The sequence below is a fragment of the Polaribacter aquimarinus genome (assembly GCF_003129485.1).
Lineage (GTDB): Bacteria > Bacteroidota > Bacteroidia > Flavobacteriales > Flavobacteriaceae > Polaribacter > Polaribacter aquimarinus.
Map to the genome: position 1 here is coordinate 57,672 of NZ_QFFG01000004.1, position 115,343 is coordinate 173,014.

General features: G+C 29.5%; 106 protein-coding genes (1 of these 106 only partly in view). 54 read left to right on the forward strand and 52 right to left on the reverse strand.

What is annotated here, in order from left to right:
- Positions 1-121: the final stretch of a GDSL-type esterase/lipase family protein gene (locus DIS07_RS10075; protein WP_109405128.1), read on the forward strand. The gene continues 497 nt to the left of window position 1, outside the view; only the last 121 of its 618 coding nucleotides appear in the window; its start codon lies beyond the left edge, outside the window; the stop codon is at positions 119-121.
- A 34-nt stretch (positions 122-155) separates the two neighbouring features.
- A complete protein-coding gene (locus DIS07_RS10080; RefSeq protein ID WP_109405129.1) occupies positions 156-884 on the forward strand; it encodes an esterase family protein in 729 nt (242 codons plus the stop codon).
- A 4-nt stretch (positions 885-888) separates the two neighbouring features.
- Here DIS07_RS10080 and DIS07_RS10085 read toward each other — a convergent pair whose 3' ends face one another.
- From DIS07_RS10085 to DIS07_RS10105, 5 genes are all read right to left on the reverse strand, one after another.
- Positions 889-2,028 (reverse strand): lycopene cyclase family protein, encoded by a 1,140-nt coding sequence (locus tag DIS07_RS10085; RefSeq protein ID WP_109405340.1) that lies wholly within the window; start codon positions 2,026-2,028, stop codon positions 889-891.
- Between the two features lie 55 nt (positions 2,029-2,083).
- Entirely contained in the window at positions 2,084-2,530 is a 447-nt protein-coding gene (locus DIS07_RS10090) for a sterol desaturase family protein (protein WP_109405130.1), read from the reverse strand.
- 1 nt (position 2,531) lies between these two features.
- Positions 2,532-3,374, reverse strand: a complete 843-nt coding sequence (locus DIS07_RS10095; RefSeq protein WP_109405131.1) for a phytoene/squalene synthase family protein — start codon at positions 3,372-3,374, stop codon at positions 2,532-2,534.
- A 5-nt stretch (positions 3,375-3,379) separates the two neighbouring features.
- On the reverse strand, positions 3,380-4,846 hold the full coding sequence (locus DIS07_RS10100) for a phytoene desaturase family protein (RefSeq protein WP_109405132.1): 1,467 nt from the start codon (positions 4,844-4,846) through the stop codon (positions 3,380-3,382).
- Positions 4,847-4,907: 61 nt separating this feature from the next.
- A complete protein-coding gene (locus DIS07_RS10105; protein WP_109405133.1) occupies positions 4,908-5,801 on the reverse strand; it encodes a MerR family transcriptional regulator in 894 nt (297 codons plus the stop codon).
- Positions 5,802-5,918: 117 nt separating this feature from the next.
- On the opposite strand from DIS07_RS10105, the gene DIS07_RS10110 reads away from it, so the two are divergent.
- From DIS07_RS10110 to DIS07_RS10120, 3 genes are read left to right on the forward strand one after another with little or no spacing between them, the layout of a single operon-like run.
- The gene (locus DIS07_RS10110) at positions 5,919-6,413 is read left to right on the forward strand and encodes an RNA polymerase sigma factor (protein ID WP_109405134.1); all 495 of its coding nucleotides are present in this window, start codon (positions 5,919-5,921) and stop codon (positions 6,411-6,413) included.
- Between the two features lie 3 nt (positions 6,414-6,416).
- Positions 6,417-7,031: a hypothetical protein gene (locus tag DIS07_RS10115; RefSeq protein ID WP_109405135.1), complete on the forward strand. Its 615-nt coding sequence runs from the start codon at positions 6,417-6,419 to the stop codon at positions 7,029-7,031.
- A 12-nt stretch (positions 7,032-7,043) separates the two neighbouring features.
- Positions 7,044-7,529 carry a hypothetical protein gene (locus DIS07_RS10120; RefSeq protein WP_109405136.1) on the forward strand — a complete coding sequence of 162 codons (486 nt, stop codon included), beginning with the start codon at positions 7,044-7,046 and terminating at the stop codon, positions 7,527-7,529.
- Here DIS07_RS10120 and DIS07_RS10125 read toward each other — a convergent pair.
- The gene (locus tag DIS07_RS10125) at positions 7,526-8,545 is read right to left on the reverse strand and encodes a threonine aldolase family protein (RefSeq protein WP_109405137.1); all 1,020 of its coding nucleotides are present in this window, start codon (positions 8,543-8,545) and stop codon (positions 7,526-7,528) included. The two genes, DIS07_RS10120 and DIS07_RS10125, sit on opposite strands and share 4 nt — an antisense overlap.
- A gap of 199 nt (positions 8,546-8,744) precedes the next feature.
- Positions 8,745-11,147 (reverse strand): zinc-dependent metalloprotease, encoded by a 2,403-nt coding sequence (locus tag DIS07_RS10135; protein WP_109405139.1) that lies wholly within the window; start codon positions 11,145-11,147, stop codon positions 8,745-8,747.
- A gap of 87 nt (positions 11,148-11,234) precedes the next feature.
- Here DIS07_RS10135 and prfB point away from each other — a divergent pair, with 87 nt between their 5' ends.
- The 3 genes from prfB to DIS07_RS10150 all read left to right on the forward strand — a co-directional run bounded on the left by prfB (position 11,235) and on the right by DIS07_RS10150 (position 15,340).
- Positions 11,235-12,332 (forward strand): peptide chain release factor 2, encoded by a 1,098-nt coding sequence (gene prfB / locus DIS07_RS10140; RefSeq protein WP_109405140.1) that lies wholly within the window; start codon positions 11,235-11,237, stop codon positions 12,330-12,332.
- Positions 12,333-12,440: 108 nt separating this feature from the next.
- The gene (gene arsC / locus DIS07_RS10145; protein ID WP_109405141.1) at positions 12,441-12,782 is read left to right on the forward strand and encodes an arsenate reductase (glutaredoxin); all 342 of its coding nucleotides are present in this window, start codon (positions 12,441-12,443) and stop codon (positions 12,780-12,782) included.
- A 98-nt stretch (positions 12,783-12,880) separates the two neighbouring features.
- Positions 12,881-15,340, forward strand: coding sequence for an outer membrane beta-barrel protein (locus DIS07_RS10150; protein ID WP_181374584.1), 2,460 nt, complete (start codon positions 12,881-12,883; stop codon positions 15,338-15,340).
- 159 nt (positions 15,341-15,499) lie between these two features.
- Here DIS07_RS10150 and DIS07_RS15105 read toward each other — a convergent pair whose 3' ends face one another.
- Positions 15,500-15,673, reverse strand: coding sequence for a hypothetical protein (locus DIS07_RS15105; protein ID WP_036821348.1), 174 nt, complete (start codon positions 15,671-15,673; stop codon positions 15,500-15,502).
- Positions 15,674-15,831: 158 nt separating this feature from the next.
- On the opposite strand from DIS07_RS15105, the gene fumC reads away from it, so the two are divergent.
- Positions 15,832-17,229, forward strand: a complete 1,398-nt coding sequence (gene fumC, locus DIS07_RS10155; RefSeq protein ID WP_109405142.1) for a class II fumarate hydratase — start codon at positions 15,832-15,834, stop codon at positions 17,227-17,229.
- Between the two features lie 45 nt (positions 17,230-17,274).
- Here the strand turns inward: fumC and DIS07_RS10160 are convergent, their stop codons facing one another.
- From DIS07_RS10160 to DIS07_RS10170, 3 genes are read right to left on the reverse strand one after another with little or no spacing between them, the layout of a single operon-like run.
- A complete protein-coding gene (locus DIS07_RS10160; RefSeq protein ID WP_109405143.1) occupies positions 17,275-17,781 on the reverse strand; it encodes a DinB family protein in 507 nt (168 codons plus the stop codon).
- Between the two features lie 4 nt (positions 17,782-17,785).
- Complete coding sequence (locus DIS07_RS10165) at positions 17,786-20,272, reverse strand: GumC family protein (RefSeq protein WP_109405144.1); 2,487 nt, start codon at positions 20,270-20,272, stop codon at positions 17,786-17,788.
- A gap of 4 nt (positions 20,273-20,276) precedes the next feature.
- On the reverse strand, positions 20,277-21,068 hold the full coding sequence (locus DIS07_RS10170) for a polysaccharide biosynthesis/export family protein (RefSeq protein ID WP_109405145.1): 792 nt from the start codon (positions 21,066-21,068) through the stop codon (positions 20,277-20,279).
- A 95-nt stretch (positions 21,069-21,163) separates the two neighbouring features.
- Here DIS07_RS10170 and DIS07_RS10175 point away from each other — a divergent pair, with 95 nt between their 5' ends.
- From DIS07_RS10175 to secA, 4 genes are all read left to right on the forward strand, one after another.
- Positions 21,164-21,931, forward strand: a complete 768-nt coding sequence (locus tag DIS07_RS10175) for an O-methyltransferase (RefSeq protein WP_109405146.1) — start codon at positions 21,164-21,166, stop codon at positions 21,929-21,931.
- Between the two features lie 58 nt (positions 21,932-21,989).
- Positions 21,990-22,562: a cob(I)yrinic acid a,c-diamide adenosyltransferase gene (locus tag DIS07_RS10180; RefSeq protein WP_109405147.1), complete on the forward strand. Its 573-nt coding sequence runs from the start codon at positions 21,990-21,992 to the stop codon at positions 22,560-22,562.
- Positions 22,563-22,654: 92 nt separating this feature from the next.
- Positions 22,655-22,876, forward strand: a complete 222-nt coding sequence (locus DIS07_RS10185; RefSeq protein WP_015479930.1) for a DUF2795 domain-containing protein — start codon at positions 22,655-22,657, stop codon at positions 22,874-22,876.
- A gap of 145 nt (positions 22,877-23,021) precedes the next feature.
- Positions 23,022-26,363 (forward strand): preprotein translocase subunit SecA, encoded by a 3,342-nt coding sequence (gene secA / locus DIS07_RS10190; RefSeq protein WP_109405148.1) that lies wholly within the window; start codon positions 23,022-23,024, stop codon positions 26,361-26,363.
- 117 nt (positions 26,364-26,480) lie between these two features.
- On the opposite strand, the gene DIS07_RS10195 is transcribed toward secA, so the two are convergent.
- From DIS07_RS10195 to nadC, 9 genes are all read right to left on the reverse strand, one after another.
- Complete coding sequence (locus DIS07_RS10195; RefSeq protein WP_109405149.1) at positions 26,481-27,458, reverse strand: DUF4097 family beta strand repeat-containing protein; 978 nt, start codon at positions 27,456-27,458, stop codon at positions 26,481-26,483.
- 5 nt (positions 27,459-27,463) lie between these two features.
- Positions 27,464-28,075 (reverse strand): HEAT repeat domain-containing protein, encoded by a 612-nt coding sequence (locus DIS07_RS10200; protein WP_109405150.1) that lies wholly within the window; start codon positions 28,073-28,075, stop codon positions 27,464-27,466.
- Positions 28,072-28,608: an RNA polymerase sigma factor gene (locus tag DIS07_RS10205; RefSeq protein ID WP_109405151.1), complete on the reverse strand. Its 537-nt coding sequence runs from the start codon at positions 28,606-28,608 to the stop codon at positions 28,072-28,074. Before DIS07_RS10205 ends, DIS07_RS10200 begins: the two co-directional genes overlap by 4 nt.
- A gap of 125 nt (positions 28,609-28,733) precedes the next feature.
- On the reverse strand, positions 28,734-29,423 hold the full coding sequence (gene folE / locus DIS07_RS10210) for a GTP cyclohydrolase I FolE (protein WP_109405152.1): 690 nt from the start codon (positions 29,421-29,423) through the stop codon (positions 28,734-28,736).
- An 87-nt stretch (positions 29,424-29,510) separates the two neighbouring features.
- Complete coding sequence (gene hisS / locus DIS07_RS10215) at positions 29,511-30,878, reverse strand: histidine--tRNA ligase (RefSeq protein ID WP_109405153.1); 1,368 nt, start codon at positions 30,876-30,878, stop codon at positions 29,511-29,513.
- A 120-nt stretch (positions 30,879-30,998) separates the two neighbouring features.
- Positions 30,999-31,937, reverse strand: a complete 939-nt coding sequence (locus tag DIS07_RS10220) for a YihY/virulence factor BrkB family protein (protein WP_109405154.1) — start codon at positions 31,935-31,937, stop codon at positions 30,999-31,001.
- A gap of 41 nt (positions 31,938-31,978) precedes the next feature.
- Entirely contained in the window at positions 31,979-32,341 is a 363-nt protein-coding gene (locus DIS07_RS10225) for a four helix bundle protein (protein ID WP_109405155.1), read from the reverse strand.
- Between the two features lie 116 nt (positions 32,342-32,457).
- Positions 32,458-33,030, reverse strand: coding sequence for a pentapeptide repeat-containing protein (locus DIS07_RS10230; RefSeq protein ID WP_109405156.1), 573 nt, complete (start codon positions 33,028-33,030; stop codon positions 32,458-32,460).
- Positions 33,023-33,883 carry a carboxylating nicotinate-nucleotide diphosphorylase gene (gene nadC, locus DIS07_RS10235; RefSeq protein WP_109405157.1) on the reverse strand — a complete coding sequence of 287 codons (861 nt, stop codon included), beginning with the start codon at positions 33,881-33,883 and terminating at the stop codon, positions 33,023-33,025. The genes DIS07_RS10230 and nadC overlap by 8 nt, the downstream gene beginning before the upstream one ends.
- Positions 33,884-33,948: 65 nt before the next feature.
- Here nadC and rlmH point away from each other — a divergent pair, with 65 nt between their 5' ends.
- Positions 33,949-34,422 (forward strand): 23S rRNA (pseudouridine(1915)-N(3))-methyltransferase RlmH, encoded by a 474-nt coding sequence (rlmH, locus tag DIS07_RS10240; RefSeq protein ID WP_109405158.1) that lies wholly within the window; start codon positions 33,949-33,951, stop codon positions 34,420-34,422.
- Here rlmH and DIS07_RS10245 read toward each other — a convergent pair whose 3' ends face one another.
- Positions 34,423-35,223, reverse strand: a complete 801-nt coding sequence (locus DIS07_RS10245; RefSeq protein ID WP_181374585.1) for a helix-turn-helix domain-containing protein — start codon at positions 35,221-35,223, stop codon at positions 34,423-34,425.
- Between the two features lie 227 nt (positions 35,224-35,450).
- Here DIS07_RS10245 and DIS07_RS10250 point away from each other — a divergent pair, with 227 nt between their 5' ends.
- From DIS07_RS10250 to DIS07_RS10275, 6 genes are all read left to right on the forward strand, one after another.
- The gene (locus DIS07_RS10250) at positions 35,451-36,029 is read left to right on the forward strand and encodes a non-canonical purine NTP diphosphatase (RefSeq protein WP_109405160.1); all 579 of its coding nucleotides are present in this window, start codon (positions 35,451-35,453) and stop codon (positions 36,027-36,029) included.
- An 80-nt stretch (positions 36,030-36,109) separates the two neighbouring features.
- Complete coding sequence (locus DIS07_RS10255) at positions 36,110-37,138, forward strand: FecCD family ABC transporter permease (protein ID WP_109405161.1); 1,029 nt, start codon at positions 36,110-36,112, stop codon at positions 37,136-37,138.
- Positions 37,139-37,218: 80 nt separating this feature from the next.
- Positions 37,219-38,016 (forward strand): ABC transporter ATP-binding protein, encoded by a 798-nt coding sequence (locus DIS07_RS10260; RefSeq protein ID WP_109405162.1) that lies wholly within the window; start codon positions 37,219-37,221, stop codon positions 38,014-38,016.
- A gap of 68 nt (positions 38,017-38,084) precedes the next feature.
- On the forward strand, positions 38,085-39,119 hold the full coding sequence (locus DIS07_RS10265; RefSeq protein WP_109405163.1) for a M28 family metallopeptidase: 1,035 nt from the start codon (positions 38,085-38,087) through the stop codon (positions 39,117-39,119).
- A gap of 168 nt (positions 39,120-39,287) precedes the next feature.
- The gene (locus DIS07_RS10270) at positions 39,288-39,893 is read left to right on the forward strand and encodes a hypothetical protein (RefSeq protein WP_109405164.1); all 606 of its coding nucleotides are present in this window, start codon (positions 39,288-39,290) and stop codon (positions 39,891-39,893) included.
- Positions 39,894-40,202 (forward strand): hypothetical protein, encoded by a 309-nt coding sequence (locus DIS07_RS10275; protein WP_109405165.1) that lies wholly within the window; start codon positions 39,894-39,896, stop codon positions 40,200-40,202. It abuts the gene before it with no gap.
- A 151-nt stretch (positions 40,203-40,353) separates the two neighbouring features.
- On the opposite strand, the gene DIS07_RS10280 is transcribed toward DIS07_RS10275, so the two are convergent.
- Both DIS07_RS10280 and holA read right to left on the reverse strand, forming a co-directional pair.
- Positions 40,354-40,806 carry a DUF1569 domain-containing protein gene (locus DIS07_RS10280; RefSeq protein WP_109405166.1) on the reverse strand — a complete coding sequence of 151 codons (453 nt, stop codon included), beginning with the start codon at positions 40,804-40,806 and terminating at the stop codon, positions 40,354-40,356.
- Position 40,807: 1 nt separating this feature from the next.
- On the reverse strand, positions 40,808-41,809 hold the full coding sequence (holA, locus tag DIS07_RS10285) for a DNA polymerase III subunit delta (RefSeq protein ID WP_109405167.1): 1,002 nt from the start codon (positions 41,807-41,809) through the stop codon (positions 40,808-40,810).
- A 17-nt stretch (positions 41,810-41,826) separates the two neighbouring features.
- Between holA and DIS07_RS10290 the strand changes: the two genes are divergently transcribed.
- Both DIS07_RS10290 and DIS07_RS10295 read left to right on the forward strand, forming a co-directional pair.
- Positions 41,827-42,270 carry a type I restriction enzyme HsdR N-terminal domain-containing protein gene (locus DIS07_RS10290; RefSeq protein ID WP_109405168.1) on the forward strand — a complete coding sequence of 148 codons (444 nt, stop codon included), beginning with the start codon at positions 41,827-41,829 and terminating at the stop codon, positions 42,268-42,270.
- Positions 42,271-42,325: 55 nt separating this feature from the next.
- Positions 42,326-43,324 carry a glycosyltransferase family 2 protein gene (locus DIS07_RS10295; RefSeq protein WP_109405169.1) on the forward strand — a complete coding sequence of 333 codons (999 nt, stop codon included), beginning with the start codon at positions 42,326-42,328 and terminating at the stop codon, positions 43,322-43,324.
- Here DIS07_RS10295 and DIS07_RS10300 read toward each other — a convergent pair.
- The 9 genes from DIS07_RS10300 to nusB all read right to left on the reverse strand — a co-directional run bounded on the left by DIS07_RS10300 (position 43,308) and on the right by nusB (position 50,279).
- Positions 43,308-43,790: an SRPBCC family protein gene (locus DIS07_RS10300; protein ID WP_109405170.1), complete on the reverse strand. Its 483-nt coding sequence runs from the start codon at positions 43,788-43,790 to the stop codon at positions 43,308-43,310. The two genes, DIS07_RS10295 and DIS07_RS10300, sit on opposite strands and share 17 nt — an antisense overlap.
- Complete coding sequence (locus DIS07_RS10305) at positions 43,790-44,410, reverse strand: L-threonylcarbamoyladenylate synthase (protein ID WP_109405171.1); 621 nt, start codon at positions 44,408-44,410, stop codon at positions 43,790-43,792. Before DIS07_RS10305 ends, DIS07_RS10300 begins: the two co-directional genes overlap by 1 nt.
- Positions 44,411-44,479: 69 nt before the next feature.
- Positions 44,480-45,181 carry a response regulator transcription factor gene (locus DIS07_RS10310; protein WP_109405172.1) on the reverse strand — a complete coding sequence of 234 codons (702 nt, stop codon included), beginning with the start codon at positions 45,179-45,181 and terminating at the stop codon, positions 44,480-44,482.
- A 13-nt stretch (positions 45,182-45,194) separates the two neighbouring features.
- Entirely contained in the window at positions 45,195-46,763 is a 1,569-nt protein-coding gene (locus DIS07_RS10315; protein WP_109405173.1) for a sensor histidine kinase, read from the reverse strand.
- Between the two features lie 110 nt (positions 46,764-46,873).
- Positions 46,874-47,464: a dephospho-CoA kinase gene (coaE, locus tag DIS07_RS10320; protein WP_109405174.1), complete on the reverse strand. Its 591-nt coding sequence runs from the start codon at positions 47,462-47,464 to the stop codon at positions 46,874-46,876.
- Between the two features lies 1 nt (position 47,465).
- A complete protein-coding gene (locus DIS07_RS10325; protein ID WP_109405175.1) occupies positions 47,466-48,401 on the reverse strand; it encodes a YbbR-like domain-containing protein in 936 nt (311 codons plus the stop codon).
- A 102-nt stretch (positions 48,402-48,503) separates the two neighbouring features.
- Positions 48,504-48,824, reverse strand: coding sequence for a preprotein translocase subunit YajC (gene yajC, locus DIS07_RS10330; RefSeq protein ID WP_109405176.1), 321 nt, complete (start codon positions 48,822-48,824; stop codon positions 48,504-48,506).
- Positions 48,824-49,288, reverse strand: a complete 465-nt coding sequence (locus tag DIS07_RS10335) for a DUF1573 domain-containing protein (protein WP_109405177.1) — start codon at positions 49,286-49,288, stop codon at positions 48,824-48,826. The genes yajC and DIS07_RS10335 overlap by 1 nt, the downstream gene beginning before the upstream one ends.
- A gap of 52 nt (positions 49,289-49,340) precedes the next feature.
- Complete coding sequence (gene nusB, locus DIS07_RS10340; RefSeq protein WP_109405178.1) at positions 49,341-50,279, reverse strand: transcription antitermination factor NusB; 939 nt, start codon at positions 50,277-50,279, stop codon at positions 49,341-49,343.
- A 147-nt stretch (positions 50,280-50,426) separates the two neighbouring features.
- Between nusB and DIS07_RS10345 the strand changes: the two genes are divergently transcribed.
- Positions 50,427-52,181: an ABC transporter ATP-binding protein gene (locus tag DIS07_RS10345; RefSeq protein WP_109405342.1), complete on the forward strand. Its 1,755-nt coding sequence runs from the start codon at positions 50,427-50,429 to the stop codon at positions 52,179-52,181.
- A gap of 81 nt (positions 52,182-52,262) precedes the next feature.
- On the forward strand, positions 52,263-52,625 hold the full coding sequence (locus DIS07_RS10350) for a PUR family DNA/RNA-binding protein (protein ID WP_109405179.1): 363 nt from the start codon (positions 52,263-52,265) through the stop codon (positions 52,623-52,625).
- Positions 52,626-52,746: 121 nt separating this feature from the next.
- Here the strand turns inward: DIS07_RS10350 and DIS07_RS10355 are convergent, their stop codons facing one another.
- Positions 52,747-53,790 carry an isochorismate synthase gene (locus DIS07_RS10355; protein WP_235869124.1) on the reverse strand — a complete coding sequence of 348 codons (1,044 nt, stop codon included), beginning with the start codon at positions 53,788-53,790 and terminating at the stop codon, positions 52,747-52,749.
- 13 nt (positions 53,791-53,803) lie between these two features.
- Complete coding sequence (locus DIS07_RS10360) at positions 53,804-54,220, reverse strand: PaaI family thioesterase (protein WP_109405180.1); 417 nt, start codon at positions 54,218-54,220, stop codon at positions 53,804-53,806.
- Between the two features lie 71 nt (positions 54,221-54,291).
- Between DIS07_RS10360 and DIS07_RS10365 the strand changes: the two genes are divergently transcribed.
- The 7 genes from DIS07_RS10365 (at position 54,292) to DIS07_RS10390 (ending at position 64,613) form a co-directional block, all read left to right on the forward strand.
- On the forward strand, positions 54,292-54,789 hold the full coding sequence (locus DIS07_RS10365; RefSeq protein WP_109405181.1) for an IS1096 element passenger TnpR family protein: 498 nt from the start codon (positions 54,292-54,294) through the stop codon (positions 54,787-54,789).
- A 2-nt stretch (positions 54,790-54,791) separates the two neighbouring features.
- Positions 54,792-54,923 (forward strand): hypothetical protein, encoded by a 132-nt coding sequence (locus DIS07_RS15210; RefSeq protein ID WP_262503136.1) that lies wholly within the window; start codon positions 54,792-54,794, stop codon positions 54,921-54,923.
- Between the two features lie 133 nt (positions 54,924-55,056).
- Positions 55,057-55,956: an ABC transporter ATP-binding protein gene (locus DIS07_RS10370; protein ID WP_109405182.1), complete on the forward strand. Its 900-nt coding sequence runs from the start codon at positions 55,057-55,059 to the stop codon at positions 55,954-55,956.
- A 59-nt stretch (positions 55,957-56,015) separates the two neighbouring features.
- A complete protein-coding gene (locus tag DIS07_RS10375; RefSeq protein ID WP_109405183.1) occupies positions 56,016-56,861 on the forward strand; it encodes an ABC transporter permease in 846 nt (281 codons plus the stop codon).
- Between the two features lie 45 nt (positions 56,862-56,906).
- Positions 56,907-58,895, forward strand: a complete 1,989-nt coding sequence (uvrB, locus tag DIS07_RS10380) for an excinuclease ABC subunit UvrB (protein WP_109405184.1) — start codon at positions 56,907-56,909, stop codon at positions 58,893-58,895.
- A complete protein-coding gene (locus DIS07_RS10385) occupies positions 58,892-61,819 on the forward strand; it encodes a hypothetical protein (RefSeq protein ID WP_109405185.1) in 2,928 nt (975 codons plus the stop codon). The genes uvrB and DIS07_RS10385 overlap by 4 nt, the downstream gene beginning before the upstream one ends.
- The gene (locus DIS07_RS10390; RefSeq protein WP_181374586.1) at positions 61,776-64,613 is read left to right on the forward strand and encodes a hypothetical protein; all 2,838 of its coding nucleotides are present in this window, start codon (positions 61,776-61,778) and stop codon (positions 64,611-64,613) included. The genes DIS07_RS10385 and DIS07_RS10390 overlap by 44 nt, the downstream gene beginning before the upstream one ends.
- Positions 64,614-64,756: 143 nt before the next feature.
- Here DIS07_RS10390 and sucC read toward each other — a convergent pair whose 3' ends face one another.
- On the reverse strand, positions 64,757-65,950 hold the full coding sequence (gene sucC, locus DIS07_RS10395; RefSeq protein WP_109405187.1) for an ADP-forming succinate--CoA ligase subunit beta: 1,194 nt from the start codon (positions 65,948-65,950) through the stop codon (positions 64,757-64,759).
- A 241-nt stretch (positions 65,951-66,191) separates the two neighbouring features.
- On the opposite strand from sucC, the gene DIS07_RS10400 reads away from it, so the two are divergent.
- The 11 genes from DIS07_RS10400 (at position 66,192) to DIS07_RS10450 (ending at position 79,844) form a co-directional block, all read left to right on the forward strand.
- Complete coding sequence (locus DIS07_RS10400) at positions 66,192-68,615, forward strand: DUF5916 domain-containing protein (RefSeq protein ID WP_109405188.1); 2,424 nt, start codon at positions 66,192-66,194, stop codon at positions 68,613-68,615.
- An 88-nt stretch (positions 68,616-68,703) separates the two neighbouring features.
- A complete protein-coding gene (locus tag DIS07_RS10405) occupies positions 68,704-69,363 on the forward strand; it encodes an ABC transporter ATP-binding protein (protein WP_109405189.1) in 660 nt (219 codons plus the stop codon).
- Positions 69,364-69,414: 51 nt separating this feature from the next.
- The gene (locus DIS07_RS10410) at positions 69,415-69,969 is read left to right on the forward strand and encodes a CPBP family intramembrane glutamic endopeptidase (RefSeq protein ID WP_109405190.1); all 555 of its coding nucleotides are present in this window, start codon (positions 69,415-69,417) and stop codon (positions 69,967-69,969) included.
- Between the two features lie 3 nt (positions 69,970-69,972).
- On the forward strand, positions 69,973-70,737 hold the full coding sequence (locus tag DIS07_RS10415) for a TIGR02757 family protein (protein WP_109405191.1): 765 nt from the start codon (positions 69,973-69,975) through the stop codon (positions 70,735-70,737).
- A gap of 77 nt (positions 70,738-70,814) precedes the next feature.
- Positions 70,815-72,764: a BatA domain-containing protein gene (locus DIS07_RS10420; protein WP_109405192.1), complete on the forward strand. Its 1,950-nt coding sequence runs from the start codon at positions 70,815-70,817 to the stop codon at positions 72,762-72,764.
- Positions 72,761-74,017 (forward strand): dihydroorotase, encoded by a 1,257-nt coding sequence (locus DIS07_RS10425; protein ID WP_109405193.1) that lies wholly within the window; start codon positions 72,761-72,763, stop codon positions 74,015-74,017. The genes DIS07_RS10420 and DIS07_RS10425 overlap by 4 nt, the downstream gene beginning before the upstream one ends.
- A 6-nt stretch (positions 74,018-74,023) precedes the next feature.
- A complete protein-coding gene (locus DIS07_RS10430; protein ID WP_109405194.1) occupies positions 74,024-74,350 on the forward strand; it encodes a DUF4870 domain-containing protein in 327 nt (108 codons plus the stop codon).
- A 20-nt stretch (positions 74,351-74,370) separates the two neighbouring features.
- Positions 74,371-75,012 carry an alpha/beta hydrolase gene (locus DIS07_RS10435; RefSeq protein ID WP_109405195.1) on the forward strand — a complete coding sequence of 214 codons (642 nt, stop codon included), beginning with the start codon at positions 74,371-74,373 and terminating at the stop codon, positions 75,010-75,012.
- A gap of 86 nt (positions 75,013-75,098) precedes the next feature.
- On the forward strand, positions 75,099-77,222 hold the full coding sequence (locus DIS07_RS10440) for a Tex family protein (protein WP_109405196.1): 2,124 nt from the start codon (positions 75,099-75,101) through the stop codon (positions 77,220-77,222).
- A gap of 3 nt (positions 77,223-77,225) precedes the next feature.
- Positions 77,226-77,480, forward strand: coding sequence for a hypothetical protein (locus DIS07_RS10445; protein ID WP_109405197.1), 255 nt, complete (start codon positions 77,226-77,228; stop codon positions 77,478-77,480).
- A 12-nt stretch (positions 77,481-77,492) separates the two neighbouring features.
- Entirely contained in the window at positions 77,493-79,844 is a 2,352-nt protein-coding gene (locus DIS07_RS10450) for a type IA DNA topoisomerase (RefSeq protein ID WP_109405198.1), read from the forward strand.
- A 239-nt stretch (positions 79,845-80,083) separates the two neighbouring features.
- Here the strand turns inward: DIS07_RS10450 and DIS07_RS10455 are convergent, their stop codons facing one another.
- Positions 80,084-80,305, reverse strand: a complete 222-nt coding sequence (locus tag DIS07_RS10455) for a VF530 family protein (RefSeq protein ID WP_109405199.1) — start codon at positions 80,303-80,305, stop codon at positions 80,084-80,086.
- Entirely contained in the window at positions 80,305-81,930 is a 1,626-nt protein-coding gene (locus DIS07_RS10460) for an aminopeptidase P N-terminal domain-containing protein (protein WP_109405200.1), read from the reverse strand. Before DIS07_RS10460 ends, DIS07_RS10455 begins: the two co-directional genes overlap by 1 nt.
- 131 nt (positions 81,931-82,061) lie before the next feature.
- On the opposite strand from DIS07_RS10460, the gene gcvT reads away from it, so the two are divergent.
- The 5 genes from gcvT (at position 82,062) to DIS07_RS10485 (ending at position 87,336) form a co-directional block, all read left to right on the forward strand.
- Positions 82,062-83,150, forward strand: a complete 1,089-nt coding sequence (gcvT, locus tag DIS07_RS10465) for a glycine cleavage system aminomethyltransferase GcvT (protein ID WP_109405201.1) — start codon at positions 82,062-82,064, stop codon at positions 83,148-83,150.
- 115 nt (positions 83,151-83,265) lie between these two features.
- Entirely contained in the window at positions 83,266-83,673 is a 408-nt protein-coding gene (locus DIS07_RS10470; RefSeq protein ID WP_109405202.1) for a hypothetical protein, read from the forward strand.
- Between the two features lie 123 nt (positions 83,674-83,796).
- A complete protein-coding gene (locus DIS07_RS10475; protein ID WP_109405203.1) occupies positions 83,797-84,912 on the forward strand; it encodes an SDR family oxidoreductase in 1,116 nt (371 codons plus the stop codon).
- Positions 84,913-85,911 (forward strand): metal-dependent hydrolase, encoded by a 999-nt coding sequence (locus DIS07_RS10480; protein WP_109405204.1) that lies wholly within the window; start codon positions 84,913-84,915, stop codon positions 85,909-85,911.
- 87 nt (positions 85,912-85,998) lie between these two features.
- Entirely contained in the window at positions 85,999-87,336 is a 1,338-nt protein-coding gene (locus DIS07_RS10485; RefSeq protein ID WP_109405205.1) for a hypothetical protein, read from the forward strand.
- Between the two features lie 82 nt (positions 87,337-87,418).
- Here the strand turns inward: DIS07_RS10485 and ychF are convergent, their stop codons facing one another.
- The 3 genes from ychF to DIS07_RS10500 form a co-directional block, all read right to left on the reverse strand.
- Positions 87,419-88,510, reverse strand: a complete 1,092-nt coding sequence (gene ychF / locus DIS07_RS10490; protein ID WP_109405206.1) for a redox-regulated ATPase YchF — start codon at positions 88,508-88,510, stop codon at positions 87,419-87,421.
- Positions 88,511-88,631: 121 nt separating this feature from the next.
- Positions 88,632-89,450, reverse strand: coding sequence for a lysophospholipid acyltransferase family protein (locus DIS07_RS10495; protein WP_109405207.1), 819 nt, complete (start codon positions 89,448-89,450; stop codon positions 88,632-88,634).
- A gap of 56 nt (positions 89,451-89,506) precedes the next feature.
- Entirely contained in the window at positions 89,507-90,133 is a 627-nt protein-coding gene (locus DIS07_RS10500; RefSeq protein WP_109405208.1) for an NUDIX hydrolase, read from the reverse strand.
- Between the two features lie 82 nt (positions 90,134-90,215).
- Between DIS07_RS10500 and DIS07_RS10505 the strand changes: the two genes are divergently transcribed.
- Positions 90,216-90,485: a hypothetical protein gene (locus DIS07_RS10505; RefSeq protein ID WP_109405209.1), complete on the forward strand. Its 270-nt coding sequence runs from the start codon at positions 90,216-90,218 to the stop codon at positions 90,483-90,485.
- 2 nt (positions 90,486-90,487) lie between these two features.
- On the opposite strand, the gene DIS07_RS10510 is transcribed toward DIS07_RS10505, so the two are convergent.
- The 8 genes from DIS07_RS10510 to DIS07_RS10545 all read right to left on the reverse strand — a co-directional run bounded on the left by DIS07_RS10510 (position 90,488) and on the right by DIS07_RS10545 (position 97,938).
- On the reverse strand, positions 90,488-90,793 hold the full coding sequence (locus DIS07_RS10510) for a DUF6787 family protein (protein WP_109405210.1): 306 nt from the start codon (positions 90,791-90,793) through the stop codon (positions 90,488-90,490).
- A 7-nt stretch (positions 90,794-90,800) separates the two neighbouring features.
- Entirely contained in the window at positions 90,801-91,634 is an 834-nt protein-coding gene (lgt, locus tag DIS07_RS10515) for a prolipoprotein diacylglyceryl transferase (protein WP_109405211.1), read from the reverse strand.
- Positions 91,635-91,722: 88 nt separating this feature from the next.
- On the reverse strand, positions 91,723-91,956 hold the full coding sequence (gene yidD / locus DIS07_RS10520; protein WP_109405212.1) for a membrane protein insertion efficiency factor YidD: 234 nt from the start codon (positions 91,954-91,956) through the stop codon (positions 91,723-91,725).
- A gap of 1 nt (position 91,957) precedes the next feature.
- Entirely contained in the window at positions 91,958-93,436 is a 1,479-nt protein-coding gene (gene cysS / locus DIS07_RS10525; protein WP_109405213.1) for a cysteine--tRNA ligase, read from the reverse strand.
- Positions 93,437-93,533: 97 nt separating this feature from the next.
- Positions 93,534-94,892: a hypothetical protein gene (locus DIS07_RS10530; RefSeq protein ID WP_109405214.1), complete on the reverse strand. Its 1,359-nt coding sequence runs from the start codon at positions 94,890-94,892 to the stop codon at positions 93,534-93,536.
- Positions 94,873-95,433: a hypothetical protein gene (locus DIS07_RS10535; protein WP_109405215.1), complete on the reverse strand. Its 561-nt coding sequence runs from the start codon at positions 95,431-95,433 to the stop codon at positions 94,873-94,875. The genes DIS07_RS10530 and DIS07_RS10535 overlap by 20 nt, the downstream gene beginning before the upstream one ends.
- On the reverse strand, positions 95,417-95,974 hold the full coding sequence (locus DIS07_RS10540; RefSeq protein ID WP_109405216.1) for an RNA polymerase sigma factor: 558 nt from the start codon (positions 95,972-95,974) through the stop codon (positions 95,417-95,419). The genes DIS07_RS10535 and DIS07_RS10540 overlap by 17 nt, the downstream gene beginning before the upstream one ends.
- Positions 95,975-96,054: 80 nt before the next feature.
- A complete protein-coding gene (locus tag DIS07_RS10545; RefSeq protein ID WP_109405217.1) occupies positions 96,055-97,938 on the reverse strand; it encodes a tetratricopeptide repeat-containing sensor histidine kinase in 1,884 nt (627 codons plus the stop codon).
- A 100-nt stretch (positions 97,939-98,038) separates the two neighbouring features.
- Here DIS07_RS10545 and meaB point away from each other — a divergent pair, with 100 nt between their 5' ends.
- Complete coding sequence (gene meaB, locus DIS07_RS10550; RefSeq protein ID WP_109405218.1) at positions 98,039-99,112, forward strand: methylmalonyl Co-A mutase-associated GTPase MeaB; 1,074 nt, start codon at positions 98,039-98,041, stop codon at positions 99,110-99,112.
- Between the two features lie 55 nt (positions 99,113-99,167).
- Here meaB and DIS07_RS10555 read toward each other — a convergent pair whose 3' ends face one another.
- Positions 99,168-100,106 (reverse strand): hypothetical protein, encoded by a 939-nt coding sequence (locus tag DIS07_RS10555; RefSeq protein WP_109405219.1) that lies wholly within the window; start codon positions 100,104-100,106, stop codon positions 99,168-99,170.
- 181 nt (positions 100,107-100,287) lie between these two features.
- Between DIS07_RS10555 and DIS07_RS10560 the strand changes: the two genes are divergently transcribed.
- Positions 100,288-100,584 (forward strand): putative quinol monooxygenase, encoded by a 297-nt coding sequence (locus DIS07_RS10560; protein ID WP_109405220.1) that lies wholly within the window; start codon positions 100,288-100,290, stop codon positions 100,582-100,584.
- A 31-nt stretch (positions 100,585-100,615) separates the two neighbouring features.
- Here the strand turns inward: DIS07_RS10560 and DIS07_RS10565 are convergent, their stop codons facing one another.
- Positions 100,616-101,809 (reverse strand): serine hydrolase domain-containing protein, encoded by a 1,194-nt coding sequence (locus DIS07_RS10565; RefSeq protein ID WP_235869125.1) that lies wholly within the window; start codon positions 101,807-101,809, stop codon positions 100,616-100,618.
- 51 nt (positions 101,810-101,860) lie between these two features.
- Positions 101,861-103,957 carry an ATP-dependent DNA helicase RecG gene (gene recG, locus DIS07_RS10570; protein WP_109405222.1) on the reverse strand — a complete coding sequence of 699 codons (2,097 nt, stop codon included), beginning with the start codon at positions 103,955-103,957 and terminating at the stop codon, positions 101,861-101,863.
- Positions 103,958-104,058: 101 nt separating this feature from the next.
- Between recG and DIS07_RS10575 the strand changes: the two genes are divergently transcribed.
- The 4 genes from DIS07_RS10575 (at position 104,059) to DIS07_RS10590 (ending at position 112,135) form a co-directional block, all read left to right on the forward strand.
- Positions 104,059-105,273: an RsmB/NOP family class I SAM-dependent RNA methyltransferase gene (locus tag DIS07_RS10575; RefSeq protein WP_109405223.1), complete on the forward strand. Its 1,215-nt coding sequence runs from the start codon at positions 104,059-104,061 to the stop codon at positions 105,271-105,273.
- A 35-nt stretch (positions 105,274-105,308) separates the two neighbouring features.
- On the forward strand, positions 105,309-107,504 hold the full coding sequence (locus DIS07_RS10580; RefSeq protein ID WP_109405224.1) for an endonuclease: 2,196 nt from the start codon (positions 105,309-105,311) through the stop codon (positions 107,502-107,504).
- Between the two features lie 98 nt (positions 107,505-107,602).
- A complete protein-coding gene (gene purL, locus DIS07_RS10585) occupies positions 107,603-111,280 on the forward strand; it encodes a phosphoribosylformylglycinamidine synthase (RefSeq protein ID WP_109405225.1) in 3,678 nt (1,225 codons plus the stop codon).
- A 48-nt stretch (positions 111,281-111,328) separates the two neighbouring features.
- Positions 111,329-112,135 (forward strand): helix-turn-helix domain-containing protein, encoded by an 807-nt coding sequence (locus DIS07_RS10590; RefSeq protein WP_109405226.1) that lies wholly within the window; start codon positions 111,329-111,331, stop codon positions 112,133-112,135.
- 252 nt (positions 112,136-112,387) lie between these two features.
- Here DIS07_RS10590 and ppdK read toward each other — a convergent pair whose 3' ends face one another.
- Positions 112,388-115,117 carry a pyruvate, phosphate dikinase gene (gene ppdK / locus DIS07_RS10595; RefSeq protein WP_109405227.1) on the reverse strand — a complete coding sequence of 910 codons (2,730 nt, stop codon included), beginning with the start codon at positions 115,115-115,117 and terminating at the stop codon, positions 112,388-112,390.
- Positions 115,118-115,343: the final 226 nt, after the last annotated feature.

Consider the following 115,343-nt stretch of genomic DNA (forward strand, 5'->3'; position numbering starts at 1 on the left):
GGATGATAGATATTTCGAAGAAGATGGTTTGCATTTTAATGCTATTGGTTATCAACTAATCTTAAATATTTTAAAGAAATATCCTAAAATATTTCCTCAAAAAATACTCGAAAGAATGTAGTAGCATAAGACAGCACTAACTAAAATACATTTAGATGAAAAGAGAATATCATAAATGGTATAGTCCTAATCTTGAAAGAGAAATGGAACTTCTAGTGTTTGGGTTTAGTGGTGCAAAAGTTTTGTTTTTCCCTCCCAGAATGGGACGTTTCTTTGACTATGAAAATTGGAAAGTAATTGCCGCTTTAGAGAAAAAAATTAATAGTGGTGATCTCCAAATTTTTTGTGTAGACAGTATTGATTTAGAATCATTTTACAATAGTTTTGTTCATCCGGGATATAGGATTTACAGACATATACAATATGAAAAATATGTTTTAGAAGAAGTTTTACCACTAGCAAATTTAATTAATAGCAATCCAAATGTTATTTCTGCTGGCTGTAGCTTAGGTGCATATCATGCTGTTAATGTTGCAATGAGACATCCAAATTTATTTTGTAAAGTAGTAGGATTAAGTGGAAGGTATGATTTAACAGAATCAAAAGGATATTTTAAAGATTTATTAAGCGGCTTTCATAACGATTTTGTTTATTTTAATATGCCTAATCAATATTTAAAGAATTTAGAAGACTCTATATTGATAGAACAAATTAGTAATATGGATATTATATTAGCTATTGGAAAAGAAGATCCTTTTTTAGAAAGCAATTACACCTTATCTGAAATTTTAAACGAAAAAGGAATCTCTCATCAACTATTTGAATGGGAAGAAAGAGCACATAAAGCTCGGTATTGGAGAAAAATGGTAACCATTTATTTTTAGTTAATCAAAAAATCCTTTTAAATAAAGCGCGAACAAATTCATAAGGCGGCATTTTTAATTGAATTTGTAAGTCTTCTATAAAATTAGTTTCTTCATCTAAAAATTTAAATATTTTTTTAGGTTGATTATTTTTAAACATATGTCCAAAAATTTTAGCCCCCAAATGATTTTTTTCGTGTAGTATATCTAATAACAATAAATCGTAAAACCAAAATTTATTTCTAATATAAAATTTATTAAAAGGCTTTTTAACTTTTAAATGATAAATTAATTCTCTTGATTTTTTTGTTATATTTTTAAAAGTGAACCCTGTACTCGCTTTAGACCAACCTCCTGCTGTACCAATATGAATTATATTCTTAGAATTCTTTTCCCAAAACTTATAAGCTGTCATTGGTATTGAACCTTTTTCTTTTTCTATAATTTCATATTCTTTAATTCCTTTTTCTAATAAATAGGACTCTATAGCAATTTTATATTCGTTGTAAGGCAACAGACTTTCAGAAAATAGAGTGTATTCGAAAAGTGCTTTGTTTTTACTATAAGGTAAAATATACATAAAACGTGTATTTCCTTTTTGCGGAATTGTAAAATCCATAAAAGTAGCAGCCGAATCATCAAAAAAATCTTCTTTAGTTTTAATAAAAAAACCTACAAAATGCTGCTGTAAAACTGGATATTTATTTTGCTTCTGATAAGCATTTGAAAACAAAATACTGTTGATTACATTTCTACTATAAAAAACATTTTTTGAAGTAATAACTCTCGCTTTTTTATGCTCCTGATGAACACTTTTAACACTTTCTTCTAAGAAAGTAATATTATTGTTTTTAGCAAGTTTATTCCAAATCTTTTGATAGAAACCTTTACTCCTAATCATTTTATATCTATATGGAGCAATATTGTTTTCTGCTGAATGTAAATGACTTTTAAAAATAATTCTACCCCATGAAGTTGAAAGAATATCATCCCATTCTCCATTTGATTCTTCCCAAAAACACCAAGTTCTATCGTTTTTAGATTTCTTTTCTTTATCAATTAAAAGTATAGTTTTATCATCAAAAAAAATATCTTGAGACATTCTGTAAGCTGTTATTAATCCTGATGCTCCTGCTCCAACTATTATGTAATCATAAGTGTTCAAAAAAATATTGTTTGTTAATTTTATGAGATTATTATAAATTAAAAAGAGCAAACTTTTACATTTGCTCTTTAAAATATTTTAGAGGTACAAATAACATCCCGAAGCATTGACTATCTTCTTTTCCCATATTTTTATGATGTACTTTATGTGCTTTTCTTAATCCTTTAAAATACCAGTTATTAGTTCTTTTAAACCACTTAAAACGTTGATGAATTAATACATCGTGAATTAAAAAATAAGCTAACCCATATAAAAGAATACCAAGACCAATAAAGAACATAAATGTGTATTCTGTATAGGTTCCGAATAAAAATAATAACATGCTGGGTATTGCAAAAACTATAAAGAAAGCATCATTTTTCTCGAAAACGTGTGGATAACCTGGTTCATGATGATCTTCATGTAGAAACCAACCAAAACCATGCATAACATATTTATGCGTACACCAAGTAACTCCTTCCATAGTAATGAAAACACCAAGTGTAATTAATGCATATATCATATTAAATTATATTTAATTTGTATTTTACGTAACTTCTTGCTAATAAGTTAATTTTCATAGGATCAGAAATACGAATTCTAGTATCCATAATTTTTTCTGAAGGTACAGCCTTTAGCTTTTTTAATAACCTCCTGTAATATCGGTATGCCATATAAACACCAAATTTAGCTTCAACGGGCAATTTAAGAATTCCGTTGTTATATGCATAATCAAAATCTGCTTCAATTTCATCAATTATAATTTGTTTTGAAGAAGCATCTAATTGCCCTAAATTTATATTTGGAAAATAAGAGCGATTTAAAACTTCGAAATCATCTTTTAAATCACGTAAAAAATTCACTTTTTGAAAAGCAGAACCTAAACGCATTGCCGCATCTTTTAACTCTTCGTATCTTTTATCATCACCTTCAACAAAAACCTTTAAACACATCAAACCAACTACATCTGCAGAACCATATATATATTGATCATATTCAGCTTTAGTTTGATATTGTGTTTTGTACAAGTCTGCTTTCATACTTTTTAAGAAAGCTTGTACCATTTCATCTGGTATATTATATCTATTAACGGTTTTTTGGAAAGAGTTTAAAATAGGATTTAAGCTAATTCCTTGTTCTATAGCTAAATAATAATCTCTCTCAAAATTTCCCATTAAAACTTCTTTATCATAATTATGAAAAGTATCTACAATTTCATCTGCAAAACGAACAAATCCATAAATATTATAAATATCTGTTCTAATTTTAGGAGACAACATATTGACTGCCAAAGAAAATGACGTACTGTATTTTTTTGTAACTAATTTGCTACATCCATAAGAAACTGAGTCAAATAATTCTTTCATAATGATTAATGTTGTTTTTTAATGATTAAATCGGATGCTATTTTACCAGATATTAAAGCAGGTGGAACTCCAGGCCCTGGAACTGTAAGTTGTCCAGTAAAGTATAAATTATTTACTTTACTACTTTTAATTTTTGGTCTTAAAAATGCTGTTTGAAAAAGCGTATTTGCTAATCCATAAGCATTTCCTTTGTAAGAATTGTATTCTTCAACAAAATCATTAACACAAAACGACTTTCTAAAAATAACACTTTTTTTTACATCTTGGTTAGTTAATCTTTCTAAACGAGTCATAATTTTGTTAAAATATAATTCTCTCAATTCTTCTGTATCTTCGAGCCCAGGTGCTAATGGAATTAAAAAAGTGGCTGCTTCTTTCCCATCAGGAGCAAAAGAAGCATCAGTTATACTTGGAAAGCTTGCATAAAACAGCGGTTCATCTGGCCAACGTGGATTGTCGTAAATATCTTTAGCATGGACATCAAAATCCGTGTCAAAAAATAAAGTATGATGTTCTACATTTTTTAATTTTTTATTAAAACCTACATAAAATAATAACGATGAAGGAGCAAATGTCTTTTTAGACCAATATTCTTCTGAATACTGACGGAGATTTTTATCCAATAGAGTTTCTGTATGATGATAATCTGCACCACTTAAAACCAACTCTGACTTTATCTCTTTTCCATTAACCATTAAAGCTGTTACAATTTTGTTCTTATCTGTTATAATTTTGTCAACTGCTGCATTTACCTCGAAATGAACACCTAAACTCTTCGCTAGTTCAACCATTCCTTCGACAACTTTGTGCATACCTCCTACTGGATGCCAAGTACCTAAACCAAAATCAGCGTAATTCATAAAGTTATAAAATGCTGGAGTGTTACTAGGTTTTGCGCCTAGAAAAAGAACAGGAAACTCTAGAATTTGAATTAACTTATGGCTTTTTATCTTTTTTCTTACTTGTTTTCTAATCGTTGAAAAAAACTGAGAAACTCTTGCTATTGTTTGCTTTGATACTAACTCTAAAGGCGAAATTCCAGGTTTATAAACCATATCTAAAACAGCAATTTCATAGTTTGCTTTAGCAGAATCTAAAAATGTTTTTAAGTGTTTTGAACTTCCTTTTTCTTCATCTTCAAAAATTTGAAAAATTTCTTCTAAAGTTCCGGGTATAGTTATGGATGAATTCTCTTCAAAATATACTTGATAACCTGGTTCTAATCTTTCTAAGTGGTAGTAATCTGAAGGTTTTTTTCCAAAATCTGCAAAAAAACGTTCAAAAACATCTGGCATCCAATACCAAGTAGGACCAATATCAAAAAGAAAGCCATCTTGTTTATACTGTCTTGCTCTACCTCCTAAAGTAGAATTTTTTTCAAAAACTGTTACATTATAGCCTTGTTTAGCTAGATAACAAGAAGCAGAAATGGCTGAAAATCCAGAACCAATAATATGTATATTTTTACTCATAAAATATTTTGTTAAACAAATATATCAAAATATTAAACAAATAAAACAGCATAAAAAAAAATTATAATACTTTTAACAAGTTAGAAACTGAACAATGTAGTTGAATATTTGAATTAAAAATAGTATCTGATAATAATTTAGTTTTTCTTCCAATTGCAATTAACTCATGATTGGTGTTCACTAAAATAGAATCAATTACTTTAAAATATTCTTTTATTTTATCATCGTATGGCATTACTGTCATAGAAGTTATAAAACAAATTTCTCTACCATTTTTAAAAAAATAATCTAGGTTATCTAAAGGCAAACTTTGGCCTAAATATATAGTATGGTTACCTCTTAAAACTAATTCGTAATTTAAGTACAATAAACCTAACTCATGAATTTCATTTTCGGGTAAAAACAAAACATAACTTTTGTTAGAATTGGTAACACTATATTGCAATTTTTCTGTATTAATTTGTATTTTTTGAGCAATTAAATTAGATATAAAATGTTCGTGTGCTGGCAATAGTGTGTCTGTTTGCCACATTAAACCAATATCTGCCAAAAAAGGTATAAAAACATCTTTAAATATTTCTCTAAAAGTTTTTTTATGCAATAACTTATTGTATGTATTGTTAAACAAAACCTTATCAAACTGAAACATTGATAATTTAAAAGAGTTAATAGCTTCATCATTAATACCAGAACTAAAAGCCAATTCTCTAGATTGTATTAACAATTCTTCATCAGACATTTTAGCTATCTTAGATATCTTGAAATTATTTTTATTTAATAATACAATATTTAAAAGCTTCTGAACACTATCATTAGAATAATACCTTATGTTAGTATTTGTTCTTTTTGGATGCAATAAATCGTATCTTTTTTCCCAAATGCGAATAGTATGTGCCTTTATACCTGAAATATTTTCAAGGTCTTTAATGGTAAAATCTTGTTTAATATTGTTCAATGTAATTAATTTTCAGTTCAACAAATTTAAAGTATTTTTATTAAACAAAATATTTTTTAGGAAAATTGTAACATTTTATACATTTACTCTACTTATAGATGAACTAACTACTTACAAGTGCAAAAAGATTTAGAAACTAAATTTTTATCGAACTTTGAACGAAACCAGAATATTGCCCATAAAATTTGTAGAATTTATACTACAAATCAAAGTGCACATAACGATTTGTTTCAAGAAATAACTATTCAACTTTGGAAAAACTATCCAAAGTTTAGGGGAGATTCTAAATTTAGCACTTGGATGTATAGAGTGGCTTTAAATACAGCTATTTCTCTGTATAGAAAGTCTACTCGAAGAGTTAAGACACAAGACATTAACGATGTTGCTTTTAAAATAAAATCTAATGATTATGATGACACAGAAGAACGTCAATTAGAAGCATTATACAAAGCTATTCATAAATTAAATGACATTGATAAGGCTTTAATTTTCTTGTATTTAGAAGATAAACCTTACAAAGAAATATCTGAAACATTAGGTATATCTTCTGTAAATGCAAGAGTAAAAATGAATAGAGCTAAAGAAAAATTAAAAAACATACTAAACCCATAATTTATGGATGTATTAGATAATTATAAAAAAGCATGGGGCAATCAAGCCTCAGAGAATAGTCAGTTTTCTACCTTAGAAATCTATAAAATGGCACATTCAAAATCATCATCTATTGTAAAATGGATATTCATTATTGGTATTTTAGAATTTGTTATTCTAAACTCATTATATTTTTTTATAGATACTGATAAAGCGATGCTAGAATATGAAAAATTAGGTTTAGAAAACTTTATATACTATTCACAAATAGCAGCTTACGTTATTCTTTTTTACTTTTTGTGGATGTTTTATCAGAACTATAAAAGAATTTCTACCATTGATTCTACTAAAATATTAATGAAAAAGATCATTAAAACACGTAAAACTGTTAGAAACTACGTTTTGTTTAATTTAGGGTATTTAGCTCTAATTATGATAGTAGTAACCGCAACTACCATTAATACAAATATTGATGAACTTAATAACAAACAAATATTTTTAGTAATTATAGCTACATTGATTGCTACACTTCTAATATTAGGAATCTTATGGTTATTCTATCAATTACTTTATGGAATTTTATTAAGAAAATTAAACCGGAATTATAAAGAATTAGCTAAATTAGACGATGCCAATTAAGCCAACCGCCTTATGAAATTTTTTTTTATTCTTGTAGCTTTTTCTTTATCTTTAACTACAGTATCTCAACAAAAATCTGATTTTTGGAAAAATGTTAGATATGGAGGTGGATTTACATTAGGATTTGGAACACAAACCACAATAGGGATTACACCAAGTGCGGTTTACGACTTTAATAATGGTTTTTCTTTAGGTACTGGTTTAACTTACATTTATAGTGAAATTGGTGATTTTACTACTAATGTTTACGGCGGAAGCATTATTTCCTTATATCAAATTCCTAATATTGGTATTCAGCTTTCTGGTGAATTTGAACAATCATTTGCAAAACAAACCAATACTACTCAAAGTTTTAATACAAGTTTCCCTGCCTTATATTTTGGAGCAGCATACAATAAAGGTCGTTTTGCTTTTGGAGTCCGATATGATGTTTTGTATGATGAAAATAAAAGCGTTTATGCTTCGCCATTTTCACCTATCGTCCGTTTTTATTTCTAAAAATTTTTCAATTCTTTTAAAAGGATTTCGTGCATTTCGTTTGTATAATCTAAATGCGTCACAATTCTAATTTTACCTTCACCCATAGGAGTTAAAAGAATATGTTTAGCAGCCATTTTATCTATAAAATTTGTGTCACCAATTTTCTCATCCACATAGAAAATAATAATATTTGTTTCTATAGGTTCTACCCTAGTAACGTAAGAAATTGACTCTAAAATATTACCAATTTCTTTTGCTTTTCGATGGTCTTCAACTAAACGCTCTATGTGGTTATCTAATGCGTAAAGTCCTGCTGCAGCTAAAAAACCTACTTGACGCATTGCTCCACCTAACAATTTCCTTATTCTTAAAGCTTTTTCAATATGGTCTTTAGATCCTAACAAAATAGAACCTATAGGAGCTCCTAATCCTTTAGATAAACAAATTGAAATTGTATCAAATAATGCTCCATATTGTTTTGGTGATTCGTTTTTAGCAACTAAAGCGTTAAACAAACGAGCACCATCTAAATGAAACGCTAAGCTATTTTCTTTACATATTTTGTTTAATTTTTCTAATTCAGAAAAATCCCAACAAGCTCCTCCTCCTTTATTTGTTGTATTTTCGATACAAAGCAATCTTGAATATGGAACGTGAATATCTGACCTACCAACGACAGCATCTTGTAATTGTTCTGCTGTAAACATTCCTCTATTGCCATCAATTAACTTGCAAGTAACTCCAGAATTAAATGCAGCTCCTCCCCCTTCATAATTATAAACGTGTGCATATTTATCGCAAAATAATTTATCCCCTGGTTGCGTATGCAACTTTATTGCTGTTTGATTTGCCATAGTGCCTGACGGAAAAAACAATGCGGCTTCCATACCAAACATTTTTGCAGCTTTTTCTTGCAAGGCATTTACTGTCGGATCCATTTTAAAAACATCATCACCCACTTTAGCAGACATCATGGAATCTAACATGCCTTGAGTTGGTTTTGTAACTGTATCAGAAATTAGGTCTATAGTCATTTATTTTTTATATTTAGTTATGGAAACAATTTTAGGTTTATTTATAATAACTTTCATAATCTTAATTTTTGTCAATGCATACAAAAACATTTTCAATCCTAAACATGATTATTCTGGAAATTTAGATAAACAAAAAGAAGATTACGAAAACACTTTTCTTTATTTAATAGACATTATTAAAAGTTTATTTAAGAAATAATTAATAATCATTTCCAATTGGTGATCCATCGGGAATCTTTGGTGCTGACACTTTTTTAAATGTAGTTGGTTTTTTTAAATATCCATCAATCATTTTAATCATCGCTGCATCATAAACTTTCTGAATTCCTTCTGATTTTTTATTTTGAATGATTTCCTTGATTTCATTCAATTTAAACATCACAATTGCATTTACTTGCTTGTATTGGTTTTTATAAGTTCCTACATAAAATAATTGTTCCAACACTTTGATATTAATCACATTCTGTAATTCTTGATGATACCTATCTTTATGACTTTTTTTGATAGTTTTTACAATCAATTCATCAATTAGTTCATCAAAACCTAGTTGCCTTTTATCTAAACTTTTATGAGCTATTAATCTAGACAATCTTTGAGGGTTCAATAATAAATTCAAGGTCATTTCTGAGACAGTTTCTACTGCAGAAAATGCATCAAAAGCAACACCTACTTTGCTATTAAAAGATTCGCGAGTTCTCCAATATCCAATGGCTCTTGGTGGGAATAATGCTAATTTTTCTTTTGGAATTGCAATTTCATCCACAGAAATCGTTTTTAAAACGGCTTGTAATGCTATTCGTTCTGTCGTTCCAGAAACTCTTTTTACCACAGTTTGATTTCCGCCTTTTACAGCATAACTATAATCTAAACCTCCAATTAATTTTGTAGTTGCTTCTGTTTGAAATCTATGAAAAAAATACAGAGGTACAAATACATCTTCCAAAACAGAATATGGTTGATTCGATTTTATATTATCTGTAGAAAAATTATCAATCGCTTGTTTTCTTATTTTTAAAATATTGTACAACTCATCGTGAATATTATCACCATTATCCCACAAATGTGCTGTAGCACTTGCACTTCCTTGAGGTCTAGCATCTGAATCAGATAAATATTTTAAACCATTTGCATAGGCATCAACCAAAATTTTATTTAAAGCTTTATCTTCATCTACATTTTTAGGAAAATCTTGATAAGAATAGGCAACTGTAACTTTATCCCAAGCTCCAATTTTGTTATCATAAGCATTAGAGAAATCTATTTTACCATTTTTTAAAGTAAATTTTGGATGAGGATAATCCATAACAGAAGTTCTTCCGTTTGTACTTGCTGCAAAATTGTGCGCAAATCCTAAAGTATGTCCAATTTCGTGAGCAGATAATTGCCTGATTCTTGCTATTGCCATTTGCATCGCAAAATCATCATCAACTGTATTATTTTTAAAAGGAGCTTGTAAAGCCTGTGCAATTAAGTAATCTTGACGAATTCTCAAACTTCCCAAACTTACGTGACCTTTGATAATTTCTCCTGTTCTTGGGTCAGAAATACTAGCTCCATAACTCCAACCTCTTGTAGATCTGTGTACCCATTGTACAACATTATAACGAACATCTAACATGTCAGCGCCTTCTGGCAACATTTTAAATTGGAATGCATTTTTATAACCAGCTGCTTCAAAAGCTTGATTCCACCATCTTCCACCATCTAACAAAGCGCTTCTTACAGGTTCTGGAGTTCCTCTATCTAAATAATAAATAATAGGTTCTTTTGCTTCAGAAACTTTTGCTTTTGGGTTTTTCTTTTCTAAACGATGTCTATAAATAAATCGTTTTGTTAAAGATTCGTTTACAGGAGTAGAATAATCTTGATAACTCATTTGCCAAGAACCAGAACGTGGGTCGTACTTTCTTGGTTTGTAATTATCATCTGGCAATTCTACAAAAGAATGATGCTGATTTACTGTAACCGCACTTGCATCTGGAGTAACACTTCTAATATTATATCCTTTTGGAGTTCCTTTAAAAGTAAGCATTACATCGAACTCAACGTTTTTTAGAAATGCTCTGGTTCGTTTTAAATTAAACGCACTTCTACTTTTATCTAAACTATAATTACCCTGTTTATTTCTTGCCAAAGTTCTAGAAACTCCGTGCGCATCTCTCATAAAAAAAGAAGTTGCATCCACTAAATAGGCTCCGTTTTTTTCTTTTTTGATGACAAAACCGTGTAAAATCGATTTTGCAAATGCTTCTTTTACTGAGTTTTTCTCTTCTTCATTATCAGTAATAGCTCTATAATCTTGATTGGGTTGAACCATCAAAATTTTATTACCAGCTTTTTTAAAATGAACCACTACTCCACCACCTAATTGCCCTCTATCTAAACCAATATCATTAGAACCTATTCCTTCTGACAGCGAACGTACATAAAGAAATTCACTATCTAATTTATCAATTTGTAAAAAGATTTTATCTGATGAACTATCATAATAAAAAGTAAAATATCCATTGTATTTAGTTACTTCTTTTTTTCCCTCAAAAAACTGTGATTGAACGCTTAATGAAATCAATAAAAAAAGAAAAAGTGTGGTTAGTTTTTTCATGGGTTGAATATTTTCTATAAATCTATAAAAATAAGGCTTAGTTTTAAAACAAGATATCTTAAAATTTCATTTATTTTTGTTCGACTTATGATTACACAAGACCAACTTAAAGATATTTCAACAAGAATAGAGAAACTAAAAGGTTATTTAGAAATTGATAAAAAATTGATTGAAATAGCGAATGAAGAAGAAAAAACAGCGAACCCTGATTTTTGGAACGACCCAAAAGCAGCAGAAACTGTAATGAAAGAACTGCGATTCAAAAAAAAGTGGGTAGAAGATTACAACAAAACTGTTACACTAAATGAGGATGTAAATGTCTTATATGAATTTTACAAAGAAGGTGAAGTTGAAGAAACGGAAATTATTGAACAATTCGAAAAATTAAGTACTTTTTTAGAAGATATTGAGTTTAAAAACATGCTTTCAGAAGAAGGTGATTCACTTTCTGCAACCATTCAAATAACTGCTGGGGCTGGAGGAACAGAAAGTTGTGATTGGGCAGAAATGCTCTTTAGAATGTATACAATGTGGTCTGAAAAACAAGGATTTAAACTAAAAACTCTCAATTACCAAGCTGGTGATTCAGCTGGAATAAAAACAGTAACATTTGAGGTTGATGGCGATTATGCTTTTGGTTGGTTAAAAGGTGAAAATGGCGTACATAGATTGGTTAGAATTTCTCCTTTTGATTCGAATGCAAAACGTCATACAAGTTTTGCTTCAGTATATGTATATCCGGTTGCAGATGAATCTATTGAAATTGATATTAATCCTGCAGATATAGAAATTACGACTGCTCGTTCAAGTGGTGCAGGTGGACAAAATGTAAATAAAGTAGAAACAAAAGTTCAATTAACCCACAAACCTACTGGAATCCAAATTCAGTGTTCTAATTCACGTTCTCAACACGATAATAGAGCAACTGCAATGCGAATGCTAAAATCGCAATTATATGAAATTGAGTTGCAAAAACAACAATCTGCAAGAGATGATATTGAAGCCAACAAAATGAAAAATGAATGGGGAAGTCAGATTAGAAACTATGTAATGCATCCTTATAAATTAGTAAAAGATGTTAGAACTGCTCACGAAACAGGGAACGTAGATGCTGTGATGGACGGTAATATTCAACCCTTTTTAAAAGCATATTTAATGTTAAATGGACAAAAAGAGAGTAGTTAGTAATTGGCAGTTAGCAGTTAGCAGTTAATAAAAATGAAAAATTCTAACGAATGCCATTTCGACTTTATGGAAAAATCTCAACTTTGAAACTTTGAAACTCAAACAAAAATGATAAAAATATACCACAATCCTCGTTGTTCTAAATCAAGACAAGGAGTTGCTATTTTAGAAAACTCAAAAAAAGAATTTGAAATTGTTAAGTATTTAGAGAATATACCATCAGAAAAAGAACTGACAGATATTATCAATTTGTTAGGCATCTCTCCTATTCAATTAGTTAGAAAAAATGAAAAAATTTGGAAAGAAAACTATAAAGGAAAAGAATTGTCAGATTCAGAAATTATATCAGCAATGATTGAAAATCCTAAGTTAATTGAGCGTCCCATTGTAATTAATGATAACAAAGCTGTTGTTGGTAGGCCTCCTGAATCTATTTTAGAAATTATCTAAATAAATACTACTTTATTTGTTTAACTTTTTTTTAACTATACCGAACTAAACTTACATAGAACTTTGTAGTCTTAAACTAAACCTTAAACCAACTAGTTTTGACTAAAAAAATTACTATTCTATTGTGTTTCTTTGTATTTACAGGAAGCATATTCTCTCAAAAAACAAAAAAATTAGATGAGATTTTAATTACAGGAAAAGTGGTGGACGCAAATTCAAATCAAGCTCTAGAGTATGCTACCATTGTATTAAAAAACACAAATACTCAAAAAATATCAGGAGGAATTACTGACAAAAAAGGGCTTTTTAATATTAAAACTAATAAAGGAAATTACGAAATAAGCGTAGAGTTTATTTCATTTAAATCGAAAAAATATCCTAAACAAGTCATTAATAAAAACCTGAATTTAGGAACAATTAAACTTTCGGAAGATACCAACTCACTCGATGAAGTAGTAGTTATTGCAGAAAAAACTACTGTAGATATTAGGCTGGATAAAAAAGTTTTTAACATTGGTAAAGACCTATCTATTCGAGGTGGAAACGCGAGTGATGTTTTAGGAAATGTTCCTTCTGTGCAAGTTGATGTTGAAGGAAATGTAAGTTTACGAGGAAACGAAAATGTTACGATATTAATTGATGGTAGACCAAGTGCATTAGTAGGTATAAATGGTGCAGATGCTCTACGTCAAATTCCTGCTGAAGCCATCGAAAAAGTAGAAGTAATCACTTCTCCTTCTGCAAGATATGATGCTGAGGGTACTGCCGGTATCCTAAATATCATTTTAAGAAAAAATAAACTTACAGGTTTTAATGGTTCTTTACAATTTGACGCAGGTTACCCCGAAAGGTATGGTTCTGCATTTAACGCAAATTGGAGAACCAAAAAATGGAATCTTTTCACAAATACAGGTTTTAGATATAGAGCTGCACCTGGACATGCTTTCAGTGATACTGAAAACTTTTTATCAACCGCTAAAAATGCAAGAGTAATAGAAGAAAGACGTTTTGGTAGACTAAGTCGATCTTTATTTACAAGTTTTGGTGTCGAATATTACATTACAAAAAATTCTAGTATTATTGGAAATATTATTTTAAATAGAGGAAATGATGATGATGTAAATACAAATAGCATTGATCGTTTCGATAGTAATGGAGGTTTAAACGAAGCCACATTTAGAACAGAAAATGAAGCTGAAGACGAACAAAGAATTCAATATACTTTAGACTATATTAATAATTTTGATGGAAAAGGCAGAAAATTAAGTATAAACACTCAATATTCTACTGAAACCGAAGATATATTAAATGATATTACAGAAATTGAAACTCAATCTAACTTGCTTAATGACTTAGAACAAGTTATAGAAGATCAAGATGAAAAACGTTTCTTGTTACAAGCAGACTATGTACATCCTGTTGGAGAAAATATTCAATACGAAGCAGGTTATAGAGGAAACTACAGAGATATATTTAATAATTTTAATTTAGCAGAAAGACAAGTTTTTCCTAACGGGCCTTTAGTTCCTGATACTGGATTAAATAATTCTTTCAACTATAAAGAATTAGTAAATGCCGCTTATTTTCAATACGGACATCAATTTGATAAAATATCGGTTTTAGCTGGTTTACGTTATGAATATACATCTGTAGAAATCGAACAACAAACCTCTAATTCTGCTAGTAAAAATAATTATGGTAACTTTTTTCCGACTATCAATTTAGGATATGAATTTAAAGATGGAGAAAATATTACTTTAGGATATAATAAAAGAATAAGACGTCCAAGAGGTCGTTTTTTAAACCCATTTCCAAGTAGGTCTAGCGAGAGTAATATTTTTAGTGGAAACGTTAGTTTAAGACCAGTTATTACAGATGCTCTAGACTTAGGATACCTTAAACGATGGAAAAAATTTACATTAAGTACTTCTATTTATTATAACAGAAGTGATGAAAGTTGGGAATTCATTCAAGAAAACACTGGAGATTTAACCGATAATGGAGATCCAATTTTAAGAAGGTTCCCAATCAACTTGTCTCTAGAAGAAAGAGTTGGCTTCGAATTTACTTTAAATTTCAGACCTTTTAAAGTTTGGAATATAAATAGTGATTTTAACTTATTTCACACCATCACAGATGGAGATTATATAGATCCGAAAACAAATATCACAACTAATTTTGATTTTGAAAACACCGCATTTTTTATAAGATTAAATCAAAAATTTACGCTTCCTTCAAAAATTGATTTGCAAATCAATTCGAATTATAGAGGAGCTTCTCAAAATGCACAATCTACCAACCAAGGTATTTTCACAATGAATATTGCCGCAAGTAAAGATATTTTTAAAGAAAAAGCATCTTTAAGCCTAAATGTGAGTGATGTTTTTAATGGTAGAAAAAGAATGTCAACTATCTTTTTACCTGGTATTTCAAACCAATACAGCGAATTTCAAAGAAGAGTTGGACCACAAGTGAGAATGAGTTTTGTGTATCGTTTCAATCAGAAAAAGAAAAGAATAAGACAAGAAAGAGAAGATGATGGTGGTGGCGAATTTTAATCTATAAAATATTTGGGCGTTTTAACGGGCTTTCCACTATATCTTTTGTACGTTCCTCAAAAAAAGATGCCGTTTCATTCCCTAACGATGATTCAAACACATAAAAAAACTCGTTTTTGGTTTCCCAAAAACGAGTTTTTAATATATTGTAAGTACTGCTTATTTTCCTTCAGCAGCTTTTCTAGCTTCTTTCTTTAATTTCATATTTTCCCAAATTGTTCCACCAATCCAGTAAGGCACTACAAATGTTAATAAGAAAATTAACAACCAAAAACCAGCTGTAAAAATGAACATAAATAAAACTAATCCTGAAAATTCTGAAAAATCTAACATTTGTATGTATTAAAAATATTACTTGATGCAAAAATAATACTTATTTTCAAAAAGTCCACATCAAAAAAATATTTTTTTTATCAAATAATGATATTTATCAACTATGCTTGAGAATAGTTTTTCGTAATTTTGCTTCGTCAAAATTTTACATCCAAATTATGAAATATAGAATCGAAAAAGACACAATGGGACAGGTTGAAGTTCCTGCAGATAAGTATTGGGGAGCTCAAACAGAACGTTCTCGTAACAACTTTAAAATTGGTGCTCCTGCATCTATGCCATTAGAAATTGTATATGGTTTTGCTTACTTAAAAAAAGCAGCTGCTTATACAAACGCAGAATTAGGAGTTTTAGCATCAGAAAAAAGAGATTTAATAGCTCAAGTTTGTGATGAAATTTTAGAAGGCAAACACGATGACCAATTTCCTTTGGTAATTTGGCAAACGGGTTCTGGTACACAATCAAATATGAATGTGAACGAAGTAATTGCTAACAGAGCGCACGAAATTGCAGGAAAAGTTATTGGCGAAGGAGAAAAAACCATTCAACCTAATGATGATGTAAACAAATCACAATCATCAAACGATACTTTTCCAACAGGAATGCACATTGCAGCTTATAAAAAAATAGTTGAAACGACCATTCCAGGAATTGAACAACTAAGAGATACATTAAAAGCCAAATCAGAAGCATTTAACGATGTAGTAAAAATTGGTAGAACTCACTTAATGGATGCTACTCCTCTAACCTTAGGTCAAGAATTCTCTGGCTATGTAGCACAATTAAATTTTGGCATCAAAGCATTAAAAAACACACTTGAACATTTAAGTCAATTAGCTTTAGGTGGAACTGCAGTTGGTACAGGTTTAAACACACCTGCTGGTTACGATGTTTTAGTCGCAAAATATATTGCAGAATTTACAGGAATGCCTTTTATAACTGCAGAAAATAAATTTGAAGCTTTGGCTGCACATGATGCTTTAGTAGAAACGCATGGTGCCTTAAAACAAGTTGCAGTTTCTTTAAATAAAATTGCCAATGACATTCGTTTAATGGCTTCTGGACCACGTTCTGGAATTGGTGAAATCATCATTCCTGCAAACGAACCAGGATCTTCTATAATGCCTGGTAAAGTAAATCCTACCCAATGTGAAGCGATGACTATGGTTTGTGCACAAGTTATGGGTAATGATGTTGCAGTTACTGTTGGTGGAACTCAAGGTCATTACGAATTAAATGTATTTAAACCAGTAATGGCTGCAAATGTGTTACAATCCGCTCAATTAATTGGAGATGCTTGTGTTTCTTTTGATGAAAACTGTGCAGCTGGTATTGAACCAAATCACACAAGAATTACAGAATTGGTAAACAACTCTTTAATGTTAGTTACAGCTTTAAACACCAAAATTGGGTATTACAAAGCAGCAGAAATAGCAAATACAGCCCACGCAAACGGAACAACTTTAAAAGAAGAAGCAGTTCGTTTAGGGTATGTAACTCCAAAACAATATGATGAATGGGTAAAACCAGAAGATATGACTGGAAGTTTAAAATAAGTTAAACAACTTGTATAAAAAAACCGAAGCTTTGCTTCGGTTTTTTTATACATATCTTTCTTTCACTACATTCAAATGATGCAATTGATGTCCTGAAAATAAATATCCTAAAGCTCTTACAGAAATTTTATTGCTAGAAGCTATACCCATTCTTACCAAAGCTTCATCAGAAAAACTCTTAAATAATTGAATGGTAGATTTTCTTAAAGCTTTCATCTCATCTAATAAATCATAAAAATCTAAGTCATTTGCTTTGCCATTATTTACAAAAATATCTTGATCAAAACCAGGCAATTCAGTTTTATCATTCCTAGCAAAACATAAAGCTCTATAACAAAAAATACGTTCTGTATCTATAATATGTTGAATTAACTCTTTAATTGTCCATTTACCTGCTGCATAAGCATAAGTTTGCTTCTCTTTAGGAAGTAATAATAAAATACTTTCAAATTCTTTTTGGGAAGACTCTAAATTATAAATAATTGATTTGTCTTTATCAACGAGTTCTAAGTATTGTTCAAAATAAGGAGCATACTCATTTTTATGCATCATTCAATTACTTCTTTGGTTTTATGAAATTTAAAATTTTATTTAAAATACCTTCAGATTCTTCATTCTCGTGATATCCATAACCATATTTTCCATACCCGTAGCCATATCCGTAGCCATAACCGTAACCATATCCATAGCCATACCCATATTTACTTTTTATAGAAAAGTCGTTTAATACATAACTTATATTTGTTACCTCTTTGTTTTTGTATTTATCATCAATCATCTTCATCATACCTCTTTCAGAATATTCTTGACGAATAACATAAACGATAGCATCAGAATATTTAAATAATTCTAGGGCATCTGAAACTAAACCTACCGGAGGAGTATCTATAATTAAGTAGTCGTATTTTTCTTTTAAACTTTTAATCATATTATCCGCAGTCTTATTTAATAATAATTCTGATGGATTTGGTGGAATTGGTCCCGATAAAATAATATCTAAATTAGGAATTTGAGTGGGAGTAATTATTTCGTCTAAAGTTTTTTGATTTATTAAATGATTCACTACACCAATATCGTTTGGCAAATCGAAATCATCATAAATTTTAGGTTTTCTTAAATCTAAGCCAACCAATACTGTTTTTTTTCCACTTAAAGCAAAAACTGTAGCCATATTGATTGATATCATTGTTTTACCTTCTCCACTAACAGAGGAAGTTAATAACAATGTTTTACAAGAGTCTTCTTGAGCATTTTTAAATAAAAATTGAATATTTGATCTTATGGCTCTAAAAGATTCCGATACAGAAGATTTTGGCCTTTCAAAAACTGCCAAATTATTTTTACCTTGATTTCTTCCAATTACACCCAAAACAGGAATTGCATAATTATTTTGAATTTCTTCTGCTGTGTGAATTTTATTATCTAAAAACTCTCTAATTATTATAAAAAATAATGGAGTAATTGTACCAAAAATTAAACCTAAAATATAATTAAAGCTTGTGTTAGGATAAATTGGTCCCTGCCCTAAATCTTTAGCACTATCTATAACTTTTACATCCGATACGTTTGCGGCTATTGCAGTACCAGCTTCATATTTTTTTTGTTTTAAATAATTATAATTTGCTTCAGAAATTTCATAATCTCTTTGAAAATTAATTAACTTTTGCTCTCTTTTTGGTAAACCTTTAAGTTTAGATTTATAAGAAGACAAATTCAAAGAAATTTTATTGATTTTATTAGAATTAAGACTGATTAATGAATTGATATTTTCTATTAAATTGTTTTTTGCAATTCTAATTTCGGAATCAATTTTTATAATTTCTGGATGATTGTCTGTTACAGACTTTCTTAATCTTTCTCTTAAGCTAGATTTAGTAATTAAAGCACTTACACCAGTGGATATTTTTGGATCCTGAATGATAACCATTGCTGGAACTGGTGTCTGGTCGTATTTATTATGAGTAATTATATACCGCTTTAAATTAGATAGATAATCGTTGTACTCTAACAATTGTCTTTTTTCCTTTTCTAACTCAATCGTTTCTCCATAAATATTAGCACCTTCTGCAGATAAATCGAAAATATTATTATTCTCTCTAAAACTACCTAAATCTTTTTCAATGTTTTTAAGTCTTTCTCCTTCTCTAATAAATAACGTATCTATATACTCTTCAGTTTTTACTGCATACGCAATTTTATCTTGTCTTTTTAATGAATCTAACACATAAACAGTGGCGTTCAAATAATCTTCTAATCTTTTTTTATTAGTACCGCTTTTAGACAACCTTAGCATTGAAGCAGCATTGGTAATTGAATTTACACTAATACCTCTGTTACTTCCAACTGTGCCATCAAAATCTGCAAATCTAATGTAGAACTTATCACCTAAATTAAAACTGCCTATTTTTTCTAATGAAAAATTAAAAAAAGGAGTTTCAATTAGATTATTAACATTATATTCTTTTGAAAATTTTATTTGGGAAGATGTGTAAGTTGAATAAGAATTGGTTTTGTAATTTATTAAAGTATTATTATTCGATTCATTAAAATCAAAAGATAATTTAAATGTATTTTCTCCAGTTATTAAAACTTCAATTAGTTTATTATACAACTGGGGTTTATTATCATTCAACTTTACTTTGAATGGTGTATAACCATAAACGTCTTCTTTTCTATATTTACCTTCTTTAAGGTATTGAATATAAAATTTTAGCTTCTTAACAACTTTTTCATTGTGAGATCTAGATATAAGAATAACTCTCACCGTTTCTACTTCATCACTGGCTCCTCCCCAATTAAAAGCAATATTAGTTCCTGTAGAAAATAAAGGATTATTTTGTTCTTTAACAGAAATAATTGTATCAAGACTATAAACCCTTTGTTTAAAGCCGTTCATAAATTTTGCAATAATTAGAGCTATTGTTATTGTAACTAAAAAAAGTTTCCAATAAGATAATATTTTAAAAAAATAACTCTTTATATCAATGGTATTAGGCAAAGAACTTGCTACAGAATCGGTAATAAAATTCGTTTTGTTGTCCATAAAACTACAGGTTTTTCGCTAAAACAATTGTTGAAGTAATTAAAGTAAAAATTGAAACAAAAGTTGAAAGAGATTCTAGGCCTGTTGTACCTGTACCCCAAGCTTTTTGTTTTAAGGGCAGTACATTAATATAATCATTTGGTTTTATGTAAAAGACATCTGAATTAAGCGCTTCAATTTTTGTTAAATCAATTGTAAATTTTTTAACCTCAAAACCAGTATTTCTTATAATTTCTACAGCTTTTCTGTTTCCAACATCTGTTATATCTCCAGAGTTAGCTATTGCTTCTAATACTGATACTCTATTTTGAAAAAGTACTTTGGTACCTGGCTGTGAAACTTCACCTATAATGGTAAATCTTATACCGGACAATTTAACAGTTATAAATAAGTTTTCTTCATCTTTTATAAACTTTTTTAATTCAGATTCTATTTTTTCTCTAACTTCAGTAACTGTATACCCTAGAACATTAACATTACCAATTGTAGGTATTCTTATATTACCATAATTATCTACACTATAATCTGTAAAATAACCCGCTCCAAGATTATTTCCAACTTGACCACTTGCACCAACATTAGCATCTTGTTTCCTAAAAACAGTAACTAAATCTTTATTCGTTGATTTTATATCAATGTAAATAATATCATCTACTTGTAATTTATAAGGAACATTATTTATTCTTTGTATTTCTTTAAAATCGACAGGATCACCACTTAAATAAACCAAGTCTTTACCAGGTACACAAGAGAAAAATACAAATATTGTTAAGAATAATAAAAAGTGTTTTTTCATTTTAATTTAATCATCAATAAGCACAAATATACTTTTTAAAAGTGGTTTGCTATAATTTTATTTTATTTTCGTTTTCTATTTAAAAAAATCTTTATTTGTTAACACAATATTTAAAATTTATTACAAAATCAACAAATCAACATGGGGTTCATTCTCCTTTTGTATATATTTTAGTTACCAAATGTTTTTATACAAAAATTGATAATGGTTTATGGAAATTGTTTTTAGGGTTTAAAAATCAGTTATTAGACAATCAATCCACAATAAAGGTAACTGATTTTGGTTCTGGCTCAAAAACTTTTAAGACCAACAAACGTAAAGTTTCTAAAATTGTAAAAGTTGCAGCAGTTTCTAATAAAAAAGCAAAACTTTTAATAAAAATTGTAAAATATTTTAAACCTGAAAATAGTCTAGAAATTGGAACTTCTATAGGATTAGGAACTTCTGCCATCAAAGTTGGATATCAAAACTCCAAAATTACAACTCTTGAAGGGTGCCCAGAAACTGCGAAAATTGCTCAAGTTTTATTTAAAAACAATCATTTAAAAAATATTGATAATATTATTGGAAATTTCGATGAAATACTACCTAAAGTAATCAATAACAAAAAACTTGATTTTATTTATTTTGATGGTAATCATACCAAAAAAGCCACATTAGCTTATTTTAATATTTGTTTATCATCAATTAAAAACGATTCTTTTTGGATTTTTGATGACATTTATTGGAACAAAGAAATGGAAGAAGCGTGGTTAGAAATTAAAAACCACCCAAAAGTTAGGGTTACTGTTGATGTTTTTCATTTTGGAATAGTATTTTTCAGAAAAGAGCAAGCTAAAGAACATTTTAAGATAAGAGTTTAACACTTTCTTAGAATTTAAACTTTGTAACTTTGAAACTTTCAACTTTTAAGCTCAAAAAATGAAAATATATACTAAAACCGGAGATAAAGGAACAACTGCACTATTTGGAGGAACTAGAGTAAAAAAATACAACTTAAGAATTGAAAGTTACGGAACCGTAGACGAACTCAACTCCTATATCGGTTTAATTAAAGACCAAGATATTAGTATTCTTATTAAAACCTCTCTATTAAAAATTCAGAATGAGTTATTTACTTTAGGAGCAATGTTAGCTACTCCTCCAGAAAAAGAAATTTTAAAATCTGGAAAAGAAAGATTAAATATCCCTAAAGTTGATGAAAACTCCATTCTTTTTTTAGAAGAAGGAATTGATAAAATGGATACTGAGCTTCCGCAAATGACTCATTTTATTTTACCCGGCGGGCATCAAGCAGTGTCATTCTGTCACATAGCAAGATGTGTTTGTAGACGAGCAGAACGTTTATCGGTCGAATTAAATGATCAAGAAACTATTAATAATGACATTATAAAGTATTTAAACCGACTTTCTGACTATCTTTTTACGTTGGCACGAAAGTTGTCTAAAGACTTATCAGTAGAGGAAATCAAGTGGATTCCTGAAAAAAAATAGTACGTTCTTTTTTTATTGATTTTATATTTCTTAAAAAAGACTTGCATAATTGCGTAAAAAAATTATTTTTGCACAAAATTAAACAATAAGAAATGTATTGGACATTAGAATTAGCATCTTATTTAGCAGATGCACCTTGGCCAGCAACCAAAGACGAGTTAATAGATTACGCTATTAGAACTGGAGCTCCTTTAGAAGTAGTAGAAAACCTACAAGATATAGAAGATGAAGGTGATGCATACGACTCGATTATTGAAATTTGGCCAGATTATCCAACCGAAGATGATTATCTTTGGAACGAAGATGAATACTAACTCAGTAAAAAATATTAAAAGTCTCTAAAGAGGCTTTTTTTTTGTTTTCTTTTAATCGAGAAAATACTATTTTTAAAGTTAATTCAAATTGAATTTCAATTAAACAAACACAGTTATTTTAAATAACTGAAAAACATAAAAATAAATGGGAATCTTAGACTCCGTGATTAAACTATTTGTTGGTGACAAACAACAGAAAGATTTAAAAACACTACAGCCAATTGTAGATGATGTAAGAAAATTTGAGGTAGAAATTGCAAAACTTTCAAATGATGAATTGCGTTCAAAAACGCTAGAATTCAAAAATAAAATTAAAGACGCTACAAAAGAATTTGATGATAAAATTACAGCTCTAGAAATAGAAGCTAAAACTGCTGATATTGATCATCAAGAGGATATTTATACAGAAATAGATGCATTAAAAGATAATGCCTACAAAGTATCTGAAGAAGCTTTGTTAACTATTATGCCTGAAGCATTTGCTGTTGTTAAAGAAACTGCAAAACGTTTTGTAGAAAATGAAGAGATCGAAGTTACAGCGACTCCTTTTGACAGAGAATTATCCGCAGAAAGAGATAATATTACTCTAGAAAATGACAAAGCTTATTGGGCAAATTCATGGGATGCTGCAGGTAAACCTGTTACTTGGGATATGGTGCATTATGATGTGCAGTTAATTGGTGGTTCTGTTTTACATCAAGGTAAAGTTGCAGAAATGATGACTGGTGAAGGAAAAACTTTAGTATCTACATTACCTGTATATCTAAATGCTTTAACAGGAAATGGAGTTCACGTAGTAACTGTAAACGACTATTTAGCTAAACGTGATAAAGCTTGGATGGGACCTATTTTTGAATTCCATGGATTATCTACAGATTGTATTGATTATCATCAACCAAATTCTGATGCACGTAGAAAAGCCTACAATGCAGACATTACTTATGGTACAAATAACGAATTTGGTTTCGATTATTTGCGTGATAATATGGCAAGCTCTAAAGACGATTTAGTTCAAAGAGCACCAAATTATGCTATTATTGATGAGGTAGATTCTGTTTTAATTGATGATGCTAGAACCCCATTAATTATTTCTGGCCCTGTTCCACAAGGAGATAGGCATGAATTTAACGAGTTAAAACCTTTAGTTTCCGATTTAGTAATTCAACAAAAACAACATTTAGTTGGTGTTTTGGCAGAAGCTAAAAAATTGATTGCTGATGGAAATGATAAAGATGGTGGATTCTTATTACTAAGAGTTTATAGAGGTTTACCTAAAAACAAAGCATTAATTAAGTTTTTATCTCAAGAAGGAGTTAAGCAAATCTTGCAAAAGACAGAAAACTATTACATGCAAGATAACAACAAATTAATGCCAGAGGTAGATGAAGATTTGTGGTTTGTTGTGGAAGAAAAAAACAATCAAATTGATTTAACTGATAAAGGAATTGCTCATTTATCAGAGAAAACAAACAACGATACTTTCTTTGTTTTGCCTGATATTGGTGTTAAAATTGGAGAAATTGATGCTTCAGAAACCTCAAAAGAAGAAAAAGCAGCACAAAAAGAAGAATTATACAAAGACTTTAGCATTAAAAGTGAGCGTATTCATACTATGAATCAATTATTGAAAGCTTATACTGTTTTCGAAAAAGATGTAGAATACGTTGTGATGGATAATAAAGTAATGATTGTTGATGAACAAACTGGTCGTATTATGGACGGTCGTCGTTATTCAGACGGATTACATCAAGCCATTGAAGCCAAAGAAAATGTAAAAATTGAAGATGCTACACAAACTTTTGCAACAGTAACACTTCAAAATTACTTTAGAATGTATCGTAAATTGTCTGGTATGACAGGAACTGCGATTACAGAAGCAGGTGAATTATGGGAAATCTACAAACTAGATGTTGTAGAGATTCCTACTAATAAACCTATCCAAAGAGATGATAAAGAAGATTTAATTTATAAAACTGCTCGTGAGAAATACAATGCAGTAATTGATGATATCGTTAAGTTAGTAGAACAAAAACGTCCTGTTTTAGTAGGTACAACTTCTGTAGAAATCTCAGAATTATTAGGTAGAATGTTACAAATGCGTAAAATTCCTCATAATATATTAAATGCAAAATTACACAAACGTGAAGCTGATGTTGTTGCAGAAGCTGGTAAACCTGGTATTGTAACCATTGCAACTAATATGGCTGGTCGTGGAACAGATATTAAATTGTCTGATGAAGTAAAAGCTGCTGGTGGTTTGGCAATTATTGGTACAGAACGTCATGATTCTAGACGTGTAGACAGACAGTTAAGAGGACGTGCAGGAAGACAAGGAGATGTTGGTTCTTCTCAATTTTATGTTGCTTTAGATGATAATTTAATGCGTTTGTTTGGTTCTGATAGAATTGCCAAAATGATGGATAGAATGGGATTAAAAGAAGGTGAAGTAATTCAGCATTCTATGATAACCAAATCTATTGAAAGAGCACAAAAGAAAGTTGAAGAAAACAACTTTGGTATCAGAAAACGTTTGTTAGAGTATGATGATATTATGAACGCACAACGTGAGTTCGTTTATAAAAGAAGACGTCACGCTTTAGATGGTAAACGTTTGCAAGTTGATATTGCCAATATGATTTACGATACTTGCGAGTCTATTGTAAATGCGAACAAAGCTGCAAAAGATTTTCAAAATTTTGAATTCGAATTGATTCGTTTTTCATCTATGACCTCTCCATTTACAGATGAAGAATTTGATAAATCATCAGAAAAAGAACTAACAGACAAATTATACGACTTTGTAACAAAGAATTATAAAGAAAAAATCGAAAAAAATGCAGTTTTAGCCTATCCTGTCATTAAAGATGTTTTTGAAAATGAAGGAGACAGATATGAGCGAATTGTAGTTCCGTTTACAGACGGAATTAAATCGCTACAAGTTGTAACCAACTTAAAAGAAGCCTATGAATCTGAAGGTAAATCTTTAATTACCGATTTTGAGAAAAACATCACATTAGCGATTATTGATGAAAACTGGAAAGATCATTTACGTAAAATGGATGATTTAAAACAGTCTGTACAAAATGCGTCTTATGAACAAAAAGATCCTTTATTAATTTACAAATTTGAAGCTTTTGAATTATTCAAACAGACTGTAGATGAAATTAATAGAGAAGTTTTATCTTTCTTGTTTAAAGGAGAATTACCATCGCAAGATACGAATCAGATTTCGGAAGCTCGCCAACAAAAAAGAGAACGATTAAATACAAGTAAAGCCGATGTACAGAACACCACTGAACAAGCGATTCAGAACTCTCGTCAACAATCTGTTGAACCTGTAGAAACGATTGTAAGAGAGCAACCAAAAATTGGTAGAAACGAACGTGTTACTATTAAAAATGTAATGAGTGGTGAAGAAAAGGTTGTTAAATTTAAACAAGCAATTCCTTTAATAGAAAAGGGAGAATGGGTTTTAATTAATAATTAAAATTTTAGTTTTTTTTAAAGCAGTTAAATGATTTCTTTATCAGTGTTTAAAGAATAAAAAAACTCCGTTTAGATAATTTCTGAACGGAGTTTTTAAGTATAAGTAAATAGAATTATATTATTTTTTTCTAAGATAAATATTCCCTAATCCTGCGTTTAGTTTCATCTTTACATTTCCTTTATTTAGCTTCAATTTCATCTTTTGAGCACCTGGTTCTTCTTTATCTTCTAAAACATTAAAATCAATATCGGAATAAATAGAAGCCGAATTCGTATCTACAGTAACATCAGATTTACTAGGTAATGTAACATCAATAAAACCATTATTAGAATAGATAGAATAGAGTTTTTTAGGTTCTTTTTTATCAAATTCAATAGTAACATTACCGCCAATAGAATTTATTGAAACAGGCCCAGTAACATCCACTAATTTCATATTATTTAATGAAGTTGATATTTCTACTTCTCCATTAAAATTTGATAAACTAGAGGCTTTAGAATTAAAGAAAACATATCTATTTCTTCTTTGATTAGCAACTTTATCACATCCGTTTGTATGCCAATTTAATTTTATGGAATTTGGGATTTTAATTTCATAGCGTTCATTACTAACCATTACCAATTGACCCTCTGTTTGATCTTTAAAAATCAACTCACCATTTTTTTGTTCTATTGTAAAGTAAATTCCTAAATCTTTATTTTCACTTTTTTTTCCTAACCTTTTTAATCCTTCTTTTCTATTTCCATCACTACCGAAGAAAACTACTCTCCCTTTTTTTAAGCTATCATTTGAAGAGTGGAATGAAAAAGAATTACTTCCTCTACTACTTCTGCTAATGGTTGTTGCTCCTTTTACTCTTGGGAAATTACCAGGTGCATTTGTAGAATTTACCTTGTATCTGTAAAAATTTGAATTTCTCTTTTCGTGTAAACTTTTTATGATGACTTCTTTACCATCATAACCTGTTATGGTAAAATTTTTAGAGGAGCATATTTTTAAAGTTCCTTTGCTAAATTTTATTTTTTTTTCTTGCCCATATACTCCAAAAAATGAAATTGAAAGTGCAAAAGCTAATATGTATTTTATATTTTTCATTGTGTTTATTGTTTAATTTCTACCATTGCTAATGTTGCATTGTTCTTAACAATTGGGTAGGTTTCTTCATTTTTTATAAGCTCTTCAAGAGGTTTTTGTGCACGATTTTCTCTTAAAAAACTTAATGCTTTTATTAATTTTATTTGTACCAAAGGCGCTTCTTCATTTTGTAAAGCTTTAATTAAATTGGTTCTAATTTGTTCGTTTTTTGGGAATTTCAACAAGGCATCAATAGTGGCTATTTTTACATTTGCATTTTCATCTTTATGTAAAATTCCGATTAAAGTTGAGATTATTTTTTTGTCTTCTTTTGCATATTCATCATTAAAAGCATAGACTCCTTCCAAACGTTTTCCTGCTGAATCATTTTCTAAATTTGCTAATAATATTTGCTTCTCTTCACTGATTTCTTCTTGTTGATTCCACCATAAAAAGACTGAAAAAGCCAAAACAACACTTGCTGCAACAGTAATGTATTTTAAATACACTACTTTCTCTTTTTTAGGTTGATGCAACTTCGCTTTCAATAACTTCTCAAAAGCTATATCTGACTTTGATGACATCTTTTCAGAATCAAAAGCTGTTTTGTTTTCTTTTATGTAATCTTCTAATTTCATCCTGTTTTCTTTACTTTTAATAGCTGTAATAATTGATTTTTTCCTCTTCTATATTGGTTTCTCACTGTACTTTCATTAATACTTAATAACTCTCCTATTTCTCTGTGATTGTAATCTTCTATCATATACAACACTAAAATAATTCTGTATTTTTCTTTTAAACTGTTAATGCATTCTTTGATAAAATCAATTGAAATATTAGGTTTTAAATCATCTTCATTCTCATCTGGTTTATTTTCTAAAATTGAATCTTCACTTGTAAAAATGAAGCGATTTCTATTTCTAGCTACATCTAAAGATTTATTTACTACAATTCGCTTTAACCACGCTCCTAAATTCGCTTCATCTTGCAATTGGTGAATCTTTTCAAATCCTTTTATAAATGCATCTTGCACAATATCTTCTGCTTCTTCCCTATTTTTTAGAATTCTTATGGCACTGCCAAACATCATATTTTTATAAGAATGATACACCTCTAATTGAGCTGAATAATCATTTGCTTTGCATTTTTGTATGATGTTTTTTGAATTCAAAAAAGCTAGGTTCGTTTCTTTTTACACTTATATAACGTAAGCATCTTAAAAGTGTCTCAAAAAATAATAAAAAAACCGTTTAGAAATTTCTAAACGGTTTTAAAATATAGTTAAATTATTGATTATCAATCGAAATCTGTTTCCATTTTTAGATAATCTAAAAATTCTCTTTTAGTATCTTTTTCTTTGAATTTACCTCCAAATTCAGCGGTAACTGTAGAACTTTCTATGTCTTTAATTCCTCTTGAGTTTACACATAAGTGTTTTGCATCGATAACACAAGCTACATTGTCTGTTCCTAAAGCTTCTTGCATTGCTTGAACCACTTGCATAGTTAAACGCTCTTGTACTTGAGGTCTTTTAGAGAAATACTCTACAATTCTATTCATTTTTGACAAACCAATTACTTTTCCATCAGAAATATAAGCCACGTGTGCGCGACCAATAATTGGTAATAAATGATGTTCGCAAGTAGAATACACCACAATATTCTTTTCAACCAACATTTCTCCATAATTGTAGTTATTATCAAATGTTGATGCTTTTGGTTTATTCTTAGGGTTCAAACCCATAAATATTTCATTTACAAAAGCTTTGGCAACTCTTTTTGGAGTTCCTTGTAAACTATCATCGGTTAAATCCATTCCTAAAGTCTCAAGAATATCTTTGACACTTTCTTGGATTTTACTAATTTTTTCTTGATCAGAAATATCAAAAGCATCTGCTCTTAACGGAGTTTTGGCTGATGTACCAACGTGGTTCTCTCCTATTTCTTCTATTCTTTCGTCATTCATTTTGCTGTTCAATTCAAACATTTCAATCTATATTAAAGTGCAAATTTACGTGTTTGTAACGTACTATTTTAATTTTTGTATCAATTATACCTATCAAAGAATAATTACTTATGCTTTTAATTGATTTACTAATTCACTTAGAGAACATTCTAATTGCTCACCAGATGTCATATTTTTTAAAGTAAAAACATCATTTTCTACTTTAGAAACCACAAATTCTATTTCTCTATTGGTAACGTATTTCCATTGTCGTTTTTGAGCTTTATTACTTACTGCTAAATCTGGATAAAATTCTGATTTCACATTATTTTCTCTCAAACTCTTTATAGCTTTCATTTTAACAACATCTGTTGATGCATCAAAATTTAAAAAAACAACTTTAGGCTTTGGCAAATCAACAGATTTAAACAATTCTAATTCTTCTAAAACCAAATAAATTCTATCTAATCCAAAAGAAATTCCAACTCCAGAAACGTCTTTTAATCCAAAGATTCCAGTTAAATCATCATATCTTCCACCACCACCAATAGAGCCCATTTTTACACCTTCTGGTGCAGCTACTTCAAAAATAGCTCCTGTATAATAATTTAGACCTCTTGCTAGCGTAACATCTATTTCTAAATTAGCCGTTTGCAAACCTAATTCTGAAATTGAATTGATTACAAAACGTAATTCTTCTACGCCACTTTTTCCTTCTTCAGATGTTGACAACATATTCTCTAAAGAATTCAATTTGTCTGAATTTGAACCCTCAAAGCTAAATAAAGGCTGTACTTTTTGAATAGCTTCTTCTGTGATACCTTTAGACAACATTTCTGCTTCAACTTTTTCTTGACCGATTTTATCTAATTTGTCTAAAGCAACCGTAAAATCTATCAATTTATCTTGAGCACCTATTACTTCTGCAATACCAGAAAGAATCTTTCTGTTGTTCATTTTAATAGTAGTGCCCGCCAAACCTAATTTGCTAAAAACACTATCATACAACTGTACAAATTCTACTTCTTGCCACAAAGATTTACTACCCACCACATCTGCATCACACTGAAAAAACTCTCTAAACCTTCCTTTTTGAGGTCTATCTGCTCTCCAGACAGGTTGTACTTGATAACGTTTAAAAGGAAATGTAATTTCGTTTTGGTGTTGAACAACATACCTTGCAAAAGGAACTGTAAGGTCGTAACGTAAGGCTTTCTCAGAAATTTGAGAAGTAACTTTTATACTTTCTTTTTCTGATAATAATTTCTGATCTGCTTTTTTAAGAAAATCACCAGAATTTAAAATCTTAAAAATCAACCTATCCCCTTCTTCACCATATTTACCCATTAAAGTTGATGAGTTTTCAAAACTTGGTGTTTCTATAGGCTGAAATCCGAAAGTTTCAAAAGCAGTTTTAATCGTATTCATAATATACGTACGATTAGCAACTTCTGTTGGCGAAAAATCTCTGGTTCCTTTTGGGATACTTGGTTTCATTAAATAGTTTTTAGTTTTTAGTTTTTAGTTTTTAATGAAATCACTCAAAACTAAAAACTTAAAATTCAACACTTGCAATTGTTAATTGCGAGCGCAAATATCGTGAAAAACTTATAAAGGTTATAAAGTTGAATCGATTTTATTTCTTTGTCTTAACGCATATAAAGAAGCATTTAATTCGAAACCTAACAACAAAATGATTGCATTTAACCACACAAATAACATTAAGATTAAAAGTGTACCAATAGAACCGTACAACTGATTGTATTGTGCAAATTTAACCACATAAATTCCGAATAAATAAAACGTGCATAAAGAAACAACTGTTGTTAAAACTGCACCAGCAGAAAAGAATTTCACCTCTTTTCCTTGTTTGGTTCCAAATCTAAACAATAGGGAAACAATGGTAAAAATCATCACTAAAAACAATGCGTTTTTTCCTAAATTAAATAAATTTAAATCGCTAGTATTTAACCAACCAATTTCATCTATCTTAGACAAAGCTACTTGATACAATATCAATAAAACTATGGTTACAATTAAAAATAACGACATTAATAATGAAACCCCTAAAGACACAAAATAAGATTTAAAAACGTTTCGAACATCTGTTACGTGGTATGAATATTCAAAACCTCCAAAAATGGCATTTACACCATTGGTCATTAAAAAAATAGACAATAAAAAACCAAAAGAAAGCAAGCCACCATATTGATTATTGATAATATCACCCAAAACGGTATTGACGGCTTCAAAGGTTTGTGGAGGCAAAATTTCTTGAATAAAGGAGAATAATCCGTCTTGAAAACCTTCTATAGGAATGTATGGAATTAAGGTTAAAATGAATAACATAAATGGAAAAACCGCCATAAAAAAACTGAATGCAATTCCACCTGCTCTTGTTGTTAATGCGCCTTCAACAATTCCGATGATATACATTTCTAAAACATCGTATAAAGACATACCTTCTAAACCTGGGATTTTTATTTTTTTCCCAAAACGTACCAAAACACAAACAATTGGTATTTTATCTAGTTTATCTTCTATTTCTTTACTCATTTTTGAGTTACATAGTTAAATTTAGTGACAAAGTAACAAAGTTATTTCTGTTTTGACTTAATACTTCTAATAAAACTCGAAAGCATCCGCTCTATTTCTCTTGACAATTCATATAATTTATCTAAATTTTCTTTGTTGATGCATTTTAAATTAAAAGCAATTTCTAATTGGGTTTGTAGTTCAAAAAGTGAAGCCATAGCAATATTTAAAAAACGGAGGTAATCATTCACTCCTTCTCTACCAAAACCTTCAGAAATATTACTTGGTATTGAAATTGCACTTCTTCTTATTTGTGATGTTAAACCAAAAGTTTCTTCCTTCGGAAATACTCTAGATTCATTATAAATTTCAGTTACAAAACTCATAGATTTTTGCCAAACTAATAAATCTCTAAACGTTTTCATTTTCTTTATTTTGATAAGTAACAAAGCTAAAATAGTATCAGAGTTGCAGAGTTTTACTTGCTCCTTATTTATTTTATGACTTTGTTTCTTTGCAACTCTGTTACTCAGCTACTTTGCTACTCAATAATAACCCCAAAATTAATAAGAAGTCCATCAATAGAGTTTCTACTAAACTTCGCTCCCTTGATTTGATTTTCTTCTGGATTTATCCCAAAATTAAAAGCAGTTCTAAAATCTGATTTTTCTAGGTTTGTACTATCAAAAATAGCATTTTTTAAATCGCAATTATCAAAAAGTGAGTTTGATATAGTACTTTCTGTAAAATCGACTTCTTCTAATTTACAATTGATAAACTTTGTATTCGGTATTTTTAATTGATAGAATGATGAATAATTTAGCTGACAATCTTTAAAAGAAAACTGCAACAAAAAAGCATCAACTTCATTAAATTTTATTCCAATTAACTTACAGTTGATAAAATGAACATCTTTAAAAGCGGTGTCTTTTACAATTGTATTGCTAAAATTACAATTGATAAACTCGCATTCTACAAATTGGATGTTTGATGCGTGAATACTTTCGAAATTACAATTCGTAAACGTACAATTGTCATATTCTCCTTTGTTGATTTTTGTTTTGGTAAAATCAATTTTTGAGTATTCTTCACTATCAAAATAATTATTAATCAATTGCTTTTAAACTTAAATCCATATTGTAAACAGAGTGCGTTAAAGCCCCAGAAGAAATATAATCTACCCCACATTCAGCATATTTTCTAATGGTATCTTCGTTAATTCCACCTGATGATTCTGTTAAACAAGTATCCCCAATTAAAGCTACAGCCTTTCTAGTATCTTCGTAATTAAAGTTATCGATTAAAATTCTGTAAACTCCTTCTACAGATAATATTTCTTTGATTTCTTCTAAACTTCTTGCCTCTACAATTATCTTAATATCTAAACCTTTTTCTGCTAAATATTTCTTTGTTTTGGTGATTGCAGCTGTAATTCCGCCAGCAAAATCTATATGATTATCTTTTATCATTACCATATCATATAAAGCAAATCTGTGGTTTTCTCCTCCTCCAATTTTTACCGCCCATTTTTCTAAAGCTCTAATTCCTGGAGTGGTTTTTCTTGTATCTAACACTTTTGTTTTTGTACCTTCTAACAGATTCGCAAAAAAAGCAGTTTTAGTTGCTATTGCGCTCATTCTTTGCATTGCATTTAATACCAAACGTTCTGCCATTAAAATAGATTGCGATTTTCCTGAAACGTAAAAAACAACATCACCATATTTTACTTTTTCACCATCATTAATAAAAGTTTCTACTTCTAAATCAGCATCCACATAACTAAAAACTTGTTTCGCAAACGCTACTCCTGCAATAATTCCATCATCTTTAACCAATAATTTTGCTTTTCCTTTCGCATCAGCAGGAATACAAGACAATGAAGTATGATCACCATCACCAATATCTTCACGAATTGCATTTGTAATAATGAGTTCTAATTCTTTTTCAAATTGTTCTTTTGATATCATTCTTTTTTAACTTTATTCTGATGTAAAAATAGTAATTCATAATTCATAATTCGTAATTTTGAGCTATGAAAATCAAATTACTCGCCATTGGCAAAACAGATAACAAACAGCTTATTCAATTGATTGATGAATATCAAAAGCGTTTGAAACATTATATAAAGTTTGAATTAGAAATTATTCCTGATATCAAAAACGTAAAAAATTTAAGTGAAGTTCAACAAAAAGAAAAAGAAGGAGAATTAATTTTAAACAAACTACAGAATACAGATCAGTTAGTTTTGTTAGATGATAAAGGTAAAGAATTCACCTCCATTGAATTTTCTAAATATTTGCAAAAAAAGATGAATTCGGGTTTAAAACAATTGGTTTTAGTTATTGGCGGACCTTATGGTTTTTCTGATTTGGTTTACAAAAAAGCACAAGGACAATTGTCTTTATCAAAAATGACATTCTCACATCAAATGATTCGTTTGTTTATTGTTGAACAATTGTATAGAGGATTTACCATTTTAAAGAACGAACCTTATCATCATGAGTAGTTAAGAAACTCTTTTCTTTAACTGTAAAGCAATTTTATACAAAAGGATTACTTCGAAAATTTCAACTACAAACTGTGTTACTAGTGCAATTGGAGATAATATTATCAGTAATAAGCAAACTCCTGTTATAATTTCAATAATTCCAGTCCAATTAGCTAAATTTCCAAAATCTGTAAGTCTTCTTATAGCCATACCTATAATAATACTTAAAACTCCAAATGCGATTAGTTTAGATATTCCAAAAATATTTAAAAAATCTTGCCAAACATATAATGAAGTAATATCTAAAACAGAAAAAAACAAAGTAAAAACAATAATTAAAAAAGAGGCAATTTGCATTAAATAATTGTTATACATTCCTCCTACAATAACAAATCCTCTAAAAAACAAGAAAAGTGCAACAGTAGAAATAACTTTTATAACAATATAGATACTTTTAAAAGTGACACTATTTTTCTCATAACTTAAAAAATCTGCTCCAATTTCAAAAAAACCAGATAAAAAATAAACGAAACCAAAAATCATTGCAATATTTAATTGCTTATAAATTTTGTTTTTATCGATTCCTAAAAATGTATCGAATTTCCCAGGAAAATATTTTTTCTGAAAAACTTCTTCATAATCAAAACCTAAAACTTCTAAAATGGCTTTAATGGTATAACTTCTTGGAGAAACATCTCCTGCTTCAATTCTTTGAATTGTACGTACATTAATATTACATTGTTCTACCAATTCTTCTTGAGTATAACCTTTTTGTTTTCTTAACTCTAAAATTTTCTGACCTAATTCTGGCTGTTTCATAATATGTTTTTTATTAAATTCCATACAATGTTAATTCAGTAATTTTAGATGACAAATTTTTTGATGGCTTTTTAACCCGACATTTTCACGACAAACCAATGATAACAATACTTTTAGCGTTTTTCATTTTTTGCAATTTAAAGGATATTTTTCACTTTTAAAGTAAATTAAACTACAAAAACTCATTTATAAAATGATTACATTTGTTCAAAATCAATTTAATTTTAATGAAACTTGTATTTGCAACAAATAATTTAAACAAACTGAAAGAAGTTCAAGAAATGTTACCCAATTCAATTCAATTATTAAGTTTACAAGATATTAATTGTTTTGATGAAATTGCTGAAACAGAAACTACTTTAGAAGGCAATGCAAAATTAAAAGCAGATTATATTACCAATAACTTTGGTTTAAATTGTTTTGCTGATGATACAGGTTTAGAAGTTGAAAGTTTAGATGGTAAACCTGGAGTTTATTCAGCGCGTTTTGCTGGAGAACCTGCTAATTCAGAAAAGAATATACAAAAACTACTATTAGATTTAGAAAATAAAACAAACAGAAAAGCCCAATTTAGAACTGCTGTAGCACTTAATTTAAGTGACAGAAAATTTCTTTTTGAAGGAATTTGCAAAGGTGAAATTTTACATCATAAAAAAGGAGAAAGAGGATTTGGTTATGATCCCATTTTTAAGCCTGAAGGCTATCAATATTCTTTTTCTGAAATGTCATCCACAGCAAAAAATAAAATTTCACATCGTGGAATTGCAATTCAAAAGTTGGTCACTTTTTTAAAAAACAATAATTAGGTTGTTATTCCTGTAAAAACAGGAATCCATAATTAACCACAAATTAAAAAATAGATTCTTACTTTGGTAGGAATGACAGGATGAAACAAAAAAGCTACACAAAACATTTTATCTTTTTATCAGTTTTACTGGTTCTTTTTTTTCTATCCAATATTAGTTTAGGTTCAGTATCTATTCCAATTAAAGAGATCATAAATACTTTGTCGGGTGGTATTTCTACTAAAGAAAGTTGGGAAGCAATTATTTTTAATTTTAGATTACCAAAGGCAATTACGGCCATTTTAGTTGGGTCAGGATTATCCATTTGTGGCCTATTAATGCAAACATTATTTAGAAATCCATTAGCTGGTCCATTTGTATTAGGTATATCATCTGGAGCTAGTTTAGGAGTTGCCATTTTAATTTTAGGTTCTTCGGTTTTTGGAGGATTTCTATTAACCAAATCAACATCGAATTGGTCATTACCAATCGCTGCGACCTTAGGAGCGCTTTTAGTTTTATCTGCTGTGATTATCTCTGCTAATAAAGTTAAAAATACTATGTCTATTCTTATTATCGGATTGATGTTTGGAAGCTTAACATCAGCAATTATAAGTGTTTTAGCCTATTTTAGTGAAGCAGACCAAATACAGCAATACCTATTTTGGAGTTTTGGAAGTTTAGGAAATTTATCTTGGAATGAAATTTTTGTTTTTTTCATTTTCTATACTATCGCAATTTTAGGTACATTATCGGTAATAAAACCTTTAAATAGCTTTTTATTAGGAGAAAATTATGCAAAAAGCTTAGGAATCAATGTAAAAAAAAGTAAAAATATCATTTTATTAATCACAAGTATTTTAACAGGCGTTATTACCGCGTTTTCTGGCCCAATTGCTTTTGTTGGTTTAGCTGTACCACATATTGCAAGAATGTTATTTGCGAGTGCAAATCATAAAATACTTTTACCAGCTGTGGCCATAATTGGAGCCATTACACTCTTAATTTGTGACAGTATTGCACAATTACCTACAAGCGAGTTTACGCTTCCTATTAATGCAATTACATCCTTATTTGGTGCACCCATTGTGATTTGGTTACTGATAAGAAAAAAGAAGATATTTGTATAGAATATAGTAACAAAATATAAAGAGAAAAAAAGTAGCAAAGTAAAAAAGCTAAACTTATAATCTCCGTAAACTTTGAAACTTTGAAAATAAAGAATGAAAATATCGTTTTAAAAACTGAAAAACTAACCATTGGTTATCAGCAGAAAAAGCAAGATAAAATTGTGGTTTCTGATATCAATTTAGAAATTAAAAAAGGAAAATTCCTCACTATTTTAGGTAAAAACGGAATAGGAAAATCGACTTTACTAAGAACAATTTCTAAAGTTCAAAAACCAATAGATGGCAAAGTGTTCATCAATCAAAAAGACATATCACAAATTTCCGAAAAAGAATTATCAAAACAACTTAGTTTAGTACTCACAGAACGATTGCCCGAAAGTCAGCTTACCGTTTACGAATTGGTGGCACTGGGTAGACAACCTTACACCAATTGGATTGACAAACTTTCTAAGACTGATGTAGAACATATAAACAGTGCTATTCATCTAACTAAAATTGAACATCTAAAAAATAAACCTTTTTACCAATTAAGTGATGGACAATTGCAAAGAGTGTTAATTGCTAGAGCTTTGGCCCAAAATACAGAAATTATTATTTTAGACGAGCCTACTGCTCACTTGGATATGCATCATACCTTAAAAATTTTGTCGCTATTAAAAAAGTTGGTTACTGAAACTCAAAAAACCATTATCATTTCTTCTCATGAAGTAAATTTATCTATTCAATTAGCTGATGAAATTGTTCTTATAACTGATGATAAATTACATTTTGGAACCCCTAAAACACTCATAGAAATGAATGCTTTTGACAAACTGTTCCCTAACGAGCTTATCAATTTTAACAAAAACTTACAACAGTTTGTAATCAACAAAAATTAAATTTGAAATTACTGTAACAATTTTTATTACATTTGGAAACTATTCAAATTAATTAACACTTTTTATCAATGAAAAAAATACCTTTTTTTTTAAGTTTTGTTGCTCTTTTAGCTTGTGGATCTAATCAAAACACAGCAAACGATAATAGTAAATATGCAGAAAAATACGCTAAGACCATTACCTCAAAAGATCTAAGTAAGCACTTGTATATTTATGCTTCTGATGAATTTGAAGGTAGAGATACTGGAGAACCTGGTCAGAAAAAAGCAATAAAGTATTTAAAAGATTTTTATGTGAAAAGTAAAATTATATCTCCAATTGGTGATGATGATTATTTCCAAGAAGTATCAGCTGAATGGTTAAATAAAAACACAAGAAGAGGAAAATTAAAAGATTCTGAAAACGTGGTTGCTTTTATTAAAGGTTCTGAAAAACCAGAAGAAATCGTGGTAATTTCTGCCCATTTAGACCATGTAGGAACTAAAAATGGAGAAATTTATAATGGTGCTGATGATGATGGTTCTGGTACAGTAGCCATGTTAGAAATTGCCGAAGCTTTTAAAAAAGCTGTTAAGAGAGGAAAAGGGCCAAAAAGATCTATTCTTTTTTTACATGTAACCGGAGAAGAAAAAGGTTTATTAGGGTCTAAGTACTATACAGAAAATCCGTTGTTTCCTCTTGCAAATACAGTCTGTAATTTAAATATCGATATGATTGGAAGAGTTGATGAAAGACACAAAGAAAACCCTAATTATATTTATTTAATTGGATCTGATAAATTGAGTACAGAATTACATACTTTATCTGAAGACGTAAATAAGAAATACACAAATATTAGTTTAGATTACAAATATAACGATGAAAACGACCCAAATCGTTTTTATTATAGGTCTGACCATTACAACTTTGCAAAACATAATATTCCAATTATTTTTTATTTTAACGGAACCCATGCAGATTATCATAAACCTACAGACACACCAGATAAAATTAATTACGAATTGTTAGAAAAAAGAACAAGATTGGTGTTTTATACCGCTTGGGAAGTTGCTAATAAAGAAACAAGAATTATTGCAGATAAAGCAAAAAAAATAACAAAATAGATTTCTTTAAAACTCAATTTTAGAACCACACTTTATAGTGTGGTTTTTAATTTTTAGGTGTTTTTACCTATTGATTTTTTAGCTTAAAAAAACTAAATTCGCTAACTTTGGATATAACGAATTAAAACTCGAAATATCCAAAACTAGTTAGCTGTCATTATCTCAACTGTGAATTTAGATTATTATCAAAGACCATTTTACTTAATCTCTAAACCTGTTGTTTCAGAGATAATTAAACAACCTCATAGCAAACGAAAATCGTTTTGGAGTTTAGTGCCTGAAAAAAAATATAATTATTTAGAGGCAAAACAGCTAATTGAATCATACTATTCGTCAATTTTGAGAGAAGTTAAGAAAATTGTTTCGACTAAATCAAAAATGTATTGGCTTCATTTATCTAGAAGAATTCTTACAAGTACTTCTGGTAAAGATAAATCACCTATAACTATTGGAGTTACACGAAAAATTATTGACGGAGCAATTGAAAAATTTGGAAAAAATACTGGTGGTATTAATGCTTTAAGTGAAACACCTGACCCTAACTGGAACGACCAACAAATTTGGGATAATATTAATGAACCTTGGTTAAGAGATGCTGCCAACAGAAATGATGTCATAAGAGTTGTTTCTGACCCAAATAATCCTATCAATCTTATTAATGATAAAGGACAAATTTCATTTTTTGCAAGAGAACATAATCTCTTAACAACACCTGTTTCACAAGGAGGTTTAGGGTATACTTACAATCCATTAACATACACATATACAAAATAAATGAATAATAATTTAAAAATAAAATACGTTGACCAAAGATGGGATGGTGTTGAAGGTTGGTTGGGTAATAACAATTTATTTTGGATAAGATTGGATTTCTTTTTGGAATACTTTATATCTGGCAATTTAGAATTATCTAAAAGATACAAGAATAAAGAATTGAGTTTAGAAAAGTATTGCGAAATGCTATTTAAAAAATTTAATGAAAAAACATTTTACAATAAGAAATTTGAATATACTAAATATACTGAATGGTTAAATATGAAAAATCCAAAAATAAATGAAGTAATTGAATTGTTCAACAAATAATACAAACCACAACCACGTATATAAAAAATAGCAGAAAAGAGCTAAACCTTAAAGTTTAGTTCTTTTCTGCTATTTTAGTTTTTAAACTGAAAGTATTAGCTTTTTTAGTCTGCTACTTTTCATATACCCGACCGTTAGCGAAAAATAAAAATTACACGCCAAACTGCGTTAAATGATGGTCTAAATGCTTATAGAAAGAATTATTCCATTCTTGAGAGGTTAATTTCCCAAATGAATGTGATTCCTTTCCATCAAAATATGATTCTCCTAATTCTTGAGTTTGATTGATAAAATTAATTAATCGTTGTTTTTCAGTTGCAAAAACCCTTTCATCAGAAATTAAAAATTGTGGTGCGGTTCTTCCGTTTTTTGCATATGTTTTTTCTGAAACTACAATTTTCTTCACAAACAATTTTAGTATAAATTTTGTAAAAGCATTTGGTTTTGGGTGCTTATCTGTATAGACCATTTCGTAAGTTACAGCACAGTGCGCTAACATTTGTGCAACAGACATTTTACCCCACTTGGGTTGACTTTCTGAAGTAAGATTATTAATTCTCGCGATCACCTCATTAGTAACTTCTTTTGTAAAAATGTTTTTCATTTTAATGTAAAATTTTAAATAGTAACTCTTTTAAAATATCTTTATTTGACTGATTTGCTCCTACTCCTTTACTCTTTACATCAGCATCTCTTAAAAAAGCAATATTTTGTGCAACTTTTCGCATAGGGTAATTTCTTGCAGCCAAAAAATACTCATCAACAAAATACGGACTTACACCTAACGATTTTGCTACAGAACTTTTAGACTTGTCTTGCAAACCATGGAACATAAGCAGTTGGGTAAAAAATCCATTCAATAAAGAAATGGTCATTACCAAAGGATTATTTCTAGGATTCTCAGAAAAATAGTTGATAATTCTATTGGCTTTTATAATGTTTTGCTCTCCAACAGCTTTTCTTAATTCAAAATTATTATAATCTTTAGAAATCCCTATGTTTTCTTCGATATGGTGATCATTAATGATAGTTTCTTTCGGAAGAATTAGCATTAACTTGCTCAATTCATTCGCTATTTTACTCAAATCAGTTCCCAAAAATTCAACCAACATTTGAGCCGCTTTGGGCTCAATTTGATACTTTTGTCCACTTAAAACTCTACGAATCCAATCTGCAACTTGATTTTCATATAGCTTTTTGCTTTCGAAAATTAATCCAGATTTTACTATTGCTTTATGTAATTTTTTACGTTTATCAAGTTTTTTATACTTATAATTAAGCACCAAAACTGTTGTAAGTTGTGGGTTTTCTGCATAAGAAACCAACTTTTCTATAGTTCTACTTAAATCTTGAGCTTCTTTAACAATTAAAACTTGTCTTTCTGCCATCATTGGATAACGCTTTGCAGCACTTATAATATCTTCTATACTTGCATCTCTACCATACATTACTTGTTGATTGAAACCTTTCTCAGCTTCATCTAAGATGTTTTCTTCAATAAAATCTGAAATCTTATCGATATAATAAGGCTCATCACCCATTAAAAAATAGATAGGTTTTATATTGCCATTCTTAATATCAGAAACTATAGTTCTTATTTCGTTCATTTTCTTACTTTTGATTGATGCAAAAACTCAATCTACCCACTTATGATTTTAGACTCAAAAGTAGCGAAAATAAGACGCTTATTTTTGATAATTTGAGAAAAAAATATTTGGTTTTAACTCCAGAAGAATGGGTAAGACAACATTTTGTACTTTTTTTAATTAATGAAAAAAAATATCCCAATTCGCTAATCGCAATTGAAAAGCAACTCGTTATCAACAATCAAAAAAAAAGAACGGATATTTTAGTTTTTAACAAAAAAGGAAAACACGATATTATTGTAGAATGTAAAGCTCCTTCAATAAAAATTACACAAGATACTTTTGATCAAATTGCGCGTTATAATTTAAAACTAAAAGCCAATTATTTGATTGTTACAAATGGGTTGTCTCATTTTTATTGTAAAATGGATTTTGAAAACCAAACTTATGTTTTCTTAAAAGAAATTCCAGATTACAAGTAACTTTATTAAGAAAACTTTAGGTAAAAATTCAGTATTAAAATGTAAATTCGCAACCTTGAAAATAGCGATTGTCATATTAAATTGGAATGGTCAAAAACTCATAGAACAGTTTTTGCCTTCTGTTATAAATTTTAGCTCAAAAGAGGCTGATATTTATTTGGCTGACAATGCTTCAACAGATTCTTCTATACAACACGTAAGAGAGTTTTTCCCTTCTGTAAGAATTATAGAAAATGCTGTAAACGGAGGCTATGCCAAGGGGTATAATGATGCTTTACAAGCTGTAGATGCAGATATTTATTGTTTATTAAATTCTGACGTTGAAGCTACCGAAAACTGGCTACAACCTATTATTAAAGAGTTTAAGAGTGATGAAAATACAGCTATTATTCAGCCAAAATTATTAGATTATAAAAACAAAACCAAATTTGAATATGCAGGGGCAGGTGGTGGTTTTGTAGATTTATTCGGTTATCCTTATTGCAGAGGACGTGTTTTTAATCACCTAGAAACCGACAAAGGTCAGTATGATGATAACACCAACATTTTTTGGGCTTCAGGAGCTTGTTTATTTATTCGCTCTAAAGTTTACCATGAAATTGGTGGTTTAGATGAGGACTATTTTGCACACCAAGAAGAAATTGATTTATGTTGGAGAACCCATAACATTGGTTATAATGTAAAATACGTTGGTAAATCTGTGGTTTATCACGTCGGGGGAGCTACTTTACAAGAAACTAACCCACATAAAACCTATTTAAATTTTAGAAATAGTTTATTAAATGTTGTTAAAAATGTTCCAAAAAAATGGTTTCTATTTGTTGTTTTCTCACGTTTGATTTTAGACGGAGTTGCAGGTGTTAAATTTATTTTAGAACTAAGACCAATACATACTTGGGCAATTATAAAAGCACATCTAAGTTTCTATAAAAACTGCTTTAAATTCTTAGGAAAACGCAGAAAATTATCAAAAAAGCAAGACTACAATTTACATACTAGTATTGTTTGGCAATATTTTTTACTAGGAAGAAAAAAATTTAATGAGTTGAAGTAATTTGTTTCCACTTATTTGATTCTGCATATTCTTTTATCACTTTATTTCTTTCTAACAAAAAGTTTTTCATATACCTTTCTAAAAATAAAAAATCAGCAATTTTCCCTAAAAATCCTAAAGGAGATTGATATTGAAATATATCTTTAATAATGACTTTATTGTCTTTTAAGTCGAGATAATGTTCGTGTCGAAAGCTTTTGAATGCTCCTTTTTGCATTTCATCAGCAAAAAAAATGGGTCGTTTAAAATCGGTTATTTTAGAAGTTAATTTCTGGGTAATACCTAAATGTTTTGCTTTCCATGTTACAGTTTCACCCAAAGATATTAATCCTGCTGTTTTTCCGGCAATAGCTTTTTCTTTAGATTTTTTGGTAGAAACTTTATGCAGATCAATACTTCTTATCAAATCAAAAACAACATTAATTCTATTAGTATTTACTATCGTTTCTAATTTAATTACTGGCATTACAAAACATCTAAACTTCCTTTACCTTCTCTTACAACTTCTGGATAATCCATAGTTAAATCAACAATTGTAGAGGCTGTATTATCACCATAACCCCCATCTATAACAACATCAACTAAGTTTCCCCACTTTTCATAAATCAATTCAGGGTCTGTTGTATATTCTAAAATTTCATCTTCATCTCTAATAGAGGTAGATACAATCGGGTTACCTAAATTTTCTACTAAAGTTCTGATGATATTATTATCAGGAATACGAATTCCGACTGTTTTTTTCTTTTTAAAAACTTTTGGTAGGTTATTACTTCCTGGTAAAATAAAAGTATATGGTCCAGGCAAAGCTCTTTTTAAAATTTTAAACGTTGCAGTGTCTATTTGTTTTACATAGTCTGACAAATGACTTAAATTTTCGCAAATAAAAGAGAATTTGGCTTTATCTAATTTTATACCTTTTATAGAGGCTATGCGCTCTAAGGCTTTGTTATTGGTAATATCACACCCCAAACCATAAACGGTATCTGTTGGATAAATTACTAATCCACCATTCTTTAAAATCTTAACAACTTTATCTATTGCTTTTTGATTTGGGTTTTCATTGTATATTTTAATGAATTCAGCCATAGTATAAATATACAAAAACTCAACCTAATTTTTAATAAGTTGAGTTTTTCTAAGGGAAGTTTTTTGTTTTTAAGATTTATCTACCAACCTAAAACCTTCTCCATGAATGTTTAAAATTTCTACATTTTCATCTTCTTTTAAATATTTACGAAGTTTGGCAATATAAACATCCATACTTCTCGAAGTAAAGTAATTGTCATCTCTCCAAATTTTTGTTAATGCCAACTCACGAGGCATTAAATCGTTTTTATGAATAGCTAACATGCGCAATAATTTACTTTCTTTTGGTGATAATTTTGATGGTTCACCATCTTTACCAACAGATAAATGACGAAGTTTAGAGTTAAAGAAGAAATTACCAATTGTAAATTCAAATTGTTCTGATTCTGCAGATTTATCAGTGTCTTTACGTTGCAAAATAGCTTTAATTTTATGCAATAAGACTTCAGAATCGAAGGGTTTGTTTAAGTAATCATCTGCACCTACAGAATACCCTCTTAAAACATCTTCTTTTAAAGTTTTTGCTGTTAAAAATATAATTGGCACTTCTTTATTTGTACTTCTTATATCTTGTGCTAAAGAAAAACCATCCTTACGAGGCATCATAACATCAAGAATACATAAATCATAATCACTATTTTTAAACATAATTAGACCTTCTATTCCGTCTTTTGCATGCGTAACGTTATAATCGTTTAATGCTAAATAATCTTTTAAAACTGTTCCAAAATTTGGATCGTCTTCAACTAATAAAATCTTTTTGCTTCCCATCTTGTTATACTTTTTAAATTATTGGTAATTTTACTGTAAATATGCTTCCTTTTCCTTTTTCACTTTCTACAAATACTGTCCCATGATGTTTATCAACAATTTCTTTTACGTATGCTAAACCTAAACCATGCCCTTTAACATCATGAATATTTCCTTTTTGTTCTCTATAAAATTTATCGAAAATTTGTTTTTGAACTGCTTTACTCATCCCAATCCCTTCATCTTTAATTTTAAAGAGAAAATTTTTATTGGTACTCTCAGTATAAACATCAATTCTAGGAGCACCGTTAGAATATTTTAAAGCATTCTCTAACATATTAACAACAACATTAGTAAGGTGAAATTGATTGCCTAAAATTTCTGAAGTAATCGCCTCAAAATGTGTATTAATTGTTCCTTTCCTATCATTTATCAATAAACTAACATGCGTAATTGCATCATCAATTATGTCGTGCATATCTAATGCTTCCTTACTAATTTCTATTTGATTTTTTTCTAATCTAGAGATTCTTAAAACATTTTCTACTTGAGAATGCATTCTTTTATTCTCATCCCGAATCATTTGGACATATCGCAGTACTTTATCATTATCATCAATGATTTTTGGGTTCTTAATAGAATCTAAAGCCAAATTTATTGTTGCAATTGGTGTTTTAAATTCGTGTGTCATATTATTAATGAAATCTGTTTTGATTTCTGATATTTTTTTCTGCCGAATTAATTGATATAATGAACTAGAAAAAGCTATAATAATAATGAATATAAAAAATAGAGATAATAACAATATACTTGAAATACCTGACAAAATATGTTCGTTTTTTGTTGGAAATGTTACATATAACCAGTAATCAACTTTTCCGTCTGGGTCATAAAATAAAGGGTATGGATAACTGTCTTTTTTATCTATAGTGTAATATCCAGATTTTAATTTTGTTGCTAATCCATCTTTGCTATACACTCCATATTTAAATCCTAGCGATATATTTCTTTTTTCTAGTTCTTTTTTAATAAGGACATTCAACTCCCTGTTACTAATTCTTTGGTAAATTGGTTTTTTACTATTTACATCTCTATAAAACTCAGAAAATTGACTTCGTTCCAAATCGGACAATCGTTTTGTATAAGAAAACCTTTTGTTATCTGATGCTGAGAAAATATTATCAACCCCTTTGATATGCATAGTCTGAAAAAAGTCTTTTTTTCCAGTTATACGTTTGTAAATGAGAGTATCATTATCAAGAAAATCTGTTGGAATTTTAAAATTCTCTTCTAAAATAGTAGCACCAAAAGTAAATCTTTGGTTGTTAACCGTATCTATTTGCTGAAATAAGTAATTCTTAATTCCTGCATTATCTGCTAAACCTTTATTTTCTATGATGTCATTAATGTTTTTTTCAAATTGAGCTTCTTCCTTTTCATTAATCTTCTCAGAAACACTACCTAAAGATTTTTGAACATCATTTTGAAACTGCTCTTTCTTACTTTCTACGGCATTGTTTATCCAATATAATTGTACAGCAATAATTCCAATTAAGGAAACACTCATTAATACAACAATAAGCACAAACATTTTTTTGCCCATGAAACAAAGTTAAGGCTTTTAAAAAAAGTCTTTTGCTGTTTTTGAAATAAAACAAGTGTTTTAGTTAAAATTTAAGAGTTATTTAACAAAAAAAGTAAATTTATAAAAAATTAAACCGCCTTTTTTGTTAAAATATTATGAATTCTTTTAACTTGATTTTTAGTTTTAGAGATGTCGTAATTAGTTATTAAATAATTAGATTGAAGTACTTTTTTATCTTCCAACCACTGACTTTTAATTCTACTTTTAGCTTCTTCTCTTGTAAATTTGTCTCGAAGTAATACTCTTTTAATTCTTGTGTTTACATCAACAAAAACAGAAATAATAAAATCACAAATCAAGTTACTTTTACTTTCAAACAGTATAGCGTTTTCATAAATAATGTATTTTTTATCTTGGTTATTTATTATGAAATTTTGAAAATGTTTTTTTACTTCAGGGTGTACAATAGTATTGAGAATTTGTAATTTATCTTTATCCCGAAAAACTAAATTGCTTATAAAACTTCTATTTAATTGATTATTTATATAACTTTCTTTTCCAAATGCCTTAGTAATTTTACTTTTAATGGTACTTGAGGTGTTCATTAAGTTTTTTGCTTCTACATCAGCAAAATAAACGGCTACATTATCAAACTCAAGAAATAAATTTGCAACTGTTGTTTTTCCACTTCCTATTCCACCCGTTAAACCTATAATCATTTTATTTCTGGATTAAAAAATCTACTTTATTAGGAATTACTTTAACACTTTTAAGAGAATTAGGCTTTATTACAATTTTAGGAATTAAATAATTGAGATTGTTCTTTTCTGAAATTTTATAATCGCATTCTATTCTAAACGATTCTTTATCTATTCTATTAAATTTAGATAAAGCAACAACATAAACTACTTGAACAGTTTTGACTAAAGTAGTCAACTTAACATTTTCAGGTAAATTAACGATTTCTACAGGAATTTGAAAACTCCCTTCTGTAAATTTTTCTACTTTACCATAGATAGTTACAAACCCAGTATTAGTCTTTAAGTTGCTTAATTGTTTTTTATCAATAGTCACTTTTTCAGAAAAATCAGCTTTCACATCTTGCAGTTTAAGAAGATCTAATTTTAAAGAATTAATATAATCAACTTTGCCTTTTGGTCCAGAAATTAATATACTATCTGGTTCTATTTCTATTGCTTTTGATAAATCGTATCCAATATGATAATTAATTTCTAAATTAGGAATTACAGGTACCTTCTTAGAAATCAAACTACCTAAGTTTAGGTAAATAGTATCTTGTAATACTTCTACTAACTGCATGCCAGAATGCAATTGTTTCTGAATACTATTTTTTTGATTTTTACTTAAAAAGTAATATTTATCTAAAGATTTTCTATTTAAATACCCGGCATTTAAAACCAATTTATTTTTATTAAACCTTGATCTTAAAATATTAAAACCAGTAGATTTTACTACAGCGTCTATTGTTTTAATAGGTTCTTTTTGAAGTAGTTTATTTTGAGGAATATTTTTATATGACACAAAAAAAGTTAATTGAGTAGTATATTCTTTGGATAAAGTTATAACAAACCAAATAAGAATAGATACAATTAAAAACCCCAAAAAGCTCTTCGATATTTTTTTTGTCTTACTCAAAATTTAAATATTTTTACCGCAATCTACATAAAAGCTACTAAACAAAAAAGTGAGCAGTATCTAAATAGACATTGCTCACTTTGTACACTTTTAATCTATTTTTTACTTTTTAGCAGGAGTCAAATATTTTTTGCTCAACTCCATAGAAATAGCAGAACGTTCAAATTTAATTTTTCCTGCTCCAGTTTCAACTGTAATGGTATTATCGGTGTTATTTATTTCAACAATTTTTCCATGAATACCGCTAGAAGTTACAACTTTTGTTCCTTTCTTAATTTCTGCTTGAAAAGCTTTTTCTTTCTTTTGACGATTCATTTGAGGTCTAATCATAAAGAAATAAAAGACAACTATTATTGCTAAAAATGGTAACATACTCATTAAGCTACCAGCAGACTCTTGTAAAGCTATTATTGTAAAATTCATTATTTTTTTGCTTTTGGTGTTACAGAACCTTGAATAGTTAACACTTCTCTACCAGATTCTGTATTGGTAGTTAGTGTAATTGATTTTCTTTGTCTATTTGGTTTTCCAGAAGTATTAAACTTAACCTTAACATCTCCGGTTTCTCCGGGTTTTATAGGTGCCTTTGGCCAAACCGGAATAGTACAACCACAAGTAGATTGGGCATTTGTAATTACAAGATCTGTTTTTCCTGAATTGGTTATCTTAAAAGTTTTCTCTACAATTTCACCTTCTTTAACAGTTCCAAAATCATACATTTTTGTATCAAAGGAAATACTTGCAGTTCCTTTTTTAATATCTGCATCTCGAGTTACTGCTTTATCTAAATTTTCTTTATTTATTTTCTTTGCTGCATTACTTCCGTTACAAGCAAGAAAAAAAACATTTATCATTACTAAAGCAAATACTGTAATTAATTTTCTCATGATGTTAAAAATTTTTTGTAAAAATAATAAATTAAAAATCTATAACAAGGTTTTATAACAAACCTCTTCCAATTTTAACGATTCTTTTGTTTTTAATAAATTCTTTAGAAATTTTATCTAATACCCCATTTATAAAATAACTGCTCTTTTCTGTAGAATAATCTTTAGAAACTTCAATATACTCATTAATTGTAACTCTCGTTGGTATAGAAGGAAAATTTAAAAACTCTGTAAGTGCCATTTTGATTAAAATCATATCTATATCGGCAATTCGATCAGTTTCCCAATTAGGGGTCTTCTCTTCGATATCTTTTTCGTACTCTTTGTGTTTTAAAATTGTTTTTTTGAATAAAGAGGAAACAAAATCTTCATCATCTTTATCTTTATATAAACTAGACAAAATAAAAGCCTGATTTGGTTTGCATTTACTTAAAGATTTTACCACCCATGTATTAACAAAAGGAATATCATCTACCCAAGAAATCATCTTGTCTTCATAATATTCTGCTAATTTTTCATTTGGAGCAATAATTTCTTTGAAAAAATCGATTACAAAGGCTTTATCAACTTTAAAAGAATTTTCTATTGTATCTAAATATTTTTTGTACAAATTACTTTTTTGTAATTCTTCAAAAATTATCTTAACATACTCATCGTCTAACTCCCAATTATTTAACTTATTAACTTCTAAATAACTTTCAAAGCTTACACTTTCAGCAATTGAATTGATAATTTTATTATCTAAAAATTTAGTATTTGGAGATAAATCTTCTTTGGTAGCAAGAATTTTCTTTTTAGAAAGTGCTATTTTTTTTGATGCTAACTTTTGTACTTCTACCAGTAATAATAGATTTAGAACGTACAAATCGTACATTTTTAAAATACTATGTTTTAGAAACTTTTCTTCTCTAATAATATCATCATTATGAGATTGCAACATAGCATACACAGATTGCATTACTTTAACTCGAATATGTCTTCTGTTAATCATTTTCTAAAGAACTTGAATAAATTTCGATGCAAAAGTAAGGTTATTTTGTTTTTATTCTAAAACCTTTTTTAATTCTTTTTTAAGAAAAACTATTGTAGTTTATCTTGTATCTTCGTGATTTATTTTTTAGTTGATAAATATTCTCTTTTGAAAGAACTACAATACATCAATAAATATTTTTCGAAATACAAATGGCGAATTCTAATTGGTTTAATTATCACAATTTTATCTAAGTTCTTAGCTTTAAAAGTTCCGCAAGTTATTGGAGATTCTTTAAATATTGTTGAGGATTATCAAAAAGGAATCATTACTAATTTAAGTGAAGTCAAACATCAACTCTTCATAAACATATTAATAATTATTGGAGTTGCTTTACTTGCTGGATTTTTTACTTTTTTGATGAGACAGACCATCATTGTTACTTCCAGATTGATAGAATTTGATTTAAAAAATGAGATATACCAGCAATACCAAAGATTATCCCTAAATTTTTATAAGAAAAACAGAACAGGTGATTTAATGAACCGAATTTCTGAAGACGTTTCTAAAGTAAGAATGTATGTTGGTCCAGCAATTATGTACAGTATGAATATGATTGTGCTTTTTGCTGTAGGTTTTACACAAATGATTAGTATCGATGTTAAGCTAACCATGTACACCCTAATTCCTTTTCCTTTATTATCAATTTCTATTTTTGTATTAAGTAAAGTAATTCATAAAAGAAGTACTGTAGTACAGCAATATTTATCGAAATTAACTACTTATAATCAAGAGTTTTTTTCAGGAATTAGTGTGGTGAAATCTTATGGCATCGAAAAAATAATTATTAAAGACTTTGATAAGATTGCTGATGAAAGTAAAGAAAAAAATATTTACCTCCATAAAGCAAATGCTCTATTTTTTCCTTTAATGATTTTATTAATTGGAATCAGTAATTTATTAGTAATTTATATTGGTGGACAACAATATATTAATAATGAAATTCAAATAGGTACCATCATTGAATTTATGCTTTATGTAAACATTTTAACTTGGCCAGTTGCAGTGGTAGGTTGGGTAACATCAATGATACAACAAGCAGAGGCTTCTCAATTAAGAATAAATGAATTTTTAAAACAAGTTCCCGAAATTCAAAACTCTGCTTCTTCCTCTACTACATTAAAAGGAAATGTAGAATTTAAAAACGTATCATTTACTTATGATGACACTAATATTACTGCATTAAAAAATGTAAGTTTTTCGGTTAAACAAGGAGAAACCTTAGCTATTTTAGGAAATACTGGATCGGGTAAATCGACAATTATTGAACTTATTTCTAGATTATATGACACCAAAGAAGGTGCTGTTTTATTAGATCATCAATCTATAAAAGAAATTAATTTATATGATATTAGAAATCAAATTGGTTTTGTACCTCAAGATCCTTTTTTATTTTCTGAAAGTATAGAGGACAACATAAAATTTGGTAAAGAAGACGCCACTGAAGAAGAAATTATTACAGCTGCAAAAAATGCTGATGTACACAAAAATATTATCGATTTCCCAAAAGGATATAAAACTATATTAGGTGAAAGAGGAGTTACACTTTCTGGTGGACAAAAACAACGTGTCTCTATTGCTAGAGCAATTATTAAAAAGCCTAAAATTTTAATTTTTGATGACTGTCTATCTGCTGTGGATACAGAAACAGAAGAGAAAATTTTATCTAATTTAGAACGTATTTCTAAAAATATTACCACTTTTATTATTAGCCATAGGGTTTCATCAGCTAAAAATGCAGATAAAATTATAGTTTTAGATGAAGGCAAAATTATACAACAAGGAACTCATAATCAATTAATAACAGAAGATGGTTATTACAAAGATTTATACCAACAGCAACTTTTAGAAAAAGAAATGTAGTCTTTAACATTGCCAAATAAAATATTTTGTTAGATTTGTTCAGTATAACAAACATTTTATAATTACTATTTTAAGAAAATTATGGCAGAGAGAGTTGAACAGGAAGAAATTTTTTCACAAGTATTAAGAGCTGGAAGAAGAACTTATTTTTTTGATGTTAGAGCTACAAAAGCAGACGATTATTATTTAACCGTTACAGAAAGCAAAAAATTTACGCACGATGATGGTTCTTTCCATTATCAAAAACACAAAATTTATTTATATAAAGAAGACTTTACTGATTTTAAAGAAATGTTAGCAAAGGCTACAGATTTTATTTTAGAAGCCAAAGGTAGCGAAGTAATTAGTGAGCGTCATCAAAAAGATTTTAAGAAAGAAGAAATTGCAAATGAAGCACCAAAATCGGCTCAGAGTTTTACCGATGTTTCTTTTGATGATATATAAAATATAAAGACTTTTTATTGTGCTACAGCAAAGTGGTTTTCTATTTTGTGAGTACAATATTAATTTCAATTCAAATTAATTTACTTTAAAAACCGTAAGTCTATATTTACGGTTTTTTTATTTATAAAATTCTTTTCATCGTTTTACTTTTGGAAACAGTTTCCTCCCACTCTTTTTTTGGTGTACTTTCTTGAGTAATTCCACCTCCAACATAAATAGTAGCTTTTTTATCAGCAATACTCATACACCTTAAATTAACATAAAGCTCTGATATTGTATCACTTATTTCTCCTAAAAATCCAGTATAATAAGTTCTTTTATAATTTTCATTTAAGTTGATAAAACTTTTTGCCGTGTCTCTAGGTAAACCACAAACTGCTGGTGTTGGGTGCAAACCTCTTATCAATTTATGCAAACTTGAATTCTTATTAAGAACTCCTTCTACTTTTGTTCTCAAATGCAATAACTCGCCGGCCTTAATAGTTTCTGTTTTATTAATTTGAAGATTTGAGGCTATCGGTATTAACTGATTTTCTATAAAATCGGTAACCAACTGCTGTTCCTCTAACTCTTTATTTTTCCAAACTACTTTAGCATTTTTAACATAAAGTTGAGTTCCTGCTAAAGACATGGTTTTAAATTTTTGATTAGAGAGTTGTAAAAGCGTTTCTGGGGTTGCACCAAACCATAACCCAACTTTTGGATGAAACCAAACATATACGAATGCATTTTGATACATTTGTAAAAGTTTTTTAAAAGTTGTTAAGACATCAAAATTCGCTATTTGAACTTCTTCTTTTCGAGAAATCACAACTTTTTTTAATTCATTTTTATTGATAATATCTAACGCATTTTCTATCAGATGAAGATGATTTTGTTTGTCAGAACTTTTAATATTTATAAAATCATTATTTTCAATAAATTCATCAACTAAAACTAGTTTTTCAGTAGTAAAATCTGCATTTTTCTTTGGAAATAAAATTACTTTTTCATCACTATTGAAAGGAGCAAAAACAAAGCCGTTTTCTGTAAATCTAGAAGTAAAATACAAATTGTCATTCTTCATAAAAAATGCAGAAACCAAGTCTGATTTGGGCTTTCTATAAGCTACAAAAGGTATATTGCCCTTATAATTCTCTTCAATATTATTAAAAATAATGCTCAATGTGAAGTTTAAATTATTTTTTATTTAAAACAATATTAGTCATTTTAGCAACAGAAATCAAATGATCATTTTCATCAACAATTTTTACTTCCCATAAATGCGTGGTTCTTCCTTTATGAATGTTTCTTGCTGTTGCAAAAACGAAACCTTCTTCTTTGCTTTTAATATGGTTTATAGACAATTGAATTCCGTTAACAAATTGAGTTTTGCCATCAATAAAAAAATTTGAAGCAGCACTACCTACACTTTCTGCCAATGCTGCAGTAGCACCTCCATGTAATTGACCATAAGGTTGATGAACACTAGAGTTTACTGGCATTTTAGCAGTTAAAAAGTCATCACCAACAGCAACATATTCAATATCAAGCGTTTCCATTAACGTATTTTTAGAACGATTGTTAAACGCTTTTAAAATGGTAGTTGTATCCATATCATTAAAATTGTAATGTAAAAGTACATATAAAAAATTGTATTTTTGTTGCAGAAAAGTTAAAGCATTTTATGTACAAAATACGCGTAATTTTAGACACCAAAGAAGATGTTATTAGAACCATTTTGGTAGATGACAAACTAAACTTAGAAGATTTGCACTTAATTATTGCAAAATCTTTTGGTTTTGAGGGGCAAGAAATGGCTTCTTTTTATAGAACTGATGATGAATGGAACCAAGGTGAAGAAATTCCATTATTTAATATGGCTGAAGCTGGAGAAGGAATTTCTATGCAAACTTGCATTTTAAAGGATACTTTACCTGAAGAGAATGATAAACTCATTTATGTATATGATTTTCTAAATATGTGGACTTTCTATGTGGATGTTGTTGAGATTACTGATGATAAAAGAGGTGATTTACCACAAACAATTTTGTCTGTTGGTGAAATTCCTGAAGAAGCTCCAGAAAAAGAGTTTGTCGCTGATAAATTAGATGAATTTGGTGATGATGGTGATATTGATGATGAATTTGGTCATTTTGATGATTTCGATTTTAATGAGTATTAATAATGAGTACCAAAAAGAAAGGCGTTCTAACTTCTGATAGCGAGTGGTGTAAACACTTCCGTAAATTCGGAAAACGTTTTTTTTGGAAAGCAGAAAGAAAAGCAGGCAAGAATGAAATTAAAAAAGAATTGTAATTTTATCCAAAATCTACATAACACTCAACCCCATCTTTCCAACTTTCAACTTCATTCTTCATTCTTCCAAATTTTTCAGTAACAAAATTGTAAATTAGTCGTCTTATTCACATAATCGACTAAAACAATTTCTTTGGAAACTATCTTATCACTTAAAAATCTCGATAAAAAATACGGGCAAGTTCACGCAGTAAACAACCTTTCATTTGACATACAAAAAGGAAATGTTTATGGAATTTTAGGCCCAAATGGAAGTGGAAAATCAACTACTTTAGGTATTATTCTTAACGTTGTAAACAGAACTTCTGGAGATTTTTCTTGGTTTAACGGAAACCTATCTACACACGAAGCTTTAAAGAAAGTTGGCGCTATTATAGAGCGACCAAACTTCTACCCATATATGACAGCAACTCAAAATTTAGCATTGATTTGTAAAATTAAAGGAATTTCTACAGAAAAAATAGACGAGAAACTAACTACCGTAAACCTTTTTGAAAGAAGAAATAGCAAGTTTAAAACATTCTCTTTAGGAATGAAACAACGTTTAGCAATTGCATCTGCATTACTAAACGATCCTGAAATTCTAATTTTAGATGAACCTACTAATGGTTTAGATCCACAAGGTATACACGAAATACGCCAGATTATTAAAAAAATTGCTGCAAATGGCACAACTATTTTACTAGCTTCTCACCTTTTAGACGAAGTAGAAAAAGTATGTTCTCATGTTGTTGTAATTAGAAAAGGAGTAAAATTATATAGTGGTCGAGTTGATGAAATGACCGCTTCTAATGGTTTATTTGAACTAAAAGTAGCTGCTGATGAAGAAAAACTTTTATCAATTTTAGAAACACATCCAGAAATTGGTAAAGTTACCAAAGAACATGAAACCATTATTGCTACTCTAAATAGTAATATTACATCAACAGAAATTAATGAATATTTGTTTAAAAAGGGAGTTGTTTTATCGCATTTGGTAAAACGTAAACCTAGTTTAGAACAACAATTCTTAGATTTAACTAACAACAACTAACAAAAAAGAAAATCAGTTCGAGCCCAATCTAGAACCCATTCTTAAAAAATACACATACTATGTTAAGACTTCTAACCATAGAATTTCATAAATTAAAATACAACAAAGCCAGCAAGGTACTCTCAATTATTTATTTTGGATTATTAACTTCTATTGCATTAATTGCTGCCATTAAATTTGATATTGGTCCCGTAAAATTCCATTTAGCTGACGCAGGTATTTTTAATTTTCCATATATCTGGCATTTTAACACCTATATGGCAGCTATTTTAAAATTCTTTTTACTACTAGTTATCGTTTCTATGATGGCAAACGAATACAGCTATAAAACATTAAAACAAAATCTAATAGATGGTTTAAGCAAGAAAGAATTTATACTTTCAAAATTTTATACTGTATTGGCTTTTTCACTGATCTCTACTTTATTTGTATTTATAGTTTCATTAGTCTTAGGACTTATTTATTCTGATTATAATGAATTCGCAATAATCGTTTCTGATTTAGAATATTTATTAGCTTTTTTTATAAAACTGGTGGGATTCTTTTCTATGGGACTCTTTTTTGGAATTTTAGTAAAACGTTCTGCGTTTGCTGTTGGAGCAATTGTAGTTTGGTTAATTGCAGAAAGTATGTTTAAAGGATATTTATTTTGGACTTTAAAATCTGCTAAAAACACCTCTGAAAAAGTTGATGCAATTATGCAGTTTTTCCCTTTAGAAGCTATGGCTAACTTAATCAAAGAACCATTTTCTAGATTAGGTGCCGTAAAATCTGTAGCCAATCAAATTGGAGAAACTTTTACAAAAAGCTATTCTGTAGAGTTTACAAACATTCTTATTGTGTCTGTTTGGACATTCATCTTTATTTATTTGTCTTACGCACTGTTAAAAAAGAGAGATTTATAAGATTTATACATTGAACTTTTCGATGAGTATCCGTATTTTTACAATATGGAATTTAAGTTAGTCTCAGAATTTTCTCCAACTGGAGATCAACCAGAAGCAATTAAAGAACTATCTCAAAGCATTACTTCTGGAGAAAGGTTTCAGACTTTATTGGGAGTTACGGGTTCTGGAAAAACATTTACAGTTGCTAATGTGATTCAAAAAGTTGAAAAACCAACTTTAGTTTTAGCGCATAATAAAACTTTGGCCGCTCAGTTATATTCTGAATTTAAACAGTTTTTTCCTGAAAATGCTATTGAATATTTTGTTTCGTATTACGATTATTATCAACCTGAAGCTTACATTCCGGTAACAGGAACATATATTGAAAAAGATTTATCTATTAACGATGATATTGAGCGACTACGTTTAAGTACAACTTCTTCCCTACTTTCTGGTAGAAGAGATGTTTTAGTTGTTGCTTCTGTTTCTTGTTTATACGGTATTGGAAATCCGCAAGAATTTAAGAAAAATGTAATTCCAATTCACGTTGATCAACAAATTTCAAGAACCAAGTTTTTACATCAATTAGTTACTAGCCTATATGCTAGAACAGAACAAGAGATAAAAAGCGGCACATTTAAAGTAAAAGGAGATGTAGTTACCATTTATCCTTCTTATGGAGACAATGGATACAGAATTCATTTTTTTGGTGATGAAATAGAAGAAATAGAAGCTTTTGATTTAGAAAGTCAAACTGTTTTAGAACGTTTTGAAACCCTAAATATTTATCCTGCAAACTTATTTGTGACTTCCCCAGATGTATTACAAAATGCCATTCATCAAATTCAAGAAGATATGATGAAACAAGTAGATTATTTTAAAGAAATCGGAAAGCATTTAGAAGCAAAACGTTTAAAAGAACGTACAGAATTCGATTTAGAAATGATTCGAGAATTGGGTTATTGTTCAGGAATTGAGAACTATTCTCGTTATTTAGATGGAAGAAATCCAGGTACAAGACCTTTCTGTTTGTTAGATTATTTTCCTGATGATTATTTAATGATAATTGATGAAAGTCACGTTACGGTTCCGCAAACCCACGCTATGTATGGTGGAGATAGAAGTAGAAAAGAAAATTTAGTGGAATATGGTTTCAGATTACCTGCAGCAATGGACAATCGTCCATTAAAGTTTGAAGAATTTGAAGAATTACAAAATCAAACTATTTTTGTTTCTGCAACTCCAGCTGATTACGAACTACAAAAAACAGAAGGCGTTTTTGTGGAGCAAGTCATTCGTCCTACAGGATTATTAGACCCACCAATAGAAATTAGACCAAGTTTAAATCAAATAGATGATTTAATTGAAGAGATTCAAATAAGAGTCGAAAAAGATGAACGAACTTTGGTAACTACTTTAACCAAAAGAATGGCAGAAGAATTGACTAAATATTTAACAAGAGTCGATATTCGATGTCGTTATATTCATTCTGATGTTGATACTTTAGAGCGTGTAGAAATTATGCAAGATTTGCGTAAAGGTTTGTTTGATGTTTTAATAGGAGTTAACTTATTACGTGAAGGTTTAGACTTGCCTGAAGTTTCTTTAGTAGCCATTTTAGATGCTGATAAAGAGGGTTTTTTACGTTCCCATCGTTCTTTAACACAAACTGTGGGTAGAGCAGCTAGAAATGTAAATGGTTTGGCAATTATGTATGCTGATAAAATTACCAACAGCATGCAAAAAACTATGGATGAAACCGATAGAAGGCGAGAAAAACAAATTGCATACAATACCGCAAACAACATCACTCCAACTCAAATTAATAAAAAAATAGACGACACTTTGTCTAAGTCTGCCATCTCTAGTTACCATTATGACAACGCCAAACAAGTTGCAGCAGAGCAAGACTTACAATACTTACCTAAAGAAGAAATCGAAAAACGTATCAGAGAAAAACGTAAACAAATGGAAGCTGCAGCGAAAGAATTAGACTTTATTGCAGCAGCAAAGTTTAGAGATGAAATTAGTTTGCTAAAAGAAAAATTATGAAAAAGCATATTTACTACTTAGCTACTCTTTTTATTTTTTGTTCTTTAAACAATTTTCTTACTGCTCAAGAAATATTTACTCAAAAGAAAACTTCTAAAATAGCTTACGCTGAAAAAATTTACTTACAATTAAATAGTACCGTTTTTACAAGTGACCAAACCATTTGGTTTAAAGCTGTTGTTACTGATGTTAATCAAAGACCAACGGTCTTAAGCAAAGTTCTATATGTAGATCTCATTAATTTTGACAAACGAATAGTAAGCTCTAAAATCCTAAAATTAGAAAACGGAATTACTGATGGTTTTTTTGATCTACAAGAAATTACTGCTTTAATTCCTGGAAAGTATATGATTCGCGCCTATACAAAGTGGAATTTGAATTTTAAAGAAAAATTTGTCAGTAAACAATATATCGATATTTTTAGACCTACAAAAATTAAAACTAGTGAAAAAGCAATCAGAAATATTGTTATTTCTGAAAATGACAACAAGCAATTAGAACTTTCTGCTAAAGTATTTCCTAAAGTTATTAATCCTAAATTTAAAGGTAAACTAAAAATTTACTTAACTATTGATGACAAAAAAGATTCGATAATTATAAGAAAGAATCCGAATAAAGAATATACTTTTAAGTATTTACTTCCCAAAAATAGTATTAAAGCTAAAATAGATGTACAATTAGATTCTATAAAAATCAAGAACTTCAATTATAAATCTTTTAACTCTTTTAGCAAAACCATAGCTATTGATAAAAACTTTATTGATGTTCAGTTTTTTCCTGAAGGAGGTAAACTCATCGATGGTCTAACAAGTATTATTGGCTTTAAAGCTTTAGATTACAAAAACGAAGGAATTCAAGTTAATGGAATTATAAGGGACAATAGCGGACTAATAGTTACAGAATTTAAAAGTAATCAATTAGGAATGGGTTTTTATCAATTAAAACCTAATAAAGACAAAACCTATTATGCAGAAGTTTCTGTAAACACCCTTAATTATAAGTTTGAATTGCCAATAATTCATAAAAAAGGATATGCTTTAGTGGCAAAAAGTTTTAAAGATCTTTTTAAGTTACAAATACAATCTAATTTCACTAAAACAGATAGTTTATTTATAAGAGTACAGTCAAGAGGAATTATCTATAACAGTTCTAAAGTAAAATGCAAAAACGGTAGAGTTAACATCGGTTTTAAGAAAAATTTATTCCCAGAAGGCATAGTAACTTTTACAGTGTTTAACAACGTAAATCAGCCTATTTGCGAACGATTGGTATTTAATTACAAAGAACATAGCAGTCGTTTAAAAATTAATACAAACACTAATAAAAAGAATTACACACAACGAGAAAAAGTCATTTTAAAGATTAACGTTAACGATTCGCTGCAAGCAAGTAAAAACACCTCTTTGCTAGTACTAAATAAAGAACAATTGGGTAACATGCAATTGAAACGAACTAATATTCTTTCTTATTTCTTATTGGAGTCTGAATTAAAAGGAAAAATTGAACAACCAAATTTTTATTTTGACAAAAATAACAAACATCGGTTTTATGCAATGGATGCTTTATTACTAACACAGGGCTGGAGAAACTATATATTTAAACCAACAGAAGAAAAAATTGAGTTTAAACAGCAACCTGAAAAAGGTTTACAAATTTCTGGTACTATTGAAGAATATACCAAAAGAAAGCGTAAAAAACCATTACAACTTACTTTAATGGCTAAGGGTAAAAAAGACATTCAAGCCAATGTTACAACTATGGATAGTCTAGGCAGATTTTCATTTGAATTAAATGATACTTATAATGATGATTTAGAATATCTCATACAAACAAAAAACCATAGAGGCAGAAAGAAAGCACTGACCATTAATATAGACAAATCAAAACCCTTAAAAGTAAATTTTAAAAAACAAGAAATACTCCAACTTGCCGAAAAGCACAATAGTTATGTTATAGAAAATAGGAAACGTTTTGTCAAAGAAAATCCGTTTAAGGTTGATGAAAATGGATTTGTTTTAGATGAAATAATCGTTAAAACAAGGTTGCTATCTCCGATACAAGAAAAAATGACCAAAGAACATGGTGAACCAGATGTTATTATTGAAGATAAAGAACTGGTGTCTAAAGAAGAAAAATGGATGTCAGGACTTTATAGTCTATTACTCTTTAAATTCCCAGATGATGTAAAAATCATAGATGTTCCCTACCCAGAAATTGAGAATAATAATACTTCTGAATTCGAATCCGGTAATAATGGAGAAAAAACCTCTTTAGTTCGAGGTACAGATCTTGGTTTTATTATAAAAGATGAAATAATTATCAATATTGTTGATTTTACGTTTCAGAAAAAACCCCCACTTGAAATTAATGCTGATAGCTTTAGCTATGCGCATATTGATGGCTCGTTATTTACTTTTGTTATCGTAGATGGAGAGCCTGTTCATATTAGAGATTATCATTTAATTAGTAATATACCAATAGAAGAACTTAAAAGTGTTGAAATTATTAAAAACCCTAAATACCAAACTAAATATTTGGATGACGTATTCAATATAACTCCTAATGTATTGCCAAACTTCTCTTTTATTAACATCTATACTCATACTGGAAGAGGTTTTTACGCGATAAGCAACACTAAAGGAATTTATAAAAATACATTACCAAGTTTTTCTGTAAAAAAAGAATTTTACGCTCCAAAACATGAGAACTTAACCAAAAGCGATTGGGATACTCCAGACTTACGCTCTACCGTTTTTTGGAAACCAAATATTGCTTTAGGTAAAAATAACACTGGTAAAGTAGAATTTTATACAGATGACAATATTGGAGAAATGTTGGTAATTATAGAAAGTATTTCTAACGATGGAAAACTTGGATATTATGAGACTACTTACAAAGTCAATAAAAGAAATACCAAAATCTAATCCAATGAAAAAAAAAGTATTTTATTATATATGCATTGCTTTCTTTTGTTGTTTAAATACTTCTTTGTTTGCTCAAGAAAAAAAGACTTTCATTAAAACTTCAAAAAATTCTTACTCAGAAAAAATTTACTTACAATTAAACAGTACCGTTTTTACAAGCGATCAAACCATTTGGTTTAAAACAATTATTACAGACCTAAACCAAAAACCAACTTCTTTAAGTAATGTGCTATATGTAGATTTAGTTGATTTTGATGAACGAATTGTTGCTTCTAAACTGTTAAAAATTGAAAACAGTATTGGAGATGGTTTTTTTGATTTGCAAGAAATTCGACCTTTAAGTGAAGGTAAATATATGGTTCGTGCCTATACAAAATGGAACACCAATTTTAAAGACAACCTAGTTAGCAAACTATATATTGATATCTTTAAAACTAGAAAAAAAAATTTAAACAAAGAGCCTATTAGAGAAGTTACTATTTCAGAAAAAGCAAATAGTCAATTAGAACTTTCAGCCAAAATATTCCCTAAAGTTATCAATCCAAAATTTAAAGGAAAACTAAAAATTTACTTATCTATCGATGGAAAAAGAGATTCTCTAATTATAAAAAAGAATAAAGAGAAAGAATATGCTTTTGATTATTTGCTTCCTAAAAATACGGTAAAAGCTAAAATAGATGTCCAATTAGATTCGGTAAGAATTAAAAACTTTGATTACAAATCTTTCAGTTCCTTCAGTAAATCTATAGCTATTGATAAAGATTATATAAATCTACAGTTTTTTCCTGAAGGTGGTAAACTAGTTGACGGTCTTACAAGTATTGTTGCTTTTAAGGCTTTGGATTATAAAAATGAAGGAATATCTGTTAAAGGAATTATTAAAGATGAAAATGGATTGAAAATCACCGAGTTCAAAAGTAACCAACTAGGTATGGGGCTTTATCAATTAAAAGCAGATAAAACTAAAAGGTATACTGCTGTTATTTCTAAAGATAATACTACTAATTACACATTTAAACTACCAAAAATTTATGAAAAAGGTTATGTGCTAAATGCCAAAATTAGTAAGGATTTTTTTAAGCTACAAATACGTTCTAATTTTTCTCAATCAGATAGTTTACTGGTAAAAGCACAAGCTAGAGGCATAACATATTTTAATAAAAAAATACAATGTAAAAAAGGAAAAGTAAAAATGGCTTTTAAAAAAAGCTTGTTTCCGGAGGGAATTATAACTTTTACAGTTTTTAATAAACTTAACCAACCTATTTGCGAACGTTTGGTTTTTAACTATAAAGAAGATAGTAATCGTTTAAAGATTACTACGAAACCGGTTAAAAAAGAATATTACCAAAGAGATAAAGTTGAATTTGATATTAAAATTAACCAAGGTATACAATCAAAAATAAACACTTCTCTTTTAGTTATCAATAAAGAACAATTGGGAAAAATGCAGTTAAATAGAAGCAACATTTTATCCTACTTTTTATTAGAATCTGAACTAAAAGGAAAAATTGAACAACCTCAATTCTATTTTGACACCAAAAACAAACATCGGGTTTATGCTATGGATGCTTTGTTGTTAACTCAGGGTTGGCGAAATTATATCTTTAAACCTACAAAAGATAAAATTGAGTTTAAATATCAACCTGAAAAAGGGTTGCAAATTTCTGGTTCTATTGAAGAATATAGCAAACGAAAGAGGAAACGCAAAAAACCATTAGAGCTTACTTTAATGGCTAAAGGTAAAAAAGACATTCAAGCAGGAGTTACAGCTATGGATAGTTTAGGCAGGTTTTCTTTTGACTTAAGTGATACTTATAATGATAATTTAGAATATGTAATACAAACTAAAAACCACAAAGGCAGGAAAAAAGAATTAACCCTAAATATTGACAAACATAAACCATTAACAGTCAACTTTAAAAAACAAGAAACACTTCAACTTGCTGAAAAATACAATAGTTATGTTAGAGAAAATAGAAAACGTTACGCAAAACTAAATCCCTTTAAGGTTGATGAAAATGGTTTTGTTTTAGATGAAATAATCGTTAAAACTAGATTACTATCACCCATTCAAAAAAATATGACAGAAGAACATGGTGAACCTGATGTTATTATTGAAGATAAAGAACTAAAAACTAAAATAAAAAAATGGTCTTATGGGTTATATAGTATTCTAATTTTTAATTATGCTAATGATGTTGTTGTAAAGAACAGAACATCCCCATTTGGTGAACATTATTTATATGCTCATGTTTATGAATCTGATTTAACTTTTGCTATTGTAGATGGTATTCCTGTACATATTAGAGATTATCCACTTTTAGATGCTATACCTCCAGAAGAAATTAAAAGTGTAGAAATTATAAAATGGCCTAAAAATAAACATAAATATTGTTTAGATATTTTTGACAGTTATTGCATGGGCGATTATGACATTGCTTTTTTAAACATTTACAGTTATACAGGCAAAGGTTTATTTGGCATTTCAAAAGCAAAAGGAATCTTTAAAAACACCTTACCCAGTTTTTCAGTAAAAAAAGAATTTTACGCTCCAAAACATAAGAACTTAACCAAAAGTGATTGGGATACTCCAGACTTACGCTCTACCGTTTTTTGGAAACCAAATGTTGCTTTAGATAAAAATAACACTGGTAAAGTAGAATTTTATACAGATGACAATATTGGAAAAATGTTGGTAATTATAGAAAGTATTTCAAAAAACGGGAAACTGGGGTATTACGAAACTACATTCAACGTACATAAAAAAGTTGATAAAAATGATATCAAATAAAATTCATTCTATTCTGTAAGCAAAAACATAAATTAATATTGTGCTCCAAAATTTATCACTAGTCTTAAATTTAAAATTTTAGAAAATAAAAAAGCCTTACTTCTTTATAGAAATAAGACTTTATTTAAATTATTATTTAGGTTTTATCCTAAAACTTCACTTACTTTATCAGCAGCTTCTTGAAATTCAGTAGCAGAAATAATTTCCATTCCAGAGTTGTCAATTAATTCTTTTGCTTCCACAGCATTTGTTCCTTGCAAACGACAAATAATAGGTACTGTAATTTTATCACCCATATTTTTATAAGCATCTACAACACCTTGTGCAACTCTATCACAACGAACAATACCTCCAAAAATGTTCACTAAAATTGCTTTTACATTAGGATCTTTTAAAATGATACCAAAAGCAGTTTCTACTCTTTGTGCATCAGCAGTACCACCAACATCTAAAAAGTTTGCAGGCTCACCTCCAGATTCTTTAATTAAATCCATAGTTCCCATTGCTAAACCTGCTCCATTTACCATACAACCAACGTTACCATCTAAATCTACATAGTTTAACCCTGCAGCTTTCGCTTCAACTTCAATGGGGTTTTCTTCTCTTAAATCACGCATAGCTGCATAATCTCTGTGTCTGTATAATGCATTTTCATCTAGCGAAACTTTAGCATCTACTGCCATAATTTTATCATCAGAAGTTTTTAAAACAGGATTAATCTCAAACATAGAAGAATCAGATTTAATATAAGCTGTATATAAAGCTGTTACAAATTTTGTCATTTCTTTGAAAGCAACTCCAGATAAACCTAAATTAAACGCAATTTTACGTGCTTGGAAAGGCATAATACCTAATAAAGGGTCTATTTCTTCAGTAAATATTAAATGCGGAGTTTCTTCTGCCACAGTTTCGATATCCATTCCACCTTCTGTAGAGTACATAATCATATTTTTACCTGTTGCTCTGTTTAATAAAACCGACATATAATATTCTTCTGGTTCAGAGTCTCCAGGATAATATACATCTTCTGCCACTAAAACTTGATGCACTTTTTTTCCTTCAGCAGAAGTTTGCGGTGTAATTAGCATCATTCCAATAATATCATTAGCAATGCTTTCTACCTCTTGTAAGTTTTTAGCTAACTTAACTCCTCCTCCTTTTCCACGTCCACCTGCATGAACTTGCGCTTTAATAACGTGCCAACCTGTACCTGTTTCTGCAGTTAATTGTTTAGCTGCATCTACAGCTTCTTTGTGGTTGCTTGCAACAATTCCGCGTTGAATTCTAACACCAAAACTGCTTAAAATTTCTTTTCCTTGATATTCGTGTAAGTTCATGTATATATCTTTTAAAAAACGTTGACAAAAGTACAAATTCAGAAATAAAAATTTGCATGGTTTCGATTAAAAAAATAAGAAAAATAGTTTTAAACATTCTTTAAGAAATATTTAACACCCCAATAATGTAACAGTCTAAATTTTATGATGTCTTTCTTATAATTAACACGATTTTATGATTTATCACTATTCAAGATAAATACATTAGCATTGTGTTTACACATAATCAACCAAAAAATACATGTTTAAAAAAATCTCTTTACTACTGGTAGCATTGTTTTGCTTGCACCAGTTGTCTGCACAGAACAAAAAAAATCGGAAAACGATTAAAACATCAAGAGTAACAAAAGCACCTAAAATTGATGGTATTCTAAATGATGATGCTTGGAAAAATGCTGAAATATGTACCAACTTTGTTATTTTAAGACCTGAAAATGGCGAACTTGTAAAAGATGAATATCAAACTGTTGTTAAAGTAATTTATGATGACAATGCCATTTATATTGCTGCTCAAATGAAAGATCCTGATCCTGATGGAATTCCAAAAGAGTTTGCGGTAAGAGATAATTTTAGTATTGCTGATTTCTTTTTAGTCACCATAAACCCAAATGATGATGGTCAAAATCCATTCGAATTTGTAGTTCAATCTACAGGGAATCAAGCGGACTCAAAAGTTTCTAATGGACGAGAGGATTTTGATTGGAGTGCAGTTTGGGATAGTGCTGTCTCTACAGATGAACAAGGTTGGAATGTAGAAATGGAAATTCCATACCGTGCATTGCGTTTTGCAAATGAACCTGTACAATCTTGGGGTTTTAATTTTCATAGAAGACTTGAAAAATTAAATCAACAACACACTTGGACTCATATAGACAATACTGTGGGAAGATGGACACAATACGACGGTTTAATTACCGATTTTAGAGATATTAAACCTCCTACTAGATTAAACCTATACCCTTATGCATCAGCAACTACTAATACTTTTGAAGGAAATACGCAATTTGATTGGAGTGTAGGAATGGATATTAAATATGGTTTAACAGAAAATTTCACACTTGATGCAACTTTAATTCCAGATTTTAGTCAGGTAGGTTTTGATGATGTTGTCTTAAATTTAGGTCCTTTTGAACAGCAATTTAGAGAACAAAGACAATTTTTTACTGAAGGAACAGAGCTTTTTAATATTGCAAGACTATTTTACTCAAGAAGAATTGGTGCTGCTCCGATTGATCAATTTAATGTTGAAGGAAATCTTACTGCTGATGAAGAAATTATTAATTCACCCAGTAAAGTTACCATGTTAAATGCGATTAAGGTTTCGGGTAGAACAAAAAAAGGACTAGGAATTGGTTTTTTTAATGCTATAACAGAAAAAACAGAAGCTACTATAAAAAATAATAAAACAGGCGAAACAAGAACAGAAGTTACTAGTCCATTTACCAACTTCAATATTCTAGTTTTAGATCAACAATTTAATCAAAATTCAACATTGTCATTAATCAATACCAATGTTACAAGAGATGGACGATTTAGAGATGCAAATGTAACTGCTTTAGATTGGCACATAGAAACCAAAGACAGCAAATATAATGCAGATGGATCTGTAAGAATGAGCAATATTTCTGACGATATAAACAATCCGAATACAGGTTGGACTTTTGACAATAGTTTTGGTTACAATTCGGGAAATTGGTTTTGGGAATTAGGTTATAATTTTGAAAACAAAGATTTTAACCCAAATGATTTGGGAATTCTTTTCGGAAACAACGAACAAACCATTTATGGAAATATTGGATGGAGAACACTACAGCCCACAAAAAACTTTAATAGAATTTGGGTAAACTCTTATCATAATGCAAATTTTCAACATTTTTCTGGAGTTTACACTGGTTATCAAACTGGTTTTGGTGGTAGCGCACAGACTAGAAAACGTCTTTCCTTTGGTGCATTTGTAAACTATGGAACAGAAAATAAAGATTTCTTTGAACCTAGACAAGGAACGACAAGTGGAATCTTTTTTATACAACCAGAACGAAAGAATATAAACGGTTGGTTTGAAACGAACTCGCAAAAAAAGTTTGAACTAAGCGGAAATGCTTATTACACTGGTTATTCTAAAAACCCAAAAGAAGGTTATGGATTTGGTTTAGGACTTCGCCAAAGATTTAACAATCAGTTTTCATTACGTTACAGACTAAATTTTAATAAAACAAATGACGATCAAGGTTATGTAGATGAAGTCGGCAATGATATCATTTTTGGTTTTAGAGATCGTAAAAATTATACAAATACCATTTCTGGTAGCTATAGTTTTAGTACAAACTCCTCATTATCATTAAGTTTTAGACATTATTGGGAAGCAGTAAACTATAATAGTTTTAACAACTTAAATACAGAAGGAGGTTTAGATCCAAATAACACGTATACTGGTGATAATGTAAACTTTAACAGTTGGAATTTAGATTTAAATTACATTTGGCAATTTGCTCCAGGTAGTCAATTAATTGCATTTTACAGAAATTCAATTTTTAATTCTGATACAAACTCTAATTTAAGTTTTAGTGAAAACTTAGAGAATCTGTTCGATCAATCTCAAAGACATACTTTCTCGGTAAGATTTGTGTATTTTATAGATTATAATAAACTTAAAAATATTTTTTAAATATTATCTCCCCAATTCTAGAAGAAAAACAGATATGCCCTTAAAGTGTATCTGTTTTTTTATATTTTAGTGGCAATATAATTTACTTATGATTGTTACTAAAAACATCCATAAATATTATGGAGATGTAGAAGTTTTAAAAGGTGTGGACTTACATATAAAAAAAGGTGAAATTGTAGCTATAGTTGGACCTTCTGGAGCAGGAAAAACAACACTTCTTCAAATTTTAGGCACTTTAGACAAACCCTTAAAGGATCAAAATTTTGAGTTATCAATCAATGATATTTCTCTTAAAAATCTATCCGATAAAGAATTATCTAACTTTAGAAACAACCATATTGGTTTTATTTTTCAATTTCATCAATTATTACCCGAATTTACAGCACTAGAAAATGTTTGCATTCCTGCTCTTATAGGAAAAAAATCAAAAAAAGAAACCGAAACCAGAGCAAAGGAACTACTTAGTTTTTTAGGATTATCGAACAGGATAAATCACAAACCCAACGAACTTTCTGGTGGAGAACAACAACGAGTTGCGGTAGCTAGAGCTTTAATCAACAAACCCTCTGTTATTCTAGCCGATGAACCTAGTGGAAACCTAGACAGTGAATCTGCAAAAAATTTACATGATTTATTTTTTAAACTTCGTGATGAATTCGACCAAACATTTGTTTTAGTAACTCACAATCAAGAATTAGCTGATATGTCTGACAGAAAACTAATTATGAAAGATGGTAAAATTTTGTAGTTTCTAGTTACTAATTTCTCAAAACAACTACGAATCAATAAATCGAGAATTATGAAGGAAACCTTTGCTGAATTGGTACGTTATTTACAAAATCCTGTTTTAACAAAAGACGAAAACCTATCGTTTAGCTATCGTTTTCAAAAATTCAGCCACTTACTTTTAATTTGTGTAATTACTGGTTTACTAATATCTCCTGTCTTTGTTTTAATCGAAGAATTAGGATGGATTAATATGGAAGAACACGCTATGGAAGATCTAATGAAAACGTATTCTAAACCCATTGTATTTTTTATTGCTGTAATTCTTGCTCCATTATTTGAAGAACTTATTTTTCGAGGTCCTTTAACACTTTTTAAAAGTACCAATAGCTTTAAAATTTCTTTTTACTTATTTGCTATTATTTTTGGACTCATACATTTATCTAATTTTAAAATTACAACTAATGTGTTGCTTTTAACGCCTATTTTAGTATTACCCCAGACTTTATTAGGCGGTATATTTGGTTTCATTCGAGTTCGTTTCAGTTTAGGTTGGAGCATGGTTTTACATGCTTGTTATAATGCGATATTAATGCTATTTACTTTTGCAGCTGGTAATTCTATATAAATTATGACAAAAAAAGAACTCAAAGCATTTTTAGACGAAAAAGTGGTTTTATACAATAATCCTAAATTTATTGAGTCTGACCCTATTCAAATTCCACATTTATTTTCTAAAAAAGAAGACATAGAAATTGCTGGATTCTTAACAGCTACTATTTCTTGGGGAAAACGAAAAATGATTATCAAAAATGCCTCTAAAATGATGGATTTATTAGAGTTTTCGCCTTATGATTTTGTTATCAATCATCAAAAAAGTGATTTAAAAATGTTTGAAAATTTTGTACACAGAACCTTTAACACGATTGATTTACAACAATTTATTACTTCTCTACAACATATTTATAAAAAACATCAAGGTTTAGAAAATGTTTTAAAAATTAAAAACAATGAAGAAAATTATAAAAATGCAATTCATCATTTAAAACAAGTATTCTTTGAAGTTCCTCATCAACAAAGAACACAAAAACATATTTCTGACCCTATAAAAAACTCTGCAGCTAAAAGAATTAACATGTTTTTAAGATGGATGGTTAGAAGTGACAAAGCTGGAGTAGATTTTGGAATTTGGAAAAACCATAATCCAGCACATTTATCTTGTCCTTTAGATGTGCATTCAGGCAATGTAGCCAGGAAATTAAAACTCTTACAAAGAAAACAAAACGATTGGAAAGCTTTAAGTGAATTGGATATTAATCTTAGAAAATTAGACCTAATAGACCCTGTAAAATACGATTTTGCACTATTTGGATTAGGTGTTTTTGAAAAGTTTTAATTAGAAATGAACAACACTTTATTAATCCTTTTTTTTGTAATAAATTAGATTTCTTAAAAATTGACACAAAACCTTAAATGCAATTTAAAAATCCTGAAATTCTATACTCTTTTGCACTACTGATTATCCCCCTTCTAGTGCACCTTTTTCAATTGCAAAAATTTGTAAAAGTACCATTTACAAATGTTGCTTTTTTACAAAAAATAGAACAACAAACTAGAAAAAGTTCTCGCATAAAAAAATGGATTATTTTAGCAAATAGAATGTTATTATTTTCAGCGATATTTTTTGCATTTTCACAACCATATTTTAGCAAAAAAAAAGAAACAAAAAAGCAACATACTTTTATCTATTTAGATAATTCTTTAAGTACAAATTCTGAAGGTGAAAAGGGAAATTTATTGCATAATGCTACTCAAGAAATTATAGATTATGCTTCAGAAAAAGATATTTATTCTTTACAAACTAATGACAATTTTTATAGCAATATATCTAAAATTGAATTAAAAAAAGTGCTTCAAAATTTAAAAGTATCATCAAAAAAACTAAATTTTAATAGTATTTTCTTTAGAATTGAGAGTCAAAACAAAAATAAAATAAAAACTTTAAATAAAAACATACTAATATCTGATTTTCAATATAATTACAAATCAAAGTTTACAAATGTAACACCTGCTTTTTCTGCTATAAAACTAACACATTCTCAAAAAAACAACATTTCTATTGATAGTGTTTTTATAACAAATGAAAATTTAACTAATTTTATTGTTAATGTGGTTGTAAAAAATCAAGGTCAACCTCAAAACAATATCCCTTTAGCAATTTTTAATGACTCAAAACTCATCAGCAAACAGTCCTTCTCTATCAAAAAAGATGCTGATAAAATTATTCAATTCTCAATCCAAAATCAATCCAATTTTATTGGGAAACTAACTATAACTTTTAGCGACACTTTTAGTTTTGACAACACTTTACATTTTAGTTTAAATACCGCTAAAAAAATTAATGTTTTATCTATTGGAAATGATGCTGACTTCTTATCAAAAATTTACAGCAAAAATGAATTTAATTTTACAAAATCTTCTGCTCAAAATGTAAATTATAATTCAATTTTAAAACAACAAACAATCATTTTAAATGAGCTAGAATATATTCCTGAAACTTTATCAAAAAGTATTATCGAATTTTCTATTAAAGGAGGAAGTTTGGTTATTATTCCAAATGAGAATTTGAACTTAAATTCCTATAATTCCTTATTAAAGAAATTAAATGCGGGTAAAATCTCATCAAAAATTACTGACTCTTTAAAAATTACTAATATTAATTACAATCATCCATTTTTCAAAAACGTCTTTTCTAAAAAAGTTACTAATTTTCAATATCCAACAATTCGAAACTACTACCCTATTTCTTCTAAAAAGAGTAGTAAAATTGTCTCATTTGAAAATAAAATTCCATTTATTAGCAAAATAAACAATAATAATTACAACGTTTTTTACATTTCGAGTCCAATCAACAAAAAGAATAGTAACTTCCTTAAATCCCCTTTAATCGTTCCCGTTTTTTACAATTTTGGAAAATTAAGCTACAAGCAGACTCAATTATTCTATAGAATTGACAAAGAAAACAGAATAGATATTGAAGAAAACCTTACCAAAGATGAAATTTTATCAATTTCAAATTCAGAAATTTCCTTTATTCCCATTCAACAAATATTTCAAAATAAAGTTACTATAACTACAAAAGAACAACCTACAAATGCAGGATTCTATTCCATTTTACGAAAAAAAGATACCATACAAAAGCTCGCATTTAATTATCCTAAAGAAGAAAGTTTATTGAGTTTTTTAGATTTAAATGAAATTAAAAAAACAAACTCTAACATTAGTATATATTCTTCAATCAAAGATATTTTCACCGAAATTAACAATAAAAATGAAGTTCATTGGCTTTGGAAGTGGTTTTTAGCTTTGGCAATTGTATCTTTGCTTTTAGAAATTTTGATTTTAAAATTCTATAAACTATGACCACGCTTATAAAATCGGCAACGATTATAGACTCTTCAAGCCCATATCATAATCAACAAAAAGACATTTTAATTACCAATGGAATTATCCAAAAAATAGAAAATTCTATTCCTAAAAAGGAGGATTATCAAATTGTTGAATTTGAAAACCTTCACATCTCTCTAGGTTGGTTTGATACTAGTGTTTCTCTTGGAGAACCAGGTTTTGAAGAACGAGAAACCATACAAAAAGGATTGCAGGTAGCTGCTAAAAGTGGTTTTACAGCGGTAGCTGTTAACGCAAATACAAACCCTGTTATTGACAATAAATCTGCTGTTGAGTTTTTAAAAAATAAAGCCACTGGATCTGCTACTAACCTCTACCCTATTGCAGCATTGACACAAGAAAGTAAAGGCGTTGAAATGGCAGAATTATATGATATGCAACAATCTGGGGCTATCGCTTTTGGAGACTATAAAAAACCAATTGCAAACGACAATTTGATGAAAATCGCTCTTTTATATACTCAGAATTTTGATGGACTAGTATTGAGTTTTCCAAAAAATAATTCAATCGCAGGAGAAGGTATCGCCAACGAAGGCTTAAATAGTACTAAATTAGGTTTAAAAGGAAGTCCTGATTTAGCCGAACATTTACAAATTGCTAGAGACTTATTTTTACTAGAATACACAGGTGGTAAAGTTCATATTCCTACAATTTCTTCCGCAAAATCTGTAGATTTAATAAAAGAAGCTAAGAAAAAAGGGCTACAAGTAACCTGTAGTGTTTCTGCGCATCATATAACACTTTCTGATGATGAATTAGAAACTTTTGACAGCAACTTTAAAACCAATCCTCCATTAAGAAATAAAACAGATATTAAAGCTTTACAAAAAGGAATAAAAACTGGCGTAATTGACATTATAACCTCTGACCATAACCCAATAGACATCGAAAATAAAAAAGTAGAATTTAGTGAAGCTAAAAGTGGAACTATTGGTTTAGAAAGTGTTTTTGGAGCTATAAACTCAGTTTTAAATCTTGAAGATTTTATTGAAAACATCACTACAAAACCTAGAGCAATTTTTGGCTTAAAAAACAATATAATAAAAGAAGGAAATAAAGCTGAAATCACCTTTTTTAACCCAGATTTTAAATATACTTTTACCAAAGAAGACATTTTATCTACCTCAAAAAACAGTGCTTTTATCAATAAAAAATTAAAAGGTAAAGCATTCGGAATATTTGCAAATAATCAACTAATTATAAAGTAATACATTATGGAAAATCAAACAGTTAAAGAAGGTAAAACCGCTGCAATTATTAGTTATATTACTATTTTTGGAACAATTATCGCTTTTGTAATGAATAATAGTAAAAAAAATTCTTTTACTAGTTTTCATATCAGACAAATGTTGGGGATTTTTCTTTTATCAATGTTAAACAAATATTTAATCTTCGATTTTTTAGGCAAAACAATTGGTGGAATTGTCTTTTTGGGAATTATTGTTCTATGGTTTATAGGGTTTATTGGAGCTGTTCAAGGTCAAGAGAAAAAAATTCCATTATTAGGAGATCAATTTCAAAATTGGTTTAACGGTATTTAATTTATTCCTTATTAATTTTTATGAGCGATTTACAGTATTTAGTAAGAGAACCTAAAAAACAAATAGAAAATCCACCTTTATTAATTTTATTACACGGTTACGGAAGTAACGAACAAGATTTGTTTTCTTTTGCTAATGAATTGCCAGATGATTTTCTTATTATAAGCGCTCAAGCACCACACGCTATGGGATTCGGAAGTTATGCTTGGTATGCTATTAATTTTGATGATGTAAATGGAAAATTTTCAGACTTAAAACAAGCCAAAGAATCCATAGATAAAATTGCTCTTTTTGTTGATGAAATAAAAGTCAAATACAAAACAAATCCTGATAAAACATTTTTATTAGGTTTTAGTCAAGGAGCAATTTTAAGCTATTCTTTAAGTTTTTTCTATCCAAACAAAGTAAATTTTGTAATTGCTTTAAGCGGGTACATCAACAAAGAATTATTACCAGAAAAAATTTCCAAAGAAATTACAACAGATTATTATGCTTCACACGGAACAGTTGATCAAGTTTTACCAGTAGATTGGGCAAGAAATTCAAAACCTTTTTTAGAAAAACTCAACTTAAAATGCGCTTATTCCGAATACCCAGTTGGTCACGGAGTTGCACCACAAAATTTCTACAGTTTTAAAACTTGGATTGAAGAGCGATTATAAATATTAAACACAAAATCAAGTATATTAGCAACCTCATAAATTTAATTTTATGAGGTTTCTTTTTTAGACCGTTTTAAATACTAATAATGCAATTACATTCCTATATAAAACAACAAACACAGTTATCAGAAAAAGCGATTCAGAATACAATTTTATTGTTAAATGAAGATGCAACAATTCCTTTTATAAGTAGATATAGAAAGGAAATGACTGGAAATTTAGACGAGTTACAAATTGGAGAAATTGTAAAGTTTAAGGAAGCTTTTGAAGCAATAGAAAAACGTAAAAAAGCAATTCTAAAAGCTTTAGAGGAACAAAATGTTTTATCTAGTGAACTCACTCAAAAAATAAATAATTCTAAAGACTTAATTGCTTTAGAAGACTTGTATTTACCTTTTAAAAAGAAACGCAAAACAAAAGCTGAAACTGCACGATTACAAGGTTTAGAACCTTTGGCAAAAATGATAATGAGTCAACGCGTAAATGATTTGGAATATACAGCTTCAAAATATACTAATAAAGAAGTTGATTCTATTGAAGATACCTTAGAAGGCGCACGTTTTATTCTTGCAGAAAGGATTAATGAAAGAACTGATATCAGAAATAATATTCGTTATCAATTAGAAAGATTTGCACAAATTTCATCCAAAGTAATAAAAGCAAAAAAAGATAATGAGAAAGCACAAAAATTTAAAGATTATTTTGATTGGAGTGAATCTTTAAACAGAATTCCATCACACAGATTATTGGCTATTTTAAGAGCAGAAAAAGAAGGTTTTATCCGTGTAAAACTAGAAATTGACACAGAAAGAACACTTCAAAAAATGGAGGACAGAATTATTCGTTCTAATAACGAATGTGTACATCAAATACAATTGGCTATTCAAGATGCTTTTAAACGATTGTTATTCCCTTCTTTATCTAATGAAGCTTTATCTATTGCCAAAGAAAAAGCAGATGATGCAGCCATTACTGTTTTTGCTAAAAACCTAAAACAGTTACTGTTAGGTGCTCCTTTAGGAGAAAAAAGAGTATTGGCAATAGATCCTGGGTTTAGATCAGGTTGTAAAGTGGTTTGTTTGAATGAGCAAGGAGATTTACTGCACAATGAAACTATTTTTCCTCACGCTCCTCAAAATCAATCTTTTGATGCCATTAAAAAAATCAGTTCTTTAACTGAGGCTTATCAAATTGAAGCCATTGCTATTGGAAATGGAACAGCTTCTAGAGAAACTGAACAACTCATTAAAAAAGTACATTTTAAAAATTCTATTGATGTTTTTGTAGTGAGTGAAGCTGGTGCTTCTATTTATTCTGCTTCCAAAATTGCTAGAGATGAATTTCCCAATTATGATGTTACAGTTCGTGGTGCTGTTTCTATTGGTAGACGACTCCAAGATCCTTTAGCTGAATTGGTGAAAATTGATGCAAAATCGATTGGAGTTGGTCAATATCAACACGATGTAGATCAGACCAAACTAAAAAAATCTTTAGATACTACTGTAGAAAGTTGTGTGAATACTGTAGGTGTAAATATCAATACAGCTAGTGAATCTTTATTGAGTTATGTTTCTGGAATTGGACCAAAATTGGCAGAAAACATTGTACAATATAGAAACGAAAATGGTTCTTTCTCTTCAAGAAATGAAATTAAAAAAGTACCAAGATTAGGTGGAAAAGCGTATGAACAAGCAGCTGGTTTTTTACGGATTAAAAACGCTAAAAATCCTTTAGATGATTCTGGAGTACATCCTGAAAGCTACGCTATTGTTGATAAAATGGCAAAAGATTCAAAAATTAAAGTTGATGATTTAATTGGCAATAAAGACATCTTACAAAAAATTAATCTTCAAAACTATATTTCAGAAAACATAGGTTTACCTACGCTAAAAGATATTATTAAAGAATTAGAAAAACCGGGAGTTGATCCTAGAGCAAAGGCTAAAGCATTTGCTTTTGATGCGAATATTAAAACCATTAGCGATTTAAGAATAGGACAATTGTTACCAGGAATTGTCAATAACATCACCAATTTTGGTTGTTTTGTTGATGTTGGGATTAAAGAAAGTGGTTTAATTCACGTTTCAAATTTATCTGATACTTTTGTGAAAGATGTAAATACCATTGTGTCTTTACAGCAACAAATCATTGCAAAAGTTTTAGAAGTTGATGTGGTTAGAAAACGAATTCAATTGGCTTTGGTTAAGTAATTTATGAATCAAGAAGAAAAAAATAAACGAAAAAGAAAAATTGAACCTTTAAGTTTTAAAGCTAAAATACCTTTCTTTTTATTCCCTTTTGGATTTGGTTCAAATTTATTTCCTGTAAAAGATTTTAATGATTCAGAACTAGAACGATTTATAAAATATGGTTTTGAGAAAAAATATAATGATGCCATAAAATCTAAAAAAATGGGAATCATTTTTTATTTCATACTACCTATAATTTTACTACTTTTCAATTCTTAAATTCTATAAAACTTGAAAGTCTGTATAGCCGAAAAACCAAGTGTAGCAAGAGAAATTGCTAACATTCTAGGAGCCAAAACAAAACGTGATGGTTTCTACGAAGGCAATGGCTATGCTGTTACTTATACTTTTGGACATTTGTGCACACTTTTAGAACCCAAAGATTACAAACCTCATTGGAAAAGTTGGGATTTAAACAACTTGCCTATGTTGCCAGAACGTTTTGACACAAAAGTCACAGGAGATTCTGGTATCAAAAAACAATTTAATATTGTAAAAGGTTTATTTGAAAAAGCAGATGTTGTTATCAATTGTGGGGATGCTGGAACAGAAGGAGAATTGATTCAAAGATGGGTTATCAATCAATGTAATTATAAAGGTAAAGTACAGCGTTTATGGATTTCATCGCTAACAGAAGAAGCCATAAAAGACGGATTTAATAATTTAAAATCATCAGAAAAATATGATAATCTCTATTATGCAGGTTATTCAAGAGCCATTGGAGATTGGTTATTAGGTTTAAACGCAACTCGTTTATATACCGTAAAATTTGGTGGTTACAAACAAGTGCTGTCTGTTGGAAGAGTACAAACTCCTACGCTTGCAATGTTGGTAAATCGTTATTTTGAAATCCAAAATTTTAAACCACAACCTTATTGGGAATTGCAAACCACGTATAGAAATACACTCTTTAATTATGAAGATGGTCGTTTTCTAAAAAAAGAAGATGGTCAAATTTTAGCAGATAAAGTTGCACAATCAGAGTTCGAAATTGTTTCTGTTACCAAAAAGAAAGGAAAAGAATACGCTCCTAAATTATTTGATTTAACAGGATTACAAGTGTATTGCAACAATAAATTCGGTTTTTCTGCGGATGAAACCTTAAAAATGGTTCAGAAATTATATGAAATGAAAGTAGTTACCTATCCAAGAGTAGATACTACTTTTTTACCTAATGATTTGTATCCTAAAGTGCACGGAATTTTATCTAAACTAACTAATTATTCAGAATTAACTCAACCACTTTTAGGTAAGAAAATAAAGAAAACTAAACGTGTTTTTGATGATAAAAAAGTAACGGATCACCATGCAATAATTCCTACAGGAATTCAAGGCAACTTACAGTACAATCAGCAACAGGTTTATGATATTATTACCAAACGTTTTATAGCAGTTTTTTATCCAGATTCTGATGTATCTAACACTTCTGTAATTGGGAAAGCTGCTGAAGTTCCTTTTAAAACAACAGGAAAAGAGATTATCAATAAAGGCTGGAGAGTTGTTTTTGAAACTGAAGAAAGCAAGGTTAAAAAAGAATTAAATGCACAAGCCACTTTGCCTTCTTTTGCAAAAGGGGAAAAAGGAAAACACGAGCCATCATTTCTAGAAAAAGAAACCAAACCTCCAAGAAATTATACAGAAGCTTCTCTTTTACGTGCTATGGAAACTGCAGGAAAACAAGTAGATGATGATGAAATGCGTGAGTTGATGAAAGAAAACGGAATTGGAAGACCATCAACTAGAGCAAGTATTATTGAAACTTTATTCAGACGAAAATATATTGAGCGTAAAAAGAAACTCGTTTTACCTACACAAACAGGAATTGATTTAATCAACATTATTGATAACGAATTATTAAAATCTGCCGAATTAACAGGTAGATGGGAAAAGCGTTTGAAAGAAATTGAACGCGGAGAATTCAATGCTGGAACGTTCATTAACAATATGAAAAAAATGGTGGATGAATTGGTGTATGAAGTACGTTCAAATAAAAATAAAAAAAGAATCTCTTCTAACAATGATGTCAGTTCGAGTGCAGTCGAGAACTCAACAAAATCGAAAACAAAAAAAACTAAAAAATCTAAAACAGTTGCAGGGAAAACTTGCCCTAAATGTAAAACTGGAAAACTCTTAAAAGGCTCCACTGCCTTTGGTTGTTCTGAATATAAAAACAATTGTAAATTTAAAATACCTTTTCAATTTTTAGAGAAGAAAATTTCAGAAAATCAAATTATTAGATTGATTGACAAAGGCTGTACTACCAATTTAAAAGGGTTTAAAATTGATGGAAAATCCGCTCAAGGTTTAGTTCGTTTTGATGATGATTTCGAGTTGAAATTTGAGCCGAAACTAAAAGTTACTTCAAGCACAGTCCAGAAGTCTCCACAAAATCGAAATGACAATACCGAGAAAATCACTTGTCCAGAATGTAAAAAAGGAACGATTTTAAAAGGAAAATTAGCTTATGGCTGTTCTGAATACAAAACTGGTTGTGATTTTGTTTTCACTTTTGAAAACATAAAAAAAATTGCCAATGGCAAAACCTTAACGAAAGAACTGGTTTTGGAGATTATTAGAAGTTAACTTTTAGAGGATTGTCATTTCAAAATGAACTTTTTAACGATTGAGAAATCTCAACTAATTTATAAATTCTATAAGATTGCTTCTCATTCTTCGTTCTGAATTATACTTAGAACTCAATTAACTTTCTAGTTTTTAAATAGATTAGCAAACAAGTTTAGCCCAGATTGAACAACTTGTTTGAGCTCTTTTGAGGTACGAAAAAAGCGAGTAGTGAAAGCTGGAAATAGCTTTAAAAAAAATTAATCAATCATATTTTTTACATAAAACTTTTCTACTTTTTCTCTTGCCCAAGGTGTAGTTCTTAAAAATTTTAATGAAGATTTATACGTTGGATTATTCTTAAAAGCATTGATACTCAAAGAGTATCCTAATTCTTCCCAACCATATTCTAAATACAGTTCTTCTAAGATTGTGGCTAATTTTATGCCATGCAATGGATTATTGGGTTGTTCTTTGCTCATTATTTATCTAGATTTGGTAAAACAAATTCATCCAAAACAGATTTTTTTGCCATCATTTTTTCGATTTCATCTGATTTTCTTGGTGCTTCTGCTGAAAGATTTACAGGGCCATTTTCTGTAATTAAAATATCATCTTCTATTCTTACCGCAATTCCCCACCATTTTTTATCACAAGGGCTACCTTCTGGAATATAAATCCCTGGTTCTACTGTAATTACAGTGTTTGCTCTAAATGCACGATAAGTTCCAGGATCATGCACATCTAACCCTAAATAATGTGAAACTCCATGAGGAAGATAGTTATGTTTTTCATCCAAAGATTTTATAATGCCAAGTGCAAACAAACCTTTATTTATTTCTTGTTTACAAGCCGCATTCGGAGCTCCAAAAGAAGCGCCAACAACACTTGCTTTAATTCCTGCTTCTTGAGCGTTGTAAACAATATTATAAATCGCTTTTTGCTCTTTTGTAAACTTACCATTTGCAGGTATTGTTCTGGTTACATCTGCAGTATAACCTCGGTACTCAGCTCCTAAATCCATTAAAACCAAATCATTGCCCACTTTAGTTTTATTGTTTTCAATATAATGTAAAATACATCCATTATTTCCTGCCCCAACAATTGACGGATAGCCTTCGTACTCTGCTCCATATTTTTTATAAACAAACTCATGAATACCTTGTAGTTCTGTTTCTGACATATGAGGTTTCATTGCTTTCATTACCTCAATTTGACCCACTGCAGAAATACGAATTGCTTTTGTTAACAGTTTTAACTCTGCTGGAGTTTTAATCTCTCTCATGTCGGCTAATGTAGCTCCTAAAAAATCGACATCTACAATTGTTTTAGGATTCATTGCTAGAGTTATTTTTTGACGCATTTCCTTGACTAAGTTTTCGTCTTTAGCCTTAATATATCCTTGAATAAATTTATCTTTTTGTAATTCTGTATATTGATTTTGATATTGTTTTATTACAGCAACAACATTTGCCCTATTTTCTAAAGGAGTATCTTTAATTTGACTATAAAAATACATCTTTACTTGTGATATATAATTGTCTGGTTTATAATTTGTTTTTTGCTTAAAACTTTCAACCAAATCAAAAATATCTATACCCCTTAAGTTTCTATAATCATCTTTAAATTTTCCATCAATAAATACTTTATTAAACTTTTTAAAATCAATAGATGATTTTTCAAATTCGTCTGAATTCATTGTAATTTTAAACCCTAATTTACTCTTAGCACCTTCTACCCCTAACCTTTTACCGTTCCATTGTTCTGCTCTTGCATCTCTTTTCTGAACATACAAGATTTCATTATAAGTATCTCCATTAGCATCAACTTGATTTTCAGAAAACATTACCAAAACCCCATTAGGCTCTCTATAACCGGTTAAATAATAAAAATTTGGATCTTGATGAAATACATAATCAACATCATTTGCTCTGTTCTTTAATGAGTTAGAAAACACAACTGCCACTGTATTTTTGGGCATTTTTAAACGTAAAATATCACGTCTTTCTTTGTGAAATTCTTTTGTCAAAAAATCAGTTGGCGTCTGAGAAAATCCAACAACAGAAATAAGTAATAATAAAAATAAAGGGAACTTAATTAATTTCATAAACAATGTGTTGAAGTTGTTTTCTCAAAAGTAGTATTATTTCTTTTTGAGACGAAAATATTAACAAAATTTTATTGATTGATAATTACCTTTTTTTCAATAATTTAGCCTAAAATTTAAGAAATCTATATATGAAAGATATCGCATTAGCAAAAGTACATCAAGATTTAGGAGCAAAAATGGTTCCTTTTGCAGGTTACAATATGCCTGTTTCTTATGAAGGAGTTAATATCGAACATGAAACTGTAAGAAAAGCTGTGGGGGTTTTTGATGTAAGTCATATGGGAGAATTTTTAGTAACTGGAGAAAATGCATTGGCATTAATCCAGAAAGTTACTTCTAATGATGCTTCTAAACTAGAAATTGGTGATGCTCAATACAGTTGTTTCCCAAATGAAGACAACGGAATTGTAGATGATTTAATCTGTTATAGAATTAAAGAAAATCAATATTTATTAGTGGTAAATGCCTCTAATATTGAAAAAGACTGGAATTGGATTTCTAAATATAATGCTCATTTTGGAGCAGAACTTAGAGATTTATCTGAAGATTATTCTCTTCTGGCAATACAAGGACCAAAAGCTGTCAAAGCTATGCAATCTTTGTCTTCTTTAGATTTAGCAGACATTCCTTTTTATAAATTTAAAGTGGGGGATTTTGCAGGTATAGATCACGTAATTATTTCTGCAACTGGTTATACTGGTTCAGGCGGATTTGAAATCTACTGTAAAAACTCTGAAGTTGAACAAATTTGGAACAAAGTTTTTGAAGCTGGAGCAGATTTTGGTATAAAGCCTATTGGTTTAGCAGCAAGAGATACGCTGCGTTTAGAAATGGGATATTGTTTATACGGAAATGATATTGACGATACAACATCACCAATCGAAGCTGGTTTAAGTTGGATCACAAAATTTACCAAAAATTTTGTAAATGCAGACGCTTTAGCCAAAGAAAAAGAACAAAAACCAGAAAGACGCTTGGTAGCTTTTGAATTGGATGAAAGAGGAGTTCCAAGACAAGGTTATGATATTGTAGACGGAAATGGAAATATCATTGGAAATGTAACTTCTGGTACTATGAGTCCTAGTTTAAGCAAAGGAATTGGATTAGGTTACGTACCAAGAATATTTGCAAAATCTGGAACACAAATACACATTCAAGTTCGTAAAAAAGCAATTCCTGCAACTGTGGTTAAATTACCTTTTTATAAAAATAGTTAATCAGGTATTTATACTTGAAAGAAAATACCTTATTTTAAAAATGGTGTTTTTCTCGCTTTTAATTTGACATAATACACGATATTTTTGGATCATTAATAACCAAACAATTTATATTATGTCAAATTTATCTTTTTCAATTTCTGAAGTTGTCCTTAACAATCCAGATAATACAGGAAACAATTGGAGTCCTATCTTATACGCTTATAATAGCAATAATATAGAATGGGGTTCAATTTGCTCTAGCTTAAATAATCCAATCTCAAATTACCCAATTCTAGAAAATGGCGGTACATATCCTGGAGTTAGCTATCTACAACTTACTTGTCAGTCTGGTCAATATCAATTATACTATACAATGGCCTCAGGTAAAGCTTATATTACTGCTCAATGTATAACTTCACCTAAACCTTATCCCAATAATCAAATGGCTTTATGGAATGGTTCTGCTAGTACAAAATTTAAATTAATTATAGATTTAAAAGCTACTTCAGAATTAACAGGCATAAGCTTACAGGCTATATAATTTTTTCACAATAAAGTTGTTATTCTATATCAATTTATAGTTAACATAAAACCTCACTGTTTGTGAGGTTTTATTACTTTAAAAAAGTAATTTTGCTTACTTAAATTGACTAATACTATAACTATGAATTGTTTATTAACTGGTGGAACTGGAATTGTTGGAAGCCATATTATGTTTGAATGGTTGTACAAAGCTATAGTTGATAAAACTGTCAATCATCTTTTTGTGATTACAAGAGCCAATAAAAAGTCGGCACAAGAACGCATAAATCACATTTTACAACATCCTTCTTGCCCTGATTTTTTAAATAATTTTACTTTAGATGCTTGTTTAGAAAAAATTACAGTGATTTCTCACGATTTAACTACCATAACAAAACAAACATTAAACAAGTATAATTTTGATACTGTTATCCATTGTGCAGGTTCTACAAGTTTATTACAAACCAACGATTCTAAAACAAAAGTTCATCTTCAAAATTACTTAGTCACAAAACAACTTTTAGAGCAGTTACCCAAAAAGGTTTCCCGTTTTTTATACATAAGTACTGCATATTCGTTCGGAATTCAAGATGAAAAAGTTTGCGATACTATTGAAAATTATGAAGTGAGCAACTTTAGAAATCCGTATGAAAAGTCGAAATACGAAAGCGAACATTTTGTAAAAGAAGCGTGCAAAGAAAAAGGTATCGCTTCTCAAATTTTAAGACCAAGTATTATTTGTGGGCGTTTAATTGACAAACCTTTTTACGAAACACCAAAATATGATGTATTTTACTCTTGGCCAATGTTTTTAGCCAAATATGCGAACAAATCGATAGAAAACTTTAGAATTTGGATTGATAAAAAAAGCGGATTAAACATTGTTCCTGTAGATTTTGTATCAAAGGCAATTTTATATGCTTTTTTAAATCCTCAGATTAAGGAATTAAACATTGTAAATCCAAAACAAATTTTACACAAAGACTATGTAGGTGAGGTTTTAAAAGCGTTTAACATTAATACTTACGAATATGTTGATGAGAAACCTAATAACCACAACGCATTTGAGCAATTGTATTATAAAACTTTAGGTGGTCTTTTTGAAAAGTATGTGTCTATTCCTGATTTGCAATTTAAACCAGATTTAATTGTAGAATTCATAGAAGAATTAAAGTTAGATATTTCTTTAGGTGTTCATCAAAACTTTATGAATCTAATAAATTTTTCAGTAGAAAAACAATTTAGAAATAGTTATTAATTGGACTCTTTAACACAAATCGTTTTAGGAGCTGCTGTTGGTGAAGCAGTTTTAGGAAGAAAAATTGGCAACAAAGCGATGTTGTATGGTGCTATTGCAGGCACAATTCCAGATTTAGATGTATTAGCTTCTAATTTTACAGATACAGTAACCGCTTTAGAAATTCACAGAGGTTTTACACATTCTATTCTATTTTCTGTACTCTTCGCTCCTATTTTAGCCTTTATCGTTACCAAATACGAAACCTACAAAAATGCAAAAGACTGGTCTTGGCTTTTCTTTTGGGCATTTGTAACACATCCTATTTTAGATGCCCAAACCACTTGGGGAACACAATTGTTTTGGCCTTTTGATATTCGACTGACCTTTAAAAATGTATTTGTAATAGACCCTTTATATACATTACCTTTTTTAGCTTTTTTGATATTAACAATGTTTCAAAAAAGGAACTCAAAAAAAAGACGTTTGTACAATAATATGGGGCTAATTATCAGTAGTTCATATTTAGTCTTAACACTTATTTTAAAAGGTTTTTCTTTTCAAACCTTTACCAAAGAAATAGCAGCACAAAACATTGATCACAAAGAAATTGAGACAAAACCAAGTCCGTTAAATACCATTTTATGGACTGCCAACGTAGAAACGAAAGATGCTTTTTTAATTGGAAATTCTTCTTTTTTTGATACAAACCCAATTCAGTTTTCTAAATATCTTAAAAATCATCATTTGTTAGGTGATCTAGCAAATCACCCAAAAATTAAACGTATGATTGCCATTTCTAAAGGATGGTATACCATTACTAAAAAAGAAAACACACTTTATTTTAACGATTTACGCTTTGGCACCTTAAGCTTGCAAACTAATGCACAAAACTTTGTATTTCAATACAAAATTGATGTAGATGAAAATGGAACTCCGTTTTTTACCGAAATTACCAAAGAAAAAAAAGATGCTAAAAAATTGTTATCAGATTTATGGACAAGAATTAAAGGGAATTAACTAAAATATAACTAAACAAGCATTTTAGATTTATTAGATTAATAAAGTGTTTTGTATATTTAATCACAGAAAATTTATACTATTAAAATGAAGAAAATTATTTTAAAATTTTTATTAATAATCATTCTTACATTAATTGCAAGTTGTAATAGTAGTGATGAAATCATTAAAAGTAATCCCTATATTGGAGATGTAATTTTATCCACTCAACAGGAAGTTAATGATTTTGGAGCTAAAAATTATACAGAAATTTTAGGCTCTTTAATCATCAGTGAACTTAACCATGAATATGGTATAAAAGATCTAAAAAGCCTAGGTAATCTTAGTATAATTGAAGGTGATTTTATTATTAAAAATAATGTTAATCTAGTAAACTTATCTGGTTTAGATAATATTACTACAATTCAAGGTTCTTTAAATATAGAAGGAAACGAAATTCTTACAAACCTCTTAGGTTTAGAAAAAGTTACTTTAATTCAAGGAAATTTAAATGTAATCAAAAACAAATGGCTACAAGGTTTATATGGATTGGATAATATAAATTCAATTGGAGGTACTATAAATATTTACAAAAACATAAACCTTACTGAATTAATTGCTTTAAATAATATTAGTTCGATTGGAGGTGGGTTTATTGTTTCTGACAATTATAAATTAACTAGCTTACCTATTTTTAAAAAAATTACTTCTATTAATGGTCATTTAACTATTACAAGTAACCCTAAACTAATAACTTTATCTGGATTAAATAACCTTACCACAATTGAGGATGATTTAAAAATCACATTAAATAGAAATTTAACAAATGTATCTAGTTTAAATAATATTATTTCAATTGGTGGTTCTTTATTCTTTGAGGATAACAATAAAATAACAAACTTACCAAAGTTTGATAAAATTTCTTTAATCAAAGGTCATTTGTCAATTTCTAGAAACGCAAATTTAGTTAACTTATCTGGTTTAGAAAATGTTACTATTATAGAAAAAAATATTAATATATATCAAAATAAAAGTTTGACTGATTTATCAGGTTTAGAAGGTCTAACTACAATAAAACAAAGCTTTAAAATAACTCATAATGAAAATTTAACTAATTTATCGGGTTTAGAAAATTTAACTTCTATATCAAATGATCTTTTTATTAAGAAAAATAATAGTTTAAATAGTCTTACTGCTTTAAAAAATCTTAATAAAACCTCTTTTGTTGTAATTTTAGAAAACGGTTATGCTTTAACTAATTTATCAGGTTTAGAGAACCTTACCTCTTCTGTTCAAAGAATAAATATTCATCTCAATGAAGGACTTATTAATTTTTGTAGCATTCAATCATTACTAAAAAATAATCCTTTAATTTCTTTAGCAATAACGAATAATAGGTACAATCCTTCATTAGAAGATATTATAAATGGTAATTGTAGTAAGTAATATATAATACTAATTCTTATTAAAAAATAAAAATCCCAATGAAAATTCATTGGGATTTTTTATACTTTTTTTTAAGTAAAAATTACACATTAAATCTAAAGTGCATTACATCACCATCTTTAACAATATATTCCTTACCCTCTACTCTCATTTTTCCAGCTTCTTTCACTTTAGATTCACTACCATAAGTTACATAATCTTCATAAGAAATGGTTTCTGCTCTAATAAACCCTTTTTCGAAGTCAGTATGAATAACACCCGCTGCTTGAGGTGCTGTTGAACCAATAAGAATGGTCCATGCTCTTACTTCTTTTACACCTGCTGTAAAATAAGTTTGTAAGTTTAATAATTTGTATGCAGAACGAATTAAACGAGATACACCTGCTTCTTCTAAACCAATGTCTTCTAAAAACATTTGCCTTTCTTCATAATCTTCCAATTCTGTAATATCTGCTTCAGTTCCTACAGCCAACACAATTACTTCTGCATTTTCATGAGCAACAGCCTCTTTTACTTTATCTACATAAGCATTTCCAGAAACTGCAGAATTTTCATCTACATTACAAACATATAAAACAGGTTTGGAAGTGATGAATTGTAAAGGATTTACAAACACCTCTTCTTTTTCAGAAAATTCTAAAGAACGTACAGATTTCCCTTCTAATAAAGTATTTTCTACTTTTAACAATACTTCTAACTCAGCTTGCGCTTCTTTGTTTCCAGTTTTTGCAGTTCTTTTTACTCTTTCTAATCGCTTTTGAACGGTTTCTAAATCTTTTAACTGCAATTCTATATCAATCGTTTCTTTGTCTCTAACAGGATCTATAGAATTGTCTACATGAATAATATTATCATTGTCAAAACAACGTAAAACGTGCAAAATAGCATCTGTTTCACGAATATTTGCTAAAAATTGATTCCCTAATCCTTCTCCTTTACTAGCTCCTTTTACCAAACCTGCAATATCTACAATCTCAACGGTTGCTGGTACTACTTTTTCTGGATTCACCAATTCTTCTAATTTCTCTAAACGAGCATCTGGCACGTTTACCACCCCTAAGTTAGGTTCTATCGTACAAAAAGGAAAGTTTGCACTTTGCGCTTTTGCATTAGATAAACAATTGAATAAAGTTGATTTTCCTACGTTTGGTAATCCTACAATTCCGGCTTTCATTTGTATAAATTTTGCGATTGCAAATATAGTTTTTTAGTTTCTAAAAATCAGTCAGATTTGTTATCAAAAAAAATCAGATTCAATAAAACTGAATCTGATTTAAAATATTTGTAATCTTATTTTAAGAACTCCAAAACTCTCGTTTTTTATTTAATTCTTCTTCTTCTTTTAAATATTCTTCCGCATCTTTTTTAGAAAGCACTTTTAAGAAAGATGGATGTTGTTCTATTGCATATTCTATTTTTGTAACAATATCGGCAATTTCTTCATTATCATAATCGATTTCTAAAGGTTCTTTTATAACCATAGATTGCAATACGTTGCGCTTTTTAATATTCAATCCTTTTTTATCAAAAGAACGTCTAAAACCATCTATAACTATAGGTACAACTACAGGTTTAAAAGTTTTAATAATATGTGCTGTACCTCTTCTAATAGGTTTAAAAGGTGTTGTTGTTCCTTGCGGAAAAGTAATTACCCAACCATCCTTTATAGCTTTACCGATATTAGATATGTCAGAGTTTTTTACTTGTCTATTTACATTTTTCCCCGCGCTTCTCCATGTTCTGTCAATAGAAACAGAGCCTGCATATGCAAACAATTTTGGCAACAAACCTGCTCGCATTGTTTCGCCAGCAGCTACAAAATAAATATTCAATTTTGGATTCCAAATGTAACCTACATTTTTTATAGAATCATCTCTACCACTTAAAGCCGCATTAAACACATGAAACATTGCTGCAACGTCTGCAAAATAAGTTTGGTGATTTGAAATAAATAAGACTCCAGATTCTGGTAAATTTCTTAGAATTTCTGATCCTTCTATATGCAAACTATTAAATTTACGATATCGTCCATGGGAAACGAGCCCAAAAATTCTTATAATCCACTTTTTTAGAAATAAAATATGTCCAAATGGATTCCTTTTAAATAAAGGCATTCTAGTTAGTTTTTACTTGGTTTTTACAAATCTACAAAAACAATTAAGAAAGAGAACTATCTAAAGAGTTCTTTAATTTCTGAAAGCATCATAGCTGTAGCTCCCCAAACGATGTAATCATTTAATTTAAAGCAAGGTACATCTATATTATCCATATATGAGGTATTCATATTTATCCATGTTAAATTTATATCATCCAACAAATCGTTCAATAAAACTTCTATAGTTTTATTTACTTCGTGATTTTTAATAAAATTAGGTTTATGATTTACAAAACCTAAAAAGGGTGTCGCTAAAAAATTACTTGGCGGAATGTAAACATCAGTTAATTCTCTTATAATATGTATCGATGACTCTTTAATTCCTACTTCTTCATTTGCCTCTCTTAAAGCTGTGGATTCTAAATTTTTATCTGTTTTTTCAATTTTTCCACCAGGAAAACTTATTTGAGCAGAATGTGTACCCTTGTAACTTGCTCTCTTTGTTAATAAGAAACAGGTTTCATTTGCATTATTGGGGTAAAACAAAGCTAAAACAGCAGCTTTTTTAGGATTATTTGCAATAATTTTATCTTTATCATATTTAAGACGTAATTTAGGTGCTAATTTAAACTGAGCATCTAAGCCTCCTAATTTAGTAGTTTTTAATTCTTCTAATTTATTTTTGAAATCGTTAAAATTCACGAGAAATATTTACTTTTAACAAACTTATCAATTCACTTTTAAATATAATAGTATTTGGCAAGAATTTTGATTTAATAGAATTATGAGTAAAAATTATAAAAAATTAGCGTTAAGTATTGCTTTTGATGCCATTGGTATGATACCTATTCCTTTTTTTGATTTGCTTTGGGCGCCAACCTCTGGTTATTTAATGACCAAAATGTATAAAGGAAAAGAAGGTAAAATTGCAGGTATTATCAGTTTTATAGAAGAAATTATTCCGTTTTCAGATTTTATCCCAACATTTACAATTATGTGGTTTTACACTTATGTGTTTCATAAAAAGGAAGATGATAAGATTATTGAGCTTTAGTTCTATTTTTTAAATAGAAACCCTAAACCTAATCTTGATAAAAACTTCTTTTCAAACTCCCAAAAGAATTTAAACTGACCAAATATCCAGCCCACAAGAGGCAGTGTTAATTGATAAATTGGGAAAATTAAAAGAATTCTTAGTGGCCAATAAATCCAACCCGATATTGCATCAGGGTTTAGCCCTAAAAAGTTGCAAACCGGTTTCGCAACCCAAGCTGCAAAAGAACCATTGACTGCAAAAGCACAAAAAATAAAAAGAATTGCCCAATTACTTTCTATCCCCCAACGTTGTTTTAATTTTTCCATAATAAATTTAAGCTTCTTTTTTTGACGTTCTAAACATCAACCATATTCCTATTAACACTAAAGGTATACTTAATACTTGTCCGGTATTTAATGGACTAAAAAACCACTCTTCTCCACGTTGTTGTACCTGTGGCTCTTTTAAAAATTCTATTACAAAACGTAAAGACCAGAGAACTACCATAAACAAACCAAACAAATAACCCGTTTGTTGTTTTTTATCTGTTTTCCAATACAAGTGCCACATTACAAAAAAGAGTATTAAATAACTGAAAGCCTCATACAACTGAGTTGGATGTCTTGCCGCTTTTTCTCCAGCTGCTTTAAAAATAACTCCAAAATTAGAACCTGTTTCTTTTCCATAAATTTCTGAATTAAAAAAGTTTCCAAGTCGGATAAAAAAACCAGCCAACGCAACCATTATCGCTAATCGATCTAAAATAAATAACCAAGGTTTTTGTAAATGCTTTTTAGCATAAAAGTACATTGCTATCGGAATTGCTATAGCTGCTCCATGACTAGCAAAACCAGTAAATCCAGTGAATTTCCAAGAACCATTAATTTGCTTAAATGGTAAAATTATTTCTAATAAATGATCTTTATAATGATCCCAACTATAGAAGAAAACGTCACCTAAACGCATACCAATTAACATAGAAACAAAAACATACATAAAAATTACATCAAGCTTTTCTGCTGGTATTTTATCTTCAATGTAGATTTTTTTCATCAAACGCAAACCTAACAAGAATGCTGCTACAAACATTAAGCTATACCAACGAATGGTAAAGAAACCTAAATCTATTCCTATTGAAGGATCCCAAGTAATTGCTAAAAAACTCATATTTTTATTCTTTTTTTGTTATTGCGAATGTAATGAAGCCATTTGTATCCTAAAAAGATTACTTCATTATTTTACTTGTAATACTGTATTATTTATCTTTTTCTGGAACAGGATCATACCCACTTCCACCCCAAGGGTGACAACTAAAAATCCTTTTTAAAGCTAACCAACCACCTGAAAAAAAACCGTGTTTTTGTAATGCTTCTATGGTATAATGAGAACAACTTGGGCTATACCTACAAGTTGCTGGTGTATATGGTGAAATGGCTATCTGATAAAAACGAACCAATAAAATAAATGGATATGTCAATATTTTTTTCAACTTAATTTATTGAAAAGGTTGTTCCTTCTCTTCCGTCTTTTAATTGAATGCCAAGTTCAATTAACTCATCTCTAATTTGATCAGATAAAGCCCAATTTTTATTTTCTCTGGCTTCTTTTCGAAGTTTTATTAATAATTCTACAACTCCATTTATTTTATCAGAGCTGTCTTGGGTTGCTTCATTCATCAACCCTAAAACATCAAAAACAAATGCGTGTATAGTTGCTTTAAATTCTGATAAATCATCAGCATTTAAAGTAGCATTATTTTCTTTAATTTGATTAATAACTTTTACCGCTTCAAATAAATGTGAAATTAAAATAGGTGTATTAAAATCGTCATTCATTGCTGCATAACAATCTGATTTCCATTTTTTGACATCAAATGTTGATGCGTTTCCTGGATTAACTTTTTCTAAAAACTGAACAGCTTCCATCAATTTCGCATGCCCTTTTTCTGAAGCTTCTAAAGCATCACCAGAAAAATCTAAGATACTTCTGTAATTAGCTTGCATATTGAAGAAACGAACTACTGAGGCAGAAAATGGTTTTGGTAAAATGTTATTTTCGCCTGATAAAATCTCATTAGGTAAAATGTAATTACCAGTTGATTTTGCCATTCTCTGACCATTTAAGGATAACATGTTTGTATGCATCCAATAATTTACTGGTTTTACACCTGAGCAAGTTTGAGATTGTGCAATTTCACATTCGTGATGTGGGAATTTTAAATCCATTCCACCTCCGTGAATGTCAAATTGCTCGCCTAAATATTTTGTACTCATTACAGAGCATTCTAAATGCCAACCCGGAAAACCATCAGACCAAGGAGAAGGCCAACGCATAATATGACGTTCATCAGCTTTTTTCCAAAGTGCAAAATCTTGAGGATTTTTCTTATCTGATTGTCCGTCTAAAACACGTGTATTATGAATTAAATCTTCAACTTTTCTTCCGGAGAGAATTCCGTAATTTTCTTTTTTGTTGTATTCGTGCACATCAAAATATACAGAACCATTTACTTCGTAAGCAAAACCTTTTTCGATGATTTCTTTAATCATTTCTATCTGCTCAACAATATGCCCTGTTGCAGTTGGTTCTATACTTGGTGGTAAAAAATTGTAATTTTTTAATACGTTATGAAAATCGACAGTATACATTTGTACAACCTCCATAGGTTCTATTTGTTCTAAACGCGCTTTTTTTGCAATTTTGTCTTCACCTTGTTCTGCATCATTTTCTAAATGCCCTGCATCTGTAATATTACGAACATAACGTACTTTATATTCTAAATGTAATAGATATCTGTACACAACATCGAAAAACATAAAGGTTCTTACATTTCCTAAATGCGCATTACTATAAACTGTGGGTCCACAAACGTACATACCAACGTATCCGTCTGTTAATGGTTTAAAATTCTCTTTTTGTTTAGAGAGAGAATTATATATTTTAAGTTGATTTTCTTTGTAGCGTTCCATTAAATAAGTGACTATTTACAGCGGATAAAGATAGGCACTTTAGAAAGAATAGAGAAATGGAAAATGTTAGAAGTTTGATAAAGAAGTATGAGGTATTTTATTTAATAATGATACTACTATACTCTCCTAAAACTTTGACAAGATTATTAGAAGTTTTGTTTTTACTAAATAGAGCTGTTCTTTTATTATCTAATTTTACCCTATTTACTTCGTATTTAAACCTAGAAGCCACTTTACCAAGAGTAATAGTAGCATCTGAATAACTTAAATCTAGAATAAATTCAGTAAAATTAGGGTGAAAACTTTCTATAATTAATTTTCCGAATTTATCTTTAACTTTTGCTTTTTCATTAATTCTTAAAATATTTACACCAGAAGAATTGTTGGATAAAAAGGCATTAGTAACTGATGCAATTTTTGCATCAGTTACATTATTTAAAAATAAACTACAAGTGTTTAGGTTGTTGATGTTTACTTTAGAATAATCTATAGTTAGCTTTCCTCCTATTAAATTATTCGCATTAAAAGAACCATACTTTACATTACCGGAAGCTACTGTATTAGGTAATTTTACTTTACAATGACGTGTGTTTAAATCAAAAGTAGCATTCTTAGGCACCTTAATTTCTAGTCTCTTTTTAATTTTAATTTCTTTACCATCAATGATTAATTTACCAGAATCATTAGAATGAAAATTAAACTTTATTTCTTTTAATTTTGCTTGAGCTTTTGCTAATTTTTCTTTAATTTTTATTTTATCTACTTTGGCAAATTCTACTTTGGCTTTAGCAAATTGTTTTTTCATTTTAGCTTTAGACTCTTTGAATTCTTTTCGCAATTTCTCTTTGCTTTCCGCCATTTTCTTCTTTAACTCTTTGTATTTTTTTGTCTTTTTGAAGGCTTCCCATTCTTTTTTTGTTTTAATCACGATTTTATCTTTTCCATCATTCCATCTAAAATCATATCGTCCATTTTTGCCAATAGAATCCTCCAAATCATCTAAATCTTCGAAGTCAAAATCGAAATCTGACATAAAATCAAAATTCATTTCAGGAAGTACAATAACATCTATATCGGGTATATTAATATCTGGGAAAGAAAAATCCATATCGTTAAAGAAAATAAAATCGGTTTTGGCTCCAATTCCATAACTTCCTTTTGAAGTAATCTCTACTTTCCTACTGTTTCCTAAAGCTTCAAAATCCCAATTTTTAAAATATTTTTCAGCTTCTATTTTAGACAATCCTTCTATTTCTATGAAAGCTTGAACTTGAACTTCATTTTTATTCCAAGAGGTTACATTAATTTCTGTATTCGTAGCGTTTATTTCTACTTCTACATCTTTATTTGTTTTAAAGTTTTCAGTAATTTTTTTATCAAATTTTTGAGCAAATGCTGATCCTAAAAAACAGATAGCTACAAAAGTGATGATATTCTTATATGATTTGTGTTTCATTTTGATTTGTATTTAAATTTTTAAGTTGTTGTAATTGCTTTTTCAAGCGTTGTAACAGCTGTAAGCGTAATTGTAAATTACGAATCAATGCATCTATAGTAGCATCATTAACTCCTTTTGTATTGAGCTCTTTAGTTAATGATTTGTATTCTTTAGTAAGTTCTGCTATTTTAAGTAAATAGCCATCTACCATTTCTTTATTTTCATCAGTTAATTCTAGTTGACTAATTTCTAAATTTATACTATTGGTATAATAAGTTTCAATAGTTTGAAACTCTGGAGAAATGCTTCCTAAACTAATTTCTTTTGGAGTTATTTTTGGGTCTTCTTCTATGGTGTTAGAAGGATAAAACTTAATTGCTAAACTAACTAACAAAACAACTGAAGCCGCTATAAATAACCATTCATAGTTTTTTTTCTTTGGTTTATGTTGATGCATTTCTTGTTGTAACAAATCTTCAAATTTAGATGAATGGTTTGCTGACAATTCAACATTTTTTTCTTTGTAATTTTTTAATGATTCTCTAATATCCTTCTGCATAGTTCAAATTTTTTAATTGTTCTTTTAATAGTTTTTTTCCTCTTAACAAGTGTGTTCTAGATGTATTTTCTGTTATTTTTAAAACCTTAGAAATCTCTTGGTGATCATAACCTTCTAATAAATAAAGCGTTAAAACCAGTCTGTATTTTTCTTTTAGATTGTTAATAATGGCTATAATTTTATCAGCAGAAACGTTTTCTTCCACTTTCCAATCTTCATTATCTTCAACTTTGTAGACCTCTTCATTTATGGAAACCAATTCTAACTTTTTCTTCTTTAAATAATCTATACTTTGATTGATGACAATTCTTTTTAACCATGCACCAAAAGCGACTTCATTTTTATAATTTTTAATGTTTTTAAACGCTTTTATAAACGCATCTTGCATTACATCTTCAGCAATAAATCTATCTTTTACATATCGAAAAGCAATATTCAGCATTGCTTGACAATACAAATTATACAACTGAATTTGCGCTTTGGCATTGTTGTTTTTGCATTGGTCAATGATAGGTTGATGTAACTGTTTGGTTGCGTTCATTGATACTTTCTTGTCTTATAGACGATACTTTTTTTGCAGTGTTGCAAAAACACAAAGAATTTATTGAAATTTGTAAAACTCTAAAGTGGAACTCGAATTATTGCACTTGTTCCTGAATTTACACTAGGCTGATAATTAATGGTTCCATGAACCATATCTACTCTACTCTTAATATTTAAAACACCATGTCCTTTTTTACTTTTATGCTGCATTCCAACACCATTGTCTTCAATCATCAGAACTAAATTATCTTCTTGTTTATAGAGCAAAACATTTACTTCTGTTGCATTAGCGTGTTTTATAATATTATTTAGCAATTCTTGAGCAACTCTATATAAACTAATTTCTATGCGTTCATCAAAACGATTATTTACTTCAAAATGTTCAAACTTATATTTGATTTCTGAATAATTAAAAGTTCCATATAACAAATCGTTTATCGCTTCTAATAATCCATTTTCCATTAATGACCTTGGCATCATTTGATGAGAAATATTACGTATTTCATCAGCAGATCTAGAACAATTGGTTAAGATTTTATCTAATTCCTCTTTTTTGGTTTCATCAGTTTCTTTGTTTTTAACATGACCAATTGCCATTTTTAATGCTGCCATTTCTTGTCCAATTCCATCATGTAAATCTTTACTTATTCTTTTACGTTCATCTTCAGATGCTTTAACCACAGCCTCAAAACCTCTTTCTTTTTCATCTAAAATTGCAGCTTGTAGTTTTTGTTTTTGTTTTGCTTTATTTCTGTTGTAGAATAATAATCCTCCTAAAACTAAAAAACCTAAACCTCCAATTAATAATAACTGTGTGTTTCTCTGTGAAGCTATTGTAGCTTCATTTGTCTTAATTTTTAAATTTTGTTTGGTAATTTGTTTTTCTTTCTCAGCTGTTTGGTACTTAACTTCCAGAGTAGAAACTTTTGCAAGATTATTTTCGTTCAGAATAGAGTCTTTATAAATGTTTTTAAGCTTAAAATAATCCAGTGCTTTTTTATAATTTTTCTTTTTGGTTTCTAACACATACAAATAATTGTAATTATCTACTAAATTCAGTTTGTTTTTTAAACGTTTAAATAACTGTAGACTTTCCTTAAGTATCGTTTCTGATTTCTGAAATTGATTAATATTATAATAAGCTTCGCCCAAATTCATTTGTGCAACCCCTACGCTATTTTCATCTTGAAATTCTTTGGCTTTGTTAAGGGATATTTTATAATATTCTATGGCTTTATTAAAATCACTCTTATAGAAATAAATAGCGCCAATGTTAGAATAAATGGGCGCAATCCCCTCAAAATAACCAGTTTCTTCTGTTAATTTTTCAGCTTTTTTATAAACTTTTAATGCATCATCCAATTTACCAAACATTAGAAGCATATTTCCTTTTTCTAAATAAACAGGAGCTAAAACATCTACACCAAGATTTCTAAACTCAGCTATTTCTGTAGCCTTAGTTATTTGATTCAGTGCATCTTTATATTTTTTTAATCTCCAATAATTCTGTCCAATTACTAAATCAGCCATTACTCCTGTTAAAGTATCTTTATTGGAATAAGACAAATCTCTAGCCTTAAAAACATAATCCATTGATATTTCAAAGTCACCTAAGAATTTATAAATAACTCCAAGTCTTTGGTATGCTTTTGCAATTAAAAGTGGATTATTTATGTTTTGAGCAATTCTTAGCGCTATCAATTGCTGCTCTCTAGCTTTATTATATTCTGCTTTTTGTGAATAATAAACTCCTAAAGAAGAGTTATATCTTGATAACCAAGTAGAATCATTTGGTTTTATAGCTTTCTCTAATTTATTAAGATAAAACCTCATTGAATCTAATTGAGCATATTGTGTTCTTACTGTTTTTTCATAAAGAAATTCAAGTTTTTCTTGATAAGTTTCTTGACTATTAACATTCAAAACAAAGAAAAGCAAAACAAGGAAACATCTTTTTTTCATAACACTTATTGATTTAATTAGTTTTATTGTTAAATATAAATTTTATTTTTAAAAGTGTAAACTTTTAATTTTTCAATCCAAAAGTTTATTTTTACAATAGATGTCAAATAAGAACAAATCTACATTACACGAAAAAAAAGGAGTTTCTCAACCAGAAACTACTAGTAAATTAAGTGCCCAAAAAATTAAACTAAATAGAGCCAAAAAAAACTCAGTTAATGAATTTGTAGATAAAATTTTAGAAGGAAATATTACTTTTTTAAGTCGCGCAATTACATTAGTAGAAAGCACAAATGCTAAGCACCAACAAAAATCCAATGAAATTTTAGAACAGTGCTTACCTTATGCTAATAATTCTGTAAGAATTGGAATTACGGGTGTTCCAGGAGTTGGAAAAAGTACTTTTATTGAAGCCTACGGAAGACATCTGACTTCTAAAGGAAAAAAAGTAGCCGTTTTAGCTGTAGATCCTAGTAGTTCTGTAAATAAAGGTTCTATTTTAGGTGATAAAACTAGAATGGAACAGTTAGTTACTGATAAAAATGCATTTATTAGACCTTCTCCTTCTGGAACGTCTTTAGGGGGTGTTGCTCAAAAAACAAGAGAATCAATCATTTTATGTGAAGCAGCTGGTTTTGATACCATTCTGATTGAAACTGTTGGCGTAGGTCAGTCTGAAACTTTGGTACATTCTATGGTCGATTTTTTCTTGCTTTTAAAACTAGCTGGTGCTGGTGATGAATTACAGGGTATTAAAAGGGGTATTATTGAAATGGCAGATGCAATAGTTATCAATAAAGCTGATGGTGATAATGAAAAGAATACAAAAATTGCTAAAGTAGAATTTAATAGAGCACTACATTTATATCCTTTAAAAGAGAGTAAATGGCAACCTAAAGTTTTAACAGCAAGTGCTTTGAAAAATATTGGGATTACTGAAGTTGATGAAATGATTCAACAATATTTTGAGTTAACTAAAGCAAACAATTATTTCTCTCAAAAAAGAAATGACCAAAATAAATATTGGTTAATGTCAACAATCGAGAGACAACTAAAAGACAATTTTTATACGAATCCAAAAATAAAGTTGGCACTAGACAAAGAAATTAAAAATCTAGAAAATGCAAAAACGACTCCGTTTAATGCGGCAAAAAGATTATTAAAATTTGATTAAAATGAAAACAAAAAAAGCCACAATAACTGCAGCTTTTTTTTATTTGGGTTTTGTTTTAATCTATTTCTGCTTTAGAATATGTAGTGTCTGCCCATCTAATTTGAGCTCTACCTCCTTTAACTCTATAAGCACCATATCTAATACCAGATTGTGTTCCTCTATCAGGTTCAGGGATATTCCAATTAAAAGCTGTTCCTCCAATTATAGCATCTGCATAATGTATTTTTTTACTAGCGTCATTAGGATCTTGTCTAAAACCAACTTTTAAGTCTATAGCAATTTCTTCATTCTTTTTTACATTTTTTAGAAAAACAATATCTCTACCAGATCCTTCACCACCTCTTACATTTATTTGTTCTCTGAAAATATCAAAAGAAACTTGAACTTGACTACCATTACTATCAGCTCCATAAACCGGTTTAGCTAAATATAAACAAATTGCAGGGTCTGCTGAACCACCTCCCCCTGTATGCTTTCCTTTGGCTTGCATAATATAAGTTCCATCACTGCTATCACTAGAAGTTTTCCCAACTTCAAGAATTCTAACTGTACCTTTAAAATGTGCAAAACTTCCAACTCCAGTTTTTTGAGACCTCGCCAAAGAACGTTCCATTCTTGGTTGCAAAGTTGTACCTAAATGATTAGAACCATCTGTTATATTATATACTCCCCATTGCTTTCCATTAACGGTGCTTTCGGAATAATCTGAGTAACAAGTTCTATCATCTATTGTTCCAACATTAATTGCATTTGGTAAATCGGGTGCATTTCTTGAAGGATTACTAAATCCATCATTACAAGTTGTATAAGCCCCTACTAATTCATCACTTGCAACCCCAGAATTTGGGTCTGGATCTGGATCCGGGTCAGGATCAACAATAAAATCAACTAGTATTTCATCTGTTTTTTCTTCAGGATCACATGATGTAAATGAAACAAAGAAAATCAAGATTAATATTGAACTGTATTTAAAAGTTAAATTGTATTTTTTCATATGTTTATATTATAGGTTCCCAAAAATAATTTCATGTAATACCTCAACTATCCTGAGCTATCCTGAAAGCTAAGTAATTTAAGACAATTTTATCATTAATGCTATTAAAATAATGATTAAGTGTTAGTTAAAATTATTTTTTATGGTTTTTTCTATATCTTTAAATTATAATTAAATAATAATGAAAAATCAAAAATTAACTATAGTAGCTAAAATTTTAGCAAAACCAGAAAAAAAGACATTAGTAAAAAAAGAATTACTAAAACTGATAGAAACTACGATAGCAGAAAAAGGATGTATTAATTATGATTTACATCAAGATAATGAAAATAAAAACCTATTCTTATTCTATGAAAATTGGGAATCTAGAGAATTATGGCAAAAACATATGAATAATAGCCATTTAGCTGCATATGCTAAAGCTACAGAAGGTGCTATAGATGATTTTAAACTGTTTGAAATGACTCCAATTAGTTAAATAAAAGTTACCATAAATTCTATGATATCAATTAAACTCCAAAATATTGGGATACAATTTTCTTAATTTTTCGATTTAAAGATTTTATCGCATTATAACTTGTGTGTTCTAATACGATAACAACCAAGTCATCATCTAAATAATTGTTAACTCCTGTACTAAAACCATTCCATTTTCCATGATGATATATCGTATTTTCATTTTTTGAATCAATACGAAATCCAAAACCATAAGGTACTTTTCTTCCATATATTGTTTCTCCTTTAGAATACATTAAATTTAAAGATTCCTTAGAAAGTAGTTTACCTGAATTTAACCCGTATGTCCATTTAAACAAATCATCTGCAGTAGAATATACATTTTTGTCTCCTACAACTGCATCATTAACGGTATTTCCTATTTTAATATGTTTCCACCCTCTATACAGTCGATAACCTTTTAATTGGTTTTTGTAAACTTCATCATTCTCACTACTGTATACGTAAGAATGTTTCATTTCTAAAGGATCAAAAATATTTTCTTTAAGAAAATTACTAAAAGAAGTTCCAGAAACTTTTTCTACAATAGAGGCCAGAACAAAATAGCCTGTATTAGAATAATCAAAATTACGTCCTGGTTTAAAAAAACGTCCTACATTAGATGTAGTCAATAGTTTCATCATTTCTTCATTAGTAGGTGCTTTTTTCTTTTTCCATTGATGTTCTGCAACCCAAAAATACTTTGGTAATCCTGCGGTATGATTTAATAGATTTTTAATAGTAACATTTTCGAAAGGAAAATCTGGAAAAAAAGTATTAATAGTGTCGGTAATTTTAATTTTATTTCTCTCGATTAAGAGCATTATTGCAGATGCTGTAAACTGTTTACTTACAGAAGCTAGTTGAAAAGTAGATTCCTCTTTAATTGGTATTTTCTTTCTAAAATCTGCATATCCAATATGATTCTTATAGACTATTTTTTTATTCTTTGCTACCAAAATAGTTCCATGAAAATCGTGTCTTTTGTGAATACGATTTAACAAAGAATCTAATTTTTGTTTTACTTTTTTTGTGAGGCTTTCTGGATAAAATTCTACTGATATCTTTGGTTTAATATCTATTTCATTAGAAGCAACCGCTTTAGAAACCTGCGTATTTTTTTTACCCTCGGAAGTATTACAGGCAAAAATAAAGATGCTAAAAAATGCAATTATAAGAACAGATATGTATTTACTATACTCTTTCAAAAACAAAATTAAAGGTTGGGTAATTTAAACATCATACAACAAAAATAAAAATTAACTAATATTACTCCAAATTTTTGAGGTTTTACTCATTTTAGTTAACGCTTTATTTATGAATATATTTTCTTTTGCATTAAGGTTTGGGTCTTTGTGTAAAACATCTATAGCAGTATTTCTTGCTAGAACTAAAATTTGAGAATCTTTTACAACATCAGCAATTTTAAGATTTAGAACACCACTTTGTTGAGTTCCCATAATGTTTCCTGGACCTCTTAATTTTAAATCAACTTCTGCTATTTTAAAACCATCGGAAGTCTCGGTCATAGTTTTTAATCTTGTTTTTGCTTCAGGTGACAATTTAAAACTAGATAATAAAATACAATAACTTTGATCTGCTCCTCTACCAACTCTTCCTCTTAATTGATGTAGTTGCGATAAACCAAAACGTTCTGCACTTTCTATCACCATAACACTCGCATTAGGCACATTTACACCAACTTCAATAACAGTTGTTGCCACCATTATTTGAGTTTCACCTTTCACAAAACGTTGCATTTCGTATTCTTTATCTGCAGGTTTCATCTTACCGTGAACAATACTAATTTGATATTTTGGTGATGGGAATTCTCGAGAAATACTTTCATAACCATCCATCAAATCTTTATAATCCATGGCTTCTGATTCTTGAATTAAAGGATATACCAAATAAACTTGTCTTCCTTTAGCAATTTCATCCTTTAAAAACTTGAACACAGACAATCTATTGCTATCAAAACGATGAACTGTTTTTACCTCTTTTCTTCCTGGTGGTAATTCATCAATTATAGAAATGTCTAAATCTCCATAAACAGACATTGCCAAAGTTCTTGGAATTGGTGTTGCTGTCATCACTAAAATATGAGGAGGAATAGTATTTTTCATCCACAATTTTGAACGTTGTGCAACACCAAACCTGTGTTGTTCATCTATAATTGCAATTCCTAAATTTTGAAATTTAACTTTATCTTCCAATAAAGCATGAGTTCCTATTAAAATTTTTAAAGTTCCATTTTCTAAACTTTCGTGAATGGCTCTTCTTTTTTTAGTTTTGGTAGAACCAGTCAACAATTCTACTGTCAACATCATATCATGAGTTAACTCTGCAATCGCATTAAAATGTTGTGAGGCTAGAATTTCTGTTGGTGCCATAATAGTGGCTTGAAATCCATTATCTATAGCCAATAACATGGTTAACAAAGCAACAATTGTTTTTCCAGAACCAACATCTCCTTGCAATAAACGATTCATATGCGCACCAGAACCCAAATCTTTACGAATTTCTTTTAAAACTCTTTTTTGAGCGTTGGTTAAGTCAAATGGCAAATGATTTTTATAAAAGTTATTAAAGTTATTACCAACAGTATCAAAAACAAACCCTTTTATTTTTGTTTTGTTGATCAGTTTCTTTCTTACCAAATGTAATTGAATAAAAAACAACTCTTCAAATTTTAACCGATATTGTGCTTTTGCTAAATTCTCTTGACTTTTAGGAAAATGAACATTCAACAATGCATCACGTTTCTGCATCAGTTTAAAATTATCAATTATTTCTACTGATAAACTTTCTTGAATTCCATCATAAACTTGTTGCAGTAAATTCTGAATATAAGTTCGTATAAATTTATTAGAAATTCCAGAGTTTGCTAATTTTTCTGTTGATGGATAAACAGGCTGCATTTTGGTTTGCAACTTTTTTTTATATTCAGTTACCAATTCCATTTCTGGATGCGGAATACTATAACTCCCATTATAATAATTTAATTTACCATAAACTACATAAGGAGTATTCATCTTTAATGAATCTTTAATCCATTTCTGTCCTTTAAACCAAATCAACTCCATACTACCAGAAGCATCTTGAAAAGTAGCCACTAACCTACTACCTCTTTTTTGAGCAACAGATTTTACTTGTGTTATTTTCCCTACAACTTGCACCTCAGAAGAGTTAGGTTGCAATTCATTAATTTGATAAAACCTAGTTTTATCAATATATCGAAAAGGGAAAAAATTCAGTAAATCATTACAAGTTTTTATCCCTAACTCTGTATATAACAAAGTAGCTCTTTGTACACTAATGCCTTTAATATATGTTATGGGATAATCTAAATTCAATTTTAAAATCTATGAATAACGAAAATACAGAAATCGTTATAACTTTAACATAAACTAAACCTTTAATTTACCTTATATTTGCCTCCCACTAATCATTTAACATGAGATTACACAGAAATTTAACTTTTGCTGTCATAGATAGCATCAGAGATATATTCAACGAAGGGGTTTACGCAGATAAAGCTGTAGAAAAAGCATTAAAACGTGATAAACGTTGGGGAGCTAGAGACCGTAAATTTGTTGCAGAAACTATCTACGATATTGTCCGTTGGAACCGATTATATGCTGAAATTGCAGAAGTAAAAGTACCATTTGATAGAGATAATATCTGGAGATTATTTTCCGTTTGGTGCGTTTTAAGAGGGATTGATTTACCAGATTGGAACCAAATTGGAGATGTACCTGTAAGAAGAATTAAAGGTCGTTTTGATGAATTATCTAAAATAAGAAAATTTAGAGAATCAATTCCAGATTGGATGGATGAATTGTGTGTCTCGGAATTAGGGGAAGATACTTGGACTAAAGAAATAGCTGCTTTAAACAAACAAGCAAAAGTTATCTTAAGAACCAACACCTTAAATATTTCTAAAGAGCTTCTTCAAAAAAAATTAAAAGCAGAAAATATAAATACGCAGTTTGTTCCTAATCATTCTGACGCATTAATTCTAGAAGAGAGAACCAATGTATTTAGAACAGATGCATTTCATAATGGTTATTTCGAAGTACAAGATGGTTCCTCTCAATTAGTTGCAGCATATTTAGATGTAAAACCTGGAATGAAAGTTATAGATACTTGTGCTGGCGCTGGAGGAAAAACATTACATTTATCTGCATTAATGGAAAATAAAGGACAAATTATTGCGATGGATATTTACGAAAGTAAATTGAAAAAATTAAAAATTCGAGCAAAAAGAAACAAAGCTCATAACATCACAAATAAAGTTATAGATTCTACTAAACCGATTAAAAAATTATACGGAAAAGCAGATAGAGTTTTAATTGATGCACCTTGTTCTGGTTTAGGTGTTATCCGTAGAAATCCGGATTCTAAATGGAAATTACAACCAGAATTTATAGACAATATAAAAAAGATACAACAAGAGGTTTTACAACAATATTCTAAAATGGTAAAACCAGGTGGAAAAATGGTTTATGCCACTTGCTCTATCTTGCCCTCTGAAAATCAACATCAAGTTGACAATTTTTTAACATCTGAAGCCGGAAAAGAGTTTATATTTGTGAAAGACAAAAAAGTTTTAGCTCATATTTCTGGATTTGATGGATTTTACATGGCTTTATTAGAAAAAAAAATGTAAAAAAAAGAGATTCTTAATTTTTTAAATACTTAACAATGAAAAAAAAATTACTTTATATTTTTGCATTTATCACCACATTTTTAAGTGCTCAAGAATCATATTACAGTGATGTAAATCTTCAGTTAACAGGTTTAGCACTTAAAAATGCTTTAGCAACAAAAATTACCAACACTCATACTAAATTTTTAGACTACACACCAGACGTATGGATTGCATCAAAAATAACAGATGTTAACCCTAATAATGCTAATGAAGTTTTATTAATCTACGGATTTGAAAACGGTACAGATTCGAATCTAGATAATGACAGAACAAGAGGTATAAATAATAATGGTGGTAGCACAACTAACTGGAACAGAGAACATGTGTTTCCAAGATCTTTAGGAAACCCTAATTTAGGAACCGTTGGTCCAGGAGCTGATGCTCATCACTTAAGACCTTCAGACCCTAGTAGAAATTCATCTAGAAGCAATCGTAAATTTGGTCGTGGTTCTGGTAATTCTGGTTTTTCGAGTTTAGATTTTCATGATGGTTTAGATGGCCCAAATACTGCTGCTTATTATCCTGGTGATGAGTGGAAAGGAGACGTGGCAAGAATGATAATGTATATGTATTTGCGCTATGGAAATCAATGCTTACCTTCTGCAGTAGGTGTTGGTAATAATAGTAACACACCAGATGATATGATCGATTTATTTTTAAGATGGAATGTAGAAGATCCAGTTTCTGATTTTGAAAGAGCAAGAAATACTTACCATGAAAACTCAAATAATACAGCTGCTCAAGGTAATCGTAACCCTTTTGTAGATAATCCATTTTTAGCAACAAGAATTTGGGGTGGAGATTCTGCTCAAGATACTTGGGGTATTTATACAACTAATGATACTGAAGCGCCTTCCATTCCTACTAACCTTTCAATAAGTAACATTAACTTTACTTCTTTCGATGTCTCATGGACGGCTTCAACAGATAATGAGGCAGTAACAGGTTATGATATTTTTGTAAACAATGTTTTAACCAAACAAACTACAACAGCAACATCAGTAACAATTACTGACTTAACCCCCAATACAACTTATGCTGTAAGTATTCTTGCAAAAGATTTAAAAAATAATAAGTCTGCTAAAAGCACTGTTGTTAATGCAAAAACTTTAGAAGATACTTTACCCCCAAGCGCGCCTTCTAACTTAAACTCTAGTAACATTTCTGATACTTCTTTTACAATTTCTTGGACTGCTGCTACAGATAACAATCAAATAGCTTCATATGATGTTTATGTAAATGGTATTTTTAACACAAATGTACAAACCTTATCTGCTTCCGTTACTGGTCTAACTCCTTTAACTTCATATACTAGTTATGTAATTTCTAAAGATACTTCTGGTAATACATCACCTCAATCTGCATCAATAAATATAACAACTGTAGCTGCTGGTACTGGAGTTGCTACAGAACTGTTTATCTCTGAATATGTTGAACCAAATGGTGGTAATAATAAAGCAATAGAAATTGTAAATCTTACCGGAAAAACAATCAATTTAGCGGGTTACTCTCTTCAAAAACAATCTAATGGTGGTAATTGGGTGGATAACTTACCTCTAGATAAAACTGAGTTTATTGTTCAGGGTTCTTCTGCAAATATTTTACCAAATGATGTATTTGTTATTCTAAATGCTGGCGCTTCGAATAGTAAATTAACGTCTAATGCTGACTTAGTAGTTCCTAGCAACCAAGACGCTCCCTACAAATATGCATCTCCTGTAAATTTTAACGGAAACGATCCTGTTGGCTTATTTAAAAATGGAGTTTTAATAGATATTGTTGGAGAACTAAACAACAGCAGTAATCATATAAAAGACGTAACTTTAAGAAGAAATGGAGACGTTAGTGGACCTAATACAACTTTTAGTGAACGAGGTGAATGGACATCTTTTCCGGAGAATACTTTTGATGGAATTGGGTCTTTTACAAGTACTTTAAATGTTAATAATATAAAAACTTTTAAAGATGTTAAAATATTTCCAAATCCTGCTGATGGTAATAAACTATTTATTTCTAGTTTAGATAATATTAAAGCCGATATTTACAATGTTCTAGGAAAATTAATTCGTAGAGAAAACATCTCTTCCGGAACTAACTCAATTCATTTAAAAGACTTACAACCTGGGGTCTATGTTATTAAGTTAATTTCTGGTTCAAAATCTACTTCTAAAAAGTTTATAAAACAATAGTAAAATAATTCATTAATTTCCACAAAAAAATTCATTATAATTCAGTCTAAAAAAAGTAAATTTGCATTTTTACAACAACACGCAAACACAACTTTATAATGATTCATTTCTTTGGAAACAAAAACAGCAAAGTTTTCGCTGTTCAAACAACAAAAGAATTAAACACTGAAACAATTTCTAAATTAACTTGGTTATTTGGAAATCAACCTAAAATAGAAGCGTCATCAATCGACGCTTTTTTTATTGGTCCAAGAGCAGCAATGATAACACCTTGGAGTACAAATGCTGTAGAAATTACTCAAAATATGGGGATTTCTGATATTATTAGAATTGAAGAATTTAAAGCTTGTACAGAAGATTTTTCTGATTTTGACCCAATGATTTCTGAAAAATTTTCGAGCTTGCATCAAGAAATGTTTACCATAAACATTACACCAGAAGCTATTTTAGAAATTGATGATATTGCAGCATACAACCAACAAGAAGGTTTATCTTTAAGTGATGAAGAAGTTGATTATTTAGAAGGTGTAGCTAATAAAATAGGAAGAAAATTAACAGATTCTGAGGTTTTTGGATTCAGTCAAGTAAACTCAGAACACTGTCGTCATAAAATATTTAATGGAACTTTTGTTATTGATGGAGAAGAACAACCAACTTCTTTATTTAAGATGATAAAAGAAACGTCTCAACAAAATCCTAATGATATTGTTTCTGCTTATAAAGACAATGTTGCGTTTATAAAAGGTCCAAAAGTGGAGCAATTTGCTCCTATAACAGCAGATAAACCAGATTTTTACGAAGCCAAAGATTTTAATTCTGTAATTTCTTTAAAAGCAGAAACGCATAATTTCCCTACAACTGTAGAGCCGTTTAACGGTGCTGCAACTGGTTCTGGTGGAGAAATTAGAGATAGACTTGCAGGTGGTAAAGGTTCTTTACCTTTGGCAGGAACTGCGGTATACATGACTTCATATTCTCGTTTAGAAGAAAACAGACCTTGGGAACAAAAGTTTGAAGCTAGAAAGTGGTTATACCAAACACCTATTGATATTTTAATAAAAGCTTCTAATGGAGCTTCTGACTTTGGAAACAAATTTGGGCAACCTTTAATTACAGGTTCTGTATTAACTTTTGAACACGAAGAAAATGCAGCTTCAAGTGATGCAGCTCCTAGAAAATTAGGTTTTGACAAAGTAATTATGCAAGCTGGTGGAATTGGGTATGGAAAAGCAGAACAAGCTCTAAAAGATACGCCTACAGCTGGTGATAAAATTGTAATTCTTGGTGGAGAAAACTATAGAATTGGTATGGGTGGTGCTGCTGTTTCTTCTGCAGATACTGGAGAATTTGCTTCAGGAATCGAATTAAACGCAGTACAACGTTCTAATCCAGAAATGCAAAAACGTGCAGCAAATGCGGTTCGTGGAATGGTAGAAAGTGATGAGAATTTTATTGTTTCTATACACGACCATGGTGCAGGTGGGCATTTAAATTGTTTGTCTGAATTGGTAGAAGATACAGGTGGAAAAATAGATTTAGACAAGTTACCTGTTGGTGATCCAACATTATCTGCTAAAGAAATTATTGGGAACGAATCTCAGGAAAGAATGGGATTGGTAATTGCCCAAAAACATACAGAAACGTTGCAAAAAATTGCAGAACGAGAGCGTTCTCCAATGTATACGGTTGGTGATGTTACTGGTGATGATCGTTTTACTTTTGAATCGGAAACCAAAGGTGACAAACCTATGGATTTGGCAATGGAAGACATGTTTGGTTCTTCTCCTAAAACCATCTTAACAGACAACTCTGTTAAAAGAAATTACAAAAACCCACGTTATAAAACCAAGAATTTACAAATCTATTTAGAGCAAGTTTTACAATTAGAAGCTGTAGCTTGTAAAGATTGGTTAACAAATAAAGTAGACAGATGTGTTGGTGGTAAAGTTGCGAAACAACAGTGTGTTGGTTCGTTACAAATTCCATTAAACAATGTTGGTGTTATGGCGTTAGATTATAAAGGAAAAGAAGGAATTGCTACTTCAATAGGGCATTCTCCTATTTCTGGATTAATTCACCCAGAAGCGGGTAGTAGAAACTCTATTACAGAGTCTTTAACCAATATTATTTGGGCTCCTTTAAAAGACAATTTAGCTTCTGTATCACTTTCTGCAAACTGGATGTGGCCTTGTAAAAACGAAGGTGAAGATGCACGTTTATACAAAGCTGTAAAAGCAGTTTCTGAATTTGCAATTGACTTAGGCATTAACGTTCCTACAGGTAAAGACTCGCTTTCGATGAAGCAAAAATACCCAGATGGAGATGTAATTTCTCCAGGAACTGTAATTATTTCTGCAGCCGCAAACTGTAATGATATTGCTAGAGTTGTAGAGCCTGTTTTACAAGTTGATGGAGGAAATATTTATTATATAAATATCTCTCAAGACGATTTTAAGTTAGGAGGAAGTTCTTTCAATCAGGTTTTAAATACTATTGGAAATGAGGCTCCTGATGTAAAAAATACGGCTTACGTAAAAACCGTTTTTAATACTATTCAAAACTTAATTAAAGCAGATAAAATTACTGCTGGTCATGATGTTGCCTCTGGTGGATTAATTACCACTTTACTAGAAATGTCTTTTGCTGATGTAAATTTAGGAGCAGATTTTAACATTTCATCTTTACACGAAGAAGATTCTATAAAAGTGTTATTTGCAGAGAATTCAGGAATAGTTTTCCAAGCAGACGCTTCTGTAGAAACTGTTTTATCAGAAAACAATATCGAATTTTTCAATATTGGAACTGCAAATAATTCAGGAAAAATAAACATCAAAAATAATGAAGATAATTTCTCTTTTGATGTTGCTCAATTAAGAGATGTTTGGTACAAAACATCATTTTTATTAGATCAAAAACAAACGGCTAATAATTTAGCAAAAGATAGGTTTGATAATTATAAAAGTCAACCTTTACGTTATACGTTTCCAGAGAATTTTACGGGTAAATTGCCTGAAACTGGTAAAAAAAGACCTAAAGCTGCCATAATTCGTGAAAAAGGATCTAACTCAGAACGTGAAATGGCTAATGCTATGTATTTAGCTGGTTTTGATGTAAAAGATGTTCATATGACAGATTTAATTTCTGGTCGTGAAACTTTAGAAGATATTCAGTTTATTGGAGCTGTTGGTGGGTTCTCTAACTCAGATGTTTTAGGTTCTGCAAAAGGTTGGGCAGGTGCATTTAAATACAATGAGAAAGCAAACACAGCTTTAAAGAATTTCTTTAAAAGAGAAGATACTTTATCTGTAGGTATTTGTAATGGTTGTCAACTTTGGATGGAATTAGACCTTATAAATCCTGAACATAAAGTTCATGGAAAAATGCATCATAATGATTCTCAAAAACACGAAAGTTCATTTACTTCTGTAAAAATTCAAGAAAATAATTCTATAATGTTATCATCTCTAGCAGGAACAGAATTAGGTGTTTGGATTTCTCATGGTGAAGGAAAGTTTAATTTACCATTAACAGAAGAAAAATACAATATTGTAGCTAAATATGGTTATGAAGGTTATCCTAACAATCCTAATGGTTCTGACTTTAATACAGCTATGTTATGTGATAAAACAGGACGTCATTTAGTTACTATGCCACATATAGAACGTTCTATTTTTCAGTGGAACTGGGCTAATTATCCGCAAGGTAGAAAAGATGAAGTTTCTCCTTGGTTAGAAGCTTTTATAAATGCTAAAAATTGGATAACCAATAAAAATTAGAGCTTTATAGAATTTTTTATCTATTTTTAAATTAGATATTTAGATTCTATGAAGCTTACCTATTTTGATATCCATAAAACATCTCATTTAATTGAGGAGTTTTATCATATTTCTTATTCAAAAGAGCGTCTTCCTTTTAAAACCATAATGATTCCATTAGGGTTTACTGGATTTACTTATGTTTATGGAAAAGGACAAAAAACCTGCATCAATAATAACACTACAAATCTTAAAGGTTTAATTTTAAATGGTCAGTTTTACAATTCATACGAATTTATGGTTGACGAGGTCGGATTTGCATGTGGTTTTAACTTTAAACCAACTGCACTATACAAACTCACCAATTTAGATATCTCAAAATTCACCAATAAAAATCATTTTTTCAAACTAATAGACACTGAATTGTCAAAAAAGTTTGAGGAAATTTGTGAGAAATACAATCAAAATTTTAAAAAGCTTTTCGAAGAAGTAGAGAATTTACTTTTACAATTACCTTTAATTGAAAATAAAAACACACTTGCTATAGACAAAGTAGTAGCAATCATTCATCAAAAAGAAGGAATGCTTTCTGTAAATGAATTGCTAAATTTTATTCCTTTTGGTCAAAAGACTTTAGAAACTCAATTTAAAAAAATGGTAGGCTTAACACCTGCGAAGTACATTCGTCTTCATCGTTTTTTAAACTTAATGAGGCAATATGAAAACAACGCTGTAGAACTTAAAGATTTAATTTATATGTACAATTATTATGATGAATCTCATTTTTCAAGAGACTTTAAATCCTTTACATCGAAATCTCCAAATCAGTTTTTTAAGGAAGAATATGTAATTGTAAAAGAAGCGCTAAAAAATTAAACCTTACGATTTTTTACATAACCATTTTTTTCATCTTTACTATATTTGTTTTAATTATATATTAAATATTTTGGGGGAAGTATTTATAATATAAAAATAAAAACTTGTTATGAAGTTTAAAAAGGCCAAATTTATTTGGTCTTTTTATATGTCTAAAACAAGTACTTTTATTATTGATGAAAATTCGTAAAACAAAACCCAAAAGCTTATAAACTTCTGGGTTTCTTCATCAATTTTTATATTATGGAAATATTATTGAATTGATTTAATAGTAGCCTGCGCAGACACCAATCTTGCAATTGGCACTCTAAAAGGTGAACAGCTTACATAATCCATTCCTGAATTATAACAGAATTCTACTGAACTTGGTTCTCCTCCATGTTCTCCACAAATACCAACTTTTAAATTTGGTTTAGTATTTCTACCTCTTTCTGTTGCCATTTTAACCAATTGCCCTACTCCTTCTTGATCTAAAATTTCAAAAGGGTCATTTTTAAGAATTCCTTTTTCAATATAAATAGGTAAAAATTTTCCTGCGTCATCACGAGAATATCCAAATGTCATTTGTGTTAAATCGTTTGTTCCAAATGAAAAGAAATCTGCTTTTTCTGCGATTTTATCCGCCATTAAAGCTGCTCTTGGAACTTCGATCATGGTTCCAACAAAGTACTCTACTGTTTCATTTCGTTCTTTAAATATACCTTTTGCAGTAGCTCTTACTATTTTCTCTTGAGCTTCAAATTCTTTTACAGTTCCTACCAGAGGAATCATTATTTCTGGTTTACAAATTATACCTCTCTCTTTTAAATTTAAAGCAGCCTCAATAATTGCTCTCGATTGCATTTCTGTAATCTCAGGATAAGTATTTCCCAACCTACATCCCCTATGACCTAACATTGGATTGAATTCCTCTAGTTCTGCTACTTTATTCTTAACCGCTTGTAAAGAAATATGCATTTCATCAGCTAAATCTTTTTGAGTTGCCAATTGATGAGGCACAAACTCATGTAATGGTGGGTCTAGCAAACGAATGGTTACAGGTAAACCTTGCATTGCTTCAAAAATACCCTCAAAATCTTCACGTTGCATTGGTAATAAGTCTTCTAAAGCTAATTTCCTACCTTTTACAGTGTTTGCTAAAATCATTTCACGCATTGCCTTAATTCTGTCAATGTCAAAAAACATATGTTCAGTTCTTGTTAATCCAATACCTTGAGCCCCGAAAGTACGAGCAATTCTTGCATCTTTAGGACTATCTGCGTTGGTTCTTACTTTCATAACAGCATATTTGTTAGAAAGCTTCATTAACTCCGCAAACTCACCACTCAATTCTGGTTCCATTGTTGCTACTTTTCCTTCAATGATGTTCCCAGTAGAACCATTTAATGAAATCCAATCTCCATCATGATACTCAATACCATCTACCATTAAAATACGTCTCTTATAATTAATTTTTAAAGCACCAGCGCCAGAAATACAGCATTTACCCATTCCACGAGCTACAACAGCAGCATGAGAGGTCATACCTCCTCTTGCTGTTAAAATTCCTTTGGCAATATTCATACCTTCTAAATCTTCAGGTGACGTTTCAATTCTCACTAAAATACTGTTTTTGTATTTAGCTGCCTCGTCTGCAAAAAATACAATTTTACCTGTTGCTGCTCCAGGTGACGCTGGTAAACCTTGAGCAATTACGTTTGCACTTTTTAAGGCATTTGCATCGAATATTGGGTGTAATAATTCATCCAATTTATTGGGTTCTACCATAAGTAATGCTTCTTTCTCATCAATCATTCCCTCTTTTAGCAAATCCATAGCTATTTTAACCATAGCAGCACCTGTACGTTTTCCGTTTCTAGTTTGCAATATCCAAAGTTTACCATCTTGCATCGTAAACTCCATATCTTGCATATCTCTATAATGTTTTTCTAAAATATCTTGATAGGTATTTAATTCATTAAAAATCGATGGCATCAACTCTTCTAAAGAAGGATAATTTTCTATTCTATCTACCTCCTCAACTTTCGCTAATTCTGCCCAACGTTTAGAGCCTAATTTTGTAATTTGTTGTGGAGTTCTAACCCCTGCCACAACATCCTCACCTTGCGCATTGATTAAATATTCTCCATTAAACACATTTTCTCCAGTACCTGCATCTCTAGTAAAGCAAACTCCAGTTCCAGAGTTTTCGCCCATATTTCCATACACCATTGCTTGCACATTTACAGCTGTTCCCCATTCTGCTGGGTAACCGTTCATAGCTCTGTAATACACAGCTCTATCTCCATTCCAACTATTAAAAACAGCGATAATAGCTCCCCAAAGTTGATCCCAAGGATTGGTTGGAAAATCATTTCCTGTTCTTTTTTTAACGGCTGCTTTAAAATCAAAAACTAAATCTTTTAAATCTTGTATGGTAAACTCGGTATCTAATTCTATGCCTCTTTTTTCTTTTAGGTTTTCCATGATTTCTTCAAAAGGATCAATATCATCTTTTGAAGCTGGTTTCATTCCTAAAACAACACCACCATACATTTGTATAAAGCGCCTGTAAGAGTCCCAGGCAAATTGTTGGTTATTGGTCTTTTTTGCCAACCCTAAAACTACTTCATCATTCATTCCTAAATTAAGCACAGTATCCATCATTCCTGGCATAGATACTCTAGCCCCTGATCTTACAGAGATTAATAAAGGATTTTTTTTGTCGCCAAATTTAGTCCCCATTAAAGTTTCAATATTTTCTATAGATTCTTCAACTTCTCTTTTAATTAAATTAACAACCGTATCTTTTCCTAATAAGTTATACTCTGTACAAACTTCTGTGGTGATTGTAAATCCTGGAGGAACCGGAATTCCTATTAAGCTCATTTCTGCCAAATTTGCTCCTTTTCCTCCTAAAAGATTTTTCATTGTACTGTTTCCGTCTGCAGATTTATCCCCAAATTTATACACACGGGATTTTACTTCTTGTAATATTTCCATAATATGTCTATTTAAAAATTATTAATCGCAACTTTGTCTTTAGTTGTTCTAAAAGTAACAGAAATCTAAAAAAATAAAAATGATAAAAATCATAAAATGAGTATCTTACACTACAACTAAAGCTATATTAAACAAACGGTATTCACTTTTGGTTATTCCTTAATTTTTTCTTTAAAAAAGATAAGAATCTTTTAAAAATACTCTGAATGTGTCACAATTTAAGATA

Excerpts from the sequence above, each read along its gene's own strand:
- DIS07_RS10095 (WP_109405131.1), bottom strand. The coding sequence starts at position 3,374 with ATGAAAGAATTATTTGACTCAGTTTCTTATGGATGTAGCAAATTAGTT.
- DIS07_RS10470 (WP_109405202.1), top strand. The coding sequence starts at position 83,266 with ATGTCAAATTTATCTTTTTCAATTTCTGAAGTTGTCCTTAACAATCCA.
- DIS07_RS10400 (WP_109405188.1), top strand. The coding sequence starts at position 66,192 with ATGTTTAAAAAAATCTCTTTACTACTGGTAGCATTGTTTTGCTTGCAC.
- fumC (WP_109405142.1), top strand. The coding sequence starts at position 15,832 with ATGAAATATAGAATCGAAAAAGACACAATGGGACAGGTTGAAGTTCCT.
- nusB (WP_109405178.1), bottom strand. The coding sequence starts at position 50,279 with ATGATTAACAGAAGACATATTCGAGTTAAAGTAATGCAATCTGTGTAT.
- DIS07_RS10390 (WP_181374586.1), top strand. The coding sequence starts at position 61,776 with ATGAGACTACTTACAAAGTCAATAAAAGAAATACCAAAATCTAATCCA.
- DIS07_RS10535 (WP_109405215.1), bottom strand. The coding sequence starts at position 95,433 with ATGCAGAAGGATATTAGAGAATCATTAAAAAATTACAAAGAAAAAAAT.
- DIS07_RS10495 (WP_109405207.1), bottom strand. The coding sequence starts at position 89,450 with ATGCCTTTATTTAAAAGGAATCCATTTGGACATATTTTATTTCTAAAA.
- DIS07_RS10255 (WP_109405161.1), top strand. The coding sequence starts at position 36,110 with ATGAAACAAAAAAGCTACACAAAACATTTTATCTTTTTATCAGTTTTA.
- DIS07_RS10455 (WP_109405199.1), bottom strand. The coding sequence starts at position 80,305 with ATGAGCAAAGAACAACCCAATAATCCATTGCATGGCATAAAATTAGCC.
- DIS07_RS10475 (WP_109405203.1), top strand. The coding sequence starts at position 83,797 with ATGAATTGTTTATTAACTGGTGGAACTGGAATTGTTGGAAGCCATATT.
- DIS07_RS10410 (WP_109405190.1), top strand. The coding sequence starts at position 69,415 with ATGAAGGAAACCTTTGCTGAATTGGTACGTTATTTACAAAATCCTGTT.
- DIS07_RS10090 (WP_109405130.1), bottom strand. The coding sequence starts at position 2,530 with ATGATATATGCATTAATTACACTTGGTGTTTTCATTACTATGGAAGGA.
- rlmH (WP_109405158.1), top strand. The coding sequence starts at position 33,949 with ATGAAAATCAAATTACTCGCCATTGGCAAAACAGATAACAAACAGCTT.
- DIS07_RS15105 (WP_036821348.1), bottom strand. The coding sequence starts at position 15,673 with ATGTTAGATTTTTCAGAATTTTCAGGATTAGTTTTATTTATGTTCATT.
- DIS07_RS10360 (WP_109405180.1), bottom strand. The coding sequence starts at position 54,220 with ATGGATACAACTACCATTTTAAAAGCGTTTAACAATCGTTCTAAAAAT.
- DIS07_RS10405 (WP_109405189.1), top strand. The coding sequence starts at position 68,704 with ATGATTGTTACTAAAAACATCCATAAATATTATGGAGATGTAGAAGTT.
- DIS07_RS10120 (WP_109405136.1), top strand. The coding sequence starts at position 7,044 with ATGAAATTTTTTTTTATTCTTGTAGCTTTTTCTTTATCTTTAACTACA.
- yajC (WP_109405176.1), bottom strand. The coding sequence starts at position 48,824 with ATGAATTTTACAATAATAGCTTTACAAGAGTCTGCTGGTAGCTTAATG.
- cysS (WP_109405213.1), bottom strand. The coding sequence starts at position 93,436 with ATGGAACGCTACAAAGAAAATCAACTTAAAATATATAATTCTCTCTCT.
- DIS07_RS10530 (WP_109405214.1), bottom strand. The coding sequence starts at position 94,892 with ATGAAACACAAATCATATAAGAATATCATCACTTTTGTAGCTATCTGT.
- DIS07_RS10225 (WP_109405155.1), bottom strand. The coding sequence starts at position 32,341 with ATGAAAACGTTTAGAGATTTATTAGTTTGGCAAAAATCTATGAGTTTT.
- secA (WP_109405148.1), top strand. The coding sequence starts at position 23,022 with ATGGGAATCTTAGACTCCGTGATTAAACTATTTGTTGGTGACAAACAA.
- DIS07_RS10170 (WP_109405145.1), bottom strand. The coding sequence starts at position 21,068 with ATGAAAAAACACTTTTTATTATTCTTAACAATATTTGTATTTTTCTCT.
- DIS07_RS10415 (WP_109405191.1), top strand. The coding sequence starts at position 69,973 with ATGACAAAAAAAGAACTCAAAGCATTTTTAGACGAAAAAGTGGTTTTA.
- purL (WP_109405225.1), top strand. The coding sequence starts at position 107,603 with ATGATTCATTTCTTTGGAAACAAAAACAGCAAAGTTTTCGCTGTTCAA.
- DIS07_RS10460 (WP_109405200.1), bottom strand. The coding sequence starts at position 81,930 with ATGAAATTAATTAAGTTCCCTTTATTTTTATTATTACTTATTTCTGTT.
- DIS07_RS10350 (WP_109405179.1), top strand. The coding sequence starts at position 52,263 with ATGGCAGAGAGAGTTGAACAGGAAGAAATTTTTTCACAAGTATTAAGA.
- DIS07_RS10280 (WP_109405166.1), bottom strand. The coding sequence starts at position 40,806 with ATGAAAAACATTTTTACAAAAGAAGTTACTAATGAGGTGATCGCGAGA.
- holA (WP_109405167.1), bottom strand. The coding sequence starts at position 41,809 with ATGAACGAAATAAGAACTATAGTTTCTGATATTAAGAATGGCAATATA.
- meaB (WP_109405218.1), top strand. The coding sequence starts at position 98,039 with ATGTCAAATAAGAACAAATCTACATTACACGAAAAAAAAGGAGTTTCT.
- DIS07_RS10315 (WP_109405173.1), bottom strand. The coding sequence starts at position 46,763 with ATGGGCAAAAAAATGTTTGTGCTTATTGTTGTATTAATGAGTGTTTCC.
- DIS07_RS10135 (WP_109405139.1), bottom strand. The coding sequence starts at position 11,147 with ATGAAAAAACTAACCACACTTTTTCTTTTTTTATTGATTTCATTAAGC.
- DIS07_RS10290 (WP_109405168.1), top strand. The coding sequence starts at position 41,827 with ATGCAAAAACTCAATCTACCCACTTATGATTTTAGACTCAAAAGTAGC.
- DIS07_RS10185 (WP_015479930.1), top strand. The coding sequence starts at position 22,655 with ATGTATTGGACATTAGAATTAGCATCTTATTTAGCAGATGCACCTTGG.
- DIS07_RS10160 (WP_109405143.1), bottom strand. The coding sequence starts at position 17,781 with ATGATGCATAAAAATGAGTATGCTCCTTATTTTGAACAATACTTAGAA.
- DIS07_RS10485 (WP_109405205.1), top strand. The coding sequence starts at position 85,999 with ATGAAGAAAATTATTTTAAAATTTTTATTAATAATCATTCTTACATTA.
- DIS07_RS10245 (WP_181374585.1), bottom strand. The coding sequence starts at position 35,223 with ATGAAACAGCCAGAATTAGGTCAGAAAATTTTAGAGTTAAGAAAACAA.
- nadC (WP_109405157.1), bottom strand. The coding sequence starts at position 33,883 with ATGATATCAAAAGAACAATTTGAAAAAGAATTAGAACTCATTATTACA.
- DIS07_RS15210 (WP_262503136.1), top strand. The coding sequence starts at position 54,792 with ATGAGTACCAAAAAGAAAGGCGTTCTAACTTCTGATAGCGAGTGGTGT.
- DIS07_RS10250 (WP_109405160.1), top strand. The coding sequence starts at position 35,451 with ATGAAACTTGTATTTGCAACAAATAATTTAAACAAACTGAAAGAAGTT.
- DIS07_RS10435 (WP_109405195.1), top strand. The coding sequence starts at position 74,371 with ATGAGCGATTTACAGTATTTAGTAAGAGAACCTAAAAAACAAATAGAA.
- coaE (WP_109405174.1), bottom strand. The coding sequence starts at position 47,464 with ATGATTATAGGTTTAACGGGTGGAATAGGAAGTGGAAAAACAACAGTT.
- prfB (WP_109405140.1), top strand. The coding sequence starts at position 11,235 with ATGATTACACAAGACCAACTTAAAGATATTTCAACAAGAATAGAGAAA.
- DIS07_RS10200 (WP_109405150.1), bottom strand. The coding sequence starts at position 28,075 with ATGAAATTAGAAGATTACATAAAAGAAAACAAAACAGCTTTTGATTCT.
- DIS07_RS10310 (WP_109405172.1), bottom strand. The coding sequence starts at position 45,181 with ATGGGAAGCAAAAAGATTTTATTAGTTGAAGACGATCCAAATTTTGGA.
- DIS07_RS10100 (WP_109405132.1), bottom strand. The coding sequence starts at position 4,846 with ATGAGTAAAAATATACATATTATTGGTTCTGGATTTTCAGCCATTTCT.
- DIS07_RS10540 (WP_109405216.1), bottom strand. The coding sequence starts at position 95,974 with ATGAACGCAACCAAACAGTTACATCAACCTATCATTGACCAATGCAAA.
- folE (WP_109405152.1), bottom strand. The coding sequence starts at position 29,423 with ATGTTTGAATTGAACAGCAAAATGAATGACGAAAGAATAGAAGAAATA.
- DIS07_RS10545 (WP_109405217.1), bottom strand. The coding sequence starts at position 97,938 with ATGAAAAAAAGATGTTTCCTTGTTTTGCTTTTCTTTGTTTTGAATGTT.
- DIS07_RS10430 (WP_109405194.1), top strand. The coding sequence starts at position 74,024 with ATGGAAAATCAAACAGTTAAAGAAGGTAAAACCGCTGCAATTATTAGT.
- DIS07_RS10505 (WP_109405209.1), top strand. The coding sequence starts at position 90,216 with ATGAGTAAAAATTATAAAAAATTAGCGTTAAGTATTGCTTTTGATGCC.
- DIS07_RS10575 (WP_109405223.1), top strand. The coding sequence starts at position 104,059 with ATGAGATTACACAGAAATTTAACTTTTGCTGTCATAGATAGCATCAGA.
- DIS07_RS10425 (WP_109405193.1), top strand. The coding sequence starts at position 72,761 with ATGACCACGCTTATAAAATCGGCAACGATTATAGACTCTTCAAGCCCA.
- DIS07_RS10365 (WP_109405181.1), top strand. The coding sequence starts at position 54,292 with ATGTACAAAATACGCGTAATTTTAGACACCAAAGAAGATGTTATTAGA.
- DIS07_RS10385 (WP_109405185.1), top strand. The coding sequence starts at position 58,892 with ATGAAAAAGCATATTTACTACTTAGCTACTCTTTTTATTTTTTGTTCT.
- DIS07_RS10115 (WP_109405135.1), top strand. The coding sequence starts at position 6,417 with ATGGATGTATTAGATAATTATAAAAAAGCATGGGGCAATCAAGCCTCA.
- DIS07_RS10590 (WP_109405226.1), top strand. The coding sequence starts at position 111,329 with ATGAAGCTTACCTATTTTGATATCCATAAAACATCTCATTTAATTGAG.
- hisS (WP_109405153.1), bottom strand. The coding sequence starts at position 30,878 with ATGAAACCAAGTATCCCAAAAGGAACCAGAGATTTTTCGCCAACAGAA.
- DIS07_RS10420 (WP_109405192.1), top strand. The coding sequence starts at position 70,815 with ATGCAATTTAAAAATCCTGAAATTCTATACTCTTTTGCACTACTGATT.
- DIS07_RS10080 (WP_109405129.1), top strand. The coding sequence starts at position 156 with ATGAAAAGAGAATATCATAAATGGTATAGTCCTAATCTTGAAAGAGAA.
- DIS07_RS10275 (WP_109405165.1), top strand. The coding sequence starts at position 39,894 with ATGAATAATAATTTAAAAATAAAATACGTTGACCAAAGATGGGATGGT.
- DIS07_RS10580 (WP_109405224.1), top strand. The coding sequence starts at position 105,309 with ATGAAAAAAAAATTACTTTATATTTTTGCATTTATCACCACATTTTTA.
- DIS07_RS10125 (WP_109405137.1), bottom strand. The coding sequence starts at position 8,545 with ATGACTATAGACCTAATTTCTGATACAGTTACAAAACCAACTCAAGGC.
- DIS07_RS10300 (WP_109405170.1), bottom strand. The coding sequence starts at position 43,790 with ATGCCAGTAATTAAATTAGAAACGATAGTAAATACTAATAGAATTAAT.
- DIS07_RS10440 (WP_109405196.1), top strand. The coding sequence starts at position 75,099 with ATGCAATTACATTCCTATATAAAACAACAAACACAGTTATCAGAAAAA.
- gcvT (WP_109405201.1), top strand. The coding sequence starts at position 82,062 with ATGAAAGATATCGCATTAGCAAAAGTACATCAAGATTTAGGAGCAAAA.
- uvrB (WP_109405184.1), top strand. The coding sequence starts at position 56,907 with ATGGAATTTAAGTTAGTCTCAGAATTTTCTCCAACTGGAGATCAACCA.
- DIS07_RS10305 (WP_109405171.1), bottom strand. The coding sequence starts at position 44,410 with ATGGCTGAATTCATTAAAATATACAATGAAAACCCAAATCAAAAAGCA.
- sucC (WP_109405187.1), bottom strand. The coding sequence starts at position 65,950 with ATGAACTTACACGAATATCAAGGAAAAGAAATTTTAAGCAGTTTTGGT.
- lgt (WP_109405211.1), bottom strand. The coding sequence starts at position 91,634 with ATGAGTTTTTTAGCAATTACTTGGGATCCTTCAATAGGAATAGATTTA.
- DIS07_RS10220 (WP_109405154.1), bottom strand. The coding sequence starts at position 31,937 with ATGAGTAAAGAAATAGAAGATAAACTAGATAAAATACCAATTGTTTGT.
- DIS07_RS10335 (WP_109405177.1), bottom strand. The coding sequence starts at position 49,288 with ATGAGAAAATTAATTACAGTATTTGCTTTAGTAATGATAAATGTTTTT.
- DIS07_RS10375 (WP_109405183.1), top strand. The coding sequence starts at position 56,016 with ATGTTAAGACTTCTAACCATAGAATTTCATAAATTAAAATACAACAAA.
- DIS07_RS10560 (WP_109405220.1), top strand. The coding sequence starts at position 100,288 with ATGAAAAATCAAAAATTAACTATAGTAGCTAAAATTTTAGCAAAACCA.
- DIS07_RS10265 (WP_109405163.1), top strand. The coding sequence starts at position 38,085 with ATGAAAAAAATACCTTTTTTTTTAAGTTTTGTTGCTCTTTTAGCTTGT.
- DIS07_RS10510 (WP_109405210.1), bottom strand. The coding sequence starts at position 90,793 with ATGGAAAAATTAAAACAACGTTGGGGGATAGAAAGTAATTGGGCAATT.
- arsC (WP_109405141.1), top strand. The coding sequence starts at position 12,441 with ATGATAAAAATATACCACAATCCTCGTTGTTCTAAATCAAGACAAGGA.
- DIS07_RS10555 (WP_109405219.1), bottom strand. The coding sequence starts at position 100,106 with ATGAAAAAATACAATTTAACTTTTAAATACAGTTCAATATTAATCTTG.
- DIS07_RS10445 (WP_109405197.1), top strand. The coding sequence starts at position 77,226 with ATGAATCAAGAAGAAAAAAATAAACGAAAAAGAAAAATTGAACCTTTA.
- DIS07_RS10180 (WP_109405147.1), top strand. The coding sequence starts at position 21,990 with ATGAAAATATATACTAAAACCGGAGATAAAGGAACAACTGCACTATTT.
- ppdK (WP_109405227.1), bottom strand. The coding sequence starts at position 115,117 with ATGGAAATATTACAAGAAGTAAAATCCCGTGTGTATAAATTTGGGGAT.
- DIS07_RS10195 (WP_109405149.1), bottom strand. The coding sequence starts at position 27,458 with ATGAAAAATATAAAATACATATTAGCTTTTGCACTTTCAATTTCATTT.
- ychF (WP_109405206.1), bottom strand. The coding sequence starts at position 88,510 with ATGAAAGCCGGAATTGTAGGATTACCAAACGTAGGAAAATCAACTTTA.
- DIS07_RS10165 (WP_109405144.1), bottom strand. The coding sequence starts at position 20,272 with ATGGACAACAAAACGAATTTTATTACCGATTCTGTAGCAAGTTCTTTG.